Source organism: Methylobacterium sp. E-046 (assembly GCF_022829625.1).
Lineage (GTDB): Bacteria > Pseudomonadota > Alphaproteobacteria > Rhizobiales > Beijerinckiaceae > Methylobacterium > Methylobacterium longum.
In genome coordinates this window covers 56,782-146,874 of record NZ_JAKSYP010000073.1, presented here as the reverse complement: position 1 = coordinate 146,874, position 90,093 = coordinate 56,782, and the positions used below count along the sequence as shown (strand labels likewise).

Below are 90,093 nucleotides of genomic sequence, written 5' to 3'. Positions count from 1 at the left end.
CATCTTCTCCGCGTTCGTGATGAAGTACGGGGAGAGGTAGCCGCGGTCGAACTGCATGCCCTCGACGACGTCGAGTTCGGTCTCGGCGGTCTTGGCCTCCTCGACGGTGATGACGCCCTCGTTGCCCACCTTCTGCATGGCGTGGGCAATCATCTGGCCGATCTCGGTGTCGCCGTTCGACGAGATGGTGCCCACCTGGGCGACCTCGTCGGAGGTCGAGACCTTCTTGGCGCGCGAGGTGATGTCCTTGACGGCGGCCTGGGTGGCGAGGTCGATGCCGCGCTTCAGGTCCATCGGGTTGATGCCGGCGGCGACGTACTTGGCGCCCTCACGGACGATGGCCTGCGCCAGCACGGTCGCGGTGGTGGTGCCGTCACCCGCGATGTCGTTGGTCTTCGAGGCCACTTCGCGCACCATCTGGGCGCCCATGTTCTCGAAGCGGTCGGCGAGTTCGATCTCCTTGGCGACCGTCACACCGTCCTTGGTGATGCGCGGGGCGCCGAAGCTCTTCTCGATCACGACGTTGCGGCCCTTCGGACCGAGCGTCACCTTCACCGCGTCGGCGAGGATGTCGACGCCGCGCAGCATCTTATCGCGGGCGTCGGCGGAGAAACGAACGTCTTTCGCTGCCATTGTGTGCCTCTTAACTAGTGTTGAAACCCCAAGGCCGGGACGGCCTCAAAGGGCAGGACGAGCGTTCCGATCAGAGGGCGACGACGCCCATGATGTCGGATTCCTTCATGATCAGGAGGTCCTGACCGTCGATCTTGACCTCGGTGCCGGACCACTTGCCGAACAGGACGCGGTCGCCGGCCTTGACGTCGAGCGGGTTGACGCGACCCTGCTCGTCACGGGCGCCGGGACCGACGGCGACGATCTCGCCCTCTTGCGGCTTCTCCTTGGCGGTATCCGGAATGATGATGCCGCCCTTGGTCTTCTCCTCGCTCTCGATGCGACGGACGACCACGCGGTCGTGCAGCGGACGGAACTTCATGAGCAGCCCTCTTGCTTCAGGTCTGGAGTTGGCGTTGATGCGGCCGGCGGGACCGCTCGCGAACTCGACTGTTAGCACTCTGTCTCGGCGAGTGCCAAAGACGGCGGCGAGATAGGCTCGCTGCGGTTCCGAGTCAAGGCTGTCGCACCCCCGCACGACGGCGCGATGACGCGGCGGCGGCCAAAATTCTCCCTCACGGACATCGTGCTCCCATGCTGAGCCTGCACGGACCCGACGGCGCGGTGGCGCTGGAACCCGGCCGCCCGATCGCGCCCCAGGCGGTGTGGTTGGACCTGAACGACCCGACGCCCGAGGAGGCGGCCATCGTCGAGCAGGCGACCGGTCTGCGGGTCCCGTCGCGGGAGGCCCTGTCGGAGGTCGAGACGTCGAGCCGGCTCCGCCGGGTGAAGGGCGGGCTCTCGTTGTCGACGCCGATGATCACCTTCGAGCAGAGCGCGTCTCAGTTGAAGCCATTGGGTTTCCTGCTGACCAAGGACCATCTCGTCACGATCCGTTTCCACGATCTGCGGGCCTTCGACTCCTCCACGAAGCGGATCTCAGACGGCGACGGGAGCACGACCCCGAGCGAGATTTTCCTCGTGGTCTTGGAGGAGCTGGTCGACAGTCTTGCGGACGCCCTCGAGGACATGGCCTCCGACCTCGATTCGCTTTCGACACGGATCTTCGACTTCGACGTGCGCGGCGCCGACCGGCGCAGGCTGGAGAGTCCGCCGCCGCGGCGCCGCGACCTCGCCCTACGGCGAATCCTGCGCGGCATCAGCAATCGCGGCAAGGGGCTGGGCAAGATCCGCGCGAGCCTGCTGGGGCTGGAGCGGATCGTACCGTTCGTGTCGGCCGCCTGCGAAGGGCTCGGCCTGCCGGAGGACGGGCGGTTCGACACGATCCGCAGGGACATCGAGTCCCTCGACGAGTTCGAAACGCGGCTCGCCGAGAACGTGCAGTTCCTCCTCGACGCGGCGCTGGGCCTGATCAACATCGAGCAGAACAACGTCTTCCGGGTGCTGACGGTGGTCTCGGTGGTGGGCGTCCCGCCCACGCTGATCGCTTCCATGTACGGCATGAACTTCAAGCACATGCCGGAACTGGAGTGGACCTACGGCTACCCCTACGCGCTCGGCCTGATCCTCATCAGCGCCATCGCTCCGGTGATCTACTTCCGTATTCGTGGCTGGTTCTGATATTCATTTGGCAATTACAAATATCTGATCTCTGATTTTAGCATCACGACATCGCATTCCGAGACATCGACCGCCTTCGATCGATCCGCTCGGAAGAACTCGTTCGATTTCTAGTCTCCCTTGAATTCCGATTAGCACGCCATTAACGACGCGGAAGCTATAGGAGATCGAGAAGGAGCGATCGTGATCATGTTCAAGCGGGCAACGTACAGTGAAGCGCAGGCCAAGATCGAGGCGCTCGACCGATCCTTGGCGATCATCGAGTTCGATCTCGACGGCCGCGTCCTGCACGCGAACCAAAACTTTCTCAAGGTGATGAAATACACACTTGATGAGGTGACCGGGAACCATCACCGCATATTTGTCGAGGGCGCCTATGCCAAGACTGTGGAATATACGGCTTTTTGGGACAAGCTGAAGGCCGGTCAATACGTGACGGGCGAGTTCCTCCGCCTCGACAAAGCGGGGGCAGGCGTCTGGCTGGAGGCGACCTACAACCCGATCCTTGACGCGAAGGGCCGACCGGTGAAGGTCGTCAAGTTCGCCACCGACATTTCGGCGAAGAAGAAGGAAATCACCCGCCTCCTGACGATGATCGACAATGTGCCGGTGGCTGTGATGACGGCCGACATGACGGACAATTTCAAGATCGACTACCTCAACGCCACGTCGCGCAGGACTCTGGCCACGATCGAGCAGCACCTGCCGATCAAGGTCGACGACATGCTCGGCAGCTCGTTCGACGTCTTCCATAAAAATCCGCATCACCAGCGGACCATGCTGGCGGATGCCAGCCGGCTACCGCACACCACCAAGATCAAGGTCGGGCCGGAGACGCTGAACCTGCAGGTCACGGCGGTGAACGACGAGCAGGGCCGCTACCTGGGCCCGATGCTGACCTGGGCAGTGGTCACCGCGCAGGTGAACATGGAGATCGACGTGAAGCGCGTCGTGGACGCGGTCGGATCCGCGATCCACGAGATGCAGAGCTCGGCCGAGGGGCTGATGCAGTCGGCCGAGTCCGCCCGCAGCAAGGCGTCGTCGGTGGCGGCGAACTCGGAGCAGATGAACGGCGCGATCCAGGAGATTTCCGGCCAGGTCGGCCGGGTTTCGGAGCGGGCGCAACAGATCGCCGTCCAAGCCGAGACGACGGACGCGACGATGCGGCAGCTCGCCGAGAACGCCCGCAAGGTCGACACCGTCGTCGGCATGATCAAGTCGATCGCCGACCAGACCAACCTGCTGGCGCTCAACGCGACCATCGAGGCGGCGCGCGCCGGCACGGCGGGGCGGGGCTTCGCGGTGGTGGCGAGCGAAGTGAAGGCGCTGGCCGAGCAGACCGCCAAGGCCACGGGCGAGATCACCCAGCAGGTCTCGGCGATTCAGAACGCCACGGGCGAGGCCGTCGGCGCCATCGAGATGATCACGGCCGCGGTGGGCGAGCTGTCGAAGCTCACCCTGGCCATGGCCAGCGCCGTCGAGGAGCAGGCGGTCTCGACCCACGAGATGGCGGGCAACATCGGGGGCGTGTCCGAGGCCGCCAACGCGACGGGTCAGCTCGCCCAGTCGGTCCAGGGCATCGCCGAGAGCCTCGCGGGCCATTCGGCGAGCCTGTCGGACAGCGTGACCCGGTTCATGAAGACGGCCTGATCCGGCTTCGGCCGCCGCAGCGGGACGCGCCGCGTCCCGACGGGGTGCGGGCCGGCGGGAAGGCGTGAAGCCGGAGGCGCTCAGTCCCGGGCGAGCTGCGCCTTCCCGATAGCGAAGACCCGCCCGTCGCCCAGGAGGTGGGCGGTGAAGCCGTTCGGGAACAGGCTCTCGATGGCCTTGTCGCGAACATTGAGCCCACCCGCATAGGCGCCGAAGGCCGGCATCACCAGGCGGCTGCCGTCCGTGACGAAGCAGCGGCGGCGGACCGCCCGGCCGCGCATCGCGACCTTGCCGCAGGGATGGAGATGACCGGCGATCTCGCCGGGTACGGGTTGCGGGCTCGGCTCGTGGCGCAGGATCAAGCCGCCGACCGTCAGCGCCTCCGCGTACCGGCCGCCGACGCCCTCGCGCACGGCGGCGTCGTGGTTTCCGGCGATCCAGACCCAGTCCCGGCCATCCTGCAGCGCCGCCACCATCGCCCGATCGCCCGGCTCCATGCGCTCGGGCCCGCGGGCATCGTGGAAGGAATCGCCCAACGCAACGACGCGGGCGGGATCGTGCCGCACCACCGCCTCGTGCAGGCACGCCAGCGTCTCGCGGGTGTCGTAAGGCGGCAGGAACTGGCCGGAGCGGGCCGCGTAGGACGAGCCCTTCTCAAGGTGAAGATCGGAGACGATCAGCGTCCGATGCTCCGGCAGCCACAGGCCGCCGCAGAGGTCGAGCACCAGGGTCTCGCCCGCCAGCAGCAGGGTGGGGTGCTTGTGGGTCTTCTCGAGTCTCAGGCCGGCCGCCAAGATCGCATCCTCGGTGTCGTCGGGGCAGGGCGGATCGGCGGTCAGGACAGAGCCTCTTGGAGAAGCTCCGCCTCGGCCTCGGCCAGGATCTCGTCGGCGCCCTCGCCGTAGACCCGCTCGCGCCCGATCTCGAGCATCACGGACACGGAGAGCGGCGAGACCCGGTCGAGAGACCTGTGGATGATTCGCCCTTGGATGCGCTCTAGCATCATGCCGAGGCGCCTCACGTCGAGGAGTCCGGTTGCCGCATCCTGCCGCGCCGCCCGGAGCAGGAGGTGGTCCGGCTGGTGCTTGCGCAGGACGTCGTAGATCAGGTCCGTGGAGATCGTGACCTGTCGCCCGGACTTCTTGAGGCCCGGATGATGACGCTCGATCAGCCCGGCGATCACCGCGCATTGGCGGAAGGTGCGCTTCATCATGGCCGATTCGTCGAGCCACGCCTCCAAGTCGTCGCCCAGCATGTCGACCGCGAACAGGTCGCCGATAAAATCCGGATCGCGGGCGGCGCGCTCGGAGACGTCGCGGGTCGTCCAGATCGCGATGCCGTAATCGTTGGCGGCGAAACCGAGCGGCCGCAGGCCGTCGCGCTCCAGCCGGCGCGTGAGCAGCATGCCGAGCGTCTGGTGGGCGAGGCGGCCCTCGAACGGGAAGGCGGTCAGGTAGTGGCGCTTGCCGCGCGGGAACGTCTCGACCAGGAGGTCGCGCTCGCCCGGCAGGACCGAGCGGCGGCGCTGCTGGAGCAGATACTCGCCGATCTGCCGCGGAAGCCGGTCCCAGGCAAAGGGATCGGCTATGAGCGCGCGGACCCGCTCGGCCAGGAAGGTCGAGAGCGGGAATTTGGCGCCGGCATAGGAGGGGATCGCCGGGTCGGTGCCGGGCGGCGCGCGCGTGACGAGGCACTCGTCCTCGGCCAGCCCCTCGAACCGCAGGGTTTCGCCGGCGAACAGGAAGGTGTCGCCCACGGTGAGCGTCTCGGCGAACTCGTCCTCGATCTCGCCGAGCACCCGGCCGGTCTTCGGCAGGACGGTGCCGGGCTTTCCGCGGAGGGAACGGCCCAGGCGGACCCGGACCCGCGCCGCCTCGACGATGGTGCCGACATTCATCCGATAGGCCTGCGCGGTGCGGGCATCGCGCACGCGCCAGAGCCCGTCGGGACCGCGCAGGATCTTGGCGAAGCGTTCATAGGCGCGCAGCGCGTAGCCGCCGGTGGCGACGTAATCGACCACCTGCTCGAACGATTCCCAAGTGAGGCCGGCATAGGGTACCGCCGAGACGATCTCGTCGTAGAGATCGAGCGGGTCGAAGGCGTCGGCGCAGGCCATCCCGAGGACGTGCTGGGCGAGGACGTCGAGGGCACCGAGCCGCGCGTCCGGCGTGTCCTGCGCCGCCGCCTCGACGGCGTCGAGGGCCGCTTGGCATTCCAGCATCTCGAACCGGTTGCCGGGGACAAGGTAGGCTTTGGAGGGCTCGTCCATGCGGTGGTTGGCCCGGCCGATCCGCTGCATGATCCGGCTGGCGCCCTTCGGTGCCCCGACATTGACCACGAGGTCGACGTCGCCCCAGTCGATGCCGAGGTCGAGGGTGGCGGTGCAGACGATCGCCCGCAACTGGCCCGCCGCCATGGCGGCCTCGACCCGACGGCGCTGCTGCGCGTCCAGCGACCCGTGGTGGATGGCGATCGGCAGGGCGTCCTCGTTGAGCCGCCACAACTCCTGGAAGGTGTACTCGGCCTGCAGGCGGGTGTTCACGAAGACCAGCGTCGTCCGGTGCGCCCGGATCAGGTCGTAGATGGCCGGCATCGAGTGCCAGGCGGTGTGCCCCGAGATCGGCAGGGCCCGGCCGAGGTCGAGCATGCGCAGATCCGCCTTCGCGCCGCCGGCCACGGTGACGAGGTCGGCCATGGGCGCCGCGATCCCGCCATCCGCTGCGGGGGAGGGTGGTCCGTCCGTCAGGCCGGAGCGGGCGCGAGGTGCGGCGCGACGGGGGGCTTCGCGACCGCGCTCGGACGGCTCATCGTCGCGGGCCCCCTCCGTCTCCCCGCCCTGCAGGGTGCCTTCCGCCGCGGAGGGGGGAGGGGGAAGCGGTCCTTGGGGCACCAGATACTTCCGCAGCTCATCCGGCTGGCGCACCGTCGCGGAGAGCCCGATCGCGGCGAGTCCTGGGCTGAGCCGGTGCAGACGCGCCAGGGCGAGCGCCAGCAGGTCGCCGCGCTTCGAGGTGACCAGCGCATGCAGTTCGTCCAGGACCACGCAGCGCAGACCCGCGAAGAACGCCGCGGCTTCGCGATGGGCGATCAGCAGCGCCAGCTGCTCGGGCGTGGTCAGCAGGATGTCGGGCGGCCGGCTGATCTGGCGGGTGCGCTTGTGCGCGGGCGTGTCGCCGGTGCGGGTCTCGACGCGGACCGGCAGCTCCATCTCGGCGATGGGCGCGTCGAGGCTGCGGGCGATGTCGACCGCCAGCGCCTTCAAGGGCGAGACGTAGAGGGTGTGCAGGCCCTTCGGCCTCAGACCCTGCGGACCGCGCTCGGAGAGCGCGACGAGGCTCGGCAGGAAACCCGCCAGCGTCTTCCCGGCCCCGGTCGGAGCCACCAGAAGGGCCGACCGGCCGGCACCGGCGATCCGCAGCAGGTCGAGCTGGTGCGACCGGGGTGCCCAGCCGCGTGCGGCGAACCAGGCCCGGAAACGCTCCGGCAGGATCTCGGCCGGATCGCTCAGGCGAGCGCCATGAGGAAGCGGTCGATCAACTCCAGCGCGCGCTCGCTCATGGGGCTCGGGTAGCGGGCGAAGACGTGGCAGCCGCCGGGATAGATCGCCGTGTGGCCACCGTTGCCCGCGGCGGCCCACCGTGCCGACATGTACAGCGTGTCGTCGAGGAGGGGATCGGCCGTTCCGATGGTGAACAGGGCCGGCGGCAGGCCCTTCAGGTCCGCGTAGATCGGCGACACGTCCGGCCGGCGCCGGTCGATGCCCTCGCGGACGTAGCCGTCGGCGAACTTGGTCAGGTCGCGGGTGTTCACGACGAGCCGTTCCTCGCCCCAGTTCCGGACGGACGGGGTCAGGCCCAGATCGAAGAAGCCCGCGTTGAGATTGGCCCCCCGGAACGCCCGCGGCAGGTTGTGCTTGTCGCGCAGCCGCAGCAGCACCATCACGGCGAGCTGCGCGCCCACGGACTCGCCGCCGATGGTCAGCGCGTGGATGCCGAGCTCGGCCTTGCCGGGGCCTGCGAGCCACAGGGCAGCCGCCTCGCAATCGTGGAGGGCCGCCGGGTAGGGATTCTCGGGGGCGAGCCGGTAATCGACCGAGAGGGCGACGAAGCCGCACGCATCGGAGATCCGCTCCAGCCAGGGATCCTGCTCGTCGGCCGAGCCCCAGACCCACCCGCCGCGGTGAATATGGAGGTAGGCGCCGCGTACCTTGGTGCCGGGCTTCGGCCGGATCACCCGGAGCCTGAGCGGACCGTCGGGACCGTCGATCGTCAGCCACTCGGCCCGGTTGCTGTGCGGCATCGCGGGCGCGGCCTTGGTGCCGGCGCGGCGGCGCGCGCGCACCTCGGCGATCGGCAGCGACCATGGATCGGGCAGAGCGGCATGCGCCGCGACGATCTCGGCGTTGAGACGCAGCGTCTCGGGATCGATCGTCGCCGGGTCGAACAGGGCGTGGTCGATCATCGTGGGTTTGGTCCCGTCGGCACTCTGAAGCCTCTCACGAAACTCCCGGCTAACCGAGAGGTCTCCCATCGGCGACGATTGCGCAAAGGAAGTTTCGCGCGACGCTTAACCCATCGCCGGTCCCGCGCATCTTGGCGAGACCGCCGCCGCTTGCCATCTCGGGTTCGCGGGAGAAACCCGCCAACGCTTGATCGGCGCTCGGGTTTCGTCGCGGTGTGGTGCGCCGGCCACGGTTCCGCCCGCTTCGTCGCCGATCCGGGGCCGTGAGATTTCCAGAGGACGCGATGCTCGTCGATCACGACAGGCGCCTGCACGGCGCACCGCCGGACGGCACCTACGGCGCAGGGGCTTACCGCCCGCGCGATTCGGCGCTGCGGCGCTTCCTCGGCGGCTCCCCGACGGGCGTGTTCCTGCGCCTGCTGTTCCTGTCGGTTCTGGTCGGCGCCTTCATGGCGATGCTCGGGATGACGCCCGGGCGCCTGTTCTGGCACGTCTACGATTCAGCGCGTGCCCTCATCGACGTCGGACTGGCCTCCCTGCATGATTTCGGCGGCTGGATCGTCGCCGGGGCGATCGTGGTCGTCCCGCTGTGGCTGATCGCGCGGCTCGTGGCCGTGTCCCGGTGACGGGTGGCGCCTCCGCGCTGGGCTAGCGTCCGCTGAGGATGCGGGCCGCGGGTCCGGCGAAACCCACGCATCGCCGCGTGCTGGCCCTGGCGCTGCCGATGACGCTCGCCAACGTCACGACGCCGATGCTCGGCTTCGTCGGCGCGGCGGTGATCGGCCGGCTCGGCGACGCGGCGTTGCTCGGCGCGATCGCGCTGGGTGCCGTGATCTTCGATGCGATCTTCTGGTCCTTCGGCGCCCTGCGCATGGCGACGGCAGGGTTGACCGCCCAAGCGGTCGGCGCCCGGAACGGCGTGGAGATCGACCGCATCCTGGTCCGGGCGCTGGTGGCGGGCATCGGCATCGGGCTCGGCCTGATCGTCCTGCAATGGCCGGTCGCGCGGGCCGCCTTCGCGATCAGCGGGGCGAGCGAAGCCGTGATCACGGGCCTGTCGACCTATTTCCACATCCGCATCCTGTCGGCGCCGTTCGTTCTGGCGGGTTACGGCGTCCTCGGCTCGGTGCTGGGCCGCGGACGAACCGATCTCGGCTTGCTGCTGCAGGTGGCGATCAACCTGACCAACGTCGTCCTGACGCTCGTCCTCGTCCTGGGCCTCGACCTGGGACTGGCCGGCGCGGCGCTCGCCACGCTCTGTGCCGAGGCAATCGGTCTCGTGTTTGGTCTGATCGTGCTGTCACGCCTCGGATGTCGCCCCTTCCGGGTTCCCCTGCGCGACGTGCGCGATGCGGCTGCGATCCGCAGAACCCTGAGCGTCAACGGCGACGTGATCCTGCGCACGCTGGCGCTGATCACCGGCATCGTGCTGTTCTCGGCCCTCGGCGCCCGGCAGGGCGACGTCGTGCTGGCCGCCAATTCCGTCCTCTGGAATCTCTTCCTGATCGGCGGCTTCTTTCTGGACGGCTTCGCCACGGCGGCTGAGACCTTGTGCGGTCAGGCGGTAGGCGCCCGGGACGCCGAGGCCTTTCGGGCGACCTCGGCCTTGAGCCTGCGCTGGTGCCTGGGCTTCGGCCTCGGCGTCGGCCTGCTCTCCCTCGCCGGAGGCCAGGGCTTCATCGACTTCGTCACGACGAATGGGCCCGTCCGGGAGACCGCGCGAACCTACCTGCCGCTCGCTGCCCTGGCGCCGCTCGCCGCCGCGGCCCCGTTCGCGTATGACGGAATCTACATCGGTGCGACTTGGACGCGGCCGATGCGCGACCTGATGCTCTGTGCGCTGGCCGCCTACGGAGCGCTGCTCGCGCTCGTCCATCTCTTGGATCTCGGCAACACCGGCCTGTGGATCGCCTTTGTGGGCTTTCTCGGCGCCCGGGGGCTCGGCCAGGCCATCGCCTTTCCCGCCCTCGTCCGCCGTACCTTCCCGTCGACCGTCGCGGCTTTGCGGACGGGCTAGCGGGGATCCTTCCAGCCCGTCGCGGTGGCCGTCGGCGCCGCCCGTACCACCGTGCCGGTGGAGCGCGGCATGTCAGCGTCCGCGCGCCGCGGGTAGGAGCGCCGGACAGCGACCGGCCTGTACCGGTGACCGCGGCGGACGTGGCGGCGACCTCGCTCGGAGGAATTGCCCACGAAGCCGCCGACCACGGCTCCCGCCACCGCGCCGATCGGTCCCCCCACGAGGGCGCCCGCAACGGCTCCGGATCCGACGCCCAGGGTGGTCCGACTCTGTGCTGCGGCAACTTGCGGCACCGCCAGTGCACCAACCAAGAAGAGAGCGGCCAGGACTTTGCGCATGCCAACAATCCAAGATGAGCAAATTGATTTGACCGGCCTTCAAGCCGGAGATCGTGACGAAATCGCGACAAATCCAAGTGCAAGTACGGACCGTGTCAAATGCCCGCCGGACTCTCAGGAACCTTGGCGGGGAGACGTGGCTTGCGCGGCCGGCTGCGGTAGGGTGCACCGCAACGACGATCGGCCGCGCGCGGCCGCATGAGGGAGAAGTCCGTGGCCACGACGATGGACCTGCGCCTGCGCCGGAGCGTGCTCTACATGCCGGGATCCAACCAGCGCGCCCTCGACAAGGCCAAGACTCTGCCGGTCGACAGCATCATCCTCGATCTGGAGGACGCTGTCGGGCCGGAGGAGAAGGAGATCGCGCGCGACCAGGTCTGCGCGGCGGTCACCAGCGGAGCCTACGGCAGCCGCGAGTTGATCATCCGCGTCAACGCTCCGCAGACCCCCTGGGGCGAAGCCGACCTGCACGCGGCGATCCAGGCCAAGCCCGACGCGATCCTGATGCCGAAGGTGTCGTCCCCCGCCGTGCTGGAGAGCATCGCCGACCGGCTCGAATCCCTGGACGCCCCCGAAGGGATCGCGATCTGGGCGATGATCGAGACCCCGGCCTCGATCCTCAACATCCAGGAGATCGCCCGCGCCAAGCGCGACCCGCGCAACCGCCTGACCTGTCTGGTCCTGGGAACCAACGATCTCGCCAAGGATACCTGGGCGAAGATCGTACCCGGCCGCGTGCCGATGCTACCCTGGATCATGATGGCGCTCGCCGCCGCCCGGGCCGAGGGCCTGGCGATCCTCGACGGCGTCTATAACGACATCGCCGACACGGAGGGCTGCCGCGACGAATGCCGGCAGGCCCGCGACCTCGGCTTCGACGGCAAGACGCTGATCCACCCCACGCAGCTGGAGCCGGCCAATTCGTCCTTCGCACCCACCGAGGAAGAGGTCCGACGCGCGAAGCTGGTGCTGGAGGCTTTCGAGCGCCCGGAATACGCCAAGCGCGGCGCCATCAAGCTCGAGGGTCGCCTCTACGAGCGGCAGCACCTCGGCGTGAATCGGCGCGCGGTAACCTGGGCCGAGGCGATCAAGGCGAAGGGCTTCTGACCCGATCTGCACCGCCGGCTCCGCGCGCGGCGCGGCGGGATCCAGCAGCGCCGGGCGCTGCGGCATCGCGCGGCTCGGGATCACTCCGCGACGTTCGACGGCGCGGGCCTCCCTGAGCCGGCGGGCGCGAACCGCGTCCGCTGCGTCCGCGGATCCCGCGCCGTCACCGCCAGGTGCCCCGTCTCCTCAAGCCCCGCCAGCGCGCGCAGCACCAGCGCGTGCTCCACCCCGAAGGTGCTGGCGAAGGCGCGGCTGTCGCCCGGCAGGCCGAGGTCCAGTGCCGCCAGGAGGCCCGCCGCCAACGGATCGAGGCCGGGTCGGGCGGCCGTGACCCGGTCGAGGGCGGCGATGAACGACGCTTCGTCGGGCGTCGCGCTCACGCCGCCGCACGCGCCTGCAGGGTCACCAGCACCGACTTGGAGGTCGGCGTGTCGCTCTTCTCGCCGAAGGTCGAGAGTGGGACGAGCACGTTCAGCTCGGGATAGTATCCCGCCAGGGCGCCGCGCGGCATGTCGAAGGGCACGAGGCGGAAATCTTCCGCCCGCCGGACGATGCCGTCGTCGTGCGTGCCGACGATGTCGACCCGCTCGCCGAGCTTGCCCCGGATCTCCGCGAGGTCGTCCGGATGGGCGAAGAGCACGCGGCGCTCGCCGTACACGCCACGGTAGCGGTCATCCAGGCCGTAGATCGTGGTGTTGTACTGGTCGTGGCTGCGGAAGGTCTGCAGCACGAAGGTGTCCTTGGACCTCGTCGCGATCTGGTGCTCGGTCTGGTGCGGCAGGGCATCGGCGGAGAAGTTGGCCAGCCCCGTGGCGGTCTCGAACACCCGCTCGGCGGCGAGGTTGCGCAGCATGAAGCCGCGCGGCTTGCGCACCCGCGTATTGTAGCCGGTAAAGCCCGGGATCGTAGCGGCGATCGCCTCGCGGATCCGGTCGTAATCGGCCGCAAATCCGGCCCAGTCGATGGCCGAGCCGCCGACGGTCGCCCGCGCCATGCCGGCGATGATGGCGATCTCGGAGCGCAACTCCTTCGAGGCCGGCTTGTTGATGCCGCCCGACCCGTGGACCATGCTCATCGAATCCTCGACGGTGACGATCTGGACCTTGCCGTCGGCGTTGCGGTCGATCTCGGTACGGCCGAGGCAGGGCAGCAGGTAACCGACCGCGCCGGGCACGAGATGGGCGTGGTTGAGCTTGGTGGCGACATGCACGGTGAGCTGGCAGGAGGCCAGGGCTTGGGCGACCACCGCCGTGTCGGGCGTCGCGCGCAGGAAGTTGCCGCCGAGCCCGATGAACGCCTTGGATTGCCCGTCCCGCATGGCCCGGATCGCCGCCAGGACGTTGTGACCGTGCCGGCGCGGCATCGCGAGGCCGAAATGCTGCTCCAGCGCGTCCAGGAAGGACGCGGCGGGGCGCTCGTTGATGCCGACCGTCCGGTCGCCCTGCACGTTGGAATGGCCGCGCACCGGGCAGAGTCCCGCACCTGGTCGGCCGATATGGCCGCGCAGGAACAGGAGGTTGGCAATCTCCCGGATCGTCGCCACGGAGTGGCGGTGCTGGGTCACGCCCATGGCCCAGGTGGCGATGACCCGCTGCGCCCCGAGATAGACGTCCGCCATGGCGGCGATCTCGTCCATCGTCAGGCCGGACTGGTCGAGGATCGCATCCCAGGTCGTCGCCTCGACCGCCGCGCGATAGGCTTCGAGCCCGGCGGTGTGATGCTCTAGGAACGCGCGGTCGAGAACGGAGGGACGGCCAGCGGCGCGCGCCTCCGTGTCGCGGGCGAAGACGATCTTGGCGATGCCGCGGAAGGCCGCCATGTCGCCGCCCGAGCGCGGCTGCAGGTAGTGGCTGGCGATGGGCCGGCTCGAACCACGCAGCATCTCGACGGTGTTCTGCGGATCGGCGAACCGCTCCAGGCCACGCTCGCGCACCGGATTCAACACCACGACCTGAGCGCCGCGCTCGGCCGCCCGGCGTAGGTCTCCGAGCATGCGCGGATGGTTGGTCCCGGGATTTTGACCGACGCAGAAGATCGCGTCCGCCTTCTCGAAATCCTCCAGCAGGACCGTGCCCTTGCCGATGCCGATCGCATCGATCAGCGCGACGCCGCTGGCCTCGTGGCACATGTTCGAGCAGTCGGGGAAGTTGTTGGTCCCGTAGGCGCGGGCGAAGAGCTGGTAGAGGTAGGCCGCCTCGTTGGAGGCGCGTCCCGACGTGTAGAACTCCGCCTGTTCGGGATGGTCGAGCCCGCGCAGGGTCGCGCCGATCTCCGCGAAGGCCTCGTCCCAGCCCACGGGCAGGTAGCGGTCGCTCGCCGCGTCGTAGCGCATCGGATGCGTCAGGCGGCCCTGGCCCTCGAGGGCGTAGTCGCTCCAGGTCCGCAGCTCACTCAGCGTGTGCTTCGCGAAGAAGGCCGGCGGCGTGCGCTTGTCGGTCGCCTCCCAGGAGACCGCCTTCACGCCGTTCTCGCAGAACTCGAAGGATGAGCCGTGCTCCGGGTCGCCCCAGGCGCAACCGGGGCAATCGAACCCGTCGGGCTGGTTGGCCTTGAGCAGCGCGCGGGAGCCGGTGAGCGGCGCGCGGCTGCCGAACAGGTGCTTGCCGCAACTCTTCAGAGCACCCCAACCGCCGGCGGCGGACGAGCGCTTTGAAGCCCCGTCAGACTGGGCCATGAATTGTCCTGGACATGATGACGCGAAGGCTCTCGCAGCCGCGAGATAAGCGTCTCCGCAACCGCCTCACAATGGCGTGCGCGCGCAGGCCCCTCATGCACGACGCACAGGCTAAGCGCCCGCTCCGCAAAGCCTTTCTAAACTGACACCCGGAGGATCGCCGGAGGGGCACACAGCCCCGTCGACGTTGGGCGCGCGGCCGGGCCGATGCGATCGGCTCAGGCCCGATCAGCCGCCGCGGGCGAGGTCCGCCGCCTCTCGGCCGACGGCCTGCCGAAGCGTGGCGATCCCCTCCGCCCTCATGCGCTTCAGGAGCCCGGCTTTGATACGGCCGACGATCCCCGGACCCTCGTAGACCAGCGCCGAGTAGAGCTGCACGAGGCTCGCTCCGGCGAGGATCTTGGTCCAGGCGGCGTCGGCCGAATCGACGCCGCCGACGCCGATCAGGGGGAGGTCGTCACCGACGCGCAGCCGGGTCTGGGCCAGCATCCGGGTCGCCGGCCCGAAGAGTGGCCGCCCCGACAGGCCACCGGTTTCCCGGGCAAGCGTCCCCTCAACCAGACTCGCCGGCCGTGCCACGGTGGTGTTGGACACGACGAGCGCCTGGACTCCGCGGCGGCGTGCCGTGGCGCAGATCGCATCGAGGGCATCCAGCGCCATGTCGGGTGCGATCTTCAGGAGGATCGCCGCCGCCGCGCCCGACGCGTCGCGGGCCTCAACCGTCCTGGCGAGCAACTCGTCCAGGAACGCCTCGCCCTGCAGGTCCCGCAGCCCCGGCGTGTTGGGGGAGGAGACGTTGACGGTCACGAAATCCGCCAGCGGCGCCAGCGCCCGGGTGCAGGCAGCGTAGTCGGCGAGGCGATCGACGGCTTCCTTGTTGGCGCCGATGTTGACGCCGACGATCCCGGCCCGCCCGGCCCGGGCGCGTAGCCGCGCGGCGACGACGTCCAGACCCTCGCTGTTGAGGCCGTAGCGGTTGATCACCGCCCGGTCCGCGGTCAGCCGGAACACCCGCGGCCGCGGGTTGCCGGGCTGCGGGCGCGGCACCACGCCACCCACCTCGACGAAACCGAAGCCGAGGCCGAGCAGCGCGTCCGGCACGCGCGCGCCCTTGTCGAAACCGGCGGCGAGGCCGACCGGGTTGGGGAAGCGGCGGCCGAGCACGTCGACGGCGAGGTGCGGATCATCCACCTGAGGCGCGCGACGGGGCATCGCCGCGAGGGCCCGCAGGGTCAGGTCGTGCGCGCGCTCGGCGTCGAGCCGGTGCAGCAACGGTCGGACGAGGGGGAAGGCGCGGTCGATCATGGCGTACCCAAACCGGCCGGAAAGACGTGGCGGCCGTCCGCGCCCAACGGCAGCGCCATCACCGAACGGACCGCGTCGAGGGACAGCACACCGTAGAGGTGCGGGAACAGATCGCCGCCCCGGGAGGGCTCGTAGCGAAGACAGTCCCCGAGGGCGTTGGCCTCGACGGTGACGAGCAGCAGGTCGGCCTGCCCGGCGAAGTGGCGCGCCGCCGTCTCGGCCACCTGGGCGGCCGTGGAGAAGTGGATGAAGCCGTCCTCGCGGTCGACCGGCGCCCCGGCGAACCGGCCTGCAGCCTCCGCCTCCCGCCACAGCGCGCGCGGACAGATCTTGTAGATGAGCGGCATCGAAGCTCCCTGGACACGGCCGCGTCGATAGTGGCGCCTCGGGTTGGCGGCAACACCTGGATTCGGGACGCATTCGAGGAACGATTGCATTCTGCGCGCTGTAGTTCTACTTTCCTACGACGAGGCTGAGCGTCACAGTGCCAGGCCCGAATTGGGACGCCGGATCGGGGTTCTGCCGCATCTGGTGACTACACCTGTATCCCGCGGGTGCCGACCATGACCGGCGGGAAGATCGTCCCACTGCCTCCGTAACGGCCGGGTTCCGGCTGATGCGACGGGGGTTCCGGCCCGCTCAAGGTGAGCCTCCGAGCCCGACATGCTGTCGCACGAGCAGATCTGGAACGCCATCGACCGGCTCGCCGAGCGTCACGGCTACTCGGCCTCGGGACTGGCACGCCGCGCCGGCCTGGACGCGACGAGCTTCAACCGCTCGAAGCGCGTCGGCGCCGACGGGCGCAAACGCTGGCCCTCGACGGAATCGGTCTCGAAGGTGTTGGCTGCGACTGGATCCAGCTTGGACGAGTTCCTGCGCCTCATCGAGGCCCGCGAGATCCCCGCCCGGACCATGGTGCCGCTGATCGGTCTCACCCAGGCCGGTGCCGGTCGCCTGTTCAACGACGAGGGCATGCCCACCGGCGGTGCGGGCTGGGAGGAGATCGAGTTCCCGGACCTCGGCGAGGAGCGTGCCTTCGCGCTGGAGATCCAGGGCGATTCCATGCTGCCGCTGTTCCGGGACGGCGATGTTCTGATCGTGTCGCCCACCGCCGGCGTGCGCAAGGGCGACCGCGTTGTCGTCCGCCTTCACGGCGGCGAGGTCCTGGCCAAGGAACTGAGACGCCGGACCGCCCGCACCGTCGAGCTCGCCTCGCTCAACCCAGAGCACGAGGATCGCACCCTGAATCTCGGCGAGGTCGCCTGGATGGCTCGGGTCATGTGGGTGCGCCAGTAGACCATCCCCGGATCCGCGTTCCGGGCCCCGTCTTGGCCGGACGGCCGTTCGTCGCTATCGAGGGCGCGTCGCGGGCCTTCCGCATCCGCTGAGCGCGAACGCAGCATGGCGCAACCCGGCACGGGTCACGGTTCGGACGACGACGTGCCCCTTTCGGAGGAGGCTCGCGCGCTCCTCGATGCGTTGCCGACGCCGAGCCTGCTCTTCGACGAGGGAGGCCGGGTTCTGCACGCCAATCCCGCCCTCGAGCGCCTCTGCGGGCGTCCGGCGGCGTGGCTCAGGGAGCATGGCCTCGATCCGATGCTGGCCAGCCGCGCGCCCGCGCCGGATCCGGCCCAGGACGCCATCCAGGAGTTCCCGGCGCTGCGCGCGGACGGGACGAGCTTCTGGGCCAGTCTGACGGTGGCCCCGCTGCCGACCACCCCCTTCCGGATCGGCCAGATCCTCGACGTCACGGCACGACGGGAGGCGGAGGGCGCGCTCGCCCTGTCCCGCCAGCGCGAGGCGCTGGGCCTGCTGACCAACAGCGTGGCTCACGAATTCAACAACTTCCTCCAGATCCTCATCGGCTACATCGACGGCCTGAAGCGTCGGTTGGGCGACCGCCCGGAGCCGTTCATCCAGCGCGCGATATCGCGATCGGCCGATGCCACCGAGCGGGCTGCCATCCTGACGCGCCACCTCCTGGCCTATTCCCGGCGGATCGCGCCCGAGGTCCGCGCCGTCGATCTCGACGTGATCGTGGCCGACCTGGCCGGGCGCCTCGCCCCCGATCTGCCGGCCGCGATCCGACTGAACGTGGCTCGGACACCCGGCCTGCCGCCCGCGATCAGCAACCCGACTCAGATCGAGTTCGCCCTGCGTCACTTGGTCGCGAACGCCTGCGAGGCGATGCCGGCTGGTGGCACTCTGACGTTGTCGACCTTCCGGATCGAGCCCGGCGATCGGATGATGCAGCAGCCCGGCGACGGCATCGTGGGGATTGCGGTGAGCGATACGGGCCAGGGCATGTCGCCCGAGATGCTGACCCGGGCCCTCGCACCCTTCCAGACCAGCCACGAGGCCGGCCGCGGCGCGGGCCTCGCGATCGTTCACGGTCTGATGAAGCGCCAGAACGGCACCATCACCGTCGACAGCCGATCCGGGGAGGGCACCCAGGTGCGGTTGTCGTTTCCCGCCGCGCCCGAGCGGGCGCTGCACTGACGGGCGGAAAACTGCCATCGCGCCGTCGTGGGGCAGGACTAAAACGCGGGCCCAGCCGTTCCCATATTGTCACTGGCGCTCAGCGCCATCCAGTTCTCGTCCTCAGAGGCGTGTCTATGCTCACCCAGATTTCGCGTCGCCGGCGCGTGGCCAGCCTGCTGGCTCTGGCCGCGGCGTTGACTGTCGCGGCTCCCGTGGTCGAAGCCCGTCCGGGCGGCGGCGGGTCCTTCGGGTCGCGCGGCTCCCGCACCTACACGGCACCGTCCGCTACGCCGACCGCTCCGGGCGGCGGCATGACGATGCAGCGGTCTCAGACCGCTCCGTCTCCCGGCATGGGCAGCCCCGGTATGCAGGCTCCTGCGACGGGCCGCCGGTTCGGCGGCGGCTTCTTCGCGGGCCTGCTCGGCGCCGGCCTGATCGGCGCGCTCCTCGGCGGCGGTTTCTTCGGCGGCCTGGGCGGCCTCGCCTCGATGATCGGCCTGCTCTTCCAGGTGGGCCTCGTGGTCGTGGTGGTGATGCTGGCCCTGCGCTTCTTCCGCCGCCGCAACCAGCCGGCCGGCGCCGGCGCGCCCTACGCCCGCTCATCCCTCGACGGTGAGCAGGGTCCCGGCGGCCCGATCGGCGGTGCGCCCGGGGCTCCCGCCGCGGGCATGTTCAGAGGTGGTCAGCGGCCGCCCCAGGCGCGTCCGGTGCAGATCGGCCCCGCCGACTACCAAGCGTTCGAGCGGCTGCTCGGCGATATCCAAGATGCCTATTCCCGCGAGGATCGCGTGACCCTCGGCAACCTGTCCACGCCCGAGATGGTCAGCTACTTCGACGAGGAGTTGCGCAATAACGCGTCCCGCGGCGTCGTGAACAAGATCACGGACGTGAAGCTGCTCCAGGGCGACCTGGCGGAATCGTGGGGCGAGGACCGCACCGACTACGCGACCGTGGCGATGCGCTACGCGCTCAAGGACGTGATGATCGAGCGCTCCAGCGGCCGTGTCGTGCAGACCGACTCCTCAGAGGCCACGGAACTGTGGACCTTCCTGCGCCAGCCCGGTCGCGGCTGGGTGCTCTCGGCGATCCAGCAGACCCGCTGATCGCTCGGGCGTCCCGGTCGGAGGACCGGGACCGTCGCATTCACGCCGGTGCCGTCTCGACGGTGCCGGCGTTTTTATTTTGCTCCCACAGGTTGGCCAAGTCGACGAAGCCCGACACGGGCACTTCTTCGGCGCGCGCGGTCTCGGCGATGCCGGCCGCGGCCAGCATGGTGCCGGCGTCGGCCGTCAAGGACTTCAGGCTCTGGCGCAACATCTTGCGGCGCTGGCCGAAGGCCGCGCGGGTCACGGCTTCGAGAGCCCCGCACCGGCACGCGAGAGGCCGGGCCCGCGGCACGATCCGTACCACGCTCGACGTCACCTTCGGCGGCGGAACGAAGGCCGACGGACTGACGTCGAACAGGATCTCGGCCTGTGTCCGCCAGCCGCACAGCACGGCGAGCCGGCCATAATCCGCCCGCTGCTCGGGTCCGGCGACGATGCGCTCGGCGACTTCCCGCTGGAACATCAGGACGGCCTGATCCCACCAGGGTGGCCACGCCTCACCGCCGAGCCAGCCGGTGAGAAGCGCCGTACCGACGTTGTAGGGCAGGTTGGCCACGATGCGCGCCGGACCGGGACCGATCAGCGGCCGCGGATCGAACACCAGCGCGTCCGCATCGACCACTTCGAGCCGGCCCGGATAGTGCGCCGCGATGTCGGCGAGCGCTGGCAAGGCGCGCGGATCGCGCTCGATGGCCACGACCCGCGCCGCCCCTTCGGCCAGCAGCGCCCGCGTCAGGCCGCCGGGACCTGGGCCGACCTCGACCACGGTCACACCATCGAGCGGTCCCGCAGCACGGGCGATCCGTCCGGTGAGGTTGAGGTCGTAGAGGAAGTTCTGACCGAGCGCCTTCTTGGGCTCCAGGCCATACCGGGCGACGACCTCGCGGAGCGGCGGAAGCCCGTCCCCGGCGCTCAAGATCCCGCCCTCACAGCTCGTCCTCCGGACCGAAATGCCGGGCGCCCGCGGGCATCGGCCGGCCTGCGTAGATGCGGAACGGGCCCGCGTCGCCGCCGGACGGGACCGCGCCTGCGGCGGATCCGGTGGCCGCCAGCCGGGCGGCGAGCCGCAACGCCGCCACGAGGCTGTCGGGCCGGGCGATCCCCTTGCCGGCGATGTCGAACGCGGTGCCGTGGTCCGGCGACGTGCGCACGAACGGCAATCCGAGGGTGACGTTCACGCCGTCGTCGAACGCGATGGTCTTGATCGGGATCAGGGCCTGATCGTGCGTCGGCGCGAGGGCCACGTCGTAGGTCTCCCGAGCCCGGGCGTGGAACAGCGTGTCGGCCGGCAGCGGGCCGCGGATGTCGATGCCGGCCGCGCGCAGCCGGGCCACGGCCGGGGCGAGCACGTCCCGATCCTCGTGACCGATGGTTCCCGCCTCGCCGGCGTGCGGGTTCAGGCCCGCGAGGACGAGGCGCGGTTCGTGCAGTCCGAACCGGTCCCGCAGATCGCGGGCGACGATGGTGGCGGTCTCCTCCACGAGGTCCTGGGTGAGGAGCTCCGGCACCGCCCTCAGCGGGACGTGGATCGTCACCGGAACGACCGCGAGCATCTCGCTCCAGATCATCATCACCGGCCGGGGCGGCGTCCGGCCGGGGGGCACCGAGAGCGCGGCGAGGAACTCGGTGTGGCCCGGATGGGCGAAACCGGTCCGCGTCAGCACGAACTTGGCGATCGGGTTGGTCACGATCGCGCTGGCGCGCCCGGCCTTGACGAAGCCCACGGCGGCGGTGATCGACTCGATGGTCGCGCCCGCGTTGACGGAATCCGGCATCCCGGGCTCCGCCGCCACGGTGGCGCCGCTCGGTAGGGGCACCACCGGCAATGCGTGCCGGAACACCTCGGCGGCGGTCTCGGGATCGACTTCGGCGACCGGGACAGGCCGGTTCATCCGGTGGGCGAGACGTTCGATGAAGGCCGGATCACCCACGAGGAAGAACGGCGGCAGCAGGCGCGGACCGCCGCGCCCGAGCCAGGCGCTGAGGGCCAGTTCCGGGCCGATCCCGGCGGGATCCCCGAGGGTGAGGGCGAGGGGTGGCATAGACGGTCTATAGCGCCCGCGGCGGCGCCGGTCACCGCACTGAGGCGATGCCGTCCGCCGTGGTGGCCGTTCCGACGTTCTGGCGCAGATCCGCCTCGCCCAGGGTCTTCAGCTCGACACGCAGCAGGACGGTCTGGTTGCGCTCGCGCACGCCGGTGGCGGTGGCGATCGGCGAGTTGATGTAGTTCAGCGAGACGGTGGTGCATTCGTCCTGATAGCCGCCGCCGAAGCTGGCACCCGACAGGTAGAACCGACCCGGATTCTGGTAGATCGGCACGGTCCCGATCGGGTTGGCGAGGTAGGAGGTCAGCGCGTCCTGGTAGGTGTTGCGCACGTCGAGGTAGTGCGTGAGGTCGACCAGCAGCGAGCCGGAGACGAACCAGTTCGGCGTGATGTTGTAGGTCGCCGAGGCGGTGATGCCTTCGCGGTAGTGGCTGTAGCCCAGCAGCGGCTGCGCCTCGTAGTACGAGTAGAACGCCGACAGGGTGAGCGGCGCGAACGGTGCGAACCGGGCCGTCGCCCCGGCCTCGAACCGCGACACGTGGAAGTCCGACTGATTGAAGCGGGCCCGGCTGATGAACGTGATGTTCTGGTTCGGCGAGACTTGGAACCGGCCGACGAAGTCGGACCGCTGGGTCTCCAGACCGGAATCGAGGCCGACATTGGCGATGTCGCCGCGGCGGAACGAGTTGACGCCGGCGAGCTGGATGGACTCGCCGAAGAGCACGTTGGCGTACCAGCCGGAGGGCGTGACCACGGAGTACTGGCCGCCGAGATTGGTGCGCACGCCGCCTTCGACCCGGTCGTAGCCCGAGAACTTGTCCCATTCGAAGAGGGAGGTATCGTCGAACACGAGGCTCTGCGCATCCTCGTTTGGCAGCCGGCCGATCCGTGTCTCGGACGGCCGCGCGATGACCTGCCCGATCGGCTCAAGGGTGTGGACGCCCAGCGCGCCGAAATTCGCCACGAAGGGGTACCGGTAGTCGAGGCCGATCGCCGGCATGACGCGGCCGGCGAAGCCGTCATCGATCTTCGCCACCTGGGGGGCGAGGTCGTTCTGGTAGCCCGAGAAGCTGGGGTTGGTGAAGAACGCGTCGGTCCGCAGGTAGGCGAACGGCGTGAACTTCTGGCCGTAATCATCGATGAAGCTGCGGCGCCAGGACAGCTCGGCGGAGGCGCGCGTGTTCGTTCCCGCAAGCCCCTGGATGAGGCAGGTGCCGCGCTGGAAGATCGTGCAGGTCTGGTAGAGCGGGAAGCTGACGCCGTTCACGCTCGGCGAGAACAGGTAGCTCGAGGTGCGCGGCAGCCCCTGATACTGCGTGGTCTCGCGGGTCAGGCTGGTGATGTTGGCCTGGAAGCGCACCTCGCCGCCGATCTCGGACGGGCCATTGATGCGCTTGTCGTAATCGATGACCGGCGCCACGATCGGCTGCTGCTTCTGCCAGTCGAAGCTCGACAGGCCCTTGAAGTAGTAGCCCCGTGCCTCGAACCACGACCGGTCGCCCTGGCCGATCAGGTAGGCCGTCGAGGTCGCCTCGCGGAAGTAGTCCGTGGTGATGTTCTGATTGCGGATCCGGTAATTGTCGAGGAACCACTTGTCGGTGACGCCGACGAGGTCCCAGCCGGTCCGCCAACGCGGGTTGATGTAGAACCGGCCCTGCGATTCGACGGAGCCGCGGAAGTCACGCTCGCCGGCGCCGAGCGGGCTCGGCAGGAAGGCGGAGGGCGTCGTCTGCGAGATGCCGGACAGGCGCAGGTTGTAGAAGCCGTTGTCGATCCGCTGGCGGAACTCGCCCTGGGCCAGAAGGCCCTGGCGGCTGAGCAGGGTCGGCGTCAGCGTCAGGTCGTAGCTGGGCGCGAGGGCGATGAAGTACGGCAGCGACGCGCCGCTGCCGAGGGCCGTCGTCGTGATGAAGCGGGGCGCCAGGAACCCGGTCTTGCGCCTTACCGTCGGATCCGGAGCCTCGAAATACGGCAGGTAGGCCACCGGGATGCCGGCGATCTCCAGCGTGGAATCGTCGAAGTAGACGGTATGGGTCTCGTTATCGTGGACGATCTTGCTCGCCCGAAGCTGCCAGAGCGGCGGCGATTCCGGATTGTCCTTGCAGGGCTCGCAGGCAGTGTAGCTGCCGGAGTCGAAGCTCGTCTGCTCGCCGTTCAGCCGTTCCGCCCGGGGCGCCGAGAAACGCGTCCGCACGGTCTCGAACTTGCGCTGGACGGTCTGCTGGCCGCGGAAGGCGTCGATGAAGCCGGTCTTGAAATCGTCGGTGAGCTCCATGCGCTCGCCGGTCACCACGCCGCCATCGGCCTCGGTGAGGCGGACGTTGCCCTCGGCGAAGACGCGGCTGCTGCCGCGGTCGTAGCGCACGCGGTCGGCCTGGAGGGTCCGGGGGCCGTAATGCAGCTCGGCGTTGCCGCGGGCCGTCACGGTGCTGCGCTCGTTGTCGTAGACCAGCTCGTCGGCCTCGACGAGGAGCTTGTCGCCCGGCTTTGCAGCCGCCACGGCAGGGAGAGTCTGCGCGCGCGCCGACGCGGCCGCCGTCAGGGGCACGGCCAGCGCGAGCGCGGCCAGAAGGCCCGCTTTCCGCAGGATGTCGGTGACCTTACGCAACGCGCGTCCCAACCCCTGTGACGTGTGCCGCCACGACCCTCAAACACCCGTCTCCCTGCCGGCGACGCATCGCAGCGGTCAGCCGTCTTCCTGGTACAGAAGCGTGAGCGTACCGAGAAGACTGCCTACCACGGCCGGGAACCAGGCCGCCACCGGTGCCGCGACGAGTCCGGACGCTCCGAGCCCCTCCATGACCTGTCGGACCACGTAGAGGGCGAAGCCGGCCGCGACGCCACCGAGGACGAGTTTGCCGACACCACCAAAGCGGAAGAACCGTAAGGAAACGGTTGCGGCGACGAGCACCATGGCGACGAACAGGACCGGCCTCGCCCACAGGACATCGTACTGAAGCCGGTATCGGGTGGCGTCCAAACCGGCCCGCTCGGTGCGTGCGATGGTTGTGGGAAGTTGCCAGAAAGGCACAGATTCCGGAGGGGTGAAGCGCTGCCGGACCTGCCCGGGATCGAGATTGGAGGCGATCAGGTAGGTGTCGAACGACTCGGGGGGCATCTCGGGTGTGAGAACGCGCACGTCGGAGAGCTCCCAGTACCCGTCGTGGAGCGTCGCCCGGGCCGCGACCAGCTGCTGGGCGAATTTGCCGGCCTCGTCGAAGGTGAAGACGGAGACGCCCGCGAGCGTCGTCGTGCCTTCGATGGCGGTCTCCGCGCGCACGATCGCCTCGCCGTCCAGGCCCCGCTGCCGGATCCAGAGGTCCTTGCCCGAGCCGGCCTTGGTGGCCTTGGCGAAGATTTTCGCCTCGATCTCCGTGGAGCGCTGCTTCAGCATCGCCGAGACCGGGTTGTAGATCCCCACGGCCGCCGCGCCGAGGGCCAGCGCCACGAAGAAGCCGGGCTGCAGGAACTGCCACGCGGAGATCCCGGCGGCCCGGGCGACCACCAGTTCCAGCTTGCGCGAGAGCTGGAGCAGGGCCGCCATGGAGCCGAACAGGACCGCGAAGGGCAGCACGCCCTCGGCCACCGCGGGGGTACGGTAGAGCGAGAGCTGCGCCATCAGCCCGGTGGATGCGCCCTCGGCCTCGCCCGCGCGGCGCAGCAGCTCGACGAAGTCGAGGGTGTAGACCAGCGCGAAGACGGTGATGAAGACGCCGAGCACGGTTCGGGCGAAGCGGGCGGCGAAGTAGCGCCCGAGGGTGGGACCGATCAGCATCATCGGTCAGGCCGCCGGCGCGAGGCGTCGCCCGCGGTGCAGGCCCCGCACGCCGCGGACCAGCGCGACGTTGAACGCCCGCACCCGCGGTCCGAAGAAGATCAGGAGGCTGGACAGCGCCATCGCGGCAAGCGGGACGCCATAGATCGCCGCCACGGCCCCGGAGCTGCGCGCAGCGGCGCTGACGGCCGCGAAACCGCCGATGCGCAGCGCCACGACGGCGAGGATCGCCCCGGCGACCGCCAGGCCGCGGCCCTGACGGGTGGTGCGCGGGTCGCCGAGCGCCGCGAAGGCGATGAAGACCAGGGCCAACGGGTAGAGGCAGGCGGAGAGCCGATCGTGCAGCTCCGCCCGGAAGCGGCCCTTCTGCAGCTTGTAGTAGCCCTCGCTCTGGTCGGGGAACAGGAGCTGCGCCGTTGAGCGCTCCCGGGGCTTGTAGATTGTATCGGAATCCGGGGGCGCGAAGGCGGCGAGGTCGATCGTGTACCGCTCGAAGGTCAGGATCGAGGAATCGCGCGAGTCCTTCTGCTGCTGGTGGACGCTGCCGTTCTCCAAGATCAGGTAGCTCTGGCCCTCGACGTCGACGGCGTTGCCGCGCTCGGCGAGGTAGACCTTGGTCTTGCCGGCTTCCCGGCGGTCCTGGATGAACAGGCCCTTGAGGGTGCCGCCCGGCCCACGCTCGCGGAAATGGAAGGTGATGCCGTTGTCGAGCTGGGTGAACTGGCCCTCCTTGACGACGTTCGCGATGAAGTCGCCGCGCACCCGCGTGATCACGTCGCGCAGCTCCTGGAAGCTCGCCGGCATCACCACCACCACCAGGAACCCGACCAGAAAGCTGACGATCAGCGCGAGGGTCAGGAAGGGCCGGAGGAGCGAGCGCGGCGGCATGCCGGCCGCCGACATGACGATCAGCTCGGAATCGCCGTTGAGCTTGTTGAGGGCGTAGACGGTCCCAATGAACAGCGCGACGGGCGCGATCACCACGACGAGCGTCGGCAGCGACAGACCGGTGACGAACAGGAAGACCAGCAGCGTCTGGCCCTTGGCGGTCACGAGGTCGAGTTCGCGCAGGGCCTGCGTCAGCCAGATCGTGCCGGTGAGGCCGATCAGGCAGGCCAGGGTGGACCCCAGGGCGATCCGAAAGATGTAGCGCTCGATCTGCCTCATTGGCCCGGCAGTCCCGCTCGTCCTCTCGCGCCCTCGAGCTGGCAGGGACCCGACAAAAGGGGCGATTCCAGGGCTGTCGCGTCGCGTTGCGTTCTCCGCCTCAGCGGCTACACAGGGCGAATGGCTCAGGCGGCGACGCGTGGGCGCGATGTGCGGCTCCGGGATGACGGGCAGGGCGACGGGTATGGCGGACGGTATCGAGATCGGTTTCGGTCCCCTCGGACAGAGCGGGCAGGGCCCGGGCGGATCCGGCGATCTCGTCGTCTTCGTCGGTGACGACCTCACCCTGAGTGCTGCGGCCCGCGACGCGCTGGGCGCGGCCGGGTCGGATCTCGTCGCGCGCGCCGCGGCGTCCGAGAAGTTCAAGGGCCGCTCCCTCAGCGCCTTGAGCCTGCCGGCCCCGTCCGGCGTCAGCGCGGAGCGCCTCGTGGTGGTCGGCCTCGGTTCGGACAAGGACCGCGCCAAGACCGACTGGCCGGTGCTGGGCGGCTTCACCGCCAGCAAGGTCTCCGGGCGGACCGCTCGGATCGTCCTCGACTGGCCGGGTGCATCGGTGACGGCTGCGCAGGCCGGCGAGTTCGCCCTCGGCGCCCGGCTGCGCACGTACACGTTCGACCGCTACAAGACCAAGAAGAAGCCCGAGGCCGAGGAGAAGGCCGCGACGGCTCTAACCCTCTTGCTGGCCGACCACGGCGCGGCGGCCCGAGAGGGCGACACCGCGCAGAGCCTCGCGGACGGCGTGATCCTGGCGCGCAACCTCGTGAACGAGCCGCCGAACGTGCTCTTCCCCGAGGAGTTCGCCCGTCGCGCCGCCGAACTCGCCAAGCTCGGGGTCGAAATCGAGGTCATCGAGCCGGCGCGGATGCGCGAACTGGGCATGGGCGCGTTGCTCGCGGTGGCGCAGGGCTCGGCCCGCGAGCCGCGGATCGTGATCATGCGCTGGAACGGCGGAACCGCTGGCGAGGCACCCGTGGCCTTCATCGGCAAGGGCGTGATCTTTGATTCCGGCGGCGTCTCGATCAAGCCCGGCGGCGGCATGGAGGACATGAAGGGTGACATGGGCGGTGCTGCCGCCGTGGTCGGCGCCCTGCATGCCCTGGCGGCCCGCAAGGCGCGCTGCAACGTCGTGGGCGCCATCGGCATCGTGGAGAACATGCCGGACGGCGGCGCCTACCGCCCCTCCGACATCCTGACGTCGATGTCCGGCCAGACCATCGAGGTGATCAACACCGACGCGGAAGGCCGCCTCGTGCTGGCCGACGTGATCACCCACGTGGTCCGCAGCGCCAAGCCGAAGGCGATCGTCGACCTCGCCACGCTCACGGGCGCGATCATCGTGGCGCTGGGCCAGGACATCGCCGGCATGTTCTCGAACGATGACGCGCTCGCCGGGAACATCCATGCGGCGGGCGAGGCGACGGGCGAGAAAGTCTGGCGGATGCCGCTGATCCCCGCCTACGACAAGGCGATCGACTCCAAGTTCGCCGACATGAAGAACACCGGCGGCCGTCACGGGGGCGCCGCCACCGCGGCCTCCTTCATCAAGCGCTACGTCGAGGAGGTGCCGTGGGCCCACCTCGACATCGCCGGCGTCGCGATGTCGTCGAACGCCAGCGAGATCAACCGCAGCTGGGGCGCCGGCTGGGGGGTGCGCCTCCTCGACCGGCTGGTGCGCGACCACTACGAGGCGCGGTAGGATCGCGCCGGGTCGTGCGGGTATGCGCACATCCCGCATCGGCTCCGATCATCTAACGGTCCCCGCAGCCCCGGGACCCGCTGGGATCCGGAGCGAACGATGAACCGCGCAGGGCTCAGCGCGGTGCCTGATCCTGTCGGGACGTCGGTTGCGGCCGCGCCGCGCCGGTGGACGAGCCTCGTCGGGCCGGCATTGCCGGTCCTCGCCATGCTGATCGCCCTGGCCCTGGCCGCCGCCACGGGCTTCAGCCAGCGCTCCGCACTGCCCGAGGCGGTCGAGCCCTGGATCTTCGGCTATTTCGCCACGCGCTACCCGCTCTTCGCCTTCGCGCTGATCTACGGCGTCGCGCATCTCGCCCGCGTGGCCGTCGGGCCGGGCCCGGCCTCTATACCGCGCCGGGCGCTGTTCGGGGTCGCAGGTGTCGCCGCACTGCTGACGGCGGGGCTCTACCCGACCTTCGGCGGCCTCATCCTGCGCGCCGGCTTCGCCACCGGCGGCATGGCGTTCCTGACGCATCAGCCCCTCTGGCTGGCCTACGGCCTCGGCGCCGGGGTCGCGGCCGGCCTGTTCGGTGCCATCCTCGGCCTGTCCGCCATCGCCACGAACCGGCCGTTTCGACCGCGCCTGCACCGAATCGGATTTGGCGCTCTCGCCTTCCTGGCTCTCTGGTTCGGCGCCGCCGTGATCGGACTGTCGGATACGGTCGGGTCGGGGCCGTGGCCGCGGCGGGCTTTCGCGCCGGGCGAGGCGGGCCTCGCCGCCCTCCTGCTCGTCGTCGCGGCTCTGCCACACGTCGCATCGGCGACAGCCCTCCTGCATCGTCGGGAGGCCTGACGGCATCGCCTTGCGGGTCAGCGCCCGTTCACGCAGAGTCGGCCCGTACTGCGTTGAAGGACCCGGCCGCCGAGAGCCGCGCCCGTGGGAGGCATCGCGATGCATGAGGCCAGCGTGATCGGGCACGGCGCTCAGGCGACCACGTCCGGACGGGCGACGGGTTCATCGACGGGTTCATCGACGGGCCGAGGACCGGAGCGGCCCTGGCTCGCCGCGTACCCGCCCGGTGTTCCGGCGGAGATCGACGTCGCGAAGCTCGGCACCCTCAACGGGCTGTTCGAGGCCAGCATGGCGGCCTTCGCCGACCGGCCGGCGATGCTGTGCTTCGGCTCGACCATGACCTACGCGACCCTGGGCCAGCACGCCCGCGATCTCGCCGCATGGCTGAAGAGCCAGGGTCTGGCCAAGGGCGACCGCGTGGCGATCATGCTGCCCAATGTGCCGGCCTACGCGGTGGCGATCTTCGGCGTGCTCCTGGCCGGCGGAACGGTGGTCAATACCAACCCGCTCTACACGCCCCGGGAGCTGACCCAGCAGATCACCGATTCCGGGGCGCGGATCCTCATCGTCCTGGAGAATTTCGGCGCGACCGTCGCCGCTTCGCTTCCGGGGCTCACCTTGGATCGGGTGCTTCTGGTCGGCCCCGGCGACGGGCTCGGGCTGAAGGGCCACGTCATCACCCTCGCCAGCCGGCACGTGCGCAAGGCGGTTCCACCATTCCGGCTGCCGGACGGCCTCGCGGTGCCGTTCGCCACCGTGCTGCGCCGCGGCCGCAACCTGCCGCGCGCCGCGGTCCCGGTCGGGCCCGAGGACCTCGCCTTCCTGCAATACACGGGCGGGACCACCGGCATCGCGAAGGCGGCGATGCTCAGCCACCGCAACATCATGGCGAATGTCGAGCAGTCGCAGCTCTGGTTCAACTCGAAGGACCCGAGCGTGCAGCGCTGCGCAGTGACGGCGCTGCCGCTCTACCACATCTTCGCGCTCACTGCGTGCTTCTTCCAGTTCATGCGCAGCGGCGGCTCCTGCCTGCTGATCCCCAATCCGCGCGACTGCGACGGCATGGTGAAGACGCTGAGCCGCACGCCGTTCACCCACCTGATGGGCGTGAACACATTGTTCAACGTGCTGATCAACCACCCGCAGATCGCGACGGTCGATTTCTCGAAGCTCGATTTCGTGGTTGGCGGCGGCACGGCGGTGCAGCGCGCGGTGGCGGAGCGGTGGAAGGCGCTCACCGGCAGCACCATCGTCGAGGGCTACGGCCTCTCGGAAACCTCGCCGGTGGTATCGGCTAATCCGCGAAACCTGCGGGACTTCACCGGCACGATCGGCTTTCCACTCCCCTCGACCGAGGTCTCGATCCGCGACGTCACGGGACAGCCGGTTCCGATCGGTGAGCCGGGCGAGATCTGCGTGCGGGGTCCGCAGGTCATGCGCGGCTACTGGAACCGGGCGGACGAGACGGCTCGGGCCATGACGGAGGACGGGTTCTTCCGCACGGGCGACGTCGCCGTCATGCTTCCGGACGGCCAGTTCCGGATTGTCGACCGGATGAAGGACATGATCCTCGTCTCCGGCTTCAACGTGTACCCGAACGAGGTCGAGGACGTCCTGGCGACCCACCCGGCCATTCTCGAATGTGCCGTGGTCGGCGCGCCGAGCGAGGAGACCGGCGAGATGGTCGTGGCCCACGTCGTCCTGAAGGATCCGTCGGTTTCCCTCGACGACCTGCGGGCGCATGCGCGGGCGCAGCTCACCGGCTACAAGGTTCCCCGCCGGGTCGTCCTGCACGACACGCTGCCGAAGACCAACGTCGGCAAGGTGCTGCGGCGGATGCTGCGCGACGAGACGCCGCCGGACGCAGCGTAACCGACCGCGGGGGCCAGCCGAAAGATAAGGGTGCGGCGCTTGTTCCCGTGTCGGCCGGAGCTGATCTGTGGAATGGCGGCGGGGGGACTCAGGAGAGGCGGCGATGGTGATTAAGCGCAAGCGCGGATGGGAGATGCCGGAGCATCTCGCCACGTCCGAGGCCCTGTTCCTGAACCGACGTGTCCTGATCGGCGGCGCGGCCGGCCTCGCGGCGGGCTCCCTCCTCGGCGGTCGGGCCGCCCTGGCGGCTGCGGGCGACCAGACACTGTACCCGGCCGCACAGAACCCCGCCTATACCCTCGACCGTGCGATCACGCCGGAACGGTTCAGCGCCGACTACAACAATTTCTACGAGTTCGGCACGTCCAAGACCGTGCTGCCAGCCGCCAACGCGCTCAAGACCCATCCGTGGACGCTCAAGATCGACGGGCTCGTGGAAAAGCCGTTCGAGATCGGCGTCGACGACCTGATCCGGAAGGTGGGCCTTGAGGAGCGGCTCTACCGCCATCGCTGCGTCGAAGCATGGTCCATGGCGGTACCGTGGACCGGCTTCCCGCTTTCGAAGCTCGTGGCGCTGGCCAAGCCGGCATCGGGCGCGAAGTACATCCGCTTCGAGACCTTCATGGACAAGGCCATGGCCCCGGGGCAGCGGGCCTTCTTCTATCCCTGGCCCTACACCGAGGGCCTGACGCTCGCCGAGGCCGGCAACGACCTCGCTTTCGTGGTGACCGGCGTCTACGGCAAGCCGCTGCCGAACCAGTTCGGTGCGCCGATCCGCATCGCCGTGCCGTGGAAATACGGGTTCAAGTCCGCCAAATCGATCGTGAAGGTGTCATTCACCGCCGACCGACCGAAGACCTTCTGGGAAGGTTTGCAAGCATCCGAGTACGGCTTCTGGGCCAACGTGAACCCGGCCGTGCCCCATCCCCGCTGGAGCCAAGCGACCGAGCGAGTGCTCGGGACCGATCAGCGCGTGCCGACGCTGATCTATAACGGCTACGGCGAGCAGGTCGCCGGACTCTACAAGGGGCTTGAGGGCGAGCGGCTTTTCCTCTGAGGCGACGTTCCGTCGGCGGGACGGTGTCACCGTCAGCACAGGCTCAGCGAACGGCTAGGACGGCGGGAGGCGGCGCAGGTTCGCGCCGCACGAACTGCTGTGATCCGCGCGCGACGGCGGGCACGGATCCGGTCCTGCCCGTCCTGGGCGGGCCGTCCGACCCGCGCAATGCGCCCGCTGCCTTGATCTGAGGGGTGGCGTCCGGCCTTCGGAGAGAAGGTCGCGTCAGTAGGTCCAGCGCTGCGCCTTCGAGACCAGGAAGTCCCGGAATGCCTGGACCCGCGCCACCGAGCGCATCTCCTCGGCGTAGACGAGATAGCTCTCCAGGCTCGGCATCTCGGTCTCGCGCAGGACCTGCACGAGCTGCTGGTCGCCGTCGACCGCGTAGTCGGGCAGGATCCCGATCCCGGCTCCCGCCTCCATGGCACGCTGTAGGGCGCCGATGTTATTGACCGTCAGGTGGACGTGCCGCCGCTCGCGACCGTCGCGGCCCGCATCGGCCAGCCAGTGCGCGGCGAGCAGGTACGACGGTTCGTTGCCGCCGAACGACACGAGGCGGTGATCGTCGAGATCCTCGATGGTCTTGGGCTCGCCGAATCGCTTGACGTAATCCTGGCTGGCGAAGGCATGGTAATGCACGGTGAACAGCCGGCGCTGGATCAGGTCCGGCTGAGCGGGCCTGCGCATGCGGATCGCCACGTCCGCCTCGCGCATGGCGAGGTCGAGTTCCTCGTTGGTGAGGATCAGCTCGATGCGCACGTCGGGGTAAAGGTCAAGGAACTCGCCCACCCGCTGCGACAGCCACGAGGTGCCGAGCCCGACCGTAGTGGTGACCTTCAGGTCCCCGGTCGGCCTCTCCGAGGTCTCCACCAGCCGGGCACGGGTGTTCTCCAGGCGCAGCTTCATGTCCCGCGCCGCGCGGAACAGCAGGTCGCCCTGCTCGGTGAGCAATAGCCCCCTCGCGTGGCGATGGAACAGCGGCGCCTTGAGTTCGCGCTCGAGGGCGCTGATCTGGCGGCTGACGGCGGACTGACTGAGACCGATGTCGTCGCCGGCCTTCGTGAAGCTGCCGGCTTCAGCGACGTTCAGGAAGATCCGGATCTTATCCCAATCCAAGGCCAGAACCCCCACCAGCGCAGCCCCTCAGGCCGCGTCCCGGCTTCACCGGCACACAGCGTTTCAGGCGGATCGCCGGGCGAACTGCGCGATGTCGACGGCGTATCGCCGCTTCCGACACCGCGCGGGTATGCATGCGCTGCATCCCGGCGCAGTCAAAACCCCTATGCACACAGCGCATGGTCGGGCGCAAGCACACGGATCGGGAAGTTGTTGAAATACCGGTGCGATTGCACCGGTTGACCACCGCTATACCGACCGCCGCGCGATTGGCGGGGATTTCAGTCCCCCGCCGCGGCGCAAAGCGTCCGGCGGGGCACCGATCATTCGGCCGCCGCGGCCTGGACCGGATCCTCGCCGATTTCGAGGTTGGCCAGGAATTTCTCCGCCTCGAGAGCGGCCATGCAGCCCATGCCCGCCGCCGTGATCGCCTGCCGGTACACGTCGTCGGTGACGTCGCCCGCCGCGAAAACGCCGGGGATCTCGGTCTCGGTGGTGCCGGGCCTCACCGACAGGTAGCCGCCGTGACGCATGGGCAATTGACCTTCGAAGATTGCGGTGGCCGGCTGATGGCCGATCGCCACGAACACCCCGTCGGCCTTGACCTCGCTGATCTCGCCCGAGCGCGGATCCTTCAGACGCACGTGGGTGACGTTCGGCGCGGGCTTCTGCACGCCGCAGATCTCGGCGATCTCCCGGTGCCACAGCACCTCGACGTTCGGGTGCTTGAACAGGCGCTCCTGCAGGATCCGCTCGGCGCGGAAGCTGTCGCGACGGTGGACCACCGTGACCTTGCTGGCGATGTTGGCCAGGTACAGGGCCTCCTCGACGGCGGTGTTGCCGCCGCCGACCACGACCACCTCCCTGCCGCGGAAGAAGAAGCCGTCGCAGGTCGCGCAGGCCGAGACGCCGCCGCCCTGGAACGCGGCCTCGGACGGGATTCCGAGCCACTTCGCCTGCGCGCCGGTGGCGATGATCAGCGCGTCGCAGGAATAGGTCTCCCCCGAATCAGCCTCCAGCCGGAATGGCCGCTGCTTGAGGTCGACTTTGGTGATGTACTCCGAAACGATGCGCGTGCCGACATGTTCGGCCTGCAGCCGCATCTGCTCCATCAGCCAGGGCCCCTGGATCGCCTCGGCAAAGCCAGGATAGTTCTCGACATCGGTGGTGATCATCAACTGGCCGCCCGGCTGGAAGCCGGAGATCAGCAGCGGCTCGACCATGGCGCGGGCTGCGTAGATCGCCGCCGTATAACCGGCGGGTCCCGAACCGACGATCACGAGCTTGGCGTGGGTGTGGGCCATCTCTCTCGGACTCCTCAGGCCGGCTCGGCCGCGCGGCGCGCAGCATAGGCGTCCGCGAGCGCCTGCGCGATAACCGGCGTCGCGTCGATCGGCTTGTACGTCAAATCCACCAACTGACCGGTGAACGGTCGCAGGGCTCCGGCGATGGCCAGCCCGGCGAACATCCGCCGATGCCGGATATAGGTGCGCGGCAGGTCAAACAGCAGGACCGGTGCGCCGGTGGCGACCGCCTCGCTGACCATGTTGGCGGAATCGGAGGTGACGACGATCGCCTCGGCGAGAGCCAGCATCCCGACGTAGGGATTGTCGCCGGTCCCGTCCCAGAGAAAGCCGCCGGTCTCGGCGGCCAACGTCCTCACCGCGTCGCGGAGCGGGTTCGGTGTCCGGCGGGAGATCGTCACCATCAGCCGGCAGCCCCGATCCGCGAGGGCCCGAAGGTCTTCGACCAAGCGGATCATGTCGGTCTTGCGATAGCTCAGATGGCGGCTGTCGCCGCCGACCAAGACGGCCACCCGCGGTCCGCCGAGCCGCGCGAGCCGGGGGTCGGGGCGCGCCCTGGCCGCGGCGAGCCGCGCCGCCGTGACGAGGTGCGGCGCCGTCAGCGTCGTGAACACGTTGGGACCGCGCAGGTCGTCGTAATCCGGCACCCAGATGAAATCCGCGCTGTCCTCGCCGGTGCGCGGATCCTTCAGGAAGGCCGTGAAGGTTCGGCCTCCGGTAGCCCGACGGACGGCGCGAAGATACGGGACGGCCCGTCGACCCGAGGCGATCAGGATGTCCGGATAGGGTCCCGACAGGGCGCCATCGCGGCGGCGCGGGCCCTCGCGCGGATCGATCGGCCCCCACGGTGCCATCCAGCCGAAGGGGCCGGCAGCCGGCACCTGCCGGATCTCGAACGCGAGGCCGAGCGTCTCAGCGAGGCCGACGCACTGGTTCTCGTCGCCCGCCTTGCCATCGGTGACGATCCAGGCGCGGGCGCGGGACAATTTGGGGAGGCGCTCGATCCCCCGATCCGGGCGGCTGAGTGCAGCGGAACCCGTCTTCGACACGTCGATACTTGCCATGCGCCTCGCTCGAGAAACCGGCGACCGGGTCCGTTCGGCCGCCGCGGCATGTCACCAGTGCTTGATCGGTCGGGCCCGTCACGGAAATCGGACGGCCGTGTCTATCTTGAAATGCCCGCGACGCGCATCCGCATCTCAGGATGGGGACATGGATCCGACGGCCCTGACCAAACGTCGCCACAGCATTCCGGTCGGCCGCCCATCCCGGCACGACCTGCGACACCGGAACTCGGCGCAGTCCTTCTAGTCCCGCGGCAGGTCCCGCGCGAGCCACTGCGCGTAGATGTCCGCGATCGCGGCCAGCCGGCGGTTCTCGAACTGGGGATCGTACCACGCGCCGCCGTAGCTCGACGGCGTCGCGGTCATCTGCGCATGCCGTCCGAGGACCTGACCCTTGGGGCCGACGAGCAGTGCCTCGCCTTCGAGATAGTCGGTCTGGAAATTGCCCCCGTAGCCCGGTCGCGCCCCGCTGCCGGCGAAGGGCCGCAGCGACAGGCTGCTCACCACGACGACCAGACGGGGTCCGCGTCCGCCGATCCGGCCGGCGAAGCTCTTCCGCAAGGCCTCGGTCAGATCGGCCGCGAGGGCATCGGCCTGGACGCCAGCGCCCTTCTCCAGGAGCGGCCGCACGTCGACCCGGATATCGGAGAAGTAAGCCGTCGCCGGGAAGTCGCTCGCCGCCGCGGACCCCGCGACGGCGCCGAGAAGCAGGCCGGCAAAGCGGCCCCAGGCACGTGGCCGCATCGGCTCAGCCGCCATACTGGACGGCGACGACCTCATAGGACTTGCCGCCGCCGGGAGTCGTCACCTCGACGGTGTCGCCGACGCCCTTTCCGATCAGCGCGCGGGCGATCGGGGAGGTGATCGATACACGGCCGGAGCGCACGTCAGCCTCGGGCTCGCCCACGATCTGGTAGGTCTTCTCCTCCTCGGTGTCCTCGTCGACGAGCTTCACCGTCGCGCCGAACTTGATCTTGTCACCCGAAAGCTTCGTGACATCGATCACTTCGGCCCGCGCGATCATGCTCTCCAGCTCGATGACGCGACCTTCGTTGTGCGACTGCGCCTCCTTGGCGGCATGGTACTCGGCGTTCTCCGAAAGGTCGCCCAGGGCGCGGGCCTCCGCGATCGCCTGGATGATGCGCTGGCGCTCCACCTGCTGGCGGTGCTTCAGCTCCTCTTCGAGGGCTGCGAGCCCGCGCACCGTGATCGGAACCTTGTCTATCGCCATCGTCTCGCGCCACAATGAAGAGGCCCGGCCGAGAGTGTAGCACTCCCTCCGGGCCACGAAATGAAGTCAGCGGAACCCTGAGGTTCAGGCCGCGAAGTATTCCTGCAACGCGCGGACCTTGAGATCGCCTTCTAGATAGGCCTTGATCCCCTCGGCCGCGGCCATCGCGCCGGCTAGAGTGGTGTAATACGGCACCTTATGCAAGAGGGCCGCGCGCCGGAGGGAGCGCGAGTCCGACAGCGCGCCGGCTCCCTCGGTTGTGTTCAGAACGAGGTGGATCCCGCCGTTCTTGATCGCGTCGACCACGTGCGGACGGCCTTCGAGAACCTTGTTGATCCGTTCAGCTGGAACGCCGTTCTCGACGAGATAGCGCTGCGTGCCGCCCGTCGCCAGGACGCTGAAGCCGAGATCCGACAGGAGCTTCATGGTGGGGAGGATGCGGGCCTTGTCGGCGTCCCGCACCGAGACGAACACGGCGCCCGCCTTCGGCACCTGCGTGCCCGAGCCGAGCTGGCTCTTGGCGAAGGCCACGCCGAAGCTCGTGTCGAGTCCGATGACCTCGCCTGTGGAGCGCATCTCCGGCCCGAGCAGCACGTCGACCCCGGGGAAGCGCGCGAACGGGAAGACGGCCTCCTTCACGGCGATGTGCGGCAGGATCTTCGGCTTCAGGCCGAACGTGGCCAGCGGCTCGCCCGCCATGATCCGCGCCGCGATCTTGGCGATCGGCTCGCCGATCACCTTGGCGACGAACGGCACGGTGCGCGATGCCCGCGGGTTGACCTCCAGCACGTAGATCACGCCGTCCTTGATGGCGTACTGGACGTTCATCAGGCCGACGACGTTGAGCGCCAGCGCCATCGCCTTCGTCTGACGCTCCAGGTCGTCCACGGTCTCGGGAGACAGGGAGCGCGGCGGCAGCGAGCAGGCCGAGTCGCCGGAATGGATGCCGGCCTCCTCGATGTGCTCCATGATGCCGGCGATGAACACGTCCTTGCCGTCGCAGACCGCGTCCACGTCCACCTCGACGGCGTCCGACAGGTAGCGGTCGAACAGGAGCGGGTTTTTGCCCAGCACCGTGTTGATCTGGCCGGTCTTGTCGTTCGGGTAGCGGGCCTTCACCTCCGAGGGGATCAGGCTGGGCAGCGTGTCGAGGAGGTAGTCGGCGAACTGGGTCTCGTCGCGGATGATCGCCATGGCGCGGCCGCCCAGCACGTAGCTCGGGCGCACCACGAAGGGCAGGCCGAGATCGGCAGCGATCAGCCGGCTCTGCTCCACCGAGTAGGCGATGCCGTTCTTCGGCTGCTTCATCGCGAGCTTGTCGAGGAGCCGCTTGAACTGGTCGCGGTCCTCGGCGAGGTCGATGGCGTCGGGCGAGGTGCCGAGGATCGGCACGCCGGCGGCCTCCAGCGCCCGGGCGAGCTTCAGCGGCGTCTGGCCGCCGAACTGCACGATCACGCCGTGCAGGGTGCCGGCCTGCCGCTCGGTCTCGATGATCTCCAGCACGTCCTCGGCGGTCAGCGGCTCGAAGTAGAGCCGGTCCGAGGTGTCGTAGTCGGTCGAGACCGTCTCCGGGTTGCAGTTGACCATGATGGTCTCGTAGCCGGCATCCGACAGCGCGAAGCAGGCGTGGCAGCAGCAATAGTCGAACTCGATGCCCTGGCCGATCCGGTTCGGGCCACCGCCGAGGATGATGACCTTATTGCGATCCGAGGGCTGGGCCTCGTCCACCACGGCACCGGCGAAGGGCGCCACGTAGGTCGAGTACATGTAGGCGGTGGGCGACTTGAACTCGGCCGCGCAGGTGTCGATCCGCTTGAAGACCGGGCGCACGGCCAGGGCGCGACGAGCGGCACTGACGGCGGACTCGTCGGTCTTGGCCAGCACCGCGAGGCGGGCATCCGAGAAGCCGGCAGCCTTGAGCTGGCGGAAGGCGCCGGCCGTCTGCGGCAGGCCGTGGGCCTTCACACGATTCTCGAGGTCGATGATCGCCTGGAGCTGCTCCAAGAACCACGGGTCGATCTTGCAGGACGCGTAGACCTGCTCGTGGCTCACGCCCAGCCGAAGGGCCTGCGCGACCTTGAGCAGCCGATCCGGGGTCGGTGTGCCGATGGCGGCCTTGATGGCGTTGTGATCGTCCCCCTTGCCGAGGCCCTCGATCTCGATGTCGTCGAGGCCGGTCAGGCCCGTTTCCAGGGAGCGCAGCGCCTTCTGCAGCGATTCGGCGAAGCAGCGGCCGATCGCCATGGCCTCGCCCACCGACTTCATGGCGGTGGTGAGCGTCGGCTCGGCGCCGGGGAACTTCTCGAAGGCGAAACGCGGGATCTTGGTGACGACGTAATCGATCGTCGGCTCGAAGGAGGCCGGGGTCGCGCCGCCGGTGATATCGTTGGCGATCTCGTCCAGCGTGTAGCCGACCGCGAGCTTGGCCGCGACCTTGGCGATCGGGAAGCCCGTCGCCTTCGAGGCGAGCGCCGAGGAGCGCGAGACGCGCGGGTTCATCTCGATCACGATCATGCGCCCGTTCTCGGGGTTGATCGCGAATTGCACGTTCGAGCCGCCGGTCTCGACGCCGATCTCGCGGAGCACCGCCAGCGATGCGTCGCGCATCACCTGGTACTCCTTGTCGGTGAGCGTGAGCGCGGGGGCGACGGTGATCGAATCACCGGTGTGGACGCCCATCGGATCGATGTTCTCGATGGAGCAGACGATGATGCAGTTGTCGTTCCTGTCGCGGACGACCTCCATCTCGTACTCCTTCCAGCCGAGCACGCTCTCCTCGATGAGCACCTCGTTGGTCGGGGACGCGTCGATGCCGCGCTCGACGATCTCAAGAAATTCCTCGCGGTTGTAGGCGATGCCGCCGCCGGTGCCGCCCATGGTGAAGGACGGGCGGATGATCGCCGGCAGGCCGACCTCGGCGAGCGCCATCAGGGCCTGGCCGATCGCGTGCTCGCCGTAGCGCTTGCGCCGATCGGTCTCCCCGGCGGCCCAGCTCTTCTCGAAGGCCGCCAGCGCCGTCTGGCGCGCGGCCGGGTCGTCGTTGGCGGCCTCGATCCGGGCGATCTCGGCAAGGTAGGCCCGCCGATCGGCCTTCTTGGCCGCCGAGGCGTTGGCCAGCGCCGATTTCGGGGTGTCGAGCCCGATCTTGGTCATGGCGTCGCGGAACAGGTGCCGATCCTCGGCCTTGTCGATGGCCTCCGCCGTGGCCCCGATCATCTGCACGCCGTACTTCGCCAGCACGCCCATCTTCTGCAGCGACAGGGCGCAGTTCAGCGCCGTCTGACCGCCCATGGTCGGGAGGATCGCGTCGGGGCGCTCCTTCTCGATGATCTTGGCGACGATTTCCGGGGTGATCGGCTCGACATAGGTCGCGTCCGCCATGTCCGGATCGGTCATGATGGTGGCGGGGTTCGAGTTCACCAGGACGATCCGATAGCCCTCCTCGCGGAGCGCCTTGCAGGCCTGGGTGCCGGAATAGTCGAACTCGCAGGCCTGTCCGATGATGATCGGACCCGCACCAATGATCAGGATCGAGGAGATGTCGGTGCGCTTGGGCATCTGCGGCCTTCTCAGGCCAAGCGCGCCCGATCGGGCACGGCTGAAATCAGCCCTGCTCCCGGACGCGCGTGGCGGGATTGTCGTTGAGCCCTGCGTTTACACGGGCGACGGGCGCATTGGAAGGCCGACGATGCAGCGCGGCCGCGGCCCGCGTCCCGTGCATGAATACGACGCGCGACCGTGCCGATCCGACAGCGCCGTTCTCATGGCCCGAGAACTGGATGCGCGTCCGGGCACCAACATATGCGGCGCGGACGTCGAGCCGCCGGTCTCGGATGTCGCGCGAGCACAAATTGTCCGTCTTGCCGGCGACCCGCAGGAGGGGCCGGAGCTGAGAGGAGGGCGGTTTTCGTCGGGTCGGTGGCGCGCTGCGCGGCGTCGCCGCGTTGTCCAGCGGGCGATCCGGTGGCCAGCGCGAGAGCCGAGGAACGGCAGGAAGGACGTGCGCCGCGAATCGGCTGCCGGGCGCTGCGGGTCCCTATCGGTCCGAAGCGGTCGGGCCCGGCGGCATGGCCCGCCGCACCGCGCGGTGTCAGAAGCCGGCGTAGAGGGCGGCAACGGCCCGATCGATCGAGAGGTAGAACACCCCGAAGGCCACCACGGCGGCCGCCGCGAACTCGACGGCGACGTTCGAGAGCGTCTGCGCCCGGCGCAAAACCTCGCGCCCGAAATACAGGGAGACCCAGGCCAGGGCCAGGACGGCTGGCAGAGCGAACAGATACGACACCGTGCTCTCGACGCGGTCGAGGCCGGCGGCCGGATCGATCAGGGCGCGGATATTGCGCACCCAGGGCGCGTAGACGGCGGCATAGAGGGCGGTCAGCCAGGACAGACCCACCGCGACGCCGAGATGAAGCGTGAAGGTGCGGTGCAGGCGGGAGAAGTCATCGCGCGCCTCGTCGATGGTCATACGGCAATCCCCTGCGACGGGCCGGCGCTGGCTGGCGCGGTTGCGCCGCCGTTCACAGGCTGTCGTAGGCGCCGTTAAGACACCGGATCTGGCGGATTTTATGACCCCGCGGCGGCCCGATTGGGGTCGCACGGCGGGTCCCGTTCCGCACTCGTCTTCCTGGCGGCGCCGAGCCCTCCCGCGTCCAGCAAGACGCGCCCCAGGCCGCGGCGACCACGGAAACGCGGCGCGGCCCGGAGCGCCGAACTCCGAACCGGGAAGACGAGGCCGGTCGACACGGAGGAGGAGAAGCCGCGTCAGGCGTCCTTCGGGGTCTCCGGCTCGCCTGAGCGCATCAACGTCACGAAGCGCTCGAAGAGGTAGTGGCTGTCGCGCGGGCCCGGCGAGGCCTCCGGGTGGTGCTGCACCGAGAAGGCCGGACGATCGGTCAGCGTCAGGCCGCAATTGGAGCCGTCGAACAGGGAGACATGGGTCTCGACGGCCGACGCCGGAAGGCTGGTCGGGTCCACCGCGAAACCGTGGTTCATCGACACGATCTCGACCTTGCCGGTGGTCTTGTCCTTCACCGGGTGGTTTGCGCCGTGATGACCCTGGCCCATCTTCACGGTCCGGCCGCCCAGCGCGAGGCCCATGAGCTGGTGACCGAGACAGATACCGAAGGTCGGCACCTTCTGGTCCAGCAGCTTGCGGATCACCGGGACCGCATAGGTGCCGGTGGCCGCCGGGTCGCCCGGGCCGTTCGACAGGAACACGCCGTCCGGCTCCAGCGCCAGGATGTCCTCCGCCGTCGTGGTGGCGGGCACCACGGTCACGTCGCAACCGGCCTGGGCGAGGAGGCGCAGAATGTTGCGCTTCACCCCGTAATCGATGGCCACGACCTTGAGGCCCTCGCCCGGAGCGCGCTTGCCGTAGCCGTTGCCCAGCGCCCAAACGGTCTCCGACCATTCCGACGGTGCGCGGCTCGTCACCGGCGGCACGAGATCGAGACCCTCCATGGGCGCCAGCGCGGCGGCGCGGGCCTTCAGTGCCTCGCGGTCGAACTTGCCCGCCGGGTCGTTGGCGATCACCGCGTTCGGCATGCCGTGGTCGCGGATGCGGGCGGTGAGCGCCCGGGTGTCGACGCCGGTGATGCCGACGATGCCGCGGGCCTTGAGCCAGCCGTCGAGATGCGATGACGAGCGCCAGCTCGACGGCTTCGTCACCGCCGAGGCGATGACGGTGCCGCGCACGCCCGAGGCCGGTGCCGCCTCCAGGCTTTCCAGATCCTCGTCGTTGGTGCCGACGTTGCCGATATGCGGGAATGTGAAGGTGACGATCTGCCCGGCATAGGACGGGTCGGTCAGGATCTCCTGATAACCGGTCATCGCCGTGTTGAAGCAGACCTCGCCATCGGCGATCCCGGTCTGACCGATGCCGAATCCCTCCAGGATGGTACCGTCGGCCAGAACCAGCAGGGCCGTCGCGACCGGCTCGGCCCAGGGTTCCGGAGCCCGAGCCTCGGGGGCATGCGCGGCGTCTTGCAGCATCGGGTGAGTCTCGCTTATGTCCGGCCGAAGGCGGGCGTCGGGTTGCGACGCTCTCGGCTTGCGGCATGATCGTGTGTGGCGCTCTTAGCGAGCGGCCCGCGATGGGGTCAATGTGGCTCCTCAAACCGCAGGGCTCAACACCCGCAAATCGCAGGCCAGCCCCCTGTTTCGACCGTTGGAAGGCCCATAAAGATGCTCCGCGCGCGCTTAACAACCGAGATGAAGGAGGCCATGAAGGCCGGCGACAAGGACAAGCTCGCCACCGTGCGGATGATCCAGGCCGCCCTCAAGGACAAGGACATCGAGGCAAGGGGCCTCGGCAAGGAGCCGACATCCGACGAGGAAATCCTGTCGCTGCTCCAGAAGATGATCAAGCAGCGCAACGAATCGGCCACCGTCTACGAGCAGGGCGGACGCCCGGAGCTTGCCGCAACCGAGCGCGCCGAGATCGCCATCATCGAGGGCTTCCTGCCCAAGCAGATGGACGAGAGCGAGACGAAGGCAGCCGTCGAGGCGGCGATCCTTGAGACCGGCGCCGCCGGGCCGAAGGACATGGGCAAGGTGATCAGTGCCCTGAAGGGTGCCTTCGCGGGCCGGATGGACTTCGGCAAGGCGAGCGGGCTGGTGAAGGCGGCGCTCGCCGCCAAGGCCTGATCCGCTTCTGACAGGCCTCTCCCCGTAATCCTCTGCCGGCTTCCCGGCCGGCGGGGGACTCCGCCGGCTTCGACGCGCTATAGAAGCGGGTTCAGGCAACCCACCCAGGCCCCGTGCGCTACCCGCCCCACATCCTGGAAGAGATCCGCGCCCGCCTGCCGGCCTCATCGGTGGTCGGACGGCGCGTGCAGCTGAAGAAGGCCGGACGCGAGTGGCGGGGCCTGTCCCCGTTCAACGCCGAGAAGACGCCATCCTTCTACGTGAACGACCAGAAGCAGTTCTATCACTGCTTCTCCTCCTCCAAGCACGGCGACATCTTCACCTTCCTGATGGAGACGGAAGGGCTGAGCTTCCCCGAGGCGGTCGAGCGACTGGCGGGGGAGGCCGGCGTCAGCCTGCCCGCTCAGACCGAGGACCATCGGGAATCCGAGACCAAGCGCGCCGGGGCCATCGAGGTGATGGAGATGGCGGCCCGATGGTTCGAGGAGCGGCTGCAATCCGGGCAGGGCAGCGAGGCGCGCGCCTACCTCGAACGCCGCGCCCTCGGCCGGGACGTTCAGCAGCGGTTCCGCCTCGGCTACGCGCCGAACGAGCGCTACGCCCTGCGCGATTATCTGGCCGGCAAGGGCGTCGAGAAGGCGCTGATGGTCGAGTTGGGCCTTCTCGCCGCCGGGGAGGGCGTGTCGGTCCCGTACGATTATTTCCGTGATCGGGTGATGTTCCCGATCACCGATACCCGGGGCCGGGTGGTGGCCTTCGGTGGCCGGGCGCTCGCCAAGGAAGTTCGGGCCAAGTACCTGAACTCGCCCGAGACCCCGCTCTTCCACAAGGGCCGCACGCTCTACAACCTTCACGGCGCCCGCAAGGCGGCGCACGAGCGAAGCTCGATCATCGCGGTCGAGGGTTACGTCGACGTCATCGCCATGACGCTCGCCGGGCATCCCGAGACGGTGGCGCCACTCGGCACGGCGCTGACCGAGGACCAACTCGCCCTTCTCTGGCGCCACGCCGACGAGCCGATCCTGTGCTTCGATGGCGACAAGGCCGGCCAGAGAGCTGCCTTTCGCGCCCTCGACATCGCGCTGCCGCTCCTCGAACCGGGCCGGTCTCTCCGGATCGCGCTCCTGCCCGGCGGCCAGGATCCCGACGACCTGCTGCGCTCCGGGGGCCCCGGGGCGATCGACCAGGTCCTGGCGGCGGCTCTGCCCCTCTCCGAGCTGCTCTGGCGGCGTGCCGTCGAGGCCGGGCCGGTCGATACGCCGGAGCGGCGCGCCGGCCTGACTCAGACACTGCGCACCACCGTCGCCACGATCCGCGACGAGACCGTGCGGCGCTACTACCGCGACGAGATCGAGGAGCGCCTTCGCGGCCTTTCGCCCCGGGGCACGCGCACCGCCGCGCCGGGACCGCGCGGCCGGCCGCGCTTCGTCCGGCCGGGGGAGGTGGTCTCGCCGCGCATCACCGGCAGCCCGAGCCCGTCGGTGACCGCGTCGGCAGGCTTCACGGGCGCCGCGCCGGTACGAGAAGCCGTGATCGTCGGCACCTTGCTGGCGCATCCCGAGATGTTCGCGGAATTCGGCGAGGAGATCGCCGACCTCGACTTCGAGGATCCCGATGCGCGGGCGCTCGTGTCGGTGTTGTTGTCCTGCGCCGCGGAGGACGAGCACGCTTCACTGGAGGTGTTGCAGAACCGCATCAGCCGCACCGGTCTCGCTGCCGCAGCCGACAGAATCCTCGCGCTTGCCCGGTCGCGGGACCGTACGACGCTGGCGCCGCACGCTGATCCCGCTCTGCGTGCAGACGCGCTCAGACAAGCGATGATCTTGCACCAGCAGGCAGGAGCGCTACATAGCGAACTTCGCGAAGCACGGCAGGCATTTGAGAACGATCCGACCGATTCCGGTTGGGCCTGGCTCTGCGAAGTGAAGGCGAGGCTGGAAACCGTCATCGCCGCCGAGGCTGAGGCCGACGTGCCGGTGTCGAGCGACTCGACGGCCGCGTGATGGCTGTGCCATGGCGGTGGCGGAGGGGAAAGCCCTGCCATAGTTAACAATCGGTCAAGCCTCAGGCTTGCATACGGAAACCGACGACTCACGGTGCCCGGAGCGATCCGACACCGATCTCATACAGCGGCGCCGACGGCGTGGACCGGCCTCTTCACGGCCTCCGCAGCGCGCCGCGTGCGAAACAATAGGCTGATCATGGCGACGAAGGCAACGGAACGGGACGAGACGGACGCTGCCCCCGAGCAGCAGACCGACGGGCCGCTCCTCGACCTGACGGATGCTTCGGTCAAGCGGATGGTGAAGCTCGCCAAGAAGCGCGGCTACGTGACCTACGAGGAGGTCAACGAGGTTCTGCCCGAGGGCCAGTCCGATCCGGACCAGCTCGAGGACGTGCTATCGCAGCTTTCCGAAATGGGCATCAACGTCGTCGAGGCCGAGGAGACCGACGAGGCTGCCGGCGAGAAGGCCGCCGAGGGGGAGGAAGAGGAGGCTGAGGGCGGCGAGGTCGCCGAGGTCGCGCCCGCGCGCGCCGTGACGGTCGCCGCCACCACCAAGGAGCCGACCGACCGCACCGACGATCCGGTGCGCATGTACCTGCGCGAGATGGGCTCGGTGGAGCTCCTGTCCCGCGAGGGCGAGATCGCCATCGCCAAGCGCATCGAGGCCGGCCGCGAGGCGATGATCGCCGGGCTCTGCGAGAGCCCTCTGACCTTCCAGGCGATCATCATCTGGCGGGACGAGCTCGTCGAGGGCAAGGTCCTCCTGCGCGACATCATCGATCTTGAGGCGACCTACGCGGGCCCCGACGGCAAGAACGCGCCGCAGATCGCCGACGGCGAGGGCGAGGACGGGTCCGAGGACGGCGAGTCGCCGGCTCCGCCGGAGGGGGGCGACGACGAGGACGATCTCGAGAACAACGTCTCGCTCGCCGCGATGGAAGCCGAGATCAAGCCGCGGGTCCTCGAGACCTTCGACGCGATCGCCGCGAACTATCGCAAGCTGCGCAAGTCCCAGACCGAGGGCACCGAGCGCAAGGCCGCGGGCGAGAAGAACACGGCGGCGCAGGACCAGAAGCAGATCGAGCTGAAGGACACCGTCGTCGCCGACGTGAAGTCGCTGTCGCTGAACAACAACCGCATCGAGGCGCTGGTCGGTCAGCTCTACTCGATCAACAAGCAGCTGATCGGCCACGAGGGCCGGCTGATGCGCTACGCCGAGAGCCACGGCGTGGCCCGCGACGAGTTCCTGCGCCACTACCAGGGCTACGAGCTCGATCCGAACTGGATGGAGCGCGTCGGCACGCTGGGCGGCAAGGGCTGGAAGAACCTCGTCGAGAAGGGCTCGCGGCAGGTCACCGAGTTGCGCGCGCAGATCCTCGATCTCGCGTCCGAGACGGGCCTGGAGATCGGCGAGTACCGCCGCATCGTCAACATGGTCCAGAAGGGCGAGCGCGAGGCCCGCCAGGCCAAGAAGGAGATGATCGAGGCCAACCTGCGCCTCGTGATCTCCATCGCCAAGAAGTACACGAACCGCGGCCTTCAGTTCCTGGACCTGATCCAGGAAGGCAACATCGGCTTGATGAAGGCAGTCGACAAGTTCGAGTATCGGCGTGGCTACAAGTTCTCGACCTACGCGACATGGTGGATCCGCCAGGCGATCACCCGCTCGATCGCCGATCAGGCCCGCACCATCCGCATCCCGGTCCACATGATCGAGACGATCAACAAGATCGTCCGCACCTCGCGCCAGATGCTGCACGAGATCGGCCGGGAGCCGACCCCGGAGGAGCTGGCCGAGAAACTGGCCATGCCGCTGGAGAAGGTCCGAAAGGTCCTGAAGATCGCCAAGGAGCCGATCTCCCTCGAGACGCCCATCGGCGACGAGGAGGACAGCCACCTCGGCGACTTCATCGAGGACAAGAACGTCGTCCTGCCGATCGACGCGGCGATCCAGTCGAACCTACGTGAGACGACGACGCGGGTACTCGCCTCGCTAACACCCCGCGAGGAGCGCGTGCTCCGCATGCGCTTCGGCATCGGCATGAACACCGACCACACCCTCGAGGAGGTCGGTCAGCAGTTCTCGGTGACCCGCGAGCGTATCCGTCAGATCGAGGCGAAGGCCCTGCGCAAGCTGAAACACCCGTCGCGCAGCCGGAAGCTCCGGAGCTTCCTGGACAATTGAGCCCCCGTCGCGGCCTCGGCCGCGACGCTTCTCCGTCAACCGCGTTGCCACGGCGCCGCGCGGCATCCACTCTGGCGCCATGCTCGAACGCCGCCCGCCATCGACTGGAGCGCCGACGGCCTTCGCGGACGGCTCGGAGGCCGATGATGTGCCTTTCGGCTCGCTGCAGCCCTCCGTGGGCATCCGTGACTGGCTCCTCGGCGAGGGCGCCCGGATGCCCAACGCCGAGGAGATGCTCGCCGGCCTCGCCGAGCGGCTGATCGCCGTCGGCGTGCCGATCGACCGGGCCTCCACGGCCATCGACACGCTGCACTCGGAATATGCCGGGGTCGGCCGGATCTGGACCCGGGACGGCGGCACCTCCGTGCGGCTGTTCCCGCACGGCGCCCGCTCGACGGATGCCTATCTCAACAGCCCGTTCCACACGGTCCACGAGACCGGGGAGTGGCTGATCCTCGACCTCGCAGAGACGCCGGACGATGCCTACGCGATCGTTCCGGACCTGAAGGCCGGCGGCTACACCCACTACGTCGTGGCGCCGCTGTTCTTCACCAACGGCACCAAGAACGGCATCACGTTCGCCACCCGCGCGCCGGAGGGTTTCGGCGACGACGACATCGCCATTCTGCGCTTCGTCATGCCGGCCCTCGCCGCGGTGGCGGAGATGCGCGTCCTGAACAAGCAGCTCGACCACGTCCTGCGGCTCTACGTCGGCGACGAGCCGCATCGGGCGATCCTGGCGGGGGACATTCGCCGGGGACAGGTCACGCGGATCCGCTCGGCGATCCTGTTCGCCGACATGCGCGACTACACCCGCACCTCCGCCGACATGACACCGGAGGAGGTGGTGGGCCTGCTCAACGTGTTCTTCGATTGCCTGGTGCCGCCGATCGAGCGGGAGGGCGGCGAGGTGCTCAAGTATCTCGGCGACGGCCTGCTGGCGATCTTCCGCGAGTCCGGCGACGATCTGGGTGGCGCCGCCAAGGGGGCGCTGACGGCGGCCCAGCACGCCCTGGCGGCCCTCGACGAGGCCAACGCCCTGCACCAATTCCCGGTGCCGGTGGCCGCCGGCATCGCCCTGCATCACGGCGAGGCGGCCTACGGCAATGTCGGGTCGGGCTCTCGGCTCGACTTCACGGTGATCGGCCGCGACGTGAACCTCGCGAGCCGCCTCGCGCAGCTCAACCGAATCCTCGGCGAGCCGCTGCTGATGTCGAAGCCGTTCGTAGACTTCCTCTGGGGCGATCCGGTCGCTCTGGGTGAGCACCGGCTCGACGGCTTCGACGAGCCCATGGCGGTGTTCAGGCCGAAATTCCTGCGGCCGCGCAAGCCGAGCTGAGCGCCGTCAGCCCCGCAGCGTCATCGTCGCGCCGCTGACGCTGAAATCGCGCAGGCGTCTCAGGAACGACATGCCGAGCAGGCTCGTGCCGAGACGGCCCCGGGGGATCACCACCGCCTCCACGTCGCGGACGGTGATGGACCCGATCTGCATCAGGCCGATCCGGATCGGCGCCACGCGGACCGTGCCGTTGGCGGTGTTCCAGACGCGGCTGAAATCGCCGGGCGCGACCCGAATGCCGATGCGATCGGCATCCTCTTCCGAGAACGCACAGGAGCTCGCGCCGGTATCCACCATCATCGGCAGCGCGCGGCCATCCATCAGGGCGTTCACGAAGAAATGGCCGTTGCGGCCGGCCTGGAGCGCCACGCCCGCCACCATCCCGTCCGCCGGAGGCGCGGCGGCGACCGCCACCGTCGGGTCCGGACGTAGCCGCTCGCGCAGCTTCTGAAAGGCGGTGACGGACAGGAAACCGATCGTGCAGACGACCACGAATGTGCGCACGCTTCCCGCCTCGATCCGAACAATCGGATTCATCGTGGAGGAGGATCCCTGAAGGGTTGGTGGCGGGTGCGCCCGACGCGGCGACGGCCGGCCGGATTCCGGTCGGCTTGGTATCCGAGCGGTGACTGCGATCGGTGAATGTCCATCCCGGGCGAAGGGCCGGCGGGCGGCGGGGTTGACCCGGACACCGCGGACGACCAAATCTGTCTCCGTTCCAGGGAGATCCCCGGCAAGGGGCTGAGAAACCGCTGGCACGTCCGTCAGGACCTGCGGCGCGGAAATCCTTCGAACCTGATCCGGCTCATACCGGCGTAGGGATTGGACCGTGGCCGCCCGGGAGGGCAGGCCGCAGCTTCTCACAGAAGCGCACGGCCCGCTCTCCGCGACGGCAATACGCGGAGATGCCCGTGCCCCTCGACCGCCCCGCTTCACCGATCGGCCGCCGGCGCAGTCCGGACGGCACCGCCGTGCCGGCGCGCCTTCCGGCGCGGACCGACGTCGCCGTCGTGGGCGGTGGCCTGATCGGCCTGTCGATCGCGTGGCGCCTCGCCCGGGCGGGCCGCGCCGTGACCGTGCTGGAGCGTGAGACGATCGGGGCGGGCGCGAGCCTCGCAGCCACCGGCATGCTCGCCCCGGCCGCCGAGCACGAGCCCGGCTCCGATCCGCTGCTGCCGCTCGCCCTGGAGTCGCTCCGCCGGTGGCCTGCCTTCCGCGACGCCCTCGAGGCCGAAACCGGCCGGGCCATCGACTATAGACCCGACGGGACATTGGTGCTGGCGGTCGGCCGCGATGAAGTCGAGCGTCTGCGCTTCCGCTACGACCTGCAGCGTCGATCGGGCCTCGACGCCACCTGGCTGCCCGGCGGCGAAATCCGGCGGCTGGAACCGGGACTGCGCCCCGCGGTCACCGCCGGAATCCATTGCCCGCTGGACCATCAGGTCGATCCCCGACTGGTCATGGACGCCCTCACCGAGGCCTGCCGTCGGGCCGGGGTCGTCCTGGCGGAACGGACTCCGGTCACCAGCCTGGACTGGTCGGGGGGCCGCGTCACCGGGGTGAGGGTCGGAGACGGCAGCGTCGCGGCCGACACCGTCATCCTGGCTTCCGGCGCCTGGAGCGGGGAGGGCGGCCTGCTGCCCGAGAACCTCGCCCTGCCGGTCCGGCCCCTGAAGGGCCAGTCGCTCGCTTTGAAGACGACCGCACACACCGGCACCCTCGGGCGGATGATCTGGACCGAGCAGGTCCACATGGCTCCGAAGAGCGACGGCCAGCTCATCGTCGGCGCCACCGTGGAGGATTGCGGCTTCCGGCCGGGCGTCACCGCGGGAGGCCTCTACGCATTGCTGGAGGGCGCGCGCCGGGTGCTTCCGGGCATCGAGGAGATGGAGGTGGCAGCCGTTTGGAGCGGCTACCGTCCCACCTCGGACGACGACGCGCCGATCCTGGACGTGCTCGCCCCCGGTCTGGTCGCCGCCACGGGCCATCATCGAAACGGCTTCCTTCTTGCCCCCGTCACCGCCGACGCGGTCGCCGACCTCGTGACGGGCGGCGCGCTGCCGAAGGTCGCCCAGCCCTTCACCCTGGCGCGGTTCGACCGACCGGAGCCCCGGAGGGCCTCGGCATGAAGCTCTTCGTCAACGGTGAACCGCGCGAGTGCGCCGCCGAGACCGTGGACGCGCTGTTCCGCGCGGAGGCGGAGGAGAGCGGCATCGAGAGTCCGCAGGGCGTCGCCATCGCGCTGAACGGCCGGGTGCTGCGCCGCCGGGATTGGGGCGAGACCCCGGTCGCGGACGGGGACCGCGTCGAGATCGTCCGCGCCATGCAGGGAGGTTGAACATGGACCACACCGTCACGCCGCTGCATCCCGAGAGCGGGGAGGACAGTCTGATCATCGCCGGGGTGAGCCTGTCGTCCCGGCTGTTCATCGGCACCGCCGGCTACCCGACGCAGGCGATCATGCGCGACGCCGTCCAGGCGAGCGGCGCCGACGTGGTGACCGCCTCGATCCGCCGAGTCTCGCTGCATGGCCACGGCTCCGACACGGTGAAGATCCTGAAGGGCAAGCGCTTCCTGCCGAACACTGCCGGCTGCGAGACCGCCCGCGACGCGATCATGACCGCGGAACTGGCGCGGGAGGCCCTCGATACCAATTGGATCAAGGTTGAGGTGATCGGCGACCGGGAGACGCTCTACCCGGACGTCACCGAGCTGATGGAGGCCTGCCGCCACCTCGTGGATGAGGGCTTCGTGGTGCTGCCCTACTGCAACGACGATCCGATCATCTGCCAGCGCCTGGAGGATCTCGGCTGTGCCGCCGTGATGCCCATGGGCTCGCTGATCGGCTCGGGGATGGGCGTGGCGAACCCGGCCAATCTCGAATTGATCTGCCGCCGCGCGACGGTGCCGGTGATCGTCGATGCCGGGATCGGCACAGCCTCGGACGCCGTGATCGCCATGGAGCTCGGCGCCTCCGCCTGCCTGATCAACACCGCGGTCGCCAAGGCCGACGATCCAATCCGCATGGCGCGCGCCATGCGCCGGGCGGTCGAGGCCGGCCGCGACGCGCACTTGGCCGGGCGGATTCCCCGCCGCGGCCGGGCCGAACCGTCCAGCCCGCAGCTCGGCCTCGTCGGCTCGTGAGGACGCTGCCGTCGCCGCTGCTGGCGGTAACGGACCGACATGGACATGAGCGGCCGCTCGCCGAGACCGTCCAGGCGATCCTGGAAGGCGGCGGTCGCTGGATCTGGTTCCGGGACCGCGACCTCGATCCGCTGGCCCGCCGAGGCCTCGGCGAAGCCGTGGCCGCGCGCGTCCGGGCCTTCGGTGGCGTCCTGACCGTGGGTGGCGACGCCGCGCTGGCACAGACCCTCGGTGGCGGCGTCCATCTCGGAGGCGGCTCCGGTTCCGAAGCGATCCTGACGGCGCGGGCGACATTGGGGGAGGGCGCGCTGATCGGCGTGTCGGCCCACGCGCCGCATGAGGTCTCGGCCGCCGCGGAAGCCGGCGCCGACTATGTGACCCTCAGCCCGATCTACGCGACCGCCAGCAAGCCGGGCTACGGACCGGCTCTGGGACCCGAAGGTCTCGCGACCGCACCGGGGCTCCCCGTGGTCGCGCTCGGCGGAATCGACCTGACTCGGATCACGGAATGCCGGGCCGCCGGCGCAGCCGGCGTGGCGATCATGGGCGGCCTCATGCGGGCCGGCGATCCGGCCGACGCCGCATACCGGATGCTCACAGCCTGGGAGGCGGCCGGGCCCTCGCCCGAGCCGCGGGCGTAACGCAGGCGGCTCCGGGGGGCACCGGGTGTCCCGGGGTCGGGATCCGTCGCGGTCGCGCGGTCAGGCTCCGTGACGAGCCGACGGCCTCCCGCGATCCGGAGGTCGGGGCGCGGCAACGCGCCGTGTCGGCTCGTCCGCCGCAATCCGCTAGCTGCTCGTCGGCCCGTAGGGCGGCCTCGGGATCGCGCGGTGGGCCGCTCGGAGCGCCGCCGACCAGCGCTCACGCAGGTCGTGGAAATAGCCCTCTCCGGCTTCGATCCGGTGGTTCACCTCGAGAGACAACGCGCTCCGGCGGGCGAGCGCGATGTCGATCGGCAGGCCGACGCCCAGATTCGAGCGCATGGTCGAGTCCATCGAGACCAAGCTGACCTTCAGGGCGTCGTACAGATCCGTCGTGTATTTGACCGCGCGGTCGAGGATCGGCTTGCCGTACTTGTGCTCGCCGATCTGGAGAAACGGCGCGTCGGTGCTGCACTCGATGAAATTACCCGCCGAGTAGATCAGGTAGAGCCGCATCTCGCCGTTGCCGATCTGGCCGCCGAACAGCAGCGAGATGGAGAACCGGATGTTGGCCGCCTCGAACCCGTCCTTCTCGATCGCCCGGACACGCCGGATGGCGCGGCCGATGAGCTGCGCCGCCTGGAACATGGTCGGTGCCTCGACGAGCTTCTGGGGCGGCTCATCGTCCTCGCCCGGCACGCCCTCCTGGAGCAGGCTCAGGACCGACTGGGTGATCGACAGGTTGCCGGCGGAAGCCAGCATCATCACCCGCTCGCCCGGCACGTTGAAGTGATGGAGCTTCCGGTACGTCGAGATATCGTCGAGGCCCGCATTCGTGCGGGTGTCGGCGACCATCACGAGTCCTTCCTCGACCAGGACACCGACGCAGTAGGTCATCGTCTTCGGTCTCTCGTGTGGCCGGCGGGAAGCTGTCGGCGGGATCAGGATTGGGTGGCCGCCCTGCCTTGCTCGACGCGAAGCTTCACGTCCAGTGTCTCGGTGCCGCCGCCGGTGCGGCTGCCGCGGATCGGCGCGGCGCCGAGATAGTCCAGACCGGTCGCGACGCGGATGTAGTTGTCCGACGGGCTCACGTCGAAGCTCGGGTCGAACGCCACCCAGCCGAGATTGGGCACCAGCGCCTCGACCCAGCCGTGCGGTGCCTCGACGTCGGCCTGTCCGTCGTCGCGGGCGCGGTAGCCCGCCACGTAGCGGGCCGGGATGCCGATATGGCGGGCGGCGGCGATGAAGACGTGGGCCAGGTCCTGACAGACCCCGCGCCCGGCCGCGAAGGCCTTGTCGGCCGGGACGGCGTTGGCGGCGGGGCCGGGCTCGTGGACCACCGCACCCTGCACGGCGCCCATCAACCGGTGAAGGAGAGCCAGGGCAGCGGCATCCCCCGCCGCCGCGACGCGTTCGGCGAAGGCGTGCAGTTCGGGGCTCGCCGCGCAAAGGTCCGTGTCACGGAGGTAGAATTCGTCGGGCAGGCGCTCCACGGTCCCGCGCACGACGCCGTGGGTATCGTCGGTGTCGACCTCGCCGGTGACCCGGATGGTCAGGGCGTCGGACGGTTCGTCCGGCGTGAACCAGTGGACCACGTTGCCGAAACCGTCCTCGCGGGCGGTGAGCCGCCCGTCGACCGTGGTGTCGATCCGCCAGTTCCTGACGTACTGCCCGTCATGGTCCCGCGGCGTGAGCCGCAGGACCTGCACGAGCCCGCGGGCCGGTTGCTCGTAGGTGTAGATGGTCTCGTGAACCACGCGGATGCGCATGCGCCGCCCTATCCGTTCCGTTCAGCCGACCAGATACTGCTTGGCGATCGCCTCGCCCACCCTGTTGTTCTCGGCGATGAACGCCTCCACGAACTCGTGCAACCCCGAGGCGAAGACTCGATCGATGTCCTCGCTCTCCAGCTTCGCCAGCATGTTGCCGGCCAGCCGCTGGCTCGGGCCGCGGCGGCCGTAAGCATCGGCGATCAGGTCGAGGTACTCGACGATCACGCCATAGCAGTTCGAGAAGGAGCGCGGCATCTGCTTGTTGAGTATCAGCAGGTCGGCCACCAGCAGCGGCTTGATGCTCTCGCGATACACCCAGTGATAGGCGTTGAACGCCGAGACTTCGCGCAGGATCGTGGTCCACTGGAAGTAGTCGAGGCTGCCGCCGACCGTCTCGTCATGGGGGAGCAGGATCTGGTACTTCACGTCGAGGATGCGGGCGGTGTTGTCGGCCCGCTCGATCGCCGTGCCGAGGCGGGTGAACCAGAAGGCGTCGTTGCGCAGCATCGTCCGGAACGCCGAACCGTCGAAGGTCAGCGAGACGGTCTTCACCCAGTCGAGGAAGCGGCCGAACTCGTCGCGGTTGAGATCCTTGCCGGCGTAGTTGCGCAGTTCGAGCCATGCTCCGTTGATCGCGTCCCACATCTCGGTGGTGAGCGCCGTGCGTACCGATCGGGCGTTCTCACGGGCCGATTCGATGCAGGACCGGATCGAGGACGGGTTGTGCGGACTGAACGCGAGGAAGTCGCAGACCGTGTCGGCATTCACCGCGCTGTAGTGGGTCTTGAACGCGTCCGGGTCCCCAGCCGAGGCGAGCGCCGAGTCCCACTCGTTGCTCTCGCCGCCGCCGTAATTGGACGGCAGCGACGCGAAGCGGTGCGCCGCGTCGAGGATGCGGGCGACGAAGTCTGCGCGCTCGACGTAGCGGGAGAGCCAGAAGAGATTGTCGGCAGTCCTGGAGAGCATCTGTCTTCAGCCAAGTCGTGCGGACATTAGGGTCCGCGCCGCGGAGCAACCGGGGATCGCGTGGATCTCAGGCGTCGAGCACCCAGGTGTCCTTCGTACCACCGCCCTGGCTCGAATTGACTACCAGAGAGCCCTCCTTCAGCGCCACCCTAGTCAAACCGCCGGGCACGATGCGGATCTGGTCGGCACCGTTGAGCACGAACGGCCGCAGGTCGACGTGGCGAGGTGCGACGCCGGACGCCACGAAGGTCGGGCAGGTGGAGAGCGACAGGGTCGGCTGGGCGATGAAGCCGTCCGGCGCGTGTTTCAGTTTCCGGGCGAAGTCATCCAGTTCACGCTTGCTGGCGTGGGGCCCGACCAGCATCCCGTAGCCGCCCGAGCCGTTGACCTCCTTGACCACCAAGTCCGACAGATTGTCCATCACGTACGCGAAGGCGTCCTTCTCGCGGCAGCGGTAGGTTGGCACGTTGTGCAGGATCGGCTCCTCGCCGGTGAAGAACTTCACGATCTCCGGCATGTAGCTGTAGACGGCCTTGTCGTCCGAGATGCCGGTTCCGACCGCGTTGGCCAGCGTCACCGATCCGCGCTCGTAGGCATTCATCAGGCCCGGTACACCGAGGACCGAATCCGGACGGAAGACCAGCGGATCCAGGAAATCGTCGTCAAGACGGCGATAGATCACGTCGACCCTGCGCGGTCCCTCGGTGGTGCGCATGTAGACCACGTCGTCCTTGGTGAAGAGGTCGGAGGCCTCCACCAGCTCGACGCCGAGCTTGTCGGCCAGGAAGGAGTGCTCGTAGAACGCGGAATTGTAGCGCCCGGGGGTGAGCAGCACGACCGTCGGGTCGCGCGTAGCCGAGCCCGGTGCGAGGCTGCGGAGGGTGGCGAGGAGCGCATCCGGGTAATTCTCCACCGGCGCAACCCGGTGCTTGGAGAACAGGTCCGGGAACAGCCGCAGCATCACCTCTCGGTTCTCCAGCATGTAGGAGACGCCGGACGGAATGCGGGCATTGTCCTCCAGCACGAAGAAATCGTTCTCGCCGGTCCGGACGATGTCGATACCGGCGATGTGGACGTAGAGGTCGTGCGGCACGCGGAAGCTGCGCATCTCCATGCGGTAATGCGCATTCCGGTAGACGAGGTCGGCCGGGATGATGCCGGCCTTGATGCATTCCTGCGCGCCGTAGATGTCTTTCAGGAACAGGTTGATGGCGGTGACCCGCTGCTTCAGCCCACGCTCCAGGAATCCCCATTCGGGCTTGGTGATCACCCGGGGAATGATGTCGAACGGGATCAGCCGCTCGGTCGACTCGTTGTCGCCGTAGACCGCGAAGGTGATTCCGATCCGGCGGAACAGCAGTTCGGCTTGACTGCGGCGGGTGTTGAAGTGCTCGGGCGGCGTGGTCTCCAGCCAGGCTTTGAGCTGGCCGTAGGCGTCGCGGACGGCGGCCGGATCGGCGTCACCGATCCCGTTCATCTCGTCGAAGGCCGTCACCGCCATTTCGCTCCTCCCGTACGCTCCCGCTCTTGAGGCAAGAGGCGCGCCACGTGTTCATGGCTATCGCCACGCGCGATAACGCTCAAGGCGGCCGGAGGATCAGATCAGCTTCAAACCTTTCAGGCTGGCATGACCGTTTCGGCCGAGGACCACGTGGTCGTGTACGACGATCTTCAGCGGCGCCAGCACCGTCACGATCTCGCGGGTCATCGCCACGTCGGCCGCGGAGGGGCTCGGATCGCCCGACGGGTGATTGTGGGCCAGGATGATCGCGGTCGCCGAGAGCTCCAGCGCCCGCCGGGCGACCTCGCGGGGATAGACCGGCGTGTGATCGACGGTGCCGCGCCCCTGCACCTCGTCGGCGATGAGGTGGTTGCGCTTGTCGAGGAACAGGATGCGGAACTCTTCGCGGGGCGCGAACGCCATGGTGGCGCGCAGGTACTCGTGCAGTGCGGTCCACGAATCCAGGAGTGCGCGCTCACGGATCGCGCCCCTGGCGACGCGCCGGGCGGCCGCCTCGATCACCTTGAGATCCGAAACGACACCGGCGCTCACGCCATCGACCTCCACCAGGCGCGCCGGCTCGGCACCCACGACCTCGGCGAAGCTGCCGAACCGCGCGACCAGGGCCTTGGCGAGGGGTTTCACGTCGCGTCGCGGAATGGCGCGGAACAGGACCAGCTCAAGCAACTCGTAATCGGGCAGCGCGTCGCCGCCCGCGGCTGCGAACTTGTCGCGCAACCGGTCCCGGTGGCCGTGGTAGTGCGGCGGCTCCTTCTCGACGGAGGACGGGACGGCGCTGTCCGCGAACAGCCCCGCGCCACCGTCATCCGCCCCGGAAGTCACGGCCGGTCGGCGGCAGGGTTGACGGGCTGGTGCAGACCCTTGGGCGAGACTGTGAAGATCTCGACGCCGGTCTCGGTGACGCCCACGGTGTGCTCGAACTGAGCGGAGAGCGAGCGGTCCCGGGTCACCGCGGTCCAGCCGTCGCCCAGCACCTTCACGGCAGGCCGGCCGAGATTGATCATCGGCTCGACGGTGAAGAACTGGCCGGGCTTGAACGGCACGTCGTAGCTCGCCTCGACGTAGTGCAGGATGGTGGGCGCGTCGTGATAGGTCCGGCCGAGCCCGTGGCCGCAGAAATCGCGCACCACCGAGCAGCGCTCGCTCTCGGCGTAGGATTGGATTGCCCGGCCGATATCGTTGGTCGAGCCGCCCGGCTTCACGGCCGCAACGCCGCGCATCAGCGCCTCGTAGGTGATCTCGCACAGGCGCTGCGCCTTCCGGGGAACCTCCCCGACATAGGCCATGCGACTCGAGTCACCGTGCCAGCCGTCGAGGATCAGGCAGATGTCGAGGTTGACGATGTCGCCCTCGCGCAGCGGCTTGTCGTTCGGGATGCCGTGGCAGACGACGTGGTTGATCGAGGTGCAGATCGATTTGGGGTAACCGCGGTAGAGCAGCGATGCCGGATAGGCCCCGTGATCCATGGCGAACTCGTAGGCGAGCTGATCCAGCGCCTCGGTGGTGACGCCGGGCTGCGTCGCCGCCATCAGAAGGTCGAGGGCCTCGGCGGTCAGCCGTCCCGCCCGCCGCATGCCTTCGAAGCCCTCCGGCCCGTGGATCGGCGGCTCCGGGGCGCGGCGCGTGCCCTGCGCGGTGGCCTGTTCCTGCTGCATCGTCGAGACTTTTCGCGGCGTCATCAATGGGGCGTCCGCCCTATGTACGATCTGGGGCGCGGCAGGCCAAGCGGCGTCCGGCGCCGTTCGGGCGAGGCTTGCGCCGGCCGCGGGGCTGGCGGCATAAGCAGCCGCGAGGCGCCCGGGAGCGCGCGGGCAGATTCGCCGCGCGGCGGATCGCGGGGCAGGTGAGGGCCGGATGGCAGGCAAGGCGGTACCGCACTTCCACAACGAGCCCGGCGTGCCGGTGATCACCGTGGGGGTGAAGGAGTTCATGTGCATCGGCGCGCTGCCGCCGTTCGACCACCCCCACGTGTTCCTCGACATGGGCGCCGACAGCGAACTCATCTGCCAGTACTGCTCGACGCTCTACCGCTACCGTGCGGGCCTGAAGGCCGACGAGGCGGAGCCGCAGGCCTGCGTGTGGCACGACGCCAAGCTCGCCGCGGAGTAAGGCGCGGCCGGCGGTGTCCTCCGACCTTCCATCTCTGCGGATCGGGATCGTCGGAGCCGGGATCGGCGGGCTGACGGCGGCTCTTGCGTTGTCGGATGCCGGCCATTCCGTGACGGTCATCGAGCGCCGGACCGGCTTCAGCGAGGTCGGAGCCGGGATCCAGATCTCGCCCAACGCGAGCCGGGTGCTCGCCGCGCTCGGCCTCTCGGCCGCCCTGCGCCGGGCGGCGAGCGAGCCGCCGGGCGTGGAGGTGCGCGCCCTCGGTAGCGGGCGCCGCATCGGCGGCGTCACCCTGGGCGCACAGGCTCACAGCCGGTTCGGCGCCCCCTATTATGTCATCCATCGCGCCGACCTGCAGACGCTCCTCCTCGACGCGCTGCGGAGCCGTCCCGCGATCCGTCTCATGATGGGCCGCACCGTCGCGAACGTAACCGAGACAGCTTCCGAAGCCCGCCTCTTCATGGAGAGTGCCAGCGGTCTGCAGGAACTGGGTTTCGATCTCGCGATCGGGGCCGATGGTATCCGCTCCCGCCTGCGCCCGTTGCAAGACGCGGCAAAGCTGCGACCGGCGCATGCGGCGGCGTGGCGCGCCCTGGTCCCCATGGAGGCGGTGCCCGAGCCGTTGCGGGGTGGCTCGACCGGTCTCTGGCTCGGACGCGGCCGGCACGTCGTGCATTATCCGGTTCGCGACGGTCAGTTCCTCAACGTCGTGGCCGTGATCCCCGAGGCCGTGGGCGACGAGGGTTGGGGCCGGCTCGGGGAGCCGGCCGTGCTGCGGGCCCATTTCCGCGGCTGCGCAGGGCCGCTGCGGGACTTGCTCAGCCTGCCCGATTCCTGGCTGGTCTGGTCACTCGCCGACCGGGCGACGGCGCGCCCTATGGCCCGCGGCCGGGTCGCGCTGGTCGGCGATGCGGCTCATCCGGTCCTGCCGTTCCTCGCTCAGGGGGCCGCCCTGGCCATCGAGGATGCCGCCGTGCTGACGCAGGCGCTGGCGGCGCACGCGGACGTGCCAGCGGCCCTGGCGGCCTTCTCAAAGAGCCGGACGGCCCGGGTCCGGCGCGTCCAGAGGGCAGCCCGAAGCAACGGCAGGACCTATCATGCCGGCGGCCTCGTGGGCCTCGTGCGCAACGCGGTGATGGGCCGCCTCGGGCCTGACGGCATGCGCGACCGCTACGCCTGGCTCTACGGTTGGACGCCCCCGGCTTGATCGCGCTCGCGGCCCCCGCTACCCAGAAGCGGGCGCGGACGTGGCGGAACCGGTAGACGCACGAGACTTAAAATCTTGCGGCCGCAAGGCCGTGCGGGTTCGAGTCCCGCCGTCCGCACCACGCCGAGGCGCCGATCGCAGGCGGTCCCGAAGTTTGAAGCATCGCATTTGAGCGATGCGCGAAACCGATGCTCAGCACGTCCCATGTCACGATGCCCGTCGGGAGGCTTTGACATGATCGACTCTCTTCAGACTGCCACCACGGCTATGACCCGCGCCACGGAGCGCGTCGGAACGGCCGCGCAGACCATCGCGTCGAGCGGCGTGCCCGTCGGCGGCCCGGCCCTGGCGCCATCCGACCGGGTCGACCTCTCGGGTGCCGCCGCGGAATTGATCGGCGCGAAATCCGCTTTCGCCCTCAACGCAGCCGTGGCCCGGACGTCCGATCGGATGATCGGCCGGATGCTCGACATCCGCACCTGACGGCGCGGACCGCCCGAATCGTCAGGCAGGCCGGGATGCCGGCCGCCGGGGACACGGGACCGGCGTCCGTGCGGAGTCCACGGCGGTCCGAACGCCGACGCCTTTGCTGATGAACGATGCGCAGGCCATCGCCCGATGCGGTTGTGTTCCCGGGTGATCGTCCCGGGTCGGCAAGTCGGAAACGGCTTCACGCTGATCGAACGTTCGCCCGTTCGATGCCGATATCGGTGATCCTGCCCGGAGCCTCGATCGTCGGCGCCGGCACACCGGTCATCCCGGTCTCCGGCGACGCCGGGACCTGCTCACCAGCCGCGATAGCCGTAGCCGTCGTCCCAATCGCGGCGCCAGTGGCGCGCGGGGCCATACCAGACCGGTACCCGCTCGTACGTGACGGCCCGGCGGGGGGCGTAGACTGGACCGTCCTCCTCGTAGACCCGGTACGTGGGCGCGGGCCGTACCACCACGGGCGCGGGTGCGTAGCCGTCGTCGGGGTACCCGTATCCGTATCCGGGAGCGGAACGCGCCTGGGTCGCGGCACCGATCAGCGCGCCGGCCGCGAGACCACCGATGAGACCCGCAGCGAGGGCGCCGCCGCCGCGAGCCTCGGCCGCCGACGAGGCCAGGGCGCCCGCGCCGATCAGCGTGGCGGCCGAGAGCAGAGCGATGCGTGTCATGACCTGTCTCCGAGGGAAGTGCGGTACGCCGTGGGGCGTCCCGGATCACGAGATCGACCTTCGCACGGCCACGCTGCACCGTGCCTGACGGTCTGTTGCAGTCGCCGTTCAGCTTGCCCGCTCGAACGACGCCCCGGGGCCGCCGCGGACGTAGCCGCGGGAGATCAGTCGGCTCCGTTCCCGGGTGCGCCGCTCGGCCTCCATCAGGTCCGACAGGGCGTCCGCGATGGCGCAGCGCAGGGCGATCCCGGCGTCGCCGCCGGAAGAGCCCAAATAGGCCGCGGTGATCGCCTCAACCGGGCAGGCGTGATCGTCTCGCTTGGCCGTGGCCTCGCTGAGCATTGTGGCCTCCTTCGTTGCGAACCGGAACGAAAGAAGAACAGGCCACGAGGGTTAACGTTTGGGCAACGGCTCCGCGGCGCCCCGTTCCGACATGCCGCCAGCCTGTGGACTACGGGGATGAAGCCGGTCCGCGCCTGAGGATAAGCTCCCTTACTCCGGATGGCGCGGCAGGGGCTTCCCGTCTGCAGGGATCACGTAGCGAGCGGCGTTCAGCTCCATCGCCAGGAACGTGTAGTAGCCCGAGATCGCCGCGAGATCGACGACGCCCGCTTTCCCGAACCGGGACTCCGCCCGGGCGAAGGTTGCGTCCGAGACGCGGTGGGTGTCCTGAAGCTCGGACGTAAAGTCGTAGACGATCGTCTCGTCGTCGCTCAATCGCGCGGGCCGGCGGCCGTCTCGGATCGCCGCGATGATCTCAGGCGCGATGCCGGCCTTCTCGGCGATCGGCGCGTGGACATACCACTCGTAATCCTGCGTCCAGCGGCGGGCGGTCATCAGGATCACGAGCTCCGACAGCGTCGTGCCGATCTTCGGCTTGTAGCGAAGGTAGTCTCCCATCGAGCGCGCGAGGGTCATTACCTCGGGGGAGTGCATCAGCGGCTCGAACGGACCGAAGGGCGGCTTCCCGCGCGCCTGCTCGAACGCCTCAGCTGCCTGCTTCTGATCGGGCGTGTATTGCTGCGGGGGAATGGTCGGCAGCCGATCCTGCGCCCGGGCGACGGTGAGCGCCAGGGGCAGGGCGGCCAGCGCCACAGCGAGGGCGCGGCGAGGGCTTCTCATGGGGTCACTCCCGAAAATTTTCTTGCCTTGACGCAACACCATCGCGGCATGACGCGACTTCGGCCAGGGCTCGGGCGGAACCGCCGGTATCGTTTCCCGCCCACCGTCACGCGGCGGTCAGGACGGTTGCGCTCGGGGCCGCGCCGCGCCATCAGCGGCCGCGATGGCTGGCCTCACGACCGCGTTGCCGATCGAGGCGGCGCTCCCCGATCTGCGTCGCGCACTCGCCGGACGGAACGCCGCCGTCCTGGTGGCGCCCCCGGGTGCCGGCAAGACCACGCGCGTTCCCCTCGACCTGCTGGAGGCTCCCTGGCTCGAAGGACGCAAGATCATCCTGCTGGAGCCGCGGCGGCTCGCGGCCCGGGCGGCCGCATCCCGCATGGCCCAGACGCTGGGGGAGCCGGTCGGCGGCACGATCGGCCTGCGCGTCCGGCTCGGCTCGAAGATCTCGGCCCGGACCCGGATCGAGGTCGTGACCGAAGGCGTGTTCACGCGGATGGTCCTCGACGATCCGGAACTGTCCGGCATCGGCGCGGTCCTGTTCGACGAATTCCACGAACGCTCCCTCGATGCCGACCTCGGCCTCGCCCTGGCCCTCGACGCCCAAGGGGGATTGCGCGAGGACCTGCGGATCCTGGTCATGTCGGCGACGCTCGACGGCGCCCGGGTGGCCGCGCTCATGAGCGACGCCCCAGTGGTCGCCTCCGAGGGCCGGGCCTTCCCGGTGGAGACGCGCTACGTCGAGCGCGACCCGAACCGGCGCATCGAAGAGGTCGTGGCCGACGTGACGCTCCGCGCCCTGCGAGCGGATCCCGGCTCGGTGCTGGTCTTCCTGCCCGGACAGGCGGAGATCCGTCGTACGGCGGACATCCTCGCCGTGCGGGTGGATCCCGACGTGCGGCTCGCGCCGCTCTACGGTGCCCTCAGCCCGGCCGAGCAGGATCGCGCCGTCGCGTCGACGCCCGCCGGCACCCGCAAGGTGGTGCTCGCCACCAGCATCGCCGAAACCTCGCTGACCATCGAGGGCGTGCGGATCGTGGTCGATTCCGGGCTGGCGCGGGTGCCGGTCTACGAGCCGGGCCTCGGCCTGACGCGGCTCGTGACCGCGCGGGCGTCCCGCGCGTCCGTGGACCAGCGCCGCGGCCGGGCCGGCCGCACGGAGCCGGGCCTGTGCTGGCGCCTCTGGACTGAGGCGGGCACCAGCGCCCTGGAGCCGTTCACGCGGCCCGACATCCTGTCGGCCGACCTCGCCGGGCTGCTCCTCGACTGCGCCGCCTGGGGGGTGGCCGATCCGCGGCGCCTGGCCTTCCTCGATCCGCCACCGGCTCCGGCCCTGGCGGAGGCCCGCGCCTCGCTAGCTGAACTCGGGGCTCTCGACGCAGCCGGGCGCCTGACGGAGGTCGGGGCGCGCCTTCGGGCGCTGCCGCTGCCGCCGCGTCTCGCCCGGATGGTGACGGCAGCCGCCGGGGAGGGGCAAGCCCGCGCGGCAGCGGATCTCGCGGCGGTCCTGTCGGAGCGTGGCCTGGGCGGCGACAGCGTCGATCTCGACGAGCGGGTCGAGCGGTTCCGCCGCGACAGGGGCGACCGGGCGGCCAACATGCGCCGGCTCGCGGAAGGTTGGGCGCGGATCGCAGGCGGGAGCCAGCCGGACGCGCCGGCCTCCGCGGGTCCGCTCCTGGCGCTCGCCTATCCGGATCGCGTCGCCCGCGCCCGCGGACGCGAGGGTGAGTTCGTGATGGCGAGTGGCCGGGCCGGCCGGCTCGACCCGGCGAGCCCCCTCGCGCGGGAGACGCATCTGGTGGTCGCCGACCTCGCCGGGGCGGCCGGCAATGCGCGCATACTGGCGGCGGCGGCGATCGCTGCCGAGGCGATCGAGCGGACCTTCGCCGACCGGATCGAGACGCGCACGGAGATCAACTTCGACCCGCAGGCCGCCGCCCTCCGGGCACGGGCCGTCCGCCGTCTGGGCGCAGTCAACCTCGGTTCGCGACCGCTGCCGGCGCCGGCGACGGCGGAGAGTGCGGAAATCCTGGCGGTGGGCATCGCGAATCTCGGACTCGATCGCCTGCCCTGGACGACCGCCCTGTCGCAGTGGCGCGCCCGGATCCGGTTCCTGCACGGTGCCGAGGGCGACGCTTGGCCGGACCTTTCGGACGACGCTCTCGTCGCGACCGCCCCGGCTTGGCTCGCCCCGGCCCTCGTCGGTCGCACCGCCCTGTCGGCCGTCACGGCGGACGACCTCGCCGGCGCCCTGCAGGATCTCCTGCCATGGCAGCTCCGCACCCGGCTCGACGCGGAGGCACCGACCCATGTCGAGGTGCCGACCGGCTCGCGCATCCCCGTGGATTACGCCGCCGCGGAGCCGGCCCTCGCCGTGCGCGTGCAGGAGCTCTTCGGCCTCGATCGGCACCCGACCGCCGGTGGTCGGCCGCTGGTGCTGCACCTCCTGTCGCCGGCGCAGCGCCCGATCCAGATCACCCGCGACCTGCCGGGGTTCTGGCGGGGCTCGTGGTCGGCGGTGCGGGCGGAGATGCGCGGGCGCTATCCCCGCCACTCCTGGCCGGAGGATCCGCTCAGCGAAGCTCCGACCCGCCGGGCGAAGCCGCGGGGCACTTGAAGCCGCCGCCCTATCTCACGGCCGCGACAGGCACGGACAGGATGCGATGACCACCGACACGAATCCCCGCGATCCCGTTCCCGAAGGCTTTGCGCCGATCGAGGACAGCGGCTTCATCGCCCATGTCGGCCCGCTGCACCTGCGCGGAACGGACGGATCCTACGCGTTCCGGGCGGAGCAGAAGCACGCCAACCTCATCGGCGTCGTCCACGGCGGCATGCTCATGAGCTTCGCCGACCGGGCGCTCGGCGAGACCGCGATGCGCGCGGCGGACGGCGCCAACTGCGTGACCATCCAGCTCGAGATGAAGTTCATCGATGTCGGCCGCCTCGGCGACTGGGTCGAGATCCGGCCGCAGGTGGTGAAGCGCACCGGCTCCCTCGTCTTCATGCGCGGCGATGTCCGTGAGGGCACGCGCCTGCTCGCCTCGGCGGATGGCGTCTGGAAGATCCTGCGGCGTCGGCCCGGCTGATCGAGCCGTCGGTCGCGTCATTCCGGCGCAAGGCTCACGCGGTAGATGACGACCGCCGTCATCGGAGGAGCAACGATGAAGCCGTGGGGGAAATGGAATCCGGGGATGGAGGGCGGACAAGCCGCACCGTCGCGACGCGCCCTGTTGGCCGGGGCCGGGGCTGGGGCCGTTCTGGCAAGCACGAGCGGCGTTCTGGCCCAGCCGCAACCGCCCAGCACCATCACCGATCCGCCGCGGGATTTCCGGCCCGCCGGGCCCCCGACCACCTACTTCACCGATCCTGACGTGATCACGGTCGATCCGGCCTTCGCGCCGTACGTGGTCCCGAACAGCGCCATCCGCCGCCTCTGGACAGGTGCCCTCTGGGCGGAGGGGCCCGCCTGGAACGCCGTCGGCCGCTTCCTCGTCTGGAGCGACATCCCCAACAATCGCCAGTTGCGCTGGCTGGAGGAGGATGGACACGTCTCGGTGTTCCGCGCGCCGAGCAACAATTCCAACGGCAACAGCTTCGACCGGCAGGGCCGCCAGCTCTCCTGCGAGCATGCCAGCCGGCAGGTGGTGCGCTACGAGCTCGATGGTTCTGCGACGGTGCTGGCCGACGCCTTCGAGGGCAGGCCGCTCAACGCCCCCAACGACGTGGTCCAGCACGCCGACGGATCGTACTGGTTCACCGATCCGCCCTATGGCGGCCTGCTCTACGAGGGCTTGCCGGACGAGGCCGGCGGCCCATCCAACCCGACGGGACGCATCAATCCGCGGCTCGGGCAACCGGCCGGCACCGTCACGAAGCGGCGTGTACTGCCCAACGCGGTCTACCGCGTCGACCCCTCTGGCCGGATCGACCGGGTTCTGACCGACGATCAGGTGCCCGATCCGAACGGCCTCTGCTTCTCGCCGGATCACCGTATCCTCTACGTCTGCTCCACCGGGACGGGGCCGGGCGATACGGGTCCCGGCGGCAAGGGCGAGATCTACGCCTTCGATGTCGGGATCGACTCGGCGCTCTCGAACCAGCGGCTCTTCGCGGATTGCGTCGTGGACGGAGTGAAATGCGGGCCCGACGGCCTGCGCGCCGATGTGGACGGCAATCTCTGGGTGTCGAGCAACGCGGGCCGGGCGGTGGGTTACAACGGTGTCACCGTGTGGACGCCGCAGGGCACGCTGATCGGGCGGATCCGGTTGCCCGAGGTGTGCGGCAACATCACCTTCGGGGGGCCGAAGCGGAACCGCCTGTTCATGGCCGCCAGCCAGTCGCTCTACGTGCTCACGGTCAACACCCAGGGCGCCGGACCGGCCTGACCGCCGTCGCAGACGCGTCGGTCGAACCGGTGCGGCGACCATGGCTGCCGACCGACGGGGCGCTATCTGTTCGACTATGAGCGAGGACATTGCCCCCGATCCCACATTGAGCCGCCTCAGCGCTGCCTTGGACGGCGTGCCGAAGCGCGGGCTGCCGCCCGTGGAGCGCTGGGATCCGCCCTACTGCGGCACGATCGACATCCGCATCGCGGCGGACGGGACGTGGCACCACAACGGCTCGCCCATCCGCCGGGAGAAGCTCGTCCGACTCTTCGCGTCCATCCTGCGGCGCGAACCGGATGGACGGACGGTCCTGGTGACCCCCGTAGAGAGCGTCGGAATCACGGTCGAGGACGCGGCCTTCGTGGCGGTCGAGATGGCGGTCGACGGCGCCGGGGAGGCTCGACGCATCTCCTTCAGGACCAACGTCGACGATCTGGTCAGCGTCGATGCCGAGCACGGCCTGCGCTTCGAGGAGGCGCCGGACGGGGCACTCAAGCCCTACATTCACGTCCGCCGCGGCCTCTGGGCCCTCCTGACCCGTTCGCTCACCTACGATCTCGTGGATCTCGCTGAGGAGCGGAGCGTGGACGGTGAAGCGTGGCTGGGCCTCTGGGCCGGCGGCATCTTCCACCCCATCGCGCCGGCCGTCATCGGTGAGTGAGCAACTGATCGACTTCCTGGCCCGCGCCGAGTCCGGCCTGTCGGCGGACCCGCCGGGACCGGACGATCCCACCTCGAATCCCCGCGGCGATCACAGTCTCGATCCGGACGGCTCGGCCGTGATCCCGCCGCCGCCCCACCGGCGCGCGGCCGTGCTGGCGCCGGTGATTCTCCGTGCGGGCGGCCCGAGCTTGGTGCTGACCGAGCGCGCCGCGAACCTGCGCGACCATTCCGGGCAGGTCGCGTTGCCTGGCGGCAAGATCGATCCCGCCGATCCGGGACCTGCGGACGCGGCCTTGCGGGAGGCCCACGAGGAGATCGGCCTGCCCCCCGCGTCGGTCCGTTTCCTCGGCTATCTCGATCCCTACCTGTCGGGCACCGGCTTCCTGGTCACGCCGGTGATCGGTCTCGTCGCACCCGACGCGACGTTTCGGCCGAACCCCAACGAGGTTGCGGACGTTTTCGAGGTGCCGCTGGCGGTGCTGATGGATCGGGAGCGCTACCGGCTCCGCTCCAGGGCCTGGCAGGGCCGCACGCGCTGGTTCTACGCTTTGACCTTCGGCGATCGCCTGATCTGGGGCGTCACCGCCGGGATCCTCAACAACCTCCGGGAGCGCCTCTACCCGGAAACCGAGACCGGTGAAGTCCGCCGCTCGGCGGGATAGGCCACGGGAAACCATGCTGCGTCGCGTCCTCGAAGAGTTCGGCCTCTTCCTCATCCCCTTCGTCCTGTTCCTGGTCTACCTCGTGCTGGCCGGCCGCAACCCGCTGCGACGCGGGCACTGGGATCCGCATCTCCTCCGGCTCGTCCTGGCCGGACTGGCCGTGGTGATCGGCACGCTGGTCTACGAAGGCTTGTTCTCGGAACGTCGGCCCGGCGGCTACGTGCCCACCCATATGGAGAACGGCCGCCTGGTCCCGGGCGGCTTCCGTTGAGGCGCGACCTCGATCGCGCGGCCGTGTCGGCGCTGCTCGAGCGCCCCGGTATACGCCACGTGCTCGCATCCCTCGATCAGCCCGGCGCCGAGACTCGCTTGGTCGGAGGCTGCGTGCGCGACGCGCTCCTCGGAACGCCCTCCGCGGATATCGACCTCGCGACGACGTTGCGGCCGGACGCGGTCATGGCCTGCGCCAGCCGGACGCCCGGCCTGAAGGCGATTCCGACCGGGATCGAGCACGGCACGGTCACCCTGGTTACCGCGGACGGCCCGATCGAGGTCACGACCCTGCGCGAGGATGTCGAAACCGACGGCCGCCACGCAGTCGTCCGGTTCGGCAGCGACTTCGCACGGGACGCCGAGCGACGGGACTTCACCGTCAACGCATTGTCGTTGGATCGCGACGGCTGTCTGCACGACAGGGTCGGCGGGATACCGGACCTTGAGGCAGGGCGCGTCCGGTTCATCGGCGATCCGGCGACGCGGATCCGGGAGGATGCCCTGCGGATCCTGCGCTTCTTCCGCTTCCACGCCCGCTTCGGGATCGGGGAGCCCGACGCAGCGGCCCTCGCCGCCTGCGTGGCCGCGCGGAACGGCTTGGACCGCCTCTCCCGCGAGCGGGTCCGATCCGAATTCCTGAAGCTGCTGGCCGCCGCGGGCGGTCCCGCGATGGTGGCGATCCTGAGCGGCACGGGCCTGCTCCAGCGGATCACCGGCGGCGTGGCCGAGCTCGGCCGGCTGGAGCGCGCCGCTGTCGCCGCGCTGTCGCCCGTGATGCGGCTCGCGGCCCTCGCGGTCGGCGCACGGCACGACGCCGACCGCCTGCGCGAGCGGCTGCGCCTCGCGAACCACGAGCACGCGCAGCTGACCGATTATGCGGAAATCCTGGCGGGCCTGCACGGTCGCGCGACGATCGCGAGGGACGCAGTGCCGGCGCTCGCGGCGGAGCACGGCCTCATGATGCTCCGCGACACTCTGGAGATCGTATCGGGCGAGCCACGCCCCGCCATCGCAGACGACGCGCGCCGGGCGCTGCAGCGTCTGAGCGACGTCCCGGTCTTCCCGATCACCGGGGCGGATCTCGTGGCCGCCGGGGTGAAACCCGGTCCGGCCATCGGCCGTGGCTTGGCGACGGCGCGCGAAACCTGGCTGGCCCGCGGCTGTCTCTCAGGAGAGCAGGCGCGTGCCGATCTGCTGGCGCAGGCGCTGGAGAGCGCCCGCGGGTCCTAGCTCAGAGCTTCAGGAGCGCCTTCGTCTCCTGGAGCTGGACGATCTGGCCGTTCAGCTCCTCGCGCTTCTGGAGATCCTCGGTGGCGTCCCGCTGCATCTCAACCGCCTCGATGTCGCGGTCGAGCGACTCGTTGGTCAGTTCCTCGATCGGAGCCGCCCGCTCGGCGAGAACGGTCACGGTGGTCGGCCCGATATCGGCGAAGCCGCCGCGGACGTAGATCCGCTTGCCGCTGCCCTGGCTCTCGGTGATCACGATGACGCCCACGCGAAGGGAGGTCAGCACCGGGGCATGTCCCGGCATCACGGTCATCTCGCCCTCGATGCCGGGCAGCTGAACGGCCGTCACCTCGCCGGAATACAGCGTCCGCTCAGGGCCGACGAAATCGAAGTGGAAGGTGGCCATAGCCTGACGTTTTCCCGAACCCGCGTCACGTGCTCCTGCCGGAATACCGGAAGGACCGGAGGTGGAACGGGTCGGGATGGCGCCGCGACCGGCACCCCCCGACCCCTGGCCCTCCCCGCTGGGGGGAGGGACGCGCTGACTTACGCAGCCTTCATCTTCTTGGCCTTCTCCTGAGCCTGCTCGATGGTGCCGACCATGTAGAAGGCCGCCTCAGGCAGATCGTCGTAATCGCCGTTCACGAGGCCCTTGAAGCCCTTGATGGTATCCTCCAGCGGCACCTGCACGCCCGGCGAGCCGGTGAACACCTCGGCCACCGAGAAGGGCTGCGAGAAGAAGCGCTCGATCTTCCGGGCGCGGGCCACCGTCAGCTTATCCTCCTCGGACAGCTCGTCCATGCCCAGGATCGCGATGATGTCCTGGAGCGCCTTGTAGCGCTGCAGGGTCTGCTGGACGCGGCGGGCGACATCGTAGTGCTCCTCGCCGAGGATGGCGGGGGACAGCATGCGCGAGGTGGAGTCCAGCGGATCCACCGCCGGGTAGATGCCCTTCTCGGCGATCGAGCGCGACAGCACGGTCGTGGCGTCGAGGTGGGCGAACGACGCGGCGGGGGCCGGATCGGTGAGATCGTCGGCCGGCACGTAGATGGCCTGCACCGAGGTGATCGAACCCTTGTTGGTGGTGGTGATGCGCTCCTGCAGGGCGCCCATGTCGGTGGCCAGGGTCGGCTGGTAGCCGACCGCCGACGGGATGCGGCCGAGCAGCGCCGACACCTCGGAGCCCGCCTGCGTGAAGCGGAAGATGTTGTCGACGAAGAACAGCACGTCCTGACCGTCGTCGCGGAACTGCTCCGCGATGGTCAGGCCGGTCAGCGCGACGCGCGAGCGGGCGCCGGGCGACTCGTTCATCTGGCCGTAGACCAGGGCGCACTTCGAGCCCTCGGCGGAGCCGTTATGCTCCTTCGGGTCCATGTTGACCTTGGACTCGATCATCTCGTGGTAGAGATCGTTGCCCTCGCGGGTGCGCTCGCCCACGCCGGCGAAGACCGAGTAACCGGAGTGCACCTTCGCGATGTTGTTGATCAGCTCCATGATCAGCACGGTCTTGCCGACGCCGGCGCCGCCGAACAGGCCGATCTTGCCGCCCTTCGCGTAGGGGGCGAGCAGGTCCACGACCTTGATGCCGGTGACGAGGATCTGGGCCTCGGTCGACTGGTCGGCGTAGGACGGGGCCGGCTGGTGGATGGCGCGGTAGGTATCGGCCTGGACCGGGCCGGCCTCGTCGATCGGCTCGCCGATGACGTTCATGATGCGGCCGAGCGTGTTCATGCCCACCGGAACCTTGATCGGCTCACCGGTGTCGAAGCATTCCTGACCGCGGGTCAGGCCCTCGGACGTGTCCATGGCGATGCAGCGGACGGTGTTCTCGCCGAGCTGCTGGGCCACCTCAAGGACGAGGCGGGCGCCGTTGTTCTTAGTCTCAAGGGCGTTCAGAATCTCGGGCAGGTGGCCCTCAAACTGCACGTCGACCACGGGGCCGATGACCTGGGTGATCTTGCCCGCCTTGTTGGAGCCGGTGCCGGGGATTGCGGTGTTCGCCATCGTAAACCTACCCTTCAAGCTGTGCGTTCAGGTCGCGGCGCCTCAGAGGGCTTCCGCACCCGAGATGATCTCGATGAGTTCCTTGGTGATCATGGCCTGACGCGTGCGGTTGTAGATCAGCGTCTGCTTCTTGATCATCTCGCCCGCGTTGCGGGTGGCCGAATCCATGGCGCTCATGCGCGCGCCCTGCTCGGACGCGGCGTTCTCCAGGAGCGCCCGGTAGATCTGAACCGTGAGGTTCTTCGGGAGGAGCGTCTCCAGGATCGCCTCCTCGGACGGCTCGAATTCCAGGGCGGCGTTGCCCGCCGTGGAGGTCGGGCGCGCGTCGGTCGCCGGCAGCTCGGCCGGGATCAGGCGCTGGGCCGTCGGGATCTGCGAGATGACCGAGCGGAACTCGGAGAAGAACAGCGTCGCGACGTCGAACTCGTCGGCCTCGAAGCGGGTCAGGATCTTGTCGGCGATCTCGGCCGCGAAGGCGTAGTCCACCGGGCGGTTGCCGCGGATGTCCATGCTCTCGATGATCTGGTCGCGATACTGCCGGCGCAGCATGTCGAGACCCTTCTTGCCGACCGTCATGATCTTGACGGTCTTGCCCTCGGCCGTGAGCTTCTGGGCGTACTCGCGGATCGCGAGGCGGGCGATCGAGGAGTTGAACGCGCCGGCAAGGCCACGATCGCCGGTGCAGACTACCAGGAGGTGCGTCTGCTCGGAGCCCGTCCCCGACAGAAGTTTCGGCGCGCCGACGCCCCCGACGAGATTGCCGGCGAGGTTGCCCAGCACGGCCGACATCTTCTCGGCGTAGGGACGGCCGGCCTCGGCGGCCAGCTGCGCCCGGCGCAGCTTGGCGGCGGCGACCATCTGCATGGCCTTGGTGATCTTCTGCGTCGCCTTCACCGAGGTGATGCGGTTGCGCAGGTCCTTCAAACTCGCCATCGGGTGAGGTCCAGGTCCGTTCCTAAGGGCCTCTCCTCCCCGTCGCGAGGAGGAGCCGGAGGTGAAGGTGGCTTCGAGGGTGCCGAACCGTCCGGTCCTGCGTCGCCCCCACCCCTACGCCTCCCCTGAAGGGAGGAGCCTCCCCACGCGGGGGAGGGGGCTTATGCCTCAGCCGATGGTCTTGACCACGCCCTCGACCACGCTCTTCAGCTTGCCGGCGTTCTCGTCCGACAGGTCCTTGGAGGCGGCGATCGCGTCGAGCAGGTCCTTGTGCTTCGAGCGCAGCGTGCCGAGCAGGCTGTCCTCGAAGGCGCGGATCTTGGCGACCGGGAGCTTGTCCAGGTAGCCGTTGACGCCCGCATAGATCACCGCGACCTGCTCCTCCATCTTCAGCGGCGAGAATTGCGGCTGCTTAAGGAGTTCGGTGAGACGCGAGCCCCGGTTCAGGAGCTGCTGGGTCGAGGCGTCGAGATCCGAGCCGAACTGCGCGAAGGCAGCCATCTCGCGGTACTGCGCGAGCTCGCCCTTGATCTTGCCGGCGACCTTCTTCATCGCCTTGGTCTGGGCCGAGGAGCCCACCCGCGACACCGAGAGGCCCACGTTCACCGCCGGACGGATGCCCTGGTAGAACAGGTCGGTCTCGAGGAAGATCTGGCCGTCGGTGATCGAGATCACGTTGGTCGGAATGTAGGCCGAGACGTCGTTGGCCTGGGTCTCGATGACCGGCAGGGCGGTCAGCGAGCCGTTGCCGGCGGCGTCACCCATCTTGGCGGCGCGCTCGAGCAGGCGGCTGTGGAGGTAGAACACGTCGCCCGGATACGCCTCGCGGCCCGGCGGGCGGCGCAGCAGCAGCGACATCTGACGGTAGGCTACGGCTTGCTTGGACAGATCGTCGTACACGATCACGGCGTGCATGCCGTTGTCGCGGAAATACTCACCCATGGCGCAGCCGGCGAAGGGCGCGATGAACTGCATCGGGGCCGCGTCCGACGCCGTGGCGGCGATGACGATGGAGTATTCCAGGGCGCCCTGGTCCTCGAGGACCTTCACGAACTGGGCGACGGTCGAGCGCTTCTGGCCGATCGCGACGTAGATGCAGTAGAGCTTGGCCTTCTCGTCACCGCCGGCGGTGTGGCCGGGCTTCTGGTTCAGGATCGTGTCGAGGGCGATGGCGGTCTTGCCGGTCTGGCGGTCGCCGATGATCAGCTCGCGCTGGCCACGACCGACCGGGATCAGGGCGTCGATCGCCTTAAGGCCGGTCGCCATCGGCTCGTGCACGGACTTGCGCGGGATGATGCCCGGAGCCTTCACGTCGACGCGGCGACGCTCGGTGGACTGGATCGGGCCCTTGCCGTCGATCGGATTGCCGAGGCCGTCGACCACGCGGCCGAGGAGGCCCTTGCCGACCGGCACGTCCACGATGGCGCCGGTGCGCTTGACGGTCTGGCCTTCCTTGATCTCGCGGTCGGAGCCGAAGATCACAATGCCGACGTTGTCCTGCTCGAGGTTGAGGGCCATGCCGCGCACGCCCGACTCGAACTCGACCATCTCGCCGGCCTGGACGTTGTCGAGGCCGTAGGCGCGGGCGATGCCGTCACCCACGGACAGGACCTGTCCGACCTCGGAGACCTCGGCCTCCTCGCCGAAGTTCTTGATCTGGTCCTTCAGGATCGCGGAAATCTCGGCGGCGCGGATGTCCATACTCGGGCCTCTGTCGCTGATGCGTCTATGTGTGTTCGGATCGGATGGGGGCGCTTAGCGCGCGGCCCGCATCGCGAGGCGGATACCGTTGAGCTTGGTCTTGAGGGACGCGTCGACCATACGCGAGCCCATCTTCACGACGAGACCGCCGATCAGGCTCGGGTCGACGACGAGGTCGACATCGACCTCGGCCTTGGCGATGTCGCGGAGCGACGCCTTGATCTCCTCGATCACGGCGTCGGACGGCTTCTCGGCGACGCGGACCTGCGCGCGCACGATGCCCTTCGAATCCTGGACCAGGGACCGGAACGCCGCGATCATGTCGGGGAGCGCGAAGAGCCGGCGGTTCGCGGCCGTCAGGCGGATGAAGTTGGCCGCGAGACCGCCGATGCCGGCCCTGTCGAGCACGGCGCCGATCGCGGCCTTCTGCTCCTCGGCACTGAAGACCGGGCTGCGGACGAGGCGGCGCAGGTCCGCGCTCTCGTTCAATAACGTGTTGAATTGGTTGAGCGCCTCGGCGACTGCATCGACCTGGCGCTCGTCGCGCGCGAGTTCGAACAGGGCGGAAGCGTACCGGCCCGCCACGCCTGCGACCAGGGGACCAGCCTCGGAACCGTTCTGCGCCACCCGTCGCTCTCTTCTCTGGTTGCCCGCCCGCTCCGCGCGCTCCGGCGGGAGCGCGGTGCGAGACCGTTCGGGACGTGGGATCGCGCCGACAGCAGGCAGGGTCGAGGACCGGACCTTGTCGCGCGGCGACCGCCTAGCATGCCAGCATGGCCGCACGCAACACGGACGCGAGCGCCGCAGCGCGATAGGACGGCGGAAGTGTGACGCCGTGCGGTGTCAGCAGGCGAGCCGATCGCAGCGCCGGACGCTGGCAATCATCTTGGCCATGGCGCGGGCGCCGGGATGACCGAGGATGCCGCTGTTACCGACCACGTAGGACGGCGTGGCGTAGAGACCGAGATCGGCCGCCATGCGCATCTGGCTCTTGAGCGCCGCGCGCACCTCCTCGCTGTCGGCGATGGCCTCGATCTCGGCCTGCGGGATCCCGAGGGCCGCTGACGCGCCCAGCGCCCCGGGGCCGTCGATGCGCCCCGGCTTCCCGAGGAGTGTCAGGTAGAAGCCCCAGGCCGCCTGCGCACCCAGCCGGCGCTGCACGGCGAGCATCACCTTGGCGGCCTGGGCGGATTGCGGCGACAGGATCGGATTGTGGACAAGGCCGACGCGCAGTTCAGCATCGCTGTCATGCAGTGCAGCCACGTCGGCCGCGGCCTTCCGGCAGAACGGGCAGTTGAAGTCGAAAAATTCGTAGAGGGTGGTCCCGGCGTCGCGCGGCCCGACATAGGTCACCCCCCGCAGGGCCGGGATCTGTCCGGTGATCTCGCCCGGCAGGATCGAGTTGGCCACCGCCTTGCCGTCGTCGCCGGTGACCGCCACGCGCTGCCCGTAGGATTGGGCGGCGGCGCGGCCGATACCGGTGCCCAGGGTGGCACCGGCTGCAGCGAGGAAAAGACGTCGGGAAACAGGCATGGGATTCGTCCGGGGCATCGTGCGCCCCGCGCCGGCTGCACCGAAGCGGGGCCGGACGAGGAACACGGGGTCGGGTCGTTGTGATGGCCGAAGCGCGTGAACGGGATCCTAAACCAGCCCTACCTGAGCCCCTTCGGCCGGTCGCCGGTCGCCCAGGCCAGAGCGAGGTCCAGGCGGTCGTTGCCCCAGAACAGCTCGCCGTCGTCCGCCAGGAACGTCGGCGCCCCGTAGATCCCGCGGGAGCGCGCCTCCTCGACGCTGACCCGCAGCTTGGTCTTGTTGGCCTCGGCGGCGGCAGCGCGGACGGTCTGCGTCCCGTCGAGGCCGAGCGAATCCAGGATCTCGACCACGGCTGCGGGCTCCGCGATGGACCGCCCCTCGGCGAAACTCGCGGTGAAGACAGCCTTCGAGAACGGCACGAGCCAGTCCTGATCCTGTCCGTAGACGGCGACCCGCACGGCGCTGAGGCTGTTCTGCGGGAACTGGGCCGGGCGGGTCAGCGGCGGCAGGCCGAGGCGCGCGGCCTCGCGCTCCACGTCGCGCCACATGTTCTTGCCCTTGGCCGGGTAGAGATTGAAGGGCGACGTGGTCCAGCCCTGAGAGGCGAAGAGCGGACCGACGAGGAAGGGCCGCCACCGCACCGCGACGCCGGCCTCCGCGGCTGCCGCCTCGACGCGCATCGCCGCAAGGTACGAATACGTGGAGGCGAATTCGTACCAAAACTCCAGAATCGGCTGGCGCGCCATAGACTTCGCTTCTCCGATGCAATCTCGTGGCGGTGACGACTGGCAACGCCCGCGCCATGTCTGGCACAGCTGCAAGGCCGCCGTGAGGCGAAACACGCTCCATCGTCCAGCGACAGGGCTACGCGCGAGGCGACACGCCGGTTGCAGGCCAATGCCACCCGCGATAAGCGGCAAAGGCCCCGTCCCAGTTCCGGAAGCCGCATGTCCGATCCCGCGAAAAGTCCCGTGAAAAAGGTCGTGCTGGCCTATTCCGGAGGCCTCGACACATCGATCATCCTGAAGTGGCTGCAGACCACCTACGGCTGCGAGGTCGTGACCTTCACGGCCGATCTCGGCCAGGGCGAGGAGCTGGAGCCGGCCCGGCGCAAGGCCGAGCTGCTCGGGATCAAGCCCGAGAACATCTACATCGAGGACCTGCGCGAGGAGTTCGTCCGGGATTACGTCTTCCCGATGTTCCGGGCGAACGCCGTCTACGAAGGCGTCTATCTCCTGGGCACGTCGATCGCCCGGCCGCTGATCGCCAAGAAGCAGATCGAGATCGCGGAACGCGTCGGGGCCGACGCGGTCTGTCACGGTGCGACCGGCAAGGGGAACGATCAGGTCCGGTTCGAACTCGGCTACTACGCGCTCAAGCCGGACGTCACCGTGATCGCCCCCTGGCGCGAGTGGGATCTGCGGTCCCGCGAGCAGCTCATCGCCTTCGCCGAGCAGCACCAGATCCCGATCGCCAAGGACAAGCGCGGCGAGAGCCCGTTCTCGGTGGACGCCAATCTCCTGCATGCCTCATCCGAGGGCAAGGTGCTGGAGGATCCGGCCGTCGAGGTACCGGACTACGTCTACTCGCGCACCCTGTCCCCCGAGGAGGCGCCAGACCAGCCGACACTCATCACCATCGGCTTCGAGCGCGGCGACGCGGTCTCGATCGACGGCGAGACGCTGTCGCCCGCCAGTCTGCTGGCCAAGCTCAACGAGCTCGGCCGGGCGAACGGCATCGGACGCCTGGACCTCGTGGAGAACCGCTTCGTCGGCATGAAGAGCCGCGGCATGTACGAGACGCCGGGCGGCACGATCCTCCTGCCGGCACACCGGGCGATCGAATCGATCACGCTGGACCGGGGTGCCGCGCACCTCAAGGATCAGCTGATGCCGCAATACGCGGAGCTGATCTACAACGGCTTCTGGTTCTCGCCCGAGCGCGAGATGATCCAGGCGCTGATCGACAGGAGCCAGGAGCACGTCACCGGCACGGTGCGGCTCAAGCTCTACAAGGGCGGCATCCACGTGATCGGCCGCGAGAGCCCGCACTCCCTGTATGATCAGGACCTCGTGACCTTCGAGGAAGGCGCCGTCGCCTACGATCACCGTGACGCGGCGGGCTTCATCAAGCTCAACGCCCTGCGGCTTCGAACCCTGGCGCAGCGCAAGAAGCGCGAGGGCTGAGTTTTACCCGTCGATGGCGCCGCTCCCCTCGAGAGCGGTGCCGAGCGGGAAGAGCCGCCCCCCACGTGTCGCTGCCCCAGGCCAAAGTGCAACGGCAGCGCCACGTCGAGCGAAGGCTCGAACCGGAACCGGCTTTGGCTGCCCCGCCCGCGGAGGCTGCGTCGCTTCGGACGCTGTGTCGCGTCAGGCGGGCTCCCAGCCCTCGGCCGAGCGCCGGAAGTCCCCGGGTCCGAGGTCGGCGTAGCGCAGGAAGATCTGCAGCGCCGGCTGCAATTCGCGATGCAGGCGCACGAGCCGATTCTCCGAATCCTCGTCGTCGTTCGCGGCCGCTCCCGGGACGGCGGCGAGATGGCGAGCCATCGCGGCGGTGTACGAACCCCCGTCGCCGTAAGGATGCTGCGGATCCACGTGTGGCACGTCGTGCGCGATGTCCCAGCCGTAGGTGAGCCTCGGTATCAGCGCGATGTGCTCCGGCGTTACCGCGAAGGTAATGAGCTCGGGCGTCTCACCTGTCTCCGAATCCCGGAAGACGTCGCCGACCGCGCCGTGGTCGAGCTTGGCGAGGGCGTTGTGGTACTGGTAGCGACCGGGCTTCAGCTGCGCGTTTTGGGCGAACACGGCGAGGCCATCCTTCAGCGCGCGGTGTTCGTCCTCTGCCCCCTCGTCGTCTCCCGTAACGTTGGCGATGTCGCCGTCGCGGTCGAGGCTGCCGTAGGGTGCCTCGGGATGGACGGTCGGGGCCCCCGGATCGGCACCGCCCCAGGCGACGACCATCCGGCGGATCAGGGCGATGCGCTCCAAGGTCAGGTCGTAGACGGCGTCGCTCATTGATATCGGTCCCGGCTTCGGATCTGGCGCACCTCTTATCAGACCGCGTTCGGCGGCTACTACCGCCGGTGGCTGCCGTTTTCGTCGCGATCCGGCCGATCGACCTAGTTCATCGGGAACGCACGCGACCGGCCTGTCGACGTTCCCGCCGCGCGTGGTCGCGCAGCCACGGCGCGGCCTCCGGATCCGGACGTCCGCGATGGCCGTCGCTGCCCCCGGTTCGCCGTGACGGCATGGAAACGCGTCGCCTCGATCGCGCGGCACCGCGCGCGGCCGTCGACCCTAGGAAGCGTCATCGCCGGAGACACCCCGTCAGACCGTCGATCCGGCCCATCATGGCCTGGATTCGCGCGGCGCGGCGGCGCACGCCGGGGGACGGACGGCCTGCGCTGCGGCTGATCGGGTTGGGTAGGACCGCGGCGAGGAGCGCCGCCTCGCCCGATGTCAGCCGGCTCGCGTCCTTGCCGAACCAATGGCGGCTCGCCGCCTGCGCCCCGTAGACCCCGTCGCCCCACTCGGCGACGTTCAGGTAGATCTCCATCATGCGGCGCTTGCCCCACAGGGTGTCGAACGCCAGGGCCAGAGGGATCTCGATGGCCTTCCGGATGTAGGAACGGCCGGGCCACAGGAAGACGTTCTTCACCGTCTGCATGGCGATGGTCGAGGCACCGCGGCTCGGCGAATCTTCATCCTCGACCACGTCGCGAATCGCATCGAAATCGACGCCATGATCCAGGCAGAAGCGCTGATCCTCCGACGCGATCACGGCCTGGATCAGGACCGGGGCGATGGCGCTCAGCGGCACCGGATCCCGACTGACCGGCTGAAGCGTCAACCACCGGCCGAGCATCAGGGTCGACGGCGGCATCACCGCGCTATAGACGAGCCCCAGCGTCAGCGCGGAAACGAACGCGAGGGCGGGGAGCAGGAGCAGCACCCCGAGGATCTGGCGGACAGGGCGGGAGCGCCGCGGGCGCGCGAGCGGAAGGTCGCGATCTCCCGCGTCTCGCCTGCGTCTTGCCCCGCCCACCGTGATCCCGTTCCCGCTCAACTGACGTGCGATTCTTTTTTGCAAGGCCAGGACCGGACGTAAGCCCGATGACCCCGACCCCCTCAACGCAGGCACCGACCGGTTCGGTCAAGGCAGGCTCGCCGGCCATCGATTTTACCCACAGGTTGACGGAAGTCGCCGGCATCGTGGAATCCTTCCTGGTCGAGCGCCTCGGCCCCACGGTCGGCGTCGGCGAGATCGCCCGTCCGCCGCGCCTCATGGAGGCGATGCGCCACGCGGTGCTGGGCGGCGGCAAGCGCCTTCGACCGTTCCTGGCCATCGAGACGGCCCGGATGCTCGGCGGCTCCGAAGCGGCGGCCCTGGCGGCCGGGGCTGGCGTCGAGCTCGTCCATTGCTACAGCCTCGTCCACGACGACCTGCCCGCCATGGACGACGACGACATGCGTCGCGGCAAGCCGACCGTCCACAAGGCCTACGATGAGGCCACCGCGATCCTGGTGGGCGACGCGCTCCAGACGCTGGCCTTCGAGATCGTCGCCGACCCGGTATGGCAGCCGGATGCCCGGATCCGCGCCGACCTCGTCCTGGGCCTCGCCCGGGCTTCCGGCCTCGGCGGGATGGTCGGCGGGCAGTTGCTCGACCTCACGGCCGAAGGCCGGTTCGGCGTGGCCACCATGGACGTGGACGACACCCTGCGGATGCAGGCGATGAAGACCGGCGCGATCCTGGCCTTCTCGGTGGAGGCCGGCGCGATCGTCGGCGGCGCCGACGAGGGGCAGCGGTCGGCCCTGTTGCGCTACGGCCTCGCTCTAGGTCAGGCTTTCCAGATCGCCGACGACATCCTCGATCGGGAGGCCTCGCCCGAAGCCATGGGCAAGGCGACCGGTAAGGACAAGGAGGCCGGCAAGGCCACCTTGGTCGATCGCCTCGGCGTCGACGGTGCCAGGGCCGAGTGCGACCGGCTCGTGGGCGTCTGCGAGGATGCGGTGGCGGGTTGGGGTGAGGGCGCCCGTGTCCTGCGCGACGCCGCCCGGTTCACGGTCGCGCGCAAGACCTGAACCAGCGGCGGCAGGGTCCAGCGCGGATGCGTCCGACCGCGCGGTGAGGGCGGGAGGCCGTAACCTGTCGCCTCGGGATTCGGTTTCCGTCGTGCGGACCGACGCTTCGGCCGCCGGGCCAGAGTGACCGCGACGCAGCGATCCGCGGGAGCGTGCCGCCGACGGGCGCGGCGCTGCCGCGTCGTCCCGCTTCCACCGGAGGCCGAGCTGGCGAAGCGCTTGGACGGTTTTCGTCTGTCCCGCATGCGCAAAGCGGCGCGAACGTCAGAGCCGGTTGTTCTTGTTGTGCACGTCGAGACATACGGCGGCGAGCAGGACGATGCCCTTGATGACCTGCTGCCAGTCGACGCCGATCCCCATCATCGACATGCCGTTGTTCATGATGCCGATGATGAACGCGCCGATCACGACGCCCGACACCTTGCCGATGCCGCCGGCCGCCGAGGCGCCACCGATGAAGCAGGCCGCGATCACGTCGAGTTCGAAGCCGACGCCGGCCTTCGGATTGGCCGTGTTGAGCCGCGCGACGAAGATCAGCCCGCCGAGCCCGGCGAGGGCGCCCATGTTGGCGAAGGTCAGGAAGGTAAGCCGCTCGGTCTTGATGCCGGAGAGGCGGGCCGCCTTGATGTTGCCGCCCAGCGCGTAGATCCGGCGCCCGATCGTCGTCCGGGTGGTGACGAAGCCGTAGAGCATCACCAGCACGAAGAGAACGAGCAGGACGTTCGGCAAGCCGCGATAGACGCTCATCTGATACGCGAAGGCCAGGATCAGGATGGCGGCCACGCCGTTGCGGACGATGAAGGCCGCCGGAGAATCGGCCGGGCTGCCGTACCGGATCTGCGCCGTCCGCCGCCGCCAGTTCAGGCCGACCAGCGCCGTGACGAGGACGAGGGCGATCAGGAGGGAGGTCGAGGATCCGGCGACGTTGGCGAGATAGCCCTTGGAGAGGAGTTGGAATGCCTCCGGAAAGGGTCCGATGGAGGTTCCCTGCAGGAGCGCCTGTGTCTGTCCGCGGAGGACCAGCATGCCCGCCAGGGTGACAATGAAGCTCGGGATGGCGAGGTAGGCCACGAAGTAGCCCTGGAGACCGCCGATCCCCGCCCCCACCATCAGGCACACCAGGGAGGCCGAGATCGGGTCGAAGCCGAAGCGCACCATCAGCAGGGCTGCCAGGGCGCCCACGAAAGCAACCAGGGAGCCCACCGACAGGTCGATATGGCCGGCCACGATGACCAGAAGCATGCCCAGCGCCATCACGACGACGTAGCTGTTCTGCATGATCAGGTTGGAGAGGTTCAGCGGTTGGAACAGCACGCCGCCGGTCGTGTACTCGAAGAACAGGGTGATGACCGCCAGCGCGAAGACGAGCCCGTACTCGCGCAGCTGCGCCGTCCGGATGGCGGCGCGCGGCCTCCGAGATCGGTCCCCGGTCGCCACGTCCGGTGCGGCGGCGACCGGAGACATCAGGGCCTTGCTCGAAGGGATATCGGTCATCCGTTCAGGTCCTTGGAGCGCATGATGGCGCGCATGATCGCCTCCTGACTCGCGTCGGCGCGCCGGAACTCGCCGACGAAGCGTCCCTCGTTCATGACGTAGATGCGGTCGCAGAGGCCCAGCAGCTCGGGCATCTCCGATGAGATCATCAGCACGCCTCGTCCGTCTCCGGCGAGTTCGTTGATGATGGTGTAAATCTCGTACTTGGCCCCCACGTCGATGCCGCGGGTCGGCTCGTCGAGGATCAGCACCTTGGGCTCTGTGAAGAGCCACTTGCTGAGCACGACCTTCTGCTGGTTGCCGCCCGACAGGTTCACGGCCTGCTGCGCCACACCGAAGGAGCGGATGCGCATCTTGGTGCGGTACGCGCCCGCAATGCGGTGCTCGGCATCCCGATCGATCACCGTGGCGGTGGAGACGCCCGGCAGGTTCGCGAGCGTCGTGTTCTTGGCGATGTCCTCCCCGAGGATGAGGCCGAGCTGCTTGCGGTCCTCGGTGACGTAGGCAAGGCCGGCCGCGATCGCCCGGTCGATGGTGGACACGTCGACCTCCGCGCCGTCGATGGTGACGCGGCCGCTGATGCCCTGCCCGTAGGATCGTCCGAACAGGCTCATGGCGAGTTCCGTCCGGCCCGACCCCATCAGGCCGGCGATCCCGACGATCTCGCCCCTGCGCAGGTTCAGGCTGACGTTGCGCACCACCGGCCGGTCGGCATGGACGGGGTGGTGCGCCGTCCAGTCGCTCACCTCCATGAGCACGTCCCCGATCCGCGGTTCGCGGGTGGGATAGCGGCTGGCCATCGCGCGGCCGACCATGCCGCGGATGATGCGGTCCTCGTCGATGGCGGTGGTCCGGCAATCGAGGGTCTCCACCGAGGTGCCGTCGCGCAGGACGGTGATCCGGTCGACCACCCGGGAGATCTCGTTGAGCTTGTGCGAGATCAGGATCGACGCGATGCCCTGATACTTGAAGCGCAGCAGCAGGCGCAGCAGCGCCTCGCTGTCCGGCTCGCTGAGGCTCGCGGTCGGCTCGTCGAGGATGAGCAACCTGACCGCCTTGGAGAGAGCCTTGGCGATCTCCACGAGTTGCTGCTTGCCGACACCCAGATGGGTGACGAGGGTGTCGGGGCTCTCGTCGAGCCCCACCAGCGCCATGAGCTCGCGGCAGCGGGCACAGGTCCGTTCCCGGTCGATGATCCCGAAGCGCGCCTGCTCGTTGCCGAGGAAGATGTTCTCGGCGATCGACAGGTCGGGCACCAGGGCCAGTTCCTGGTGGATGATGACGATCCCGAGCCGCTCGCTGTCCGATATGGCGCGGAAGTGCCCGGGGCGCCCTTCGTAGGTGATCTCGCCTTCGTAGGTGCCGTGCGGGTAGACGCCGCTGAGGACCTTCATCAGCGTGGACTTGCCGGCACCGTTCTCGCCGACCAGCGCGTGGATTTCGCCGGGCTCGACCGTCAGATTGACGTCGTCGAGGGCTTTGACGCCGGGAAACGCCTTGGAGATGCCCCGCATTTCGAGGATGGGCGGCATGCCACCTCTTTCCGGTAGGTCTCGAGTGGTGCACCCAGCGCCGCCGGGTCCGGCGCGGGGACGGATCGGTCCGGGCGGGGCCCGGCGGCGCTTACCTGAGCTGGTCGAGCGTGTAGTATCCGGAATCGACGAGCGCCGGCTTCTAGTTGGCCTTGGTGACGATCACCGGCGTCAGCAGATAGGACGGGACGACTTTCTTGCCGTTGTCGTAGGTCTTGTCGTCATTGATCTCGGGGCGATGCCCGCCCTCGATGGCGTCGATCATCGCCACCGTGACCTTGGCCAATTCGCGGGTGTCCTTGAAGATCGTCGCCGTCTGCTCGCCGGCGATGATCGACTTGACTGCTTGTAACTCGGCGTCCTGACCGCTCACCACCGGCAGCTTTACGGTACCGGAGCCGTAGCCGACGCCCTTCACCGACGAGATGATGGCGGTGGAGATGCCATCGTACGGCGAGAGCACCGCATCGAGATGCGCGTTGCCGTAGAAGGCCGACAGCAGATTATCCATCCGAGCCTGGGCGGTGGCCGGGTCCCAGCGCAGGGTCGAGACCTTGTCCATGCCGAACTGGCCCGAGCGCACCACGAGCTTCCTCGAGTCGATGTAGGGCTTCAGCACAGACAGCGCGCCGTCGTAGAAAAAGTATGCGTTGTTGTCGTCCGGAGAACCGCCGAACAACTCGATGTTGAAGGGCCCCTTGCCCTCCTTCAGGCCGAGGGCATCGACGATCGATGTCGCCTGCTGCACGCCGACGATGTAGTTGTCGAACGTGGCATAGTAATCGACGTTGGGTGTCCCCTTGATGAGGCGATCGTAGGCGATAACCTTCACGCCGCGCTCGCCCGCCTTCGCAAGCACGTCGCTGAGCGTGGTCCCATCGATCGAGGCGATCACCAGGATCTTCACGCCCTTGGTCAGCATGTTCTCGATCTGGGCGAGCTGGGTCGGTATGTCGTCGTCGGCGTATTGCAGGTCGGGCTTGTAGCCTTTGGCCCACAGCAGCTTCACGATGTTGTTGCCGTCATCGATCCAGCGCTGGGATGACTTGGTCGGCATCGCGACCCCGATCGGATCGCCGCCGGCGGCCTGCGCACTCGGCGCGGCCAGACATCCCAGGAGCGCTGCTCCGAAGGTGAATCTGAGAAACGACCACGTGCCAAACATGACATTCCCCCCATTTTTTATGAAGTTAGGAATAGACGGAACTTATTGCTCGAAAATACTGAGTTTTACTCGCATATTTTGTAATTTTAGTTCAAATAGATTTTATCAATAGGAGGCTCAGCAATCAAATCCTAGATATGTAGGCGATAAATTTTTTATAATGAAATATTCAATACATCACAACGACGACTCTGAGCATCTGTCAAAAGGACTGAAAAATTTGATGAATGTCTGAGCGGAGACGTCCTTGCTGTTTCCTCTGGCGGCCGCGTTTCGGTCCCGGACGTTTCGTTCCCTGATTTGTATGAGTTAATGGACAGGTCGTCAATCGGGCCGTCAGCATCCGGGTGGCGCTGCACTGGATGAGCCTGTCTGCCAAGGCGGAATCGGCCGAGGCCGTCGGGCCGCGATCCCGGCTCAGGCCACGCCCGCACACTCACCGAGTGGGCAACAGCACCCGCCGGACCAGCGTATCGCGCCGGCGAAACGCCGCGGACCTGTGGCGCATCCGCGCCCACGCCAACCAGAACGGCAGTCCATGCCCGCCCGCCGCCCGCTCAACGACTCACCGCCGCGTCGGCGGCGCGGCGTCGGTCCGACCGGAAAGCCGCCCCGACGTGTCCTTCAGGGATCGCGGGGCGCTCCAGGGCTATTCGAGGCCGCGCCGCGGAGCGCAGGTCGATGTGCGCTCAGCAGCCATGTCCCTCACCGGGCGCTCAGCCACGCCCGACGAACGGCATCTTGGTGGCCATGATGGTCATGAACTGCACGTTGGTCTCCAACGGCAGGTTCGCCATCGTGAGGACCGCCTGGCCGACATGGTCCGGATCCATCACCGCCTCGGGGCGCAGCGATCCGTCCGCCTGGGGCACACCCGCCTTCATCTTCCCGCCCATCGGCGTATCGGCATTGCCGATGTCGATCTGTCCGCAGGCGATGTCGTAAGCGCGGCCATCCAGCGAGGTCGCCTTCGTGAGCCCGGTCACGGCGTGCTTGGTCGCCGTGTAGGCGATCGAGTTCGGCCGAGGGGCATGCGCCGAGATCGAGCCGTTGTTGATGATTCGCCCACCCTGGGGGTTTTGATCGCGCATGATGCGGAAGGCGTGCTGGGTGCACAGGAACAGGGCCGTGAGGTTGGTATCGACCACTTGGCGCCACGTCTCCAGCGGCAGATCCTCCAGAGGCACCGCGGGAGCGCCGATCCCGGCATTGTTGAACAGCAGGTCGAGGCGGCCGAACTTCGCACGGGTCTGCTCGAAGAGGCTCGCGATGGAGCCGGGATCGGTGACATCGGTGGGAACCACCAAGGCCCGATCGCCGATCTGAGCCGCCACCTCTTCGAGGGGCGCCGGCCGCCGGCCGGACAGCACGACGGTCCATCCGCCCCCGGAGAGCGCCAGGGCCGCCGCCTTGCCGACCCCCGTGCCCGCCCCGGTCACGATCGCGATCCGACCCGCCATCGACATGCGTTTCTCCCGGCCCTGCTGGTGTTGTCCGCCTGTAGCGGATGGCGGCCGCGACGCGAAGACACCCGCGTTTCAGATGCGGCACGCGGTCACGAAGTTCGGCCTTTACGCTTAGGCTGTACCGCGTTTGTGGACCGGGGAGGGTGGGGGCGATGCGGCGGTGTCCTGGGAAGAGCCTGCGCCATCCCGCCGGTCCCGTGAGGGACGCGTGAGCACGCCCCTGATTCCGTTCCTGGCCGGGCTCGACGCGCCGGCGATCGATGCGGTGCGCGCCCGGATGGTGCCGGTGGCGGTGCCCGGCGGCCGAACGCTCTTCGAACAGGGCGCGCCCGGGGACGCGCTCTACACCCTCGTCTCGGGGGTCGTCGGAGTCTCGGCTCGCGACCACAACGGGACGCCGACGCGGATCGCGCGCCTCCGCCCGCCCGAGACGTTCGGCGAGATGGCCCTGTTGTCCGACACGCCCCGGGCGGCCACCGTGATGGCGCTGCGGGACTCGCATCTCCTGCAGCTCACCCGGGACGCCTTCGAAGCGGTGATCACCGAGCATCCCCACACGCTCCTGTACTTCGCCCGCATGCTGGCGGACCGGTTACGCGCGGTCTACGACGGCTACTCGCTTCATCACGCCCCGCGCATCTTCACGATCCTCGCGGTGACGGAAGGCCCGGATCCGGCGGATCTCGCGCGGCGGCTCGCCACTAGCTTCGACGCGATCCTGCCCGGTGAGACCGGCTGCCTCACGGACTGGCCGGCGGGCGCCGACGAGACCTGGTTCCAGGATTTCGAGGGCCGGTGCGCGCGCACGATCCTCGCCGCCCGGGAGATCGACTGCCCCTGGTGCCGTCAGAGCCAGCGCCGCGGCGACCACGTGCTTCTGCTCGCCGAACCCGGCGCCCCGCCGCGCCCGGGCGCGGCCGCCTACCTCGAGCGCGTGCGCTCGGACTGGATCCGCATGGACCTCGTGATCCGGCAGGAGGCGGGCGCGCGGCGCCCGAGATCCCTGCATCCCGCGGTCGCCGCCCTGCCATCGGCGCTGCGGATCCAGCTGCGCGACGACTGTCCGGCGGATCTCCAGCGCCTCGCCCGTCTCGTCAGCGGCGCGGCCCGGGGCCTGGTCCTCGGCGGGGGAGGCGCGCGGGGGCTCGCCCATCTCGGAGTCCTGAAGGCCCTGGACGAGGCCGGCTGCTCACCGGATTTCGTCGGCGGCACCAGCATGGGCGCCATCATCGCGGCGAGCCTCGCGATGGGCTGGAGCACCGCCGAGATCCACGCGCAGACCGAGGCGTTCTTCGCAACCAGCAACCCGATCAACGATTACACGCTGCCACTTCACGCCCTGACCCGTGGCGCCAAGGTCGATGCCGGTCTCGCCGCGCGCTTCGGCGGCGTGCGCATCGAGGATCTGTGGCTGCCGTTCTTCTGCGTCTCGTCGAACCTGACGACCGGCAGCACCATGGTCCATCGGTCGGGCGACCTGCCGAAGGCGCTGCGTGCCAGCATCGCGATCCCCGGGCTCCTGCCGCCGGTGCTGTGCGACGAGGGCGTGCTGGTCGACGGCGGCATGATGAACAACCTCCCGGCCGACGTCGCCGCCGGCATGGAACGGGGACCCGTTCTGGCCGTCGACGTGGGCAGCGACCGCGCCTTCCAGGACATGCCGTCGCGCGGCTGGAGAGGCCGGCTCGTGCGAAGGCTGATCGGCTCGCCGCTGGCGATGCCGGGGCTTGCGCCGCTGCTGCTGCGGGCCGCCACCGTGTCGAGCGACGCCCAGAGCCTGATGGCGGCCACCCACGCCACGGCGGTGCTGAAGCCGCAATTGTCCGGAATCGACCTCAGGGCTTGGTCGCGCTTCCGCGAATCCGCAGACCTCGGATATCGCGAGACGCAGGTGGGCATCGCGGGCGGGACACTCGCGCGCTGGCTCGAGCCGGTGCGCTGACGTGTCCACGTGCGGCGCCGCACGCGCACGCTCGCCGGCCCTGTAACTGAACGCGCCGGGCGCCGATCTGTCCTGAGAGACACGGGGAGCCTCCGATCATGACCGACACACCTTCGAACCCGATCCACCCTCATGCCGCCGGGGCGGATCGCGCAACCGCTGGCGGGGGCCTGCTGCAGGGTGCCGCCTTCGTCCTGCTGTGCCTCTGGACCCGGACCTCGCCGGTCCGTCTTCGGGACCAGCTCTCTCCGGAGACGGGCGCCTCCGCGGCGCTCGGTTACTGAGGGCCCGACGGGGCGGCTACGGGGAGCTCGGGCGGATGGAAGTGGCAGACGTAAGCTTTCGCCGGATCGCGCTGCCGCAGGTGACCCTGCACGTCGCGGAGGCGGGGCCGGATGACGGACCGCCGGTGATCCTGCTGCACGGCTTCCCGGAGTTCTGGTTCGGCTGGCGCCATCAGATCGGCCCCCTCGCGACGGCCGGCTTCAGGGTGATCGTCCCGGATCAGCGGGGCTACGGCCTCAGCGACAAGCCGTCCGGAATCGCCGCCTACCATCTGGACCGGCTGGCGGGCGACGTCGTCGCCCTGGCCGACGCCTGCGGCGCTCCGACTGTGCGGCTGGTGGGCCACGACTGGGGCGGTCTGGTCGCGTGGTGGACCGCGAGCCTCCACCCCGAGCGGATCGACCGCCTCGCCATCCTGAACGCGCCGCACCCTGCCGTCGTCGGCGACTACATGCGGCACCATCCCGGCCAGTGGCTGCGCAGCGTCTATGTCGGCCTGTTCCAGCTCCCCCGGCTGCCCGAGCGCCTGCTCACGGCCGACCGGTTTCGCGCGCTGCGGCAGGCGCTGACCCGCACGAGCCGGCCGGGCGCCTTCACGCGGGCCGATTTCGAGCGCTACGTCGCGGCATGGCGGCAGCCCGGCGCAATGACGGCGATGCTGAACTGGTATCGCGCGCTGGTGCGCCTTCCGCGGACGAGCCCGCCCCGGGTTCGGGTGCCGACGCTGATCCTCTGGGGCAAGCGGGACACCGCCCTGCAGTCCGGCTTGGCCGAGGCGAGCCTCGCGTTCTGCGACCACGGCAGCATCCGCTGGTACGACCAGGCCACCCACTGGATCGCGCATGAGGAGCCGGCCGCGGTCAACGCGGATCTGGCACGCTTCCTGGCCTGAAGGACCGGTCCGATCCGAGTCGACGGGCCCCGGCCACCCTGTCGAGCCTGCCGGTGTCAGCGGTTCTTGAAGTCCCCCCCGCGGTGCGAAGCGGGGATCGGGATGTGAACGCGCAAGTCGGCGGCCTCGAGCGCCGAGGCCTTGCGCCACCGGATTGCAGTAAAGATAGGAATTCGCCTTTAAGTTATATCTGACGCTCGATGGCTGATTGCAAGCACGCGCCGGGAGATCAGTTAATCCCTGAACTCGACAAAGGCAGGGGCTTCTTTTCCGGTTGGCGCGCGGAACATTTCAATCGCTTCCCCCTTAGTCTGTGACTTATGAGGTCAAACCGAGGTTCTGCATAATGTCGTTTCGCAATTTGTTGACCGCCGGCCTGCTCGCGGTGGGCGTCCTGGCCGGGACTGCGTCGGCGCAGGCAGCGCCCGCGATGCCGCAATCCGGTCTGGCCGGGGGCGGTTTGCTGGAGAACGTCGCGATGCAACACCGCCACCACCGGATGCACCGGCACCACACCACCCGGCACCAGCGCCGCA

The 90,093-nt window shown here is 69.1% G+C and carries 82 protein-coding genes, 1 tRNA gene and 1 riboswitch (1 of these 84 only partly in view); of the genes, 37 read left to right on the top strand and 46 right to left on the bottom strand.

Annotated elements, in window-relative coordinates; all coding sequences use genetic code 11:
- Both MKK82_RS05285 and groES read right to left on the bottom strand, forming a co-directional pair.
- Positions 1 to 633, bottom strand: a 633-nt coding sequence (locus MKK82_RS05285) for a TCP-1/cpn60 chaperonin family protein (RefSeq protein ID WP_279602786.1), incomplete at its 3' end; no start/stop codon positions are given.
- Positions 634 to 703: 70 nt separating this feature from the next.
- Entirely contained in the window at positions 704 to 994 is a 291-nt protein-coding gene (groES, locus tag MKK82_RS05280) for a co-chaperone GroES (RefSeq protein WP_238290766.1), read from the bottom strand.
- Between the two features lie 212 nt (positions 995 to 1,206).
- On the opposite strand from groES, the gene MKK82_RS05275 reads away from it, so the two are divergent.
- The gene (locus tag MKK82_RS05275) at positions 1,207 to 2,193 is read left to right on the top strand and encodes a CorA family divalent cation transporter (RefSeq protein ID WP_238290767.1); all 987 of its coding nucleotides are present in this window, start codon (positions 1,207 to 1,209) and stop codon (positions 2,191 to 2,193) included.
- A 189-nt stretch (positions 2,194 to 2,382) separates the two neighbouring features.
- Positions 2,383 to 3,843 (top strand): methyl-accepting chemotaxis protein, encoded by a 1,461-nt coding sequence (locus tag MKK82_RS05270; RefSeq protein ID WP_238290851.1) that lies wholly within the window; start codon positions 2,383 to 2,385, stop codon positions 3,841 to 3,843.
- Between the two features lie 80 nt (positions 3,844 to 3,923).
- Here the strand turns inward: MKK82_RS05270 and pdeM are convergent, their stop codons facing one another.
- The 3 genes from pdeM to MKK82_RS05255 are packed head-to-tail and all read right to left on the bottom strand — an operon-like array spanning position 3,924 to position 8,304.
- Entirely contained in the window at positions 3,924 to 4,637 is a 714-nt protein-coding gene (pdeM, locus tag MKK82_RS05265) for a ligase-associated DNA damage response endonuclease PdeM (RefSeq protein ID WP_238290768.1), read from the bottom strand.
- A gap of 41 nt (positions 4,638 to 4,678) precedes the next feature.
- Positions 4,679 to 7,351 (bottom strand): ligase-associated DNA damage response DEXH box helicase, encoded by a 2,673-nt coding sequence (locus MKK82_RS05260; protein ID WP_243984843.1) that lies wholly within the window; start codon positions 7,349 to 7,351, stop codon positions 4,679 to 4,681.
- On the bottom strand, positions 7,348 to 8,304 hold the full coding sequence (locus MKK82_RS05255) for an alpha/beta hydrolase (RefSeq protein ID WP_238290769.1): 957 nt from the start codon (positions 8,302 to 8,304) through the stop codon (positions 7,348 to 7,350). The genes MKK82_RS05260 and MKK82_RS05255 overlap by 4 nt, the downstream gene beginning before the upstream one ends.
- A gap of 284 nt (positions 8,305 to 8,588) precedes the next feature.
- Between MKK82_RS05255 and MKK82_RS05250 the strand changes: the two genes are divergently transcribed.
- A complete protein-coding gene (locus MKK82_RS05250; RefSeq protein ID WP_238290771.1) occupies positions 8,589 to 8,930 on the top strand; it encodes a DUF6460 domain-containing protein in 342 nt (113 codons plus the stop codon).
- Positions 8,931 to 8,968: 38 nt separating this feature from the next.
- Entirely contained in the window at positions 8,969 to 10,321 is a 1,353-nt protein-coding gene (locus MKK82_RS05245; RefSeq protein WP_238290773.1) for an MATE family efflux transporter, read from the top strand.
- Here the strand turns inward: MKK82_RS05245 and MKK82_RS05240 are convergent.
- Positions 10,318 to 10,659, bottom strand: coding sequence for a hypothetical protein (locus MKK82_RS05240; protein ID WP_243984836.1), 342 nt, complete (start codon positions 10,657 to 10,659; stop codon positions 10,318 to 10,320). The two genes, MKK82_RS05245 and MKK82_RS05240, sit on opposite strands and share 4 nt — an antisense overlap.
- Before the next feature lie 225 nt (positions 10,660 to 10,884).
- On the opposite strand from MKK82_RS05240, the gene MKK82_RS05235 reads away from it, so the two are divergent.
- Positions 10,885 to 11,766, top strand: a complete 882-nt coding sequence (locus MKK82_RS05235) for an HpcH/HpaI aldolase/citrate lyase family protein (RefSeq protein ID WP_243984841.1) — start codon at positions 10,885 to 10,887, stop codon at positions 11,764 to 11,766.
- Positions 11,767 to 11,846: 80 nt separating this feature from the next.
- On the opposite strand, the gene MKK82_RS05230 is transcribed toward MKK82_RS05235, so the two are convergent.
- From MKK82_RS05230 to MKK82_RS05215, 4 genes are all read right to left on the bottom strand, one after another.
- Complete coding sequence (locus MKK82_RS05230; protein WP_238290780.1) at positions 11,847 to 12,146, bottom strand: hypothetical protein; 300 nt, start codon at positions 12,144 to 12,146, stop codon at positions 11,847 to 11,849.
- A complete protein-coding gene (locus MKK82_RS05225; protein ID WP_243984834.1) occupies positions 12,143 to 14,440 on the bottom strand; it encodes an FdhF/YdeP family oxidoreductase in 2,298 nt (765 codons plus the stop codon). The genes MKK82_RS05230 and MKK82_RS05225 overlap by 4 nt, the downstream gene beginning before the upstream one ends.
- Before the next feature lie 228 nt (positions 14,441 to 14,668).
- The gene (locus tag MKK82_RS05220; protein WP_238290783.1) at positions 14,669 to 15,745 is read right to left on the bottom strand and encodes a quinone-dependent dihydroorotate dehydrogenase; all 1,077 of its coding nucleotides are present in this window, start codon (positions 15,743 to 15,745) and stop codon (positions 14,669 to 14,671) included.
- Positions 15,742 to 16,092, bottom strand: a complete 351-nt coding sequence (locus MKK82_RS05215) for a DUF952 domain-containing protein (protein ID WP_238290784.1) — start codon at positions 16,090 to 16,092, stop codon at positions 15,742 to 15,744. The genes MKK82_RS05220 and MKK82_RS05215 overlap by 4 nt, the downstream gene beginning before the upstream one ends.
- A 316-nt stretch (positions 16,093 to 16,408) precedes the next feature.
- Between MKK82_RS05215 and MKK82_RS05210 the strand changes: the two genes are divergently transcribed.
- From MKK82_RS05210 to MKK82_RS05200, 3 genes are all read left to right on the top strand, one after another.
- Entirely contained in the window at positions 16,409 to 17,041 is a 633-nt protein-coding gene (locus MKK82_RS05210) for a helix-turn-helix transcriptional regulator (protein WP_238290785.1), read from the top strand.
- Between the two features lie 105 nt (positions 17,042 to 17,146).
- On the top strand, positions 17,147 to 18,244 hold the full coding sequence (locus tag MKK82_RS05205) for a two-component system sensor histidine kinase NtrB (RefSeq protein WP_238290786.1): 1,098 nt from the start codon (positions 17,147 to 17,149) through the stop codon (positions 18,242 to 18,244).
- A gap of 116 nt (positions 18,245 to 18,360) precedes the next feature.
- Positions 18,361 to 19,329 carry a TIM44-like domain-containing protein gene (locus MKK82_RS05200; RefSeq protein ID WP_243984832.1) on the top strand — a complete coding sequence of 323 codons (969 nt, stop codon included), beginning with the start codon at positions 18,361 to 18,363 and terminating at the stop codon, positions 19,327 to 19,329.
- Positions 19,330 to 19,369: 40 nt separating this feature from the next.
- Here the strand turns inward: MKK82_RS05200 and rsmA are convergent, their stop codons facing one another.
- The 5 genes from rsmA to lptF all read right to left on the bottom strand — a co-directional run bounded on the left by rsmA (position 19,370) and on the right by lptF (position 26,319).
- A complete protein-coding gene (gene rsmA, locus MKK82_RS05195) occupies positions 19,370 to 20,248 on the bottom strand; it encodes a 16S rRNA (adenine(1518)-N(6)/adenine(1519)-N(6))-dimethyltransferase RsmA (protein WP_238290788.1) in 879 nt (292 codons plus the stop codon).
- A 10-nt stretch (positions 20,249 to 20,258) separates the two neighbouring features.
- Complete coding sequence (gene pdxA / locus MKK82_RS05190) at positions 20,259 to 21,374, bottom strand: 4-hydroxythreonine-4-phosphate dehydrogenase PdxA (RefSeq protein ID WP_238290789.1); 1,116 nt, start codon at positions 21,372 to 21,374, stop codon at positions 20,259 to 20,261.
- Positions 21,375 to 21,405: 31 nt separating this feature from the next.
- Complete coding sequence (locus MKK82_RS05185; protein WP_238290790.1) at positions 21,406 to 23,985, bottom strand: LPS-assembly protein LptD; 2,580 nt, start codon at positions 23,983 to 23,985, stop codon at positions 21,406 to 21,408.
- Between the two features lie 78 nt (positions 23,986 to 24,063).
- Positions 24,064 to 25,152 carry an LPS export ABC transporter permease LptG gene (gene lptG, locus MKK82_RS05180; RefSeq protein WP_238290854.1) on the bottom strand — a complete coding sequence of 363 codons (1,089 nt, stop codon included), beginning with the start codon at positions 25,150 to 25,152 and terminating at the stop codon, positions 24,064 to 24,066.
- 6 nt (positions 25,153 to 25,158) lie between these two features.
- Positions 25,159 to 26,319, bottom strand: a complete 1,161-nt coding sequence (gene lptF, locus MKK82_RS05175) for an LPS export ABC transporter permease LptF (RefSeq protein WP_243984830.1) — start codon at positions 26,317 to 26,319, stop codon at positions 25,159 to 25,161.
- A gap of 184 nt (positions 26,320 to 26,503) precedes the next feature.
- Between lptF and MKK82_RS05170 the strand changes: the two genes are divergently transcribed.
- From MKK82_RS05170 to msrP, 4 genes are all read left to right on the top strand, one after another.
- Positions 26,504 to 28,015, top strand: a complete 1,512-nt coding sequence (locus tag MKK82_RS05170) for a leucyl aminopeptidase (RefSeq protein WP_243984828.1) — start codon at positions 26,504 to 26,506, stop codon at positions 28,013 to 28,015.
- A gap of 207 nt (positions 28,016 to 28,222) precedes the next feature.
- Positions 28,223 to 28,849, top strand: a complete 627-nt coding sequence (locus MKK82_RS05165; protein ID WP_373323367.1) for a hypothetical protein — start codon at positions 28,223 to 28,225, stop codon at positions 28,847 to 28,849.
- A gap of 99 nt (positions 28,850 to 28,948) precedes the next feature.
- The gene (locus tag MKK82_RS05160) at positions 28,949 to 30,721 is read left to right on the top strand and encodes an AMP-binding protein (RefSeq protein ID WP_243984826.1); all 1,773 of its coding nucleotides are present in this window, start codon (positions 28,949 to 28,951) and stop codon (positions 30,719 to 30,721) included.
- A gap of 103 nt (positions 30,722 to 30,824) precedes the next feature.
- Positions 30,825 to 31,778 (top strand): protein-methionine-sulfoxide reductase catalytic subunit MsrP, encoded by a 954-nt coding sequence (gene msrP, locus MKK82_RS05155; RefSeq protein WP_238290800.1) that lies wholly within the window; start codon positions 30,825 to 30,827, stop codon positions 31,776 to 31,778.
- 225 nt (positions 31,779 to 32,003) lie between these two features.
- Here the strand turns inward: msrP and MKK82_RS05150 are convergent, their stop codons facing one another.
- The 8 genes from MKK82_RS05150 to carA all read right to left on the bottom strand — a co-directional run bounded on the left by MKK82_RS05150 (position 32,004) and on the right by carA (position 42,487).
- Positions 32,004 to 32,894, bottom strand: coding sequence for a LysR family transcriptional regulator (locus MKK82_RS05150; protein ID WP_010681976.1), 891 nt, complete (start codon positions 32,892 to 32,894; stop codon positions 32,004 to 32,006).
- A 323-nt stretch (positions 32,895 to 33,217) separates the two neighbouring features.
- Positions 33,218 to 34,198: a thioredoxin-disulfide reductase gene (gene trxB, locus MKK82_RS05145; protein ID WP_238290802.1), complete on the bottom strand. Its 981-nt coding sequence runs from the start codon at positions 34,196 to 34,198 to the stop codon at positions 33,218 to 33,220.
- 14 nt (positions 34,199 to 34,212) lie between these two features.
- Positions 34,213 to 35,262 (bottom strand): mitochondrial fission ELM1 family protein, encoded by a 1,050-nt coding sequence (locus MKK82_RS05140; protein ID WP_238290805.1) that lies wholly within the window; start codon positions 35,260 to 35,262, stop codon positions 34,213 to 34,215.
- 243 nt (positions 35,263 to 35,505) lie between these two features.
- Entirely contained in the window at positions 35,506 to 36,006 is a 501-nt protein-coding gene (locus tag MKK82_RS05135) for a hypothetical protein (protein WP_238290806.1), read from the bottom strand.
- Positions 36,007 to 36,010: 4 nt separating this feature from the next.
- On the bottom strand, positions 36,011 to 36,487 hold the full coding sequence (gene greA, locus MKK82_RS05130) for a transcription elongation factor GreA (protein ID WP_238290855.1): 477 nt from the start codon (positions 36,485 to 36,487) through the stop codon (positions 36,011 to 36,013).
- 90 nt (positions 36,488 to 36,577) lie between these two features.
- The gene (gene carB / locus MKK82_RS05125; protein WP_238290808.1) at positions 36,578 to 40,051 is read right to left on the bottom strand and encodes a carbamoyl-phosphate synthase large subunit; all 3,474 of its coding nucleotides are present in this window, start codon (positions 40,049 to 40,051) and stop codon (positions 36,578 to 36,580) included.
- Positions 40,052 to 40,583: 532 nt separating this feature from the next.
- Complete coding sequence (locus tag MKK82_RS05120; RefSeq protein ID WP_238290810.1) at positions 40,584 to 40,961, bottom strand: hypothetical protein; 378 nt, start codon at positions 40,959 to 40,961, stop codon at positions 40,584 to 40,586.
- Positions 40,962 to 41,257: 296 nt separating this feature from the next.
- Positions 41,258 to 42,487: a glutamine-hydrolyzing carbamoyl-phosphate synthase small subunit gene (carA, locus tag MKK82_RS05115; protein ID WP_243984824.1), complete on the bottom strand. Its 1,230-nt coding sequence runs from the start codon at positions 42,485 to 42,487 to the stop codon at positions 41,258 to 41,260.
- A 192-nt stretch (positions 42,488 to 42,679) separates the two neighbouring features.
- Here carA and MKK82_RS05110 point away from each other — a divergent pair, with 192 nt between their 5' ends.
- The 4 genes from MKK82_RS05110 to MKK82_RS05095 all read left to right on the top strand — a co-directional run bounded on the left by MKK82_RS05110 (position 42,680) and on the right by MKK82_RS05095 (position 48,670).
- Positions 42,680 to 43,141, top strand: a complete 462-nt coding sequence (locus MKK82_RS05110) for a GatB/YqeY domain-containing protein (protein WP_243984822.1) — start codon at positions 42,680 to 42,682, stop codon at positions 43,139 to 43,141.
- A 113-nt stretch (positions 43,142 to 43,254) separates the two neighbouring features.
- Positions 43,255 to 45,144 carry a DNA primase gene (gene dnaG, locus MKK82_RS05105; RefSeq protein WP_238290815.1) on the top strand — a complete coding sequence of 630 codons (1,890 nt, stop codon included), beginning with the start codon at positions 43,255 to 43,257 and terminating at the stop codon, positions 45,142 to 45,144.
- Positions 45,145 to 45,342: 198 nt separating this feature from the next.
- A complete protein-coding gene (gene rpoD, locus MKK82_RS05100; RefSeq protein ID WP_238290817.1) occupies positions 45,343 to 47,331 on the top strand; it encodes an RNA polymerase sigma factor RpoD in 1,989 nt (662 codons plus the stop codon).
- A gap of 79 nt (positions 47,332 to 47,410) precedes the next feature.
- On the top strand, positions 47,411 to 48,670 hold the full coding sequence (locus MKK82_RS05095; protein ID WP_238290819.1) for an adenylate/guanylate cyclase domain-containing protein: 1,260 nt from the start codon (positions 47,411 to 47,413) through the stop codon (positions 48,668 to 48,670).
- 6 nt (positions 48,671 to 48,676) lie between these two features.
- Here MKK82_RS05095 and MKK82_RS05090 read toward each other — a convergent pair whose 3' ends face one another.
- Complete coding sequence (locus MKK82_RS05090; RefSeq protein WP_238290821.1) at positions 48,677 to 49,207, bottom strand: TIGR02281 family clan AA aspartic protease; 531 nt, start codon at positions 49,205 to 49,207, stop codon at positions 48,677 to 48,679.
- A 174-nt stretch (positions 49,208 to 49,381) separates the two neighbouring features.
- A riboswitch (TPP riboswitch) is annotated at positions 49,382 to 49,510 on the top strand.
- Positions 49,511 to 49,575: 65 nt separating this feature from the next.
- On the opposite strand from MKK82_RS05090, the gene thiO reads away from it, so the two are divergent.
- The 4 genes from thiO to MKK82_RS05070 are packed head-to-tail and all read left to right on the top strand — an operon-like array spanning position 49,576 to position 52,455.
- A complete protein-coding gene (gene thiO / locus MKK82_RS05085) occupies positions 49,576 to 50,799 on the top strand; it encodes a glycine oxidase ThiO (RefSeq protein ID WP_238290823.1) in 1,224 nt (407 codons plus the stop codon).
- Positions 50,796 to 51,008, top strand: coding sequence for a sulfur carrier protein ThiS (gene thiS, locus MKK82_RS05080; RefSeq protein ID WP_238290825.1), 213 nt, complete (start codon positions 50,796 to 50,798; stop codon positions 51,006 to 51,008). Before thiO ends, thiS begins: the two co-directional genes overlap by 4 nt.
- Before the next feature lie 2 nt (positions 51,009 to 51,010).
- On the top strand, positions 51,011 to 51,814 hold the full coding sequence (locus tag MKK82_RS05075; protein ID WP_238290826.1) for a thiazole synthase: 804 nt from the start codon (positions 51,011 to 51,013) through the stop codon (positions 51,812 to 51,814).
- The gene (locus MKK82_RS05070; protein ID WP_243984820.1) at positions 51,811 to 52,455 is read left to right on the top strand and encodes a thiamine phosphate synthase; all 645 of its coding nucleotides are present in this window, start codon (positions 51,811 to 51,813) and stop codon (positions 52,453 to 52,455) included. The genes MKK82_RS05075 and MKK82_RS05070 overlap by 4 nt, the downstream gene beginning before the upstream one ends.
- A gap of 147 nt (positions 52,456 to 52,602) precedes the next feature.
- Here MKK82_RS05070 and MKK82_RS05065 read toward each other — a convergent pair whose 3' ends face one another.
- The 6 genes from MKK82_RS05065 to map form a co-directional block, all read right to left on the bottom strand.
- Positions 52,603 to 53,352, bottom strand: coding sequence for a peptidase (locus tag MKK82_RS05065; RefSeq protein WP_238290828.1), 750 nt, complete (start codon positions 53,350 to 53,352; stop codon positions 52,603 to 52,605).
- 44 nt (positions 53,353 to 53,396) lie between these two features.
- Positions 53,397 to 54,224, bottom strand: a complete 828-nt coding sequence (locus tag MKK82_RS05060; protein WP_238290829.1) for a transglutaminase family protein — start codon at positions 54,222 to 54,224, stop codon at positions 53,397 to 53,399.
- Positions 54,225 to 54,245: 21 nt separating this feature from the next.
- Positions 54,246 to 55,193, bottom strand: a complete 948-nt coding sequence (locus MKK82_RS05055; RefSeq protein ID WP_238290830.1) for an alpha-E domain-containing protein — start codon at positions 55,191 to 55,193, stop codon at positions 54,246 to 54,248.
- A gap of 67 nt (positions 55,194 to 55,260) precedes the next feature.
- A complete protein-coding gene (locus tag MKK82_RS05050) occupies positions 55,261 to 56,694 on the bottom strand; it encodes a circularly permuted type 2 ATP-grasp protein (RefSeq protein WP_238290831.1) in 1,434 nt (477 codons plus the stop codon).
- 96 nt (positions 56,695 to 56,790) lie between these two features.
- A complete protein-coding gene (radC, locus tag MKK82_RS05045) occupies positions 56,791 to 57,504 on the bottom strand; it encodes a RadC family protein (protein WP_279602799.1) in 714 nt (237 codons plus the stop codon).
- A gap of 29 nt (positions 57,505 to 57,533) precedes the next feature.
- A complete protein-coding gene (map, locus tag MKK82_RS05040) occupies positions 57,534 to 58,370 on the bottom strand; it encodes a type I methionyl aminopeptidase (protein ID WP_238290856.1) in 837 nt (278 codons plus the stop codon).
- A 199-nt stretch (positions 58,371 to 58,569) separates the two neighbouring features.
- Between map and MKK82_RS05035 the strand changes: the two genes are divergently transcribed.
- The 4 genes from MKK82_RS05035 (at position 58,570) to MKK82_RS05020 (ending at position 60,514) form a co-directional block, all read left to right on the top strand.
- Positions 58,570 to 58,824, top strand: a complete 255-nt coding sequence (locus MKK82_RS05035; protein ID WP_238290835.1) for a zinc-finger domain-containing protein — start codon at positions 58,570 to 58,572, stop codon at positions 58,822 to 58,824.
- A 13-nt stretch (positions 58,825 to 58,837) separates the two neighbouring features.
- Positions 58,838 to 60,031, top strand: a complete 1,194-nt coding sequence (locus MKK82_RS05030; protein WP_238290837.1) for an FAD-dependent monooxygenase — start codon at positions 58,838 to 58,840, stop codon at positions 60,029 to 60,031.
- A gap of 34 nt (positions 60,032 to 60,065) precedes the next feature.
- A tRNA-Leu gene (locus MKK82_RS05025) sits at positions 60,066 to 60,152 on the top strand.
- Between the two features lie 113 nt (positions 60,153 to 60,265).
- On the top strand, positions 60,266 to 60,514 hold the full coding sequence (locus tag MKK82_RS05020; RefSeq protein ID WP_238290155.1) for a flagellar protein: 249 nt from the start codon (positions 60,266 to 60,268) through the stop codon (positions 60,512 to 60,514).
- Positions 60,515 to 60,816: 302 nt separating this feature from the next.
- Here the strand turns inward: MKK82_RS05020 and MKK82_RS05015 are convergent, their stop codons facing one another.
- The 3 genes from MKK82_RS05015 to MKK82_RS05005 all read right to left on the bottom strand — a co-directional run bounded on the left by MKK82_RS05015 (position 60,817) and on the right by MKK82_RS05005 (position 62,310).
- Positions 60,817 to 61,188, bottom strand: coding sequence for a hypothetical protein (locus tag MKK82_RS05015; RefSeq protein ID WP_243984816.1), 372 nt, complete (start codon positions 61,186 to 61,188; stop codon positions 60,817 to 60,819).
- 108 nt (positions 61,189 to 61,296) lie between these two features.
- Positions 61,297 to 61,530: a hypothetical protein gene (locus MKK82_RS05010; RefSeq protein ID WP_238290152.1), complete on the bottom strand. Its 234-nt coding sequence runs from the start codon at positions 61,528 to 61,530 to the stop codon at positions 61,297 to 61,299.
- Between the two features lie 150 nt (positions 61,531 to 61,680).
- Positions 61,681 to 62,310 (bottom strand): carboxymuconolactone decarboxylase family protein, encoded by a 630-nt coding sequence (locus tag MKK82_RS05005; protein WP_238290151.1) that lies wholly within the window; start codon positions 62,308 to 62,310, stop codon positions 61,681 to 61,683.
- Positions 62,311 to 62,473: 163 nt separating this feature from the next.
- On the opposite strand from MKK82_RS05005, the gene hrpB reads away from it, so the two are divergent.
- The 7 genes from hrpB to MKK82_RS04970 all read left to right on the top strand — a co-directional run bounded on the left by hrpB (position 62,474) and on the right by MKK82_RS04970 (position 69,529).
- Positions 62,474 to 64,927, top strand: coding sequence for an ATP-dependent helicase HrpB (hrpB, locus tag MKK82_RS05000; protein ID WP_243984814.1), 2,454 nt, complete (start codon positions 62,474 to 62,476; stop codon positions 64,925 to 64,927).
- Positions 64,928 to 64,973: 46 nt separating this feature from the next.
- On the top strand, positions 64,974 to 65,399 hold the full coding sequence (locus MKK82_RS04995; RefSeq protein ID WP_238290149.1) for a PaaI family thioesterase: 426 nt from the start codon (positions 64,974 to 64,976) through the stop codon (positions 65,397 to 65,399).
- Positions 65,400 to 65,474: 75 nt separating this feature from the next.
- Positions 65,475 to 66,698 (top strand): SMP-30/gluconolactonase/LRE family protein, encoded by a 1,224-nt coding sequence (locus tag MKK82_RS04990; RefSeq protein WP_243984813.1) that lies wholly within the window; start codon positions 65,475 to 65,477, stop codon positions 66,696 to 66,698.
- Between the two features lie 76 nt (positions 66,699 to 66,774).
- Positions 66,775 to 67,362 carry a DUF1285 domain-containing protein gene (locus MKK82_RS04985; protein WP_243984811.1) on the top strand — a complete coding sequence of 196 codons (588 nt, stop codon included), beginning with the start codon at positions 66,775 to 66,777 and terminating at the stop codon, positions 67,360 to 67,362.
- A complete protein-coding gene (locus MKK82_RS04980) occupies positions 67,355 to 68,026 on the top strand; it encodes a CoA pyrophosphatase (protein ID WP_243984809.1) in 672 nt (223 codons plus the stop codon). Before MKK82_RS04985 ends, MKK82_RS04980 begins: the two co-directional genes overlap by 8 nt.
- 13 nt (positions 68,027 to 68,039) lie before the next feature.
- The gene (locus MKK82_RS04975) at positions 68,040 to 68,297 is read left to right on the top strand and encodes a DUF6111 family protein (RefSeq protein WP_238290145.1); all 258 of its coding nucleotides are present in this window, start codon (positions 68,040 to 68,042) and stop codon (positions 68,295 to 68,297) included.
- A 23-nt stretch (positions 68,298 to 68,320) separates the two neighbouring features.
- Positions 68,321 to 69,529 carry a CCA tRNA nucleotidyltransferase gene (locus MKK82_RS04970; RefSeq protein ID WP_238290143.1) on the top strand — a complete coding sequence of 403 codons (1,209 nt, stop codon included), beginning with the start codon at positions 68,321 to 68,323 and terminating at the stop codon, positions 69,527 to 69,529.
- 1 nt (position 69,530) lies between these two features.
- On the opposite strand, the gene MKK82_RS04965 is transcribed toward MKK82_RS04970, so the two are convergent.
- The 7 genes from MKK82_RS04965 to MKK82_RS04935 form a co-directional block, all read right to left on the bottom strand.
- Positions 69,531 to 69,932 carry a F0F1 ATP synthase subunit epsilon gene (locus MKK82_RS04965; RefSeq protein WP_238290142.1) on the bottom strand — a complete coding sequence of 134 codons (402 nt, stop codon included), beginning with the start codon at positions 69,930 to 69,932 and terminating at the stop codon, positions 69,531 to 69,533.
- 140 nt (positions 69,933 to 70,072) lie between these two features.
- The gene (gene atpD, locus MKK82_RS04960; protein ID WP_238290141.1) at positions 70,073 to 71,530 is read right to left on the bottom strand and encodes a F0F1 ATP synthase subunit beta; all 1,458 of its coding nucleotides are present in this window, start codon (positions 71,528 to 71,530) and stop codon (positions 70,073 to 70,075) included.
- Between the two features lie 42 nt (positions 71,531 to 71,572).
- On the bottom strand, positions 71,573 to 72,463 hold the full coding sequence (locus MKK82_RS04955) for a F0F1 ATP synthase subunit gamma (protein ID WP_238290140.1): 891 nt from the start codon (positions 72,461 to 72,463) through the stop codon (positions 71,573 to 71,575).
- 168 nt (positions 72,464 to 72,631) lie between these two features.
- Complete coding sequence (gene atpA, locus MKK82_RS04950) at positions 72,632 to 74,164, bottom strand: F0F1 ATP synthase subunit alpha (protein ID WP_238290139.1); 1,533 nt, start codon at positions 74,162 to 74,164, stop codon at positions 72,632 to 72,634.
- A 54-nt stretch (positions 74,165 to 74,218) separates the two neighbouring features.
- Positions 74,219 to 74,791, bottom strand: a complete 573-nt coding sequence (locus MKK82_RS04945; protein WP_238290138.1) for a F0F1 ATP synthase subunit delta — start codon at positions 74,789 to 74,791, stop codon at positions 74,219 to 74,221.
- Positions 74,792 to 75,007: 216 nt separating this feature from the next.
- Positions 75,008 to 75,697 carry a DsbA family protein gene (locus MKK82_RS04940; protein ID WP_238290137.1) on the bottom strand — a complete coding sequence of 230 codons (690 nt, stop codon included), beginning with the start codon at positions 75,695 to 75,697 and terminating at the stop codon, positions 75,008 to 75,010.
- Positions 75,698 to 75,816: 119 nt separating this feature from the next.
- A complete protein-coding gene (locus MKK82_RS04935) occupies positions 75,817 to 76,443 on the bottom strand; it encodes a 2-hydroxychromene-2-carboxylate isomerase (protein ID WP_238290136.1) in 627 nt (208 codons plus the stop codon).
- 201 nt (positions 76,444 to 76,644) lie between these two features.
- Here MKK82_RS04935 and MKK82_RS04930 point away from each other — a divergent pair, with 201 nt between their 5' ends.
- Entirely contained in the window at positions 76,645 to 77,883 is a 1,239-nt protein-coding gene (locus tag MKK82_RS04930; RefSeq protein WP_238290135.1) for an argininosuccinate synthase, read from the top strand.
- Positions 77,884 to 78,066: 183 nt separating this feature from the next.
- On the opposite strand, the gene MKK82_RS04925 is transcribed toward MKK82_RS04930, so the two are convergent.
- Both MKK82_RS04925 and mtgA read right to left on the bottom strand, forming a co-directional pair.
- Positions 78,067 to 78,711, bottom strand: coding sequence for a hypothetical protein (locus MKK82_RS04925; protein WP_238290134.1), 645 nt, complete (start codon positions 78,709 to 78,711; stop codon positions 78,067 to 78,069).
- Between the two features lie 292 nt (positions 78,712 to 79,003).
- Positions 79,004 to 79,741, bottom strand: a complete 738-nt coding sequence (gene mtgA / locus MKK82_RS04920; RefSeq protein WP_409566774.1) for a monofunctional biosynthetic peptidoglycan transglycosylase — start codon at positions 79,739 to 79,741, stop codon at positions 79,004 to 79,006.
- A gap of 68 nt (positions 79,742 to 79,809) precedes the next feature.
- Between mtgA and MKK82_RS04915 the strand changes: the two genes are divergently transcribed.
- On the top strand, positions 79,810 to 80,781 hold the full coding sequence (locus MKK82_RS04915) for a polyprenyl synthetase family protein (RefSeq protein WP_238290133.1): 972 nt from the start codon (positions 79,810 to 79,812) through the stop codon (positions 80,779 to 80,781).
- A gap of 264 nt (positions 80,782 to 81,045) precedes the next feature.
- Here MKK82_RS04915 and mmsB read toward each other — a convergent pair whose 3' ends face one another.
- The 4 genes from mmsB to MKK82_RS04895 form a co-directional block, all read right to left on the bottom strand.
- On the bottom strand, positions 81,046 to 82,275 hold the full coding sequence (mmsB, locus tag MKK82_RS04910; protein ID WP_243984808.1) for a multiple monosaccharide ABC transporter permease: 1,230 nt from the start codon (positions 82,273 to 82,275) through the stop codon (positions 81,046 to 81,048).
- Positions 82,272 to 83,807 carry a multiple monosaccharide ABC transporter ATP-binding protein gene (gene mmsA, locus MKK82_RS04905; RefSeq protein WP_243984806.1) on the bottom strand — a complete coding sequence of 512 codons (1,536 nt, stop codon included), beginning with the start codon at positions 83,805 to 83,807 and terminating at the stop codon, positions 82,272 to 82,274. Before mmsA ends, mmsB begins: the two co-directional genes overlap by 4 nt.
- 142 nt (positions 83,808 to 83,949) lie before the next feature.
- Entirely contained in the window at positions 83,950 to 84,972 is a 1,023-nt protein-coding gene (chvE, locus tag MKK82_RS04900; RefSeq protein ID WP_243984804.1) for a multiple monosaccharide ABC transporter substrate-binding protein, read from the bottom strand.
- Positions 84,973 to 85,688: 716 nt separating this feature from the next.
- On the bottom strand, positions 85,689 to 86,438 hold the full coding sequence (locus tag MKK82_RS04895; RefSeq protein WP_238290129.1) for an SDR family oxidoreductase: 750 nt from the start codon (positions 86,436 to 86,438) through the stop codon (positions 85,689 to 85,691).
- Between the two features lie 208 nt (positions 86,439 to 86,646).
- Between MKK82_RS04895 and MKK82_RS04890 the strand changes: the two genes are divergently transcribed.
- The 4 genes from MKK82_RS04890 to MKK82_RS04875 all read left to right on the top strand — a co-directional run.
- On the top strand, positions 86,647 to 88,380 hold the full coding sequence (locus MKK82_RS04890) for a patatin-like phospholipase family protein (RefSeq protein WP_243984803.1): 1,734 nt from the start codon (positions 86,647 to 86,649) through the stop codon (positions 88,378 to 88,380).
- Between the two features lie 98 nt (positions 88,381 to 88,478).
- A complete protein-coding gene (locus MKK82_RS04885; RefSeq protein WP_238290125.1) occupies positions 88,479 to 88,664 on the top strand; it encodes a hypothetical protein in 186 nt (61 codons plus the stop codon).
- A 35-nt stretch (positions 88,665 to 88,699) separates the two neighbouring features.
- Positions 88,700 to 89,557, top strand: a complete 858-nt coding sequence (locus MKK82_RS04880; RefSeq protein ID WP_238290123.1) for an alpha/beta fold hydrolase — start codon at positions 88,700 to 88,702, stop codon at positions 89,555 to 89,557.
- 364 nt (positions 89,558 to 89,921) lie between these two features.
- Positions 89,922 to 90,093: the 5' portion of a hypothetical protein gene (locus MKK82_RS04875; RefSeq protein ID WP_243984801.1), read on the top strand. The gene runs 107 nt beyond the window's last position; only the first 172 of its 279 coding nucleotides appear in the window; the start codon lies at positions 89,922 to 89,924; its stop codon lies off the right edge, out of view.

Bases quoted from the DNA above. Each gene is read 5' to 3' on its own strand.
- groES (WP_238290766.1), bottom strand. From the start codon at position 994: ATGAAGTTCCGTCCGCTGCACGACCGCGTGGTCGTCCGTCGCATCGAG.
- MKK82_RS05275 (WP_238290767.1), top strand. From the start codon at position 1,207: ATGCTGAGCCTGCACGGACCCGACGGCGCGGTGGCGCTGGAACCCGGC.
- MKK82_RS05270 (WP_238290851.1), top strand. From the start codon at position 2,383: ATGTTCAAGCGGGCAACGTACAGTGAAGCGCAGGCCAAGATCGAGGCG.
- MKK82_RS05255 (WP_238290769.1), bottom strand. From the start codon at position 8,304: ATGATCGACCACGCCCTGTTCGACCCGGCGACGATCGATCCCGAGACG.
- MKK82_RS05250 (WP_238290771.1), top strand. From the start codon at position 8,589: ATGCTCGTCGATCACGACAGGCGCCTGCACGGCGCACCGCCGGACGGC.
- MKK82_RS05245 (WP_238290773.1), top strand. From the start codon at position 8,969: ATGCGGGCCGCGGGTCCGGCGAAACCCACGCATCGCCGCGTGCTGGCC.
- MKK82_RS05240 (WP_243984836.1), bottom strand. From the start codon at position 10,659: ATGCGCAAAGTCCTGGCCGCTCTCTTCTTGGTTGGTGCACTGGCGGTG.
- MKK82_RS05235 (WP_243984841.1), top strand. From the start codon at position 10,885: ATGGACCTGCGCCTGCGCCGGAGCGTGCTCTACATGCCGGGATCCAAC.
- MKK82_RS05225 (WP_243984834.1), bottom strand. From the start codon at position 14,440: ATGGCCCAGTCTGACGGGGCTTCAAAGCGCTCGTCCGCCGCCGGCGGT.
- MKK82_RS05220 (WP_238290783.1), bottom strand. From the start codon at position 15,745: ATGATCGACCGCGCCTTCCCCCTCGTCCGACCGTTGCTGCACCGGCTC.
- MKK82_RS05215 (WP_238290784.1), bottom strand. From the start codon at position 16,092: ATGCCGCTCATCTACAAGATCTGTCCGCGCGCGCTGTGGCGGGAGGCG.
- MKK82_RS05210 (WP_238290785.1), top strand. From the start codon at position 16,409: ATGCTGTCGCACGAGCAGATCTGGAACGCCATCGACCGGCTCGCCGAG.
- MKK82_RS05205 (WP_238290786.1), top strand. From the start codon at position 17,147: ATGGCGCAACCCGGCACGGGTCACGGTTCGGACGACGACGTGCCCCTT.
- MKK82_RS05200 (WP_243984832.1), top strand. From the start codon at position 18,361: ATGCTCACCCAGATTTCGCGTCGCCGGCGCGTGGCCAGCCTGCTGGCT.
- pdxA (WP_238290789.1), bottom strand. From the start codon at position 21,374: ATGCCACCCCTCGCCCTCACCCTCGGGGATCCCGCCGGGATCGGCCCG.
- lptG (WP_238290854.1), bottom strand. From the start codon at position 25,152: ATGCTGATCGGTCCCACCCTCGGGCGCTACTTCGCCGCCCGCTTCGCC.
- lptF (WP_243984830.1), bottom strand. From the start codon at position 26,319: ATGAGGCAGATCGAGCGCTACATCTTTCGGATCGCCCTGGGGTCCACC.
- MKK82_RS05170 (WP_243984828.1), top strand. From the start codon at position 26,504: ATGGCGGACGGTATCGAGATCGGTTTCGGTCCCCTCGGACAGAGCGGG.
- MKK82_RS05165 (WP_373323367.1), top strand. From the start codon at position 28,223: ATGCTGATCGCCCTGGCCCTGGCCGCCGCCACGGGCTTCAGCCAGCGC.
- MKK82_RS05160 (WP_243984826.1), top strand. From the start codon at position 28,949: ATGCATGAGGCCAGCGTGATCGGGCACGGCGCTCAGGCGACCACGTCC.
- msrP (WP_238290800.1), top strand. From the start codon at position 30,825: ATGGTGATTAAGCGCAAGCGCGGATGGGAGATGCCGGAGCATCTCGCC.
- trxB (WP_238290802.1), bottom strand. From the start codon at position 34,198: ATGGCCCACACCCACGCCAAGCTCGTGATCGTCGGTTCGGGACCCGCC.
- MKK82_RS05140 (WP_238290805.1), bottom strand. From the start codon at position 35,262: ATGGCAAGTATCGACGTGTCGAAGACGGGTTCCGCTGCACTCAGCCGC.
- MKK82_RS05135 (WP_238290806.1), bottom strand. From the start codon at position 36,006: ATGCGGCCACGTGCCTGGGGCCGCTTTGCCGGCCTGCTTCTCGGCGCC.
- carB (WP_238290808.1), bottom strand. From the start codon at position 40,051: ATGCCCAAGCGCACCGACATCTCCTCGATCCTGATCATTGGTGCGGGT.
- MKK82_RS05120 (WP_238290810.1), bottom strand. From the start codon at position 40,961: ATGACCATCGACGAGGCGCGCGATGACTTCTCCCGCCTGCACCGCACC.
- carA (WP_243984824.1), bottom strand. From the start codon at position 42,487: ATGCTGCAAGACGCCGCGCATGCCCCCGAGGCTCGGGCTCCGGAACCC.
- MKK82_RS05110 (WP_243984822.1), top strand. From the start codon at position 42,680: ATGCTCCGCGCGCGCTTAACAACCGAGATGAAGGAGGCCATGAAGGCC.
- rpoD (WP_238290817.1), top strand. From the start codon at position 45,343: ATGGCGACGAAGGCAACGGAACGGGACGAGACGGACGCTGCCCCCGAG.
- MKK82_RS05095 (WP_238290819.1), top strand. From the start codon at position 47,411: ATGCTCGAACGCCGCCCGCCATCGACTGGAGCGCCGACGGCCTTCGCG.
- MKK82_RS05090 (WP_238290821.1), bottom strand. From the start codon at position 49,207: ATGAATCCGATTGTTCGGATCGAGGCGGGAAGCGTGCGCACATTCGTG.
- thiO (WP_238290823.1), top strand. From the start codon at position 49,576: ATGCCCGTGCCCCTCGACCGCCCCGCTTCACCGATCGGCCGCCGGCGC.
- thiS (WP_238290825.1), top strand. From the start codon at position 50,796: ATGAAGCTCTTCGTCAACGGTGAACCGCGCGAGTGCGCCGCCGAGACC.
- MKK82_RS05075 (WP_238290826.1), top strand. From the start codon at position 51,011: ATGGACCACACCGTCACGCCGCTGCATCCCGAGAGCGGGGAGGACAGT.
- MKK82_RS05065 (WP_238290828.1), bottom strand. From the start codon at position 53,352: ATGACCTACTGCGTCGGTGTCCTGGTCGAGGAAGGACTCGTGATGGTC.
- MKK82_RS05060 (WP_238290829.1), bottom strand. From the start codon at position 54,224: ATGCGCATCCGCGTGGTTCACGAGACCATCTACACCTACGAGCAACCG.
- MKK82_RS05055 (WP_238290830.1), bottom strand. From the start codon at position 55,193: ATGCTCTCCAGGACTGCCGACAATCTCTTCTGGCTCTCCCGCTACGTC.
- MKK82_RS05050 (WP_238290831.1), bottom strand. From the start codon at position 56,694: ATGGCGGTGACGGCCTTCGACGAGATGAACGGGATCGGTGACGCCGAT.
- map (WP_238290856.1), bottom strand. From the start codon at position 58,370: ATGCAGCAGGAACAGGCCACCGCGCAGGGCACGCGCCGCGCCCCGGAG.
- MKK82_RS05035 (WP_238290835.1), top strand. From the start codon at position 58,570: ATGGCAGGCAAGGCGGTACCGCACTTCCACAACGAGCCCGGCGTGCCG.
- MKK82_RS05020 (WP_238290155.1), top strand. From the start codon at position 60,266: ATGATCGACTCTCTTCAGACTGCCACCACGGCTATGACCCGCGCCACG.
- MKK82_RS05015 (WP_243984816.1), bottom strand. From the start codon at position 61,188: ATGACACGCATCGCTCTGCTCTCGGCCGCCACGCTGATCGGCGCGGGC.
- MKK82_RS05010 (WP_238290152.1), bottom strand. From the start codon at position 61,530: ATGCTCAGCGAGGCCACGGCCAAGCGAGACGATCACGCCTGCCCGGTT.
- MKK82_RS05005 (WP_238290151.1), bottom strand. From the start codon at position 62,310: ATGAGAAGCCCTCGCCGCGCCCTCGCTGTGGCGCTGGCCGCCCTGCCC.
- hrpB (WP_243984814.1), top strand. From the start codon at position 62,474: ATGGCTGGCCTCACGACCGCGTTGCCGATCGAGGCGGCGCTCCCCGAT.
- MKK82_RS04995 (WP_238290149.1), top strand. From the start codon at position 64,974: ATGACCACCGACACGAATCCCCGCGATCCCGTTCCCGAAGGCTTTGCG.
- MKK82_RS04990 (WP_243984813.1), top strand. From the start codon at position 65,475: ATGAAGCCGTGGGGGAAATGGAATCCGGGGATGGAGGGCGGACAAGCC.
- MKK82_RS04985 (WP_243984811.1), top strand. From the start codon at position 66,775: ATGAGCGAGGACATTGCCCCCGATCCCACATTGAGCCGCCTCAGCGCT.
- MKK82_RS04975 (WP_238290145.1), top strand. From the start codon at position 68,040: ATGCTGCGTCGCGTCCTCGAAGAGTTCGGCCTCTTCCTCATCCCCTTC.
- MKK82_RS04965 (WP_238290142.1), bottom strand. From the start codon at position 69,932: ATGGCCACCTTCCACTTCGATTTCGTCGGCCCTGAGCGGACGCTGTAT.
- atpD (WP_238290141.1), bottom strand. From the start codon at position 71,530: ATGGCGAACACCGCAATCCCCGGCACCGGCTCCAACAAGGCGGGCAAG.
- MKK82_RS04955 (WP_238290140.1), bottom strand. From the start codon at position 72,463: ATGGCGAGTTTGAAGGACCTGCGCAACCGCATCACCTCGGTGAAGGCG.
- atpA (WP_238290139.1), bottom strand. From the start codon at position 74,164: ATGGACATCCGCGCCGCCGAGATTTCCGCGATCCTGAAGGACCAGATC.
- MKK82_RS04940 (WP_238290137.1), bottom strand. From the start codon at position 75,697: ATGCCTGTTTCCCGACGTCTTTTCCTCGCTGCAGCCGGTGCCACCCTG.
- MKK82_RS04935 (WP_238290136.1), bottom strand. From the start codon at position 76,443: ATGGCGCGCCAGCCGATTCTGGAGTTTTGGTACGAATTCGCCTCCACG.
- MKK82_RS04930 (WP_238290135.1), top strand. From the start codon at position 76,645: ATGTCCGATCCCGCGAAAAGTCCCGTGAAAAAGGTCGTGCTGGCCTAT.
- MKK82_RS04925 (WP_238290134.1), bottom strand. From the start codon at position 78,711: ATGAGCGACGCCGTCTACGACCTGACCTTGGAGCGCATCGCCCTGATC.
- MKK82_RS04915 (WP_238290133.1), top strand. From the start codon at position 79,810: ATGACCCCGACCCCCTCAACGCAGGCACCGACCGGTTCGGTCAAGGCA.
- mmsB (WP_243984808.1), bottom strand. From the start codon at position 82,275: ATGACCGATATCCCTTCGAGCAAGGCCCTGATGTCTCCGGTCGCCGCC.
- mmsA (WP_243984806.1), bottom strand. From the start codon at position 83,807: ATGCCGCCCATCCTCGAAATGCGGGGCATCTCCAAGGCGTTTCCCGGC.
- chvE (WP_243984804.1), bottom strand. From the start codon at position 84,972: ATGTTTGGCACGTGGTCGTTTCTCAGATTCACCTTCGGAGCAGCGCTC.
- MKK82_RS04895 (WP_238290129.1), bottom strand. From the start codon at position 86,438: ATGTCGATGGCGGGTCGGATCGCGATCGTGACCGGGGCGGGCACGGGG.
- MKK82_RS04885 (WP_238290125.1), top strand. From the start codon at position 88,479: ATGACCGACACACCTTCGAACCCGATCCACCCTCATGCCGCCGGGGCG.
- MKK82_RS04880 (WP_238290123.1), top strand. From the start codon at position 88,700: ATGGAAGTGGCAGACGTAAGCTTTCGCCGGATCGCGCTGCCGCAGGTG.